This window comes from Nocardia sp. NPDC058176 (assembly GCF_042883805.1).
GTDB lineage: Bacteria > Actinomycetota > Actinomycetes > Mycobacteriales > Mycobacteriaceae > Nocardia.
The window spans coordinates 2,214,919-2,330,261 of record NZ_JBHVVA010000001.1 but is presented as its reverse complement, the minus strand read 5'-3'; the positions used below and the strand labels follow the sequence as shown (position 1 = coordinate 2,330,261).

Annotated in this window: 103 protein-coding genes and 1 riboswitch (2 of these 104 only partly in view); of the genes, 54 read left to right on the top strand and 49 right to left on the bottom strand. The window is 70.3% G+C overall.

Annotated elements, in window-relative coordinates; all coding sequences use genetic code 11:
• The 5 genes from ACFVVM_RS10855 to ACFVVM_RS10835 all read left to right on the top strand — a co-directional run.
• Positions 1–783: the 3' portion of a 2-dehydropantoate 2-reductase gene (locus tag ACFVVM_RS10855; protein ID WP_387615988.1), read on the top strand. It extends 246 nt beyond the left edge of the window; 783 of the gene's 1,029 nt are visible here — the last part of the coding sequence; its start codon lies off the left edge, out of view; the stop codon is at positions 781–783.
• 92 nt (positions 784–875) lie between these two features.
• Positions 876–1,148 carry a Sec-independent protein translocase subunit TatA gene (gene tatA, locus ACFVVM_RS10850; RefSeq protein WP_387615986.1) on the top strand — a complete coding sequence of 91 codons (273 nt, stop codon included), beginning with the start codon at positions 876–878 and terminating at the stop codon, positions 1,146–1,148.
• A 97-nt stretch (positions 1,149–1,245) separates the two neighbouring features.
• The gene (tatC, locus tag ACFVVM_RS10845) at positions 1,246–2,199 is read left to right on the top strand and encodes a twin-arginine translocase subunit TatC (RefSeq protein WP_387615983.1); all 954 of its coding nucleotides are present in this window, start codon (positions 1,246–1,248) and stop codon (positions 2,197–2,199) included.
• A gap of 3 nt (positions 2,200–2,202) precedes the next feature.
• Positions 2,203–4,899 carry a DEAD/DEAH box helicase gene (locus ACFVVM_RS10840; RefSeq protein WP_387615980.1) on the top strand — a complete coding sequence of 899 codons (2,697 nt, stop codon included), beginning with the start codon at positions 2,203–2,205 and terminating at the stop codon, positions 4,897–4,899.
• A gap of 119 nt (positions 4,900–5,018) precedes the next feature.
• Positions 5,019–5,789 (top strand): DUF4333 domain-containing protein, encoded by a 771-nt coding sequence (locus ACFVVM_RS10835; protein WP_387615978.1) that lies wholly within the window; start codon positions 5,019–5,021, stop codon positions 5,787–5,789.
• 56 nt (positions 5,790–5,845) lie between these two features.
• On the opposite strand, the gene ACFVVM_RS10830 is transcribed toward ACFVVM_RS10835, so the two are convergent.
• Positions 5,846–6,820: a 5'-3' exonuclease H3TH domain-containing protein gene (locus tag ACFVVM_RS10830; RefSeq protein ID WP_387615976.1), complete on the bottom strand. Its 975-nt coding sequence runs from the start codon at positions 6,818–6,820 to the stop codon at positions 5,846–5,848.
• A 141-nt stretch (positions 6,821–6,961) separates the two neighbouring features.
• Here ACFVVM_RS10830 and ACFVVM_RS10825 point away from each other — a divergent pair, with 141 nt between their 5' ends.
• Positions 6,962–8,089 (top strand): M24 family metallopeptidase, encoded by a 1,128-nt coding sequence (locus tag ACFVVM_RS10825; RefSeq protein ID WP_387615973.1) that lies wholly within the window; start codon positions 6,962–6,964, stop codon positions 8,087–8,089.
• A gap of 16 nt (positions 8,090–8,105) precedes the next feature.
• Here the strand turns inward: ACFVVM_RS10825 and ACFVVM_RS10820 are convergent, their stop codons facing one another.
• Positions 8,106–8,504 carry a PPOX class F420-dependent oxidoreductase gene (locus tag ACFVVM_RS10820; RefSeq protein WP_387615970.1) on the bottom strand — a complete coding sequence of 133 codons (399 nt, stop codon included), beginning with the start codon at positions 8,502–8,504 and terminating at the stop codon, positions 8,106–8,108.
• Positions 8,505–8,640: 136 nt separating this feature from the next.
• Here ACFVVM_RS10820 and ACFVVM_RS10815 point away from each other — a divergent pair, with 136 nt between their 5' ends.
• From ACFVVM_RS10815 to ACFVVM_RS10800, 4 genes are all read left to right on the top strand, one after another.
• On the top strand, positions 8,641–9,393 hold the full coding sequence (locus tag ACFVVM_RS10815) for an SDR family NAD(P)-dependent oxidoreductase (protein WP_387615967.1): 753 nt from the start codon (positions 8,641–8,643) through the stop codon (positions 9,391–9,393).
• Positions 9,372–10,625 (top strand): precorrin-6y C5,15-methyltransferase (decarboxylating) subunit CbiE, encoded by a 1,254-nt coding sequence (gene cbiE / locus ACFVVM_RS10810; RefSeq protein WP_387616828.1) that lies wholly within the window; start codon positions 9,372–9,374, stop codon positions 10,623–10,625. The genes ACFVVM_RS10815 and cbiE overlap by 22 nt, the downstream gene beginning before the upstream one ends.
• Positions 10,626–10,812: 187 nt before the next feature.
• Complete coding sequence (locus ACFVVM_RS10805; protein WP_387615964.1) at positions 10,813–11,406, top strand: hypothetical protein; 594 nt, start codon at positions 10,813–10,815, stop codon at positions 11,404–11,406.
• Positions 11,403–12,155: a cobalt-precorrin-6A reductase gene (locus tag ACFVVM_RS10800; RefSeq protein ID WP_387616826.1), complete on the top strand. Its 753-nt coding sequence runs from the start codon at positions 11,403–11,405 to the stop codon at positions 12,153–12,155. The genes ACFVVM_RS10805 and ACFVVM_RS10800 overlap by 4 nt, the downstream gene beginning before the upstream one ends.
• On the opposite strand, the gene ACFVVM_RS10795 is transcribed toward ACFVVM_RS10800, so the two are convergent.
• The 4 genes from ACFVVM_RS10795 to ACFVVM_RS10780 all read right to left on the bottom strand — a co-directional run bounded on the left by ACFVVM_RS10795 (position 12,138) and on the right by ACFVVM_RS10780 (position 15,536).
• A complete protein-coding gene (locus ACFVVM_RS10795; protein WP_387615962.1) occupies positions 12,138–12,698 on the bottom strand; it encodes a PadR family transcriptional regulator in 561 nt (186 codons plus the stop codon). The genes ACFVVM_RS10800 and ACFVVM_RS10795 overlap by 18 nt on opposite strands.
• Before the next feature lie 100 nt (positions 12,699–12,798).
• Entirely contained in the window at positions 12,799–14,412 is a 1,614-nt protein-coding gene (locus ACFVVM_RS10790) for a precorrin-2 C(20)-methyltransferase (RefSeq protein ID WP_387616824.1), read from the bottom strand.
• 5 nt (positions 14,413–14,417) lie between these two features.
• On the bottom strand, positions 14,418–15,053 hold the full coding sequence (locus ACFVVM_RS10785) for a precorrin-8X methylmutase (protein ID WP_387615959.1): 636 nt from the start codon (positions 15,051–15,053) through the stop codon (positions 14,418–14,420).
• Between the two features lie 45 nt (positions 15,054–15,098).
• Positions 15,099–15,536, bottom strand: coding sequence for an Lrp/AsnC family transcriptional regulator (locus tag ACFVVM_RS10780; protein WP_387615957.1), 438 nt, complete (start codon positions 15,534–15,536; stop codon positions 15,099–15,101).
• A 137-nt stretch (positions 15,537–15,673) separates the two neighbouring features.
• On the opposite strand from ACFVVM_RS10780, the gene ddaH reads away from it, so the two are divergent.
• Positions 15,674–16,537, top strand: a complete 864-nt coding sequence (gene ddaH, locus ACFVVM_RS10775; protein WP_387615955.1) for a dimethylargininase — start codon at positions 15,674–15,676, stop codon at positions 16,535–16,537.
• A gap of 36 nt (positions 16,538–16,573) precedes the next feature.
• Positions 16,574–17,764, top strand: coding sequence for a low temperature requirement protein A (locus ACFVVM_RS10770; RefSeq protein ID WP_387615952.1), 1,191 nt, complete (start codon positions 16,574–16,576; stop codon positions 17,762–17,764).
• Between the two features lie 262 nt (positions 17,765–18,026).
• On the opposite strand, the gene ACFVVM_RS10765 is transcribed toward ACFVVM_RS10770, so the two are convergent.
• Both ACFVVM_RS10765 and cobG read right to left on the bottom strand, forming a co-directional pair.
• Positions 18,027–19,118, bottom strand: a complete 1,092-nt coding sequence (locus ACFVVM_RS10765; protein WP_387615950.1) for an RNA ligase (ATP) — start codon at positions 19,116–19,118, stop codon at positions 18,027–18,029.
• A 264-nt stretch (positions 19,119–19,382) separates the two neighbouring features.
• Positions 19,383–20,678, bottom strand: a complete 1,296-nt coding sequence (cobG, locus tag ACFVVM_RS10760) for a precorrin-3B synthase (RefSeq protein WP_387615948.1) — start codon at positions 20,676–20,678, stop codon at positions 19,383–19,385.
• A gap of 571 nt (positions 20,679–21,249) precedes the next feature.
• Here cobG and ACFVVM_RS10755 point away from each other — a divergent pair.
• The 5 genes from ACFVVM_RS10755 (at position 21,250) to ACFVVM_RS10735 (ending at position 28,799) form a co-directional block, all read left to right on the top strand.
• Positions 21,250–21,918: a hypothetical protein gene (locus ACFVVM_RS10755; protein ID WP_387615945.1), complete on the top strand. Its 669-nt coding sequence runs from the start codon at positions 21,250–21,252 to the stop codon at positions 21,916–21,918.
• A gap of 45 nt (positions 21,919–21,963) precedes the next feature.
• Positions 21,964–23,436, top strand: a complete 1,473-nt coding sequence (locus ACFVVM_RS10750; RefSeq protein ID WP_387615942.1) for a MerR family transcriptional regulator — start codon at positions 21,964–21,966, stop codon at positions 23,434–23,436.
• Positions 23,433–23,915, top strand: a complete 483-nt coding sequence (locus ACFVVM_RS10745) for a hypothetical protein (RefSeq protein WP_387615939.1) — start codon at positions 23,433–23,435, stop codon at positions 23,913–23,915. Before ACFVVM_RS10750 ends, ACFVVM_RS10745 begins: the two co-directional genes overlap by 4 nt.
• A 92-nt stretch (positions 23,916–24,007) precedes the next feature.
• A riboswitch (cobalamin riboswitch) is annotated at positions 24,008–24,131 on the top strand.
• A gap of 40 nt (positions 24,132–24,171) precedes the next feature.
• On the top strand, positions 24,172–27,873 hold the full coding sequence (cobN, locus tag ACFVVM_RS10740) for a cobaltochelatase subunit CobN (RefSeq protein ID WP_387615937.1): 3,702 nt from the start codon (positions 24,172–24,174) through the stop codon (positions 27,871–27,873).
• A gap of 65 nt (positions 27,874–27,938) precedes the next feature.
• Positions 27,939–28,799: a thioesterase family protein gene (locus tag ACFVVM_RS10735; protein WP_387615934.1), complete on the top strand. Its 861-nt coding sequence runs from the start codon at positions 27,939–27,941 to the stop codon at positions 28,797–28,799.
• Here ACFVVM_RS10735 and ACFVVM_RS10730 read toward each other — a convergent pair.
• Positions 28,777–29,079, bottom strand: coding sequence for a hypothetical protein (locus ACFVVM_RS10730; protein WP_387615931.1), 303 nt, complete (start codon positions 29,077–29,079; stop codon positions 28,777–28,779). The two genes, ACFVVM_RS10735 and ACFVVM_RS10730, sit on opposite strands and share 23 nt — an antisense overlap.
• Positions 29,080–29,283: 204 nt before the next feature.
• Here ACFVVM_RS10730 and ACFVVM_RS10725 point away from each other — a divergent pair, with 204 nt between their 5' ends.
• A complete protein-coding gene (locus tag ACFVVM_RS10725; RefSeq protein ID WP_387615928.1) occupies positions 29,284–30,504 on the top strand; it encodes an MFS transporter in 1,221 nt (406 codons plus the stop codon).
• A gap of 282 nt (positions 30,505–30,786) precedes the next feature.
• On the opposite strand, the gene ACFVVM_RS10720 is transcribed toward ACFVVM_RS10725, so the two are convergent.
• Positions 30,787–31,242, bottom strand: a complete 456-nt coding sequence (locus ACFVVM_RS10720; RefSeq protein ID WP_387615925.1) for a hypothetical protein — start codon at positions 31,240–31,242, stop codon at positions 30,787–30,789.
• Positions 31,243–31,356: 114 nt separating this feature from the next.
• Between ACFVVM_RS10720 and ACFVVM_RS10715 the strand changes: the two genes are divergently transcribed.
• Together ACFVVM_RS10715 and ACFVVM_RS10710 are read left to right on the top strand one after the other, a co-directional pair.
• Positions 31,357–32,208, top strand: coding sequence for a Sir2 family NAD-dependent protein deacetylase (locus ACFVVM_RS10715; RefSeq protein WP_387615922.1), 852 nt, complete (start codon positions 31,357–31,359; stop codon positions 32,206–32,208).
• Between the two features lie 352 nt (positions 32,209–32,560).
• On the top strand, positions 32,561–34,966 hold the full coding sequence (locus ACFVVM_RS10710) for an MFS transporter (RefSeq protein WP_387615920.1): 2,406 nt from the start codon (positions 32,561–32,563) through the stop codon (positions 34,964–34,966).
• Between the two features lie 223 nt (positions 34,967–35,189).
• On the opposite strand, the gene ACFVVM_RS10705 is transcribed toward ACFVVM_RS10710, so the two are convergent.
• The 5 genes from ACFVVM_RS10705 to ACFVVM_RS10685 all read right to left on the bottom strand — a co-directional run bounded on the left by ACFVVM_RS10705 (position 35,190) and on the right by ACFVVM_RS10685 (position 39,609).
• Positions 35,190–35,453, bottom strand: coding sequence for a helix-turn-helix domain-containing protein (locus ACFVVM_RS10705; RefSeq protein ID WP_387615917.1), 264 nt, complete (start codon positions 35,451–35,453; stop codon positions 35,190–35,192).
• Between the two features lie 136 nt (positions 35,454–35,589).
• Positions 35,590–36,612: a 4-hydroxy-2-oxovalerate aldolase gene (gene dmpG / locus ACFVVM_RS10700; RefSeq protein WP_387615914.1), complete on the bottom strand. Its 1,023-nt coding sequence runs from the start codon at positions 36,610–36,612 to the stop codon at positions 35,590–35,592.
• An 11-nt stretch (positions 36,613–36,623) separates the two neighbouring features.
• Positions 36,624–37,550, bottom strand: coding sequence for an acetaldehyde dehydrogenase (acetylating) (locus ACFVVM_RS10695; RefSeq protein WP_387615911.1), 927 nt, complete (start codon positions 37,548–37,550; stop codon positions 36,624–36,626).
• Positions 37,551–37,682: 132 nt separating this feature from the next.
• On the bottom strand, positions 37,683–38,468 hold the full coding sequence (locus ACFVVM_RS10690; RefSeq protein ID WP_387615908.1) for a 2-keto-4-pentenoate hydratase: 786 nt from the start codon (positions 38,466–38,468) through the stop codon (positions 37,683–37,685).
• Positions 38,469–38,568: 100 nt separating this feature from the next.
• The gene (locus tag ACFVVM_RS10685; protein WP_387615905.1) at positions 38,569–39,609 is read right to left on the bottom strand and encodes a 2Fe-2S iron-sulfur cluster-binding protein; all 1,041 of its coding nucleotides are present in this window, start codon (positions 39,607–39,609) and stop codon (positions 38,569–38,571) included.
• Positions 39,610–39,773: 164 nt separating this feature from the next.
• Here ACFVVM_RS10685 and ACFVVM_RS10680 point away from each other — a divergent pair, with 164 nt between their 5' ends.
• Both ACFVVM_RS10680 and ACFVVM_RS10675 read left to right on the top strand, forming a co-directional pair.
• Complete coding sequence (locus ACFVVM_RS10680; protein WP_387615903.1) at positions 39,774–40,571, top strand: mycofactocin-coupled SDR family oxidoreductase; 798 nt, start codon at positions 39,774–39,776, stop codon at positions 40,569–40,571.
• 1 nt (position 40,572) lies between these two features.
• Positions 40,573–41,400 carry a mycofactocin-coupled SDR family oxidoreductase gene (locus ACFVVM_RS10675; RefSeq protein ID WP_387615900.1) on the top strand — a complete coding sequence of 276 codons (828 nt, stop codon included), beginning with the start codon at positions 40,573–40,575 and terminating at the stop codon, positions 41,398–41,400.
• Positions 41,401–41,517: 117 nt separating this feature from the next.
• Here the strand turns inward: ACFVVM_RS10675 and ACFVVM_RS10670 are convergent, their stop codons facing one another.
• The 5 genes from ACFVVM_RS10670 to ACFVVM_RS10650 form a co-directional block, all read right to left on the bottom strand.
• A complete protein-coding gene (locus ACFVVM_RS10670) occupies positions 41,518–42,387 on the bottom strand; it encodes an alpha/beta fold hydrolase (RefSeq protein WP_387615897.1) in 870 nt (289 codons plus the stop codon).
• Between the two features lie 54 nt (positions 42,388–42,441).
• Positions 42,442–42,699, bottom strand: coding sequence for a hypothetical protein (locus ACFVVM_RS10665; protein WP_387615894.1), 258 nt, complete (start codon positions 42,697–42,699; stop codon positions 42,442–42,444).
• Positions 42,700–42,713: 14 nt separating this feature from the next.
• Entirely contained in the window at positions 42,714–44,375 is a 1,662-nt protein-coding gene (locus ACFVVM_RS10660; RefSeq protein WP_387615891.1) for an FAD-binding protein, read from the bottom strand.
• Positions 44,376–44,386: 11 nt separating this feature from the next.
• Positions 44,387–44,758, bottom strand: a complete 372-nt coding sequence (locus tag ACFVVM_RS10655; RefSeq protein WP_387615888.1) for a nuclear transport factor 2 family protein — start codon at positions 44,756–44,758, stop codon at positions 44,387–44,389.
• 91 nt (positions 44,759–44,849) lie between these two features.
• Positions 44,850–46,385: an FAD-binding protein gene (locus ACFVVM_RS10650; RefSeq protein WP_387616822.1), complete on the bottom strand. Its 1,536-nt coding sequence runs from the start codon at positions 46,383–46,385 to the stop codon at positions 44,850–44,852.
• Positions 46,386–46,582: 197 nt separating this feature from the next.
• Here ACFVVM_RS10650 and ACFVVM_RS10645 point away from each other — a divergent pair, with 197 nt between their 5' ends.
• Entirely contained in the window at positions 46,583–48,205 is a 1,623-nt protein-coding gene (locus tag ACFVVM_RS10645; RefSeq protein WP_387615886.1) for a flavin-containing monooxygenase, read from the top strand.
• A gap of 45 nt (positions 48,206–48,250) precedes the next feature.
• Here ACFVVM_RS10645 and ACFVVM_RS10640 read toward each other — a convergent pair whose 3' ends face one another.
• Positions 48,251–48,757 carry a flavin reductase family protein gene (locus tag ACFVVM_RS10640; RefSeq protein ID WP_387615884.1) on the bottom strand — a complete coding sequence of 169 codons (507 nt, stop codon included), beginning with the start codon at positions 48,755–48,757 and terminating at the stop codon, positions 48,251–48,253.
• Between the two features lie 106 nt (positions 48,758–48,863).
• Between ACFVVM_RS10640 and ACFVVM_RS10635 the strand changes: the two genes are divergently transcribed.
• Positions 48,864–49,553, top strand: coding sequence for a PadR family transcriptional regulator (locus tag ACFVVM_RS10635; protein ID WP_387616821.1), 690 nt, complete (start codon positions 48,864–48,866; stop codon positions 49,551–49,553).
• A gap of 35 nt (positions 49,554–49,588) precedes the next feature.
• Here ACFVVM_RS10635 and ACFVVM_RS10630 read toward each other — a convergent pair whose 3' ends face one another.
• On the bottom strand, positions 49,589–50,524 hold the full coding sequence (locus ACFVVM_RS10630) for an ABC transporter substrate-binding protein (protein ID WP_387615882.1): 936 nt from the start codon (positions 50,522–50,524) through the stop codon (positions 49,589–49,591).
• Positions 50,525–50,590: 66 nt separating this feature from the next.
• Between ACFVVM_RS10630 and ACFVVM_RS10625 the strand changes: the two genes are divergently transcribed.
• Genes ACFVVM_RS10625 through ACFVVM_RS10615 form a run of 3 tightly spaced genes read left to right on the top strand, consistent with a single transcriptional unit; the run spans position 50,591 to position 53,572 of the window.
• Complete coding sequence (locus ACFVVM_RS10625; RefSeq protein WP_387615879.1) at positions 50,591–51,661, top strand: FecCD family ABC transporter permease; 1,071 nt, start codon at positions 50,591–50,593, stop codon at positions 51,659–51,661.
• Positions 51,658–52,746 (top strand): FecCD family ABC transporter permease, encoded by a 1,089-nt coding sequence (locus ACFVVM_RS10620; RefSeq protein ID WP_387615876.1) that lies wholly within the window; start codon positions 51,658–51,660, stop codon positions 52,744–52,746. Before ACFVVM_RS10625 ends, ACFVVM_RS10620 begins: the two co-directional genes overlap by 4 nt.
• On the top strand, positions 52,739–53,572 hold the full coding sequence (locus ACFVVM_RS10615; protein WP_387615873.1) for an ABC transporter ATP-binding protein: 834 nt from the start codon (positions 52,739–52,741) through the stop codon (positions 53,570–53,572). The genes ACFVVM_RS10620 and ACFVVM_RS10615 overlap by 8 nt, the downstream gene beginning before the upstream one ends.
• Positions 53,573–53,628: 56 nt before the next feature.
• Here ACFVVM_RS10615 and ACFVVM_RS10610 read toward each other — a convergent pair whose 3' ends face one another.
• Positions 53,629–54,627 (bottom strand): alpha/beta hydrolase, encoded by a 999-nt coding sequence (locus ACFVVM_RS10610; protein ID WP_387615870.1) that lies wholly within the window; start codon positions 54,625–54,627, stop codon positions 53,629–53,631.
• Positions 54,628–54,941: 314 nt separating this feature from the next.
• On the opposite strand from ACFVVM_RS10610, the gene ACFVVM_RS10605 reads away from it, so the two are divergent.
• Positions 54,942–55,289, top strand: a complete 348-nt coding sequence (locus ACFVVM_RS10605; RefSeq protein WP_387615868.1) for a hypothetical protein — start codon at positions 54,942–54,944, stop codon at positions 55,287–55,289.
• 22 nt (positions 55,290–55,311) lie between these two features.
• On the opposite strand, the gene ACFVVM_RS10600 is transcribed toward ACFVVM_RS10605, so the two are convergent.
• On the bottom strand, positions 55,312–55,755 hold the full coding sequence (locus ACFVVM_RS10600; protein WP_387616856.1) for a hypothetical protein: 444 nt from the start codon (positions 55,753–55,755) through the stop codon (positions 55,312–55,314).
• Here ACFVVM_RS10600 and ACFVVM_RS10595 point away from each other — a divergent pair.
• The gene (locus ACFVVM_RS10595; RefSeq protein WP_387616819.1) at positions 55,678–56,238 is read left to right on the top strand and encodes a Dabb family protein; all 561 of its coding nucleotides are present in this window, start codon (positions 55,678–55,680) and stop codon (positions 56,236–56,238) included. The genes ACFVVM_RS10600 and ACFVVM_RS10595 overlap by 78 nt on opposite strands.
• A 55-nt stretch (positions 56,239–56,293) precedes the next feature.
• On the opposite strand, the gene ACFVVM_RS10590 is transcribed toward ACFVVM_RS10595, so the two are convergent.
• Positions 56,294–56,920 (bottom strand): transcriptional regulator, encoded by a 627-nt coding sequence (locus tag ACFVVM_RS10590; protein WP_387615866.1) that lies wholly within the window; start codon positions 56,918–56,920, stop codon positions 56,294–56,296.
• Positions 56,917–58,086 carry a pyridoxal-phosphate dependent enzyme gene (locus tag ACFVVM_RS10585; RefSeq protein WP_387615864.1) on the bottom strand — a complete coding sequence of 390 codons (1,170 nt, stop codon included), beginning with the start codon at positions 58,084–58,086 and terminating at the stop codon, positions 56,917–56,919. The genes ACFVVM_RS10590 and ACFVVM_RS10585 overlap by 4 nt, the downstream gene beginning before the upstream one ends.
• 167 nt (positions 58,087–58,253) lie before the next feature.
• Here ACFVVM_RS10585 and ACFVVM_RS10580 point away from each other — a divergent pair, with 167 nt between their 5' ends.
• Entirely contained in the window at positions 58,254–58,889 is a 636-nt protein-coding gene (locus ACFVVM_RS10580; RefSeq protein WP_387615862.1) for an AAA family ATPase, read from the top strand.
• 119 nt (positions 58,890–59,008) lie between these two features.
• Here ACFVVM_RS10580 and ACFVVM_RS10575 read toward each other — a convergent pair whose 3' ends face one another.
• Positions 59,009–59,950, bottom strand: coding sequence for an AraC family transcriptional regulator N-terminal domain-containing protein (locus ACFVVM_RS10575; RefSeq protein ID WP_387615860.1), 942 nt, complete (start codon positions 59,948–59,950; stop codon positions 59,009–59,011).
• Positions 59,951–60,059: 109 nt separating this feature from the next.
• Here ACFVVM_RS10575 and ACFVVM_RS10570 point away from each other — a divergent pair, with 109 nt between their 5' ends.
• Positions 60,060–60,857: an SDR family NAD(P)-dependent oxidoreductase gene (locus ACFVVM_RS10570; protein WP_387615858.1), complete on the top strand. Its 798-nt coding sequence runs from the start codon at positions 60,060–60,062 to the stop codon at positions 60,855–60,857.
• Positions 60,858–60,956: 99 nt separating this feature from the next.
• Here the strand turns inward: ACFVVM_RS10570 and ACFVVM_RS10565 are convergent, their stop codons facing one another.
• The 4 genes from ACFVVM_RS10565 to ACFVVM_RS10550 all read right to left on the bottom strand — a co-directional run bounded on the left by ACFVVM_RS10565 (position 60,957) and on the right by ACFVVM_RS10550 (position 65,323).
• Entirely contained in the window at positions 60,957–61,814 is an 858-nt protein-coding gene (locus tag ACFVVM_RS10565; protein WP_387615855.1) for an IclR family transcriptional regulator, read from the bottom strand.
• A 188-nt stretch (positions 61,815–62,002) separates the two neighbouring features.
• Positions 62,003–62,908, bottom strand: coding sequence for a biphenyl-2,3-diol 1,2-dioxygenase (bphC, locus tag ACFVVM_RS10560; RefSeq protein WP_387615852.1), 906 nt, complete (start codon positions 62,906–62,908; stop codon positions 62,003–62,005).
• 26 nt (positions 62,909–62,934) lie between these two features.
• Positions 62,935–64,113, bottom strand: a complete 1,179-nt coding sequence (locus ACFVVM_RS10555; RefSeq protein WP_387615849.1) for an acyl-CoA dehydrogenase family protein — start codon at positions 64,111–64,113, stop codon at positions 62,935–62,937.
• Positions 64,114–64,147: 34 nt separating this feature from the next.
• Entirely contained in the window at positions 64,148–65,323 is a 1,176-nt protein-coding gene (locus tag ACFVVM_RS10550; RefSeq protein WP_387615846.1) for a Rieske 2Fe-2S domain-containing protein, read from the bottom strand.
• Positions 65,324–65,521: 198 nt separating this feature from the next.
• Here ACFVVM_RS10550 and ACFVVM_RS10545 point away from each other — a divergent pair, with 198 nt between their 5' ends.
• From ACFVVM_RS10545 to map, 4 genes are all read left to right on the top strand, one after another.
• Positions 65,522–66,133, top strand: coding sequence for a hypothetical protein (locus ACFVVM_RS10545; RefSeq protein WP_387615844.1), 612 nt, complete (start codon positions 65,522–65,524; stop codon positions 66,131–66,133).
• 27 nt (positions 66,134–66,160) lie between these two features.
• Complete coding sequence (locus ACFVVM_RS10540) at positions 66,161–66,640, top strand: nuclear transport factor 2 family protein (RefSeq protein ID WP_387615841.1); 480 nt, start codon at positions 66,161–66,163, stop codon at positions 66,638–66,640.
• Positions 66,641–66,721: 81 nt separating this feature from the next.
• Entirely contained in the window at positions 66,722–67,531 is an 810-nt protein-coding gene (locus ACFVVM_RS10535) for a mycofactocin-coupled SDR family oxidoreductase (RefSeq protein ID WP_387615839.1), read from the top strand.
• A 65-nt stretch (positions 67,532–67,596) separates the two neighbouring features.
• Positions 67,597–68,364: a type I methionyl aminopeptidase gene (gene map, locus ACFVVM_RS10530; RefSeq protein WP_387615836.1), complete on the top strand. Its 768-nt coding sequence runs from the start codon at positions 67,597–67,599 to the stop codon at positions 68,362–68,364.
• A 14-nt stretch (positions 68,365–68,378) separates the two neighbouring features.
• Here the strand turns inward: map and ACFVVM_RS10525 are convergent, their stop codons facing one another.
• The 3 genes from ACFVVM_RS10525 to ACFVVM_RS10515 all read right to left on the bottom strand — a co-directional run bounded on the left by ACFVVM_RS10525 (position 68,379) and on the right by ACFVVM_RS10515 (position 71,109).
• Complete coding sequence (locus ACFVVM_RS10525; RefSeq protein ID WP_387615833.1) at positions 68,379–69,149, bottom strand: 2-phosphosulfolactate phosphatase; 771 nt, start codon at positions 69,147–69,149, stop codon at positions 68,379–68,381.
• A gap of 211 nt (positions 69,150–69,360) precedes the next feature.
• On the bottom strand, positions 69,361–70,314 hold the full coding sequence (locus tag ACFVVM_RS10520; RefSeq protein WP_387615831.1) for an SMP-30/gluconolactonase/LRE family protein: 954 nt from the start codon (positions 70,312–70,314) through the stop codon (positions 69,361–69,363).
• 48 nt (positions 70,315–70,362) lie between these two features.
• Positions 70,363–71,109, bottom strand: a complete 747-nt coding sequence (locus ACFVVM_RS10515; protein WP_387615828.1) for a glyoxalase — start codon at positions 71,107–71,109, stop codon at positions 70,363–70,365.
• A 130-nt stretch (positions 71,110–71,239) separates the two neighbouring features.
• On the opposite strand from ACFVVM_RS10515, the gene ACFVVM_RS10510 reads away from it, so the two are divergent.
• On the top strand, positions 71,240–71,620 hold the full coding sequence (locus tag ACFVVM_RS10510) for a PPOX class F420-dependent oxidoreductase (protein WP_387615825.1): 381 nt from the start codon (positions 71,240–71,242) through the stop codon (positions 71,618–71,620).
• 87 nt (positions 71,621–71,707) lie between these two features.
• Positions 71,708–72,997: an acetyl-CoA C-acyltransferase gene (locus ACFVVM_RS10505; RefSeq protein WP_387615822.1), complete on the top strand. Its 1,290-nt coding sequence runs from the start codon at positions 71,708–71,710 to the stop codon at positions 72,995–72,997.
• A 3-nt stretch (positions 72,998–73,000) separates the two neighbouring features.
• Here the strand turns inward: ACFVVM_RS10505 and ACFVVM_RS10500 are convergent, their stop codons facing one another.
• Together ACFVVM_RS10500 and ACFVVM_RS10495 are read right to left on the bottom strand one after the other, a co-directional pair.
• Positions 73,001–73,405, bottom strand: a complete 405-nt coding sequence (locus ACFVVM_RS10500; RefSeq protein WP_387615819.1) for a VOC family protein — start codon at positions 73,403–73,405, stop codon at positions 73,001–73,003.
• Between the two features lie 452 nt (positions 73,406–73,857).
• Positions 73,858–74,592 (bottom strand): TioE family transcriptional regulator, encoded by a 735-nt coding sequence (locus ACFVVM_RS10495; protein ID WP_387615816.1) that lies wholly within the window; start codon positions 74,590–74,592, stop codon positions 73,858–73,860.
• Between the two features lie 81 nt (positions 74,593–74,673).
• On the opposite strand from ACFVVM_RS10495, the gene ACFVVM_RS10490 reads away from it, so the two are divergent.
• A complete protein-coding gene (locus tag ACFVVM_RS10490) occupies positions 74,674–75,822 on the top strand; it encodes an erythromycin esterase family protein (protein ID WP_387615813.1) in 1,149 nt (382 codons plus the stop codon).
• A gap of 138 nt (positions 75,823–75,960) precedes the next feature.
• On the opposite strand, the gene ACFVVM_RS10485 is transcribed toward ACFVVM_RS10490, so the two are convergent.
• The 3 genes from ACFVVM_RS10485 to ACFVVM_RS10475 are packed head-to-tail and all read right to left on the bottom strand — an operon-like array spanning position 75,961 to position 79,765.
• Positions 75,961–76,803 (bottom strand): HAD family hydrolase, encoded by an 843-nt coding sequence (locus ACFVVM_RS10485; RefSeq protein WP_387615810.1) that lies wholly within the window; start codon positions 76,801–76,803, stop codon positions 75,961–75,963.
• 41 nt (positions 76,804–76,844) lie between these two features.
• Complete coding sequence (locus ACFVVM_RS10480; RefSeq protein ID WP_387616817.1) at positions 76,845–78,224, bottom strand: metallopeptidase TldD-related protein; 1,380 nt, start codon at positions 78,222–78,224, stop codon at positions 76,845–76,847.
• 11 nt (positions 78,225–78,235) lie between these two features.
• Positions 78,236–79,765, bottom strand: coding sequence for a TldD/PmbA family protein (locus ACFVVM_RS10475; RefSeq protein ID WP_387615807.1), 1,530 nt, complete (start codon positions 79,763–79,765; stop codon positions 78,236–78,238).
• A gap of 284 nt (positions 79,766–80,049) precedes the next feature.
• On the opposite strand from ACFVVM_RS10475, the gene ACFVVM_RS10470 reads away from it, so the two are divergent.
• Positions 80,050–80,595: a TetR/AcrR family transcriptional regulator gene (locus ACFVVM_RS10470; protein ID WP_387615804.1), complete on the top strand. Its 546-nt coding sequence runs from the start codon at positions 80,050–80,052 to the stop codon at positions 80,593–80,595.
• On the opposite strand, the gene ACFVVM_RS10465 is transcribed toward ACFVVM_RS10470, so the two are convergent.
• A complete protein-coding gene (locus tag ACFVVM_RS10465) occupies positions 80,592–81,359 on the bottom strand; it encodes a sulfite exporter TauE/SafE family protein (RefSeq protein ID WP_387615802.1) in 768 nt (255 codons plus the stop codon). The two genes, ACFVVM_RS10470 and ACFVVM_RS10465, sit on opposite strands and share 4 nt — an antisense overlap.
• A gap of 56 nt (positions 81,360–81,415) precedes the next feature.
• On the opposite strand from ACFVVM_RS10465, the gene ACFVVM_RS10460 reads away from it, so the two are divergent.
• The 9 genes from ACFVVM_RS10460 to ACFVVM_RS10420 all read left to right on the top strand — a co-directional run bounded on the left by ACFVVM_RS10460 (position 81,416) and on the right by ACFVVM_RS10420 (position 103,152).
• Entirely contained in the window at positions 81,416–82,585 is a 1,170-nt protein-coding gene (locus tag ACFVVM_RS10460; protein WP_387615799.1) for a sensor histidine kinase, read from the top strand.
• Between the two features lie 21 nt (positions 82,586–82,606).
• Positions 82,607–83,266: a response regulator transcription factor gene (locus tag ACFVVM_RS10455; RefSeq protein ID WP_302874375.1), complete on the top strand. Its 660-nt coding sequence runs from the start codon at positions 82,607–82,609 to the stop codon at positions 83,264–83,266.
• A gap of 72 nt (positions 83,267–83,338) precedes the next feature.
• Positions 83,339–83,833: an FxsA family protein gene (locus tag ACFVVM_RS10450; RefSeq protein ID WP_387615795.1), complete on the top strand. Its 495-nt coding sequence runs from the start codon at positions 83,339–83,341 to the stop codon at positions 83,831–83,833.
• A gap of 45 nt (positions 83,834–83,878) precedes the next feature.
• Positions 83,879–84,082 carry a hypothetical protein gene (locus ACFVVM_RS10445; RefSeq protein WP_387615792.1) on the top strand — a complete coding sequence of 68 codons (204 nt, stop codon included), beginning with the start codon at positions 83,879–83,881 and terminating at the stop codon, positions 84,080–84,082.
• Positions 84,083–84,112: 30 nt separating this feature from the next.
• Positions 84,113–85,705, top strand: a complete 1,593-nt coding sequence (locus ACFVVM_RS10440) for an amidohydrolase (protein ID WP_387615789.1) — start codon at positions 84,113–84,115, stop codon at positions 85,703–85,705.
• 149 nt (positions 85,706–85,854) lie between these two features.
• On the top strand, positions 85,855–87,411 hold the full coding sequence (gene lnt / locus ACFVVM_RS10435) for an apolipoprotein N-acyltransferase (RefSeq protein ID WP_387616815.1): 1,557 nt from the start codon (positions 85,855–85,857) through the stop codon (positions 87,409–87,411).
• A gap of 203 nt (positions 87,412–87,614) precedes the next feature.
• Positions 87,615–101,279 carry an amino acid adenylation domain-containing protein gene (locus tag ACFVVM_RS10430; RefSeq protein ID WP_387615786.1) on the top strand — a complete coding sequence of 4,555 codons (13,665 nt, stop codon included), beginning with the start codon at positions 87,615–87,617 and terminating at the stop codon, positions 101,277–101,279.
• Positions 101,276–102,265, top strand: coding sequence for an ATP-binding cassette domain-containing protein (locus tag ACFVVM_RS10425; RefSeq protein WP_387615783.1), 990 nt, complete (start codon positions 101,276–101,278; stop codon positions 102,263–102,265). Before ACFVVM_RS10430 ends, ACFVVM_RS10425 begins: the two co-directional genes overlap by 4 nt.
• An 86-nt stretch (positions 102,266–102,351) precedes the next feature.
• Positions 102,352–103,152 carry an ABC transporter permease gene (locus ACFVVM_RS10420; RefSeq protein WP_387616813.1) on the top strand — a complete coding sequence of 267 codons (801 nt, stop codon included), beginning with the start codon at positions 102,352–102,354 and terminating at the stop codon, positions 103,150–103,152.
• Positions 103,153–103,216: 64 nt separating this feature from the next.
• Here ACFVVM_RS10420 and ACFVVM_RS10415 read toward each other — a convergent pair whose 3' ends face one another.
• Positions 103,217–103,552, bottom strand: coding sequence for an RNA polymerase-binding protein RbpA (locus ACFVVM_RS10415; RefSeq protein WP_067453486.1), 336 nt, complete (start codon positions 103,550–103,552; stop codon positions 103,217–103,219).
• A 295-nt stretch (positions 103,553–103,847) separates the two neighbouring features.
• On the opposite strand from ACFVVM_RS10415, the gene ACFVVM_RS10410 reads away from it, so the two are divergent.
• Entirely contained in the window at positions 103,848–104,174 is a 327-nt protein-coding gene (locus ACFVVM_RS10410) for a hypothetical protein (protein WP_387615780.1), read from the top strand.
• Positions 104,175–104,237: 63 nt separating this feature from the next.
• Here the strand turns inward: ACFVVM_RS10410 and ACFVVM_RS10405 are convergent, their stop codons facing one another.
• The 3 genes from ACFVVM_RS10405 to mqo all read right to left on the bottom strand — a co-directional run bounded on the left by ACFVVM_RS10405 (position 104,238) and on the right by mqo (position 107,755).
• Entirely contained in the window at positions 104,238–105,299 is a 1,062-nt protein-coding gene (locus tag ACFVVM_RS10405) for a hypothetical protein (protein ID WP_387615777.1), read from the bottom strand.
• A gap of 112 nt (positions 105,300–105,411) precedes the next feature.
• Positions 105,412–106,251, bottom strand: a complete 840-nt coding sequence (locus ACFVVM_RS10400; protein ID WP_387616811.1) for an SDR family oxidoreductase — start codon at positions 106,249–106,251, stop codon at positions 105,412–105,414.
• Positions 106,252–106,297: 46 nt separating this feature from the next.
• Positions 106,298–107,755 carry a malate dehydrogenase (quinone) gene (gene mqo / locus ACFVVM_RS10395; protein ID WP_387615774.1) on the bottom strand — a complete coding sequence of 486 codons (1,458 nt, stop codon included), beginning with the start codon at positions 107,753–107,755 and terminating at the stop codon, positions 106,298–106,300.
• Between the two features lie 91 nt (positions 107,756–107,846).
• On the opposite strand from mqo, the gene ACFVVM_RS10390 reads away from it, so the two are divergent.
• Positions 107,847–108,752, top strand: coding sequence for a LysR family transcriptional regulator (locus tag ACFVVM_RS10390; RefSeq protein ID WP_387615771.1), 906 nt, complete (start codon positions 107,847–107,849; stop codon positions 108,750–108,752).
• Positions 108,753–108,755: 3 nt separating this feature from the next.
• Here the strand turns inward: ACFVVM_RS10390 and ACFVVM_RS10385 are convergent, their stop codons facing one another.
• Positions 108,756–109,436 carry a M23 family metallopeptidase gene (locus ACFVVM_RS10385; protein WP_387615768.1) on the bottom strand — a complete coding sequence of 227 codons (681 nt, stop codon included), beginning with the start codon at positions 109,434–109,436 and terminating at the stop codon, positions 108,756–108,758.
• A 262-nt stretch (positions 109,437–109,698) separates the two neighbouring features.
• On the opposite strand from ACFVVM_RS10385, the gene ACFVVM_RS10380 reads away from it, so the two are divergent.
• Complete coding sequence (locus ACFVVM_RS10380; RefSeq protein WP_387615765.1) at positions 109,699–110,040, top strand: ArsR/SmtB family transcription factor; 342 nt, start codon at positions 109,699–109,701, stop codon at positions 110,038–110,040.
• Here ACFVVM_RS10380 and ACFVVM_RS10375 read toward each other — a convergent pair.
• Positions 110,022–110,996: a glycosyltransferase family 9 protein gene (locus tag ACFVVM_RS10375; RefSeq protein ID WP_387615762.1), complete on the bottom strand. Its 975-nt coding sequence runs from the start codon at positions 110,994–110,996 to the stop codon at positions 110,022–110,024. The two genes, ACFVVM_RS10380 and ACFVVM_RS10375, sit on opposite strands and share 19 nt — an antisense overlap.
• Before the next feature lie 172 nt (positions 110,997–111,168).
• Here ACFVVM_RS10375 and ACFVVM_RS10370 point away from each other — a divergent pair, with 172 nt between their 5' ends.
• Together ACFVVM_RS10370 and ACFVVM_RS10365 are read left to right on the top strand one after the other, a co-directional pair.
• Complete coding sequence (locus tag ACFVVM_RS10370) at positions 111,169–111,753, top strand: HdeD family acid-resistance protein (RefSeq protein WP_387615759.1); 585 nt, start codon at positions 111,169–111,171, stop codon at positions 111,751–111,753.
• Between the two features lie 81 nt (positions 111,754–111,834).
• Positions 111,835–112,185, top strand: a complete 351-nt coding sequence (locus ACFVVM_RS10365; RefSeq protein WP_387615756.1) for a hypothetical protein — start codon at positions 111,835–111,837, stop codon at positions 112,183–112,185.
• 39 nt (positions 112,186–112,224) lie between these two features.
• Here ACFVVM_RS10365 and ACFVVM_RS10360 read toward each other — a convergent pair whose 3' ends face one another.
• From ACFVVM_RS10360 to ACFVVM_RS10350, 3 genes are all read right to left on the bottom strand, one after another.
• The gene (locus tag ACFVVM_RS10360; protein WP_387615753.1) at positions 112,225–113,025 is read right to left on the bottom strand and encodes a HugZ family protein; all 801 of its coding nucleotides are present in this window, start codon (positions 113,023–113,025) and stop codon (positions 112,225–112,227) included.
• On the bottom strand, positions 113,022–114,278 hold the full coding sequence (locus ACFVVM_RS10355) for a lipase family alpha/beta hydrolase (RefSeq protein ID WP_387615750.1): 1,257 nt from the start codon (positions 114,276–114,278) through the stop codon (positions 113,022–113,024). Before ACFVVM_RS10355 ends, ACFVVM_RS10360 begins: the two co-directional genes overlap by 4 nt.
• 118 nt (positions 114,279–114,396) lie before the next feature.
• A complete protein-coding gene (locus ACFVVM_RS10350; protein ID WP_387615747.1) occupies positions 114,397–115,023 on the bottom strand; it encodes a winged helix-turn-helix transcriptional regulator in 627 nt (208 codons plus the stop codon).
• Between the two features lie 80 nt (positions 115,024–115,103).
• Between ACFVVM_RS10350 and ACFVVM_RS10345 the strand changes: the two genes are divergently transcribed.
• On the top strand, positions 115,104–115,343 hold the 5' end (the start) of the coding sequence (locus ACFVVM_RS10345; RefSeq protein ID WP_387615744.1) for an alpha/beta fold hydrolase. 648 nt of this gene lie beyond the right edge of the window; the window shows 240 of its 888 coding nt (coding positions 1–240); the start codon lies at positions 115,104–115,106; the stop codon falls past the right edge of the window.

Below are 115,343 nucleotides of genomic sequence, written 5' to 3'. Positions count from 1 at the left end.
TCGGCCGCCACCGCCGAGGCGGCCCGCGCGGTCGCGGGCAGGCTGCGCCCCGGCACCCCGGTGGTGAGCCTGCAGAACGGCATCGGCAATGCCAGCCTGATCCGGGAGATCCTGCCGACCAGCATCGTGCTGGCCGGCATGGTCATGTTCAACGTCGTGCATCGCGGTCGCGGCCGGTTCCACCGGGCCAGCGACGGCGTGGTCGCGATCCAGGACGATCCGGTGGTCGACCGGTTCGCCGACCGGTTCCGGGCCGCCGGACTGCCCCTGCGCCGCCATCGCGACCTGCGCCCGGTGCAGTGGGCCAAGTTGCTGCTCAATCTGAACAACCCGATCAACGCCCTCTCGGGTCGGCCGCTGCGCGAGGAACTGGCCGAGCGCGACTACCGGCGCTGCCTCGCGCTGACCCAGGCCGAAGCGCTCGCGGTGATGAACACTGCGCGAATTCGGCCCGCGCAATTGACCCCGGTGCCCCCCGAGCTGATGGTGCATCTGCTGCGCGTCCCCGACGGCATTTTCCGCCGCGTGTTCGGCCGGGTACTGGCCATCGACCCGCTCGCCCGCTCGTCGATGGCCGACGACCTCGCGCTGGGCCGCCGCACCGAAATCGCGTGGTTGTGCGGGGAGATCGTGCGCCTCGGCGAGATGGTCGGACAGCCGACGCCGGTCAACCGGCGCCTCACCGAACTGATCAGAATCGCCGAGTCCGGTGACGATCGACGGTTCACCGGCAGCCGCCTGCTGGCCGAGCTGACCGGTGCCGCCCGCGCCGTCCAGGGTTGAACGCGTGGCGAACAACGCTGCGGGTGAGCGCTCGCGACTGCTCGCGGACGGGTAGCATCGGTAACCACCACAGTCTTGGGAGGTATCTGAAAATGGGCACGTTCAGCTGGACGCACCTGCTGATCATCGCGTTGCTGTTCGTCCTGCTCTTCGGCGCGAAGCGGCTTCCGGACGCGGCGCGCGGTCTCGGCCGGTCGCTGCGCATCTTCAAGAGCGAGGTCGGGCAGATGCAGTCGGAGTCGGCGACCCCGGCCTCCACCCCCGCGCAGGACGCCACCCCGGCGCCGCCGCAGCAGCTGTCGGCCTCCGCCGCGCAGCCGCAGGCCCCGGTCGTGGAACCGCAGCAGCGCGAGAAGTCGCTCTGACCTGAAAGTTCACCCCGGAGCGGCCGTGACCGCTCCGGGGCGCAGTGCTGTTTCGCCGAGCATCCGCCGAACCGAGGGTTAGAGGCCACCACCAACCATGCGCATCCCGTTCGATCCCCGGCGCAGCAAGCGCAGGACGAATCCCGACGGCACCATGTCGTTGGTCCAGCACCTGCAGGAGCTGCGCACTCGACTGTTGCTCGCGCTCGCCGCGATCGCGGTCACCACGATCTTCGGCGTCTTCTGGTACGCGCAAACACTGTTCGGCATCGAGAGCCTGGGCGAGATCCTGCGCGGGCCCTACTGTGCGCTGCCCGAATCGGCCCGCGCGAGTCTGAGTCCCGACGGAGCGTGCCGGTTGCTCGCGACCGGCCCGTTCGAACAGTTCATGTTGCGGTTGAAGGTCGGCTTCACCGCCGGTGTGGTGCTGGCCGCGCCGTTCTGGCTCTATCAGCTGTGGGCGTTCATCACCCCGGGGCTCTACGCCAAGGAACGTAAGTACGCGGTCGGATTCGTGGTATCGGGCAGCGTGCTGTTCGTGGCCGGTGCCGTCCTCGCGTACCTCGTGGTCTCGCACGCGTTGGCGTTCCTGTTGACCATCGGTGACAACGTGCAGATCACCGCGCTGAGCGGCTCCGAGTACTTCAGCATGATCATCCAGCTGATCATCATCTTCGGCGTCAGCTTCGAGACACCGCTGGTGATCATCGGGCTGAACCTGGTCGGTGTGCTGTCCTACGTCAAGCTCAAGGCGTGGCGGCGCGGCATCATCTTCGGCCTGTTCGTCTTCGCCGCGATCGTGACACCGCAGGATCCCTTCTCGATGTTGGCGCTGGCGTTCGCACTAACCTTGTTGTTCGAGCTGGCGGTGCAGTTCGCCAGGATCAACGACGCCCGCCGGGCCCGCCGCGAGGCGAACTCCGACTGGGGCACCCTCGACGACGAGGAAGCCTCGCCGCTGGACACCCCGGATCCGGTCGCCCCGGCCGATCCGGTCGCCGACCCGCAGAAAACCACGCGCCCGGTGTCGGACTACTCCGATACGCTCTGACGGGTGACCGATTCTCCCGCCGGGGCCACCGAGTTGGCGCAGTTCGCCAGCGAAATCTCCTTCGAGCTCGACCCCTTCCAGCGCACCGCGTGTGCGTCCCTGGAAGCGGGGCACAGCGTGCTCGTCTGCGCGCCGACGGGCGCGGGCAAGACCATCGTCGGTGAGTTCGCCGTGCACATGGCGCTGGCCTCGGGCGGAAAATGCTTCTACACCACGCCGATCAAGGCGCTGTCGAACCAGAAGTTCGCCGATCTGACCGCCCGCTACGGCCGCGACAGCGTCGGCCTGCTCACCGGTGACCAGTCGATCAACCCCGGTGCGCCCGTGGTCGTGATGACCACCGAGGTGCTGCGCAACATGCTCTACGCGTCCTCGGATTCCCTCGACGGCCTGTCCTATGTGGTGATGGACGAGGTGCACTACCTGGCCGACCGGTTCCGCGGCGCGGTCTGGGAGGAAGTGATCCTGCACCTGCCGCCGGACGTGCGGCTGGTGAGCCTGTCGGCGACGGTGTCCAACGCCGAGGAGTTCGGCGCGTGGATGGAGACCGTGCGCGGCGACACCGCCGTGGTGGTCGACGAGACCAGGCCGGTGCCGCTGTGGCAGCACGTGATGGTCGGGCGCCGGATGTTCGACCTGTTCGACACCAAGTCCAGTGATCAGAAGGTGCTCGTCGACGAAGATCTCGTGCGCTTCATCCGCCAGCGCGAGTCCGCCGACCGGATGCAGGGCTACGGCGGCCCGCGCGGCCGCGGCGCCCGCGGGAATTTCCGTCCGCTGCCTCGCCCGGAGGTGCTGGCTCGTCTCGACGAGGAAGGGCTGCTGCCCGCGATCACCTTCATCTTCAGCCGCGCGGGCTGCGACGGCGCGCTGGCCCAGTGCCTGCGCGCCCGGCTCGACCTGAGCAGGCCCGGCGACACCGAACAGATCGACGCGATCATCGAGAAGCACACCGGCGATCTGCCCAAGGGCGACCTGGAGGTACTCGGCTACTGGGAGTGGCGCGACGCCCTGCAGCGCGGGCTGGCCGCCCACCACGCGGGAATGCTGCCCGCCTTCCGGCACACGGTCGAGGAACTGTTCGTCAAGGGCCTGGTCCGTGCCGTGTTCGCCACCGAGACCCTCGCCCTCGGCATCAACATGCCCGCGCGCACGGTGGTGCTCGAGCGGCTGGTGAAGTTCAACGGCGAATCGCACGCCGAGCTGACCCCGGGCGAGTACACCCAGCTCACCGGGCGGGCCGGCCGTCGCGGCATCGATGTCGAGGGCCACGCGGTGGTGCTGTGGCAGCCCGAGGTCGACACCAGCGCGGTCGCCGGTCTCGCCTCCACCCGCACCTATCCGCTGCGCAGCTCGTTCCGGCCCGGCTACAACATGTCGATCAACCTGATCGACCGGATGGGCGCCCAGGAGGCCAGGACACTGCTGGAACGGTCCTTCGCCCAGTTCCAGGCCGACCGCTCGGTGGTCGGGCTGGTGCGCGGCATCGAGCGCAACGAGGGCGCGATGCGCAAGCTGGAGAGCCAGCTCGGCGGGGTCGACGGCGGATTCATGGAGTACCTGGCGCTGCGCGAGCGGATCAAGCAGCGCGAGCGCGAGATCCAGCAGCAGGGCCGGGCCGACCGGCGTGGTGCCGCGGTCAAGGCGCTGATCGAGTTGCGCCGCGGTGACGTGGTCGCGATTCCGTCGGGCCGGCGGGCCGGGCTGGCCGTCATCCTGGAACCCGACCAGACGCCGGGCGATCCGCGTCCGCTGGTCCTCACCGAGGACCACTGGGCGGGCCGGGTGTCCGCGGCCGATTTCCCCACGCCCGCGGAGGCACTCGGGCACATGCGCCTGCCGCGCCGGGTCGATCACCGCGCCGCCCGCATCCGCCGCGATCTGGCCTCGGCGCTGCGGGGCACCGGCATCTCGGCTCCCGGCAGGCGCCGGCGCAACGACCACACGCGCGGGGGCGAGGATCGCCAACTCGCCACGCTGCGCCGCAGTCTGCGTTCCCATCCCGCGCACAGCCGCCCGGACCGGGAACAGCTCAGCCGCACCGGCGAGCGGTACAGCAGGCTGGCCCGCGAGACCGAGACGATGCGCCAGAAGGTTGCCGCGACGACGAATTCGCTCGCGCGCACCTTCGACCGGATCGTCGGGCTGCTCGAGGAACGCGGCTTCGTCGAACACGGCGAGGTGACCATCGACGGCAGGCGGCTGGCGCGGATCTACGCCGAGAGCGATCTCGTCGTCGCCGAGTGCCTGCGTCAGGGGCTGTGGCGCGGTCTCGGCCCGGCCGAGCTCGCCGGGGTGGTCTCCGCGCTGGTCTACGAGTCACGCCAGGAGGGTGGCTATCTCACCGCCACGGGCCCGACCGAACCGATCCGCCGCGCGCTCGGCGCCACGCTCGACGTGTGGAGCCAGCTGCGGGCCGACGAGTCGCGGCACAAGCTGCCACCGACCCGCGAACCCGATCTCGGCTTCGTCACCGGCGTCTACAAGTGGGCGCGCGGCGACGCATTGGCCGAGTCGTTGCTGGCGAGCGGCGATCAGGGAACTCCGCTGTCGGCGGGCGATTTCGTGCGCTGGTGCAGGCAGGTGATCGACCTGCTCGACCAGATCCACAACACCGCCGACGACACCGAGATCGCGGCCACCGCGGCCAAGGCGGTGCGGGCGGTTCGGCGGGGTGTCGTTGCGGTGGACGCCGCGTAGTCGATACGTCTGTGATTTGATTTCTTCGCGTACCGACCGTGATGGCGGAGTCGTGCGAATGCGGCTGGCCTGGCGCGGGGGGCTACCGTATGTACAACGATGCGAGTGGAGGCGAGTGGATGAGCGGCCCGTACGGACCGAATGGCCCAGGGGAGGGAAGCAACGATCCCACCCAACACTGGGGAGGTCAGCAGGGGGCCGGTGGCGCCGGTCCCACGCAGCACTGGGGAGGTGCGGCGCAGCCGCCGCAGCAAGGGGGCCAGCCGCCGCAGCAGGGTCAGCCCACCCAGCAGTGGGGTGACCCGAACGCACAGCAGCCGCAGCAGCAGTGGGGGCAGCCGCAGCAGCCCGCACAGCAGCCGCAGTGGGGCCAGCAGCCGCCGCAGGGCGGTGTGCCGCCCCAGCAGCCCACCGGACCGCAGCAGCAGTGGGGTCAGACCCAGCCGCCGCCGCAGGATTGGAACGCCCAGGGCGCGAACGCCCAGCAGCAGTGGGGTGGCCAGCAGCCGCAGCAGCAGTGGGGGCAGCAGCCCCAGCCCGGACAGCAGCAGTGGGGACAGCAGCCGCAGCCGTCCGGCGGCAAGGGCAAGGGCCTGGTGATCGGCCTCGTCGTCGCCGGTCTGCTCGTGGTCGCCGCGATCATCGGTCTGCTGCTCGTCCTGTTCGCGTCCGACGAGCTCGATCAGTCCGCTGTGCAGGACGGCGTCTCGCGCGTGCTGAAGGAGTCCTACGGCATCGCCGATGTCTCCGACGTGAGCTGCCCCTCCGGTCAGGAGGTGAAGGTCGACGCGACCTTCACCTGCGACCTGAAGGTCAGCGGCGAGGACAAGCAGGTCACCATCAAGATCACCAAGGATGACGGGACCTACGAGGTCGGCCGCCCGAACTAGGCTGTCGCACCGCGATTCCCCGGGCCGTCCGCAGTGTGCGGGCGGCCCGGCGTCGTTCACCCGGTGTGCACCGCCGTCAGCGCGGTGACCAGCCGGGTGATCGGGCTCTCGGCGTTGTAGGCGGCGGCCAGGGCGAGCAGGCGCTCCGGGTCGGCCGGGGTGGCGGGCAGGGTGTCCGGTCCCGACAGCACGACCTCGGCGTCGCGCACCACCTGCACGACCGGCGCGGCGACCTTCAGGTAGTCCTGCGCCGCAACGAGTTTCGCGCGCATCCCCTTCGCCAGCCCGGAGTCCGGATCGGCGACCGCGACCATCAGGGCGTCGAGCGAACCGAACTTCGAGATCAGCTGGGCGGCGGACTTGTCGCCGATGCCTGCCACCCCGGGCAGTCCGTCGGAGGCGTCGCCGCGCAAGGTGGCCATGTCGGCGTAGGCCGGGCCCGCGTTCTGTTCGGGCACACCGTATTTCGCCGACACCTCGGCCGGACCGAACAGTTCGGCCTTGGCCAGGCCGCGGCCCGCGTAGAGCACGCGCACCGGCGGCGCCGGGTCGTCGCGGACCAGTTGCAGCAGGTCACGGTCACCGCTGACGACGATCACCGGATCGGTGCGCTCCCGGCTGGCGAGGGTGCCCAGCACATCGTCGGCCTCGAGGCCCTCGGCGCCGCCGGTGGCGATGCCCGCGGCGGCGAGCACCTCGAGGATCATCTCGACCTGCGGGGTGAGCGTGTCGGGCACCTCCTCGGCGCCGGGTGCGGCCGCGTCGCTGGTGTCGAGCCGGTGCGCCTTGTACGAGGGCACCAGCGCCACCCGGAACGGTGGGCGCCAGTCCAGGTCGAGTCCGATGACGAGCCTGCTCGGCCGGTGCTTGGTGATCAGCGAGGCCACCATGTCGGTGAATCCGCGCACCGCGTTCACCGAGCGCCCGTCGGCGCCCCGCAGTTTGTCGGGGATCGCGTAGTAGGCGCGGAACCAGAGGCTGGCGCCGTCGAGGATGAGCAGGGGTCCGCGGGGGGTCTGGTCAACGGTCACGAGGTGATTGTGCCCCCAACGCGGGTGCGGGCGTCCGTGGCCGTGCCCGCGGGTCCGGCGTGGCGACGCGCAGCACGATCCGGTTCCGCTCCGGTCGCCGATGCTGCGACGGCCGGTGCGCGGCGGGTAACGTCGAAACCTATGAGCGCGCACACGGAGGCAAGGTTCGCGGCGGAGATCTACGGTCAGCGGCTGGAGCGGGCGGTGGAGTCGATGCGCGGGGCGCATCTGGACGCCCTGCTCATCACGCCGGGTCCCGATCTGGAGTATCTGATCGGTTCGAAGGCGCAATCCTTCGAACGGCTCACCTGCCTGGTGATCACCTCCGACGGCGCGACGCCCTCGGTGGTGATCCCGAAGCTCGAGGTGGCCTCGCTGGCGGCGTCGGCGGTGGCGGAGCTGGGACTGAAGGTGCTGGACTGGGTCGACGGTGTCGATCCCTATCAACTGGTGCGCTCGACGCTGCACGCCGGTTCCCGCATCGCCGTCGCCGATGCGATGCCCGCCCTGCACCTGATCCCGCTCGCCGAGTCGACCACCGGGCTGCCCGCCTCGGCGACGCCGGTGCTGCGCGAGTCGCGAATGATCAAGGACGAGGCCGAGATCGAGGCATTGCGCCGCGCGGGTGCGGCGATCGACCGGGTGCACGCGCGGATGGGGGAGTTCCTGCGGGCGGGGCGGACCGAGGCCGAGGTGGCCGCCGACATCGCGGCCGCGATCGTCGAGGAGGGGCACACGGCGGCCGCGTTCGTCATCGTCGGTAGCGGCCCGAACGGCGCCATCCCGCACCACGAGCACTCCGAGCGCACGATCGAGAAGGGCGATGTGGTCGTCATCGACATCGGTGGGCCCGTCGAGCCCGGCTACTTCTCCGATTCGACCCGTACCTATGTCCTCGGTAAGCCGAGCAAGCAGGTCGCCGACCAGATGGCGTTGCTGGAAACCGCCCAGGCGGCGGCCGTGGCGGCGGTTCGGCCCGGTGTGACGGCGGAATCGATCGACGCCGCCGCCCGGACGGTGCTCGCCGAGGCGGGACTCGGTGATGCCTTCGTCCATCGCACCGGGCACGGGATCGGGCTGTCGGTGCACGAGGAGCCCTACATCGTGGCGGGCAATGATCTGGTGCTGGCGCCGGGGATGGCGTTCAGCATCGAGCCGGGGATCTACTTCCCGGGCAAGTGGGGTGCTCGTATCGAGGACATCGTGGTGGTCACCGCTGATGGTGTGGAGTCGATGAACCAGCGGCCGCACGGGCTCACCGAGCTGTAAGCGGTTCGCGTAACCGCTATTTCAGCGTGCTGGACGAGAGCACCCGGCGGACCTGGATCGCTACGACCACTCGGGTCGGGTTCTCTCGCGGTACCCGGTAGCGCTCGGTGTAGCGGCGCACGGCCTCGGCGACGTCGGCGCTGTCGGTGAGCACTGTCGCCGGGCCCTCCAGGGTGAGCCAGCGGGGGCCGTCGACCTGGCTGACTGCCGCGTAGCCGCCGCGTGCCGCGTTGCGGGCCTTCACCGAGGCGCCGTCGGTGATGATTCGGGCGATGCCGGTCTCGGGGTCCCAGGTGAAGCCGACCGCGACCACGTGGGGGGTGCCGTTGGCGCGCAGGGTGGTGAGGGTGGCGAGGTGGCGTTCGGTGACGAAGTCCTGGGCGGCGGGGGTGAGTTGGGCGGTGGTGGTCGGCATGGGTTGACGGTAGCTGGTTTGTGGTTCAGTGGTCGCGGGTGCGGGGCTGGGAGCGCGGTCATGGCGTACTCGAGTGGAGAGGTGGGGTGGCTCGGCGGGAGTCCGATGTAAACCCCGGGGGTGACAGACTGGGCGTATGGGTACGCAGACGAACGACGGGTCGGTGCTGGTTCTCGGTGGCCGCAGTGAGATCGGGCTGGAGGTGGCGCGGCGGTTGGCGCCGGGGCGGGTGGTGATCTTGGCGGCGCGGCGGGCCGAGGCGTTGGGGCCCGAGGTGGAGCAGGTGCGGGCTGCTGGGGCCAGTGATGTGCACACGGTCGAGTTCGATGCCGATGACACCGCGACGCATGCCCGTCTGCTGGAGAAGATCGTTGCCGAGCACGGGGTGATCGGGACGGCGGTGCTGGCCTTCGGGGTGCTGGGGGATCAGGCTCGGGCCGAGGTGGACCCGGCGCACGCGGTGGCTGTGGTGCATACCGATTTCGTCGCCCAGGTCAGTGTGCTCACCACCCTGGCGACGCTGCTGCGGGCACAGGGTGCCGGGCAGATCGTCGTGTTCAGCTCCATCGCGGGTGTTCGGGTGCGGCGGGCGAACTATGTCTACGGATCCGCCAAAGCGGGGCTCGACGGCTTCGCCAGCGGCCTCGGGGACGCGCTGCACGGTACCGGGGTCCAACTGCTGCTGGTCCGCTCCGGCTTCGTGATCGGCCGGATGACCACCGGCATGGATCCGGCGCCGATGGCCAGCACCCCTGATCAGGTGGCCGATGCGGTCGTGCGTGCCCTGCGCAAGGGCGCGACGCGGGTCGCGGTGCCGGGGCGGTTGGCGGTCATGTTCTTCGTGATGCGGCTGCTGCCGCAGTCGATCTGGCGGCGGATGCCGCGGTGACCGGTCCGACCTGGGCAGGCCAGCCGATCGTCGTCGCGGGGATCGGCGCCGACGGGTGGTCCGGGCTGGGTGAGACGGCTCGCGAGGCCGTCCTGGCCTGCGACGTGGTGTTCGGCGCACCGCGTCAGCTCGCCATGCTCCCGCCGGGGACCGCGGAACAGGTGCCATGGCCGACCCCGCTGCTGCCCGCCCTGACGGAGCTGTTCGCCCGCAACGCCGACCGGCGCATCGGCGTGCTCGCCAGCGGTGACCCCATGTTCTACGGCATCGGCGCGACGCTGGCCCGGCGCTTCGGCGCGAGCGCGCTGCGGGTGTTCCCGCAGCCGTCCTCGGCGTCGCTGGCGTGTGCCCGGCTCGGCTGGCCGCTCGCCGAGATCCCGGTGGTGAGCGTGGTTGCCCGACCATTGCCCACCGTGCTGCCCGAATTGTCCGATGGTCACCGTATTCTCGTGCTCAGCGAAGACGAATCCACTCCGCATCGGCTCGCGGAATTGCTGCGTGACAAGGGATTCGGTCCGTCGACGATGACCGTGCTCGAACAACTCGGCGGTCCCGCCGAACGCCTGCTCACCGGTACCGCCGTGGACTGGTCACACCCGCCGGGCGACCCGCTCAACCTCATCGCCCTCGACTGCCGCGCCGCCGCGGGCGCCCGCCGCGACACCCGCCTGCCGGGCCTGGCAGACGCCGCCTTCACCGGCGACGGCCAGCTCACCAAGGCCGAGGTCCGCGCCCTCACCGTCACCGCCCTCGCGCCCGCACCGGGGGAAACGCTGTGGGATGTGGGTGGCGGTTCGGGCAGCATCGCCATCGAATGGTGCCGTACTCATCCGCGGTGCCGTGCCGTCACCTTCGAACGATTGCCCGCGCGCCGCGAACAGATCGCGGCCAATGCCACCGCGCTGGGCGTTCCCGGAATTTCGATTCTCGGCGAAGTGCGCTCGGAGTTAGCCCACACCGAATTATCCGCACCGGATGCGATATTTCTCGGCGGCGGCCTCACCCAGGACGGACTGTTCACCGAATGCTGGCAGCGGCTGCGTCCGGGCGGCCGACTGGTCGCCAATGCGGTCACGGCGGAATCGGAAGCGCTGCTGCTCGACTGGTTCGCGACCTTCGGCGGAACACTGCGGAAATTTCAGATCTACCGGGGCGAACCGCTCGGCGGGTTCACGGCGTGGCGGCCGCACCTGCCCGTCGCCCAGTGGATCGTCGCGAAACCCGCTGGTTGACGGTTCGCGATCCACTCCGCACCGATCACGGACAGATCACGCGCAGATCACGACAAAACGGTTCGCGCAGGGTCACCGCATCCTGCAAGTTACGAACCGAACGTGTAGAACGCTTGGCTCGGGGGTAGGGTCGTGGCCGTTCCGGGTAAATCCTCACTCGGTTCGGTTTTCCATGATGGGGAGTTACATGAAGTACTCGAAGTTCACCGCCCCGGCGTTGCTTGCCATCGTCGCGACCGGCATCGCTGCCGCTCCCGTGGCCGCCGAGCCGGCCGCGCCCGCCCCCGCCGTGCAGGAACAGGGCGCGCCCTCGGTGCAGGGCGCCGACCGCGGCGTGACCTACCGCGCGCAGATCGTCGACGCCGGCAAGTCGGTGGTCACCACGGTCACCGGCGGCGCGTTCAGCCTCGACGCCGACCAGAAGTCGGTGACGCTGAAGAACGAGGCGGGCGAGGTCATCGCGCTGGTGCCGCTGTCGGGCCAGGTCGACGGTGCCACCACCGAGATCGCCGCGGTCGTCGAGGCCGACGGTTCGACCCTGACGCTGACCCCGAAGTCGGTCGTCGCCAAGGACATCAGCTCCCAGCAGTGGTTCGCGGCCGAGCTGCAGCGGGCCTCCACCGGTGCGCTGGTCGGCGCGGTCATCGGCGCGCTGCTCGGCGCGATCGGCATCGTCACCATCATCCCGGGCGCCATCATCGGTGGCGTGATCGGTCTGCTCATCGCCGGTGGCCCTTCGCTCATCGACGCGGGTCAGGCCTACTTCAGCGGGCAGCCCTGAGAGTCCTGATCCTCGGCGGCACGGGCGAAGCCCGGGAGCTGGCCCGGATCGCGTCCGGTGAGCGCGGACTCGACATCGTGTCCTCGCTCGCCGGACGGGTCGCCAACCCGCGGCTGCCGGTCGGTGCGGTCCGCGTGGGTGGGTTCGGTGGTGTCGAGGGCCTCCGAACCTATCTGCGCGAGAACGCGATCGACGCCGTCGTGGACGCGACTCATCCCTTCGCGGCGCAGGTCAGCGCCCACGCGGCCACCGCGACGCGTGAGGTGGGCATCCCCGCGCTGCATCTGCGGCGCCCGGAATGGGTGCAGCGCCGAGGTGATCTGTGGACCAGGGTGCCCGATCTGGCGGCGGCGGCCGCGGCGCTGCCGGGGCACGACGAGCCGGTCCTGTTGACCATCGGTCGCCAGGGTGTCGGCGCGTTCGCCGGCTGTACCCGGCACCGTTTCGTCATCCGCTCGATCGACGCGCCCTCGGCGCCGCTGCCGCCCCGCTACAAACTGCTGCTGGCGCGCGGACCGTTCACCTTCGACGAGGAACTCGTGCTGATGTCGCGCCACCGCATCGGGGTGCTGGTCACCAAGAACAGCGGCGGCGAGCAGACCGAGGCCAAGATCTTCGCCGCGCGCACCGCGGGACTGCCGGTCATCATGATCGACCGGCCACCGCTGCCCGCGGGTGCGCTCGCCGTGAACGCGGTGCCGGACGCCGTCGACTGGTTGCGTGAGGTCGCCTCAGAGCACGTGCGCTGAGCCGGGTTCGACGCGCGGGGTGAGGATCGACGGCAGCTGGTCGAACCAGTGCAGCACCGCGCGCTCGTAGGCGATGCCGAACTCGAGGGTGGCGCGCTGGTGTGGCGCCAGGGCCGTCTCGTCCTCGTCGAGATAGCGATCGAGGCGGTCCTGGTGGATGTTCTTGTTGGCGGCGATGATCCGGTCCCGGTGGGCCGGTTCGAGATGCTCGCCGAACGACAGCGTGAGCAGCAGTGGGACCCGGATCGTCTCGGCGCCGGGGTCGCGGGCGATCCATTCGGCGAACGCCTCGCGCCCGGTCTCGGTGATCCGGTAGGGCGTGCGCTCCCTGGCCCCGCGTTCACCCTTGGTCACCAGGCCCGCGGTGTCCATGCTGGACAGTTCGCGATACACCTGGCTCTGGGTGATGGTCCAGAAGTCGCCCACGCGCTCCTGGGCCTGGGTGGCCAGGTCCCAGCCCGACTTCGGGCCCTCGTGCAGAAAACCCAGTAGCGAGGCCGCGGTGGAGTTCAGCGGGCGGCGTCGAGTCGCGGTGTCGGTCAACGGTCAACTCCCTTCGAACTACATTCCTAAGTGGAATGTTACGCCTGGGCGTGCTGTCCACCAATAGTGACTCCGGTTGCGGCGTGTTCGCCGGGAGTTGCTATTCCCCGGTGCCGTACCGGCGCGCGGTGTACACCCTGGTGCCCGCCGGGGTGTCGAAGGCGGTGGTGGTGGAGGCGCCGATGATGAGCAGGGTACGCATGTCGACCTCGTCCGGATCGAGCGCACCCAGGGTGATCACCCGCACCGATTCGGTCGGCCCGCCCACATCGCGGCCGAGCACCACCGGGGTTTCCGGGGGCCGGTGCGCGAGCAGGACGTCACGCATCGCCCCGACCTGCCAGCGTCGCTGGGAGGATGCCGGATTGTAGATGGCGATGGCCATGTCGGCTGCCGCGACCGCCGAAAGGCGCTGTGCCACCACATCCCACGGCTTGAGCCGATCGGAGAGCGAGATCATGGCGTAGTCGTGGCCCAGTGGCGCGCCCACCCGGCTGGCGACAGCGTTGGCCGCGGTCAGTCCCGGCAGCACGCGCACGGGCACATCCTTGAACTGCGGTTCGGCCGAGACCTCCAGAACCGCTGCGGCCATGGCGAACACGCCGGGATCACCGGAGGAGACGACCGCGACCTTCGCACCCCGCTTGGCCAGATCCAACGCCATCGCGGCCCGCTCGGATTCGACCTTGTTGTCGCTGGCATGCCTGCGCTGACCCACCCGCTCGGGCACACGATTGATGTAGGTGGTGTAGCCGACGAGATCGGTGGCCTCGGCGAGCGCCTCGGCGACCTGCGGTGTGGTCCACGCGGCGTCACCCGGGCCGAGACCGACGACGACGACTTCGCCGGTGGCACCGGTCGATTCGGCGGATGGGCGCAGCGTGGTGTCGCCGGTCGACGGGGGCGTGTCCTGGGTCGGGCCGGGAGCGGCAACCAGATCGGCGGTCGCCGAGCGGGCGGATGTGGGGTCGGGGCGGGCGGGGATCGGAGTGGTTGGAGTGGGTCCGGGCACCAGGGTGATCGCGAAGTAGGGCACCTCGGTCTCGTCGACGTCGGCGGCGGCCAGCACGCGCTCGCGGGTGCTGCTCGCGCGCTCCACGTAGTAGGCGTCGGCGAGGCGGCCGGAGTCCGAGAGTGCTTGGCGCACACCGGGGAAGGTGCGGCCCAGCTTCATGATGGCGGCCGCGTCGGTGTGGCGCAGGCGCTCGGTCAGCTCATCGACGGGCATGGTGCCGGGCAGCACCGTCAGGACCTGTTCGCCTTCGACCAGGGGGGTGCCGAGGGCGGCGGAGGCCGCGCTCACCGAGGTGATGCCGGGGACGATCTCGGTCTCGAACCGGTCGGCCAGGCGGCGGTGCATGTGCATGTAGGAGCTGTAGAACAGCGGGTCACCGGCGGCGAGCAGGGCGACATTCCGTCCGGCGGCCAGGTGCTCGGCCAGCCGGGCGGCGGCCTGTTCGTAGAACTCGTCGATCGCGCCCTGGTACCCGCCGGGGTGATCGGTGGTCTCGACGGTCACCGGGTAGACCAGGTGCTCCTCGATCTGACCGTCCCGCAGATACGGTTCCGCGATCCCGCGCGAGATGCTGCGACCGTGCCGGGCGCTGTGGAAGGCGACCACATCGGCGGCGGCGATGAGCCGGGCCGCCTTCACCGTCACCAGTTCCGGGTCACCCGGTCCGAGGCCGATGCCCCACAGTTTCCCGGTGCTGATCTCGCTCACTCCTGTTCGCTCGCGATCGCGTTCAACGCCGAGGCGGTGATGGCGCTGCCACCCCGACGGCCGCGCACGGTGAGGTACTCGACCCCGCCGAAGTCGATCAGCGCCTGCTTGGACTCGGCGGCGCCGATGAAACCGACCGGAATGCCGATGATCGCGGCGGGTTTCGGTGCCCCCGCGTCCAGCATGTCGAGCAGATGGAACAGCGCGGTGGGCGCGTTGCCGATGGCCACGACCGCGCCGTCGAGCTGATCGCGCAACAGTTCCAGCGCCGCCACCGAGCGGGTGTTGCCCAGTCGCGCGGCCAGTTCGGGCACGCGCGGGTCGGTGAGGTTGCACAGCACCGCGTTGTCGGCGGGCAGGCGCTTGCGGGTGACGCCGGAAGCGACCATGTTCGCATCGCACAGGATCGGCTTGCCCGCGTGCAGCGCGGCGCGCGCGGTGGCGACCACGCCGGGGGAGTAGGCGATGTCGGCGGCCAGGTCGACCTGTCCGCACCCGTGGATCATCCGCACCGCCACCCGCTCGACATCGGCGGGGAAACCGGCGAGATCGGCTTCGGCGCGGATCGTCGCGAACGAGCGCCGATAGATCTCGGCCCCGTCGGTGAGGTAGCTGGCACGTACGTCGGACATGCGGACAACCCTAGAACCTGGGTCGGGCGCGGCCTCGGTCGGTACTCAGGTGCGCGGGCGTTCGAGAATGCGCGACATCACCAGCGAACTGCGGGTGCGCCCGACCCGCGCGTTCTCCCTGATCCGCTCGACGGTGACCTCGATCTCGGCCATGTCGGTGGCCATCACGTGCACCAGCGCGTCGGCCTCGCCCGCGATCGTCCAGACGCCGACGATCTGCGGAATCGGTTCCAGCGTCCGGCGCAGTTCGGCCGGGGAGATGTTGTCGCGGTAGTACACCTCCACGTACGCCTCGGTCGTCCAGCCCAGCGCCGCCGGGTTGACCTGGGCGGTGAATCCGGTGATCTGCCCGCTGGCGACCATCTTGTCCACCCGCCGCTTCACCGCGGGCGCGGACAGCCCGACCATCGAGCCGATGTCCTGGAAGGAGGCGCGGGCGTGGGTGAGCAGTTCGCCCAGAATGCGGCGATCGATGTCGTCCATGTCACTCCCGCGCGGTTGGGACGCAATGATTGCCCATTCTCGCATCGATATGCGCAACGAATCGGTGTTCCTCGTGCAATGGGCTGACATTTACGGTCGTAGCAACCGTTCGATCCGCGCTGCCACCGGGAGTCACGATGACCGCCGCCGCCCCCCTTCGCGTACCAGCGCCCGCGCGGGTCGCCAGTCCGCGCCGCTATGTCATGTGCAGGCCGGAGCATTTCGAGGTCAGCTACGCGATCAATCCGTGGATGGACCCGGCCGCCCCGGTCGACCGCCCGCGCGCGCTGGCCCAGTGGGAGATTCTGCGCGCGGTGCTCGAGGAGCACGGGCACTCGGTGGAGACGGTGCCCGGTGAACCCGGTCTGCCCGACATGGTCTTCGCCGCCAACAGCGGCATCGTGATCGGCGGGCACGCCCTCTCGGCGCGCTTCGCCCATCCCGAGCGCGCCGCGGAGGGGCCCGCGTTCCACCGCTGGTTCGCCGCCCGCGAACTGCGCGCGCTCGCCCCGGCCGCCGAAACCAACGAGGGGGAGGGCGATTTCGCGTTCGCCGGGCAGCGCATCCTCGCCGGCGTCGGGTTTCGCTGTTCGCTGTTGGCACATGCCGAGGTCGAGCAGTACTTCGACCTGCCGGTGGTGTCCCTGGAACTGGTCGACCCGCGGTTCTATCACCTCGACACCGCGCTCATGGTCCTCGACGACACCACCATCGCCTACTACCCGGACGCGTTCGGTCCCGCCGCCCGCGATGTGCTGGCCGCGCTGTATCCCGACGCGATCCTGGCCGAGGAGGCCGACGCGCTCGCCTTCGGCCTCAACGGCGTCAGCGACGGTCACCACGTGTTCCTCGACCCCGGCGCCACCGCGCTGATCGCGGCACTGCGGGCCCGTGGATTCGCGCCGGTCCCGGTCGACCTGTCCGAGCTGCGCAAGGGCGGCGGCGGGGTGAAGTGCTGCGTGCTCGAGCTGCACCACCGCCGCGACACGACCGCCCGCTAGCCGGATCACGCCGCTCGCCGCCGACATACTTGGCGGGTGGCACACCCGGAGCAGTCCACGGAAGAACGGCGTGCGAGCTGGACCGAGCTGTTCTTCGACCTGGTCGCCGTCGCGGGCATCGGCCAGCTCACCCATCTGCTGCACCGCGGGCCCTCGCTGGGCGAGTTCGGGCTGTATGTGCTGCTCTACCTGGCGTTCTGGGTGGTGTGGGCGTGCGTGACCGTGTACTCCAACATCGAGGGCGAGCACGCGCACACCACCATGGTGTTCGGCTGCATGTTCGGGCTCGGCGTGATGATGGCGGCCGTGGCCGGGGTGCCCGACGAGCACGCGAACGTGTTCGCGGCGATCTACGTGCTGGTGCGGATCGTGTCGTCCTCGGCGTGGGGTCGCGGCCGGGTGGTCGTGGACTGGCCGATCGCCCAGATGGGTGCCGGCACCGTGCCGTGGATCGTGTCGCTGTGGGTGCCGGGGCCGTGGAAGTTCGCGCTGTGGGCGCTGGGTCTGGCGATCGACCTGGTGACCATGTTCGCCGTCGACGCCGACCGGCTGCTGGCCGAGGCCAACCGGCGGATGATGACCCGGTTGCGGCGGGCGGGACGGCGCGGCCGAGACCGGTTCGCCGGTGCGACGCCGACATTGCAGGCACTGCGCGCGGACCCGGCGCACCTGGGTGAACGGCTCGGCCAGTACCTGATCATCGTGCTCGGCGAGGGCGTCATCTCGGTGATCGCGGCGGTCTCGGCCGAGGAATGGACCGTGCGCGTGTCGGTGATCGGGGTCGGCGCGTTCCTGAGCCTGATCGGCATGTGGGCGCTGACCTTGAACTTCGGCTTCGTGCCCCGCCTGATGGGCGCCGCACCGGGCACGGTCGATCTGCCGCGCCAGCGGGTGATGGCGGTGCACTGCGCGCTGAGCGGGTCGGTGGCGACCGTCGCGGCCGGGCTCGGGCTGGTCGCCGGGCATCCCTCGGGGCATCTGCCCGTAGGCATCGGCTGGGTGCTCGGCGGTGGTTTGGCGGCCTTCTTCCTGGTGTGTGGTCTGAGCGGACTACCGAGCGCGGGTCCGCGGTGGCTGCTGCGCTGGCCGGTGCCGGGTCTGGTTGTCGCGGTGGTGCTGGGCTGGTCCGCGCCTCATCTGGGGGCGGTGTGGCTGGTGATCGGGGTGGCGGTGGTCCTGGTGGTGGCCGTCGTGGCGGAGGTGACTCGTCCGCGACGACCGGTATGAACGGGCCGGATTCGGCGGCGCCGTCCGTGCGGCAGGGGGTGGTCGACGCGATCCGCGCGGTAGGTCTGGTCGGCCTGGTCGGCAGGGTAGGTCTGGTCGGTCCGGTCGGCAGGGTAGGTCTGGTCGGACCGTCGGCGGGCGGGACCGTCGTCTTCCAGTCCGACCTCGTAGTCGATGCGATCGGTCGCTGGTCGCCGCGCTACGCGTGCGATCCCGGGCCGTCCGGCGTGGAAGGCGCGAGGACGCACGCGTAGCGCGGGGTTCACTCGAACTCGGTGCCGCCATCGCGCAGCAGGTACGCGTCGGAGACGATCTTGCCGATCGCCCGGCCGGCGAGCACCGGGGAATGTCGCTCGGTGGCGGGCCGGACCACCAGGCCCTCCCTGATGTTCGTGCCCGCGCCGCTGACCGTCTCGGTGCCCTCGGCCAGCCGCAGCAAGGCCTCGGCATCGTAGGGGCCCTCGTAGAGCACCGGCACCCGCGGCAGCTCGATGCCGAGTTCGGTGAGCAGCGTGGTGATCTCGTGGTGGTCGAGCCACCGGACCGGCGCGCCGGTCCGATCGACCGCGATGTCGAACAGCCCGAAGCCGAGCGAGGCATCCTGGGCGGCCGAGGCGCCGTAGTGCAGGTCCTGCACCCCGGCGCCGTACACCTCGCCGAACAGGCCGATCCGGTCGGCATCGAGGGCCGCGGCGAGCTTGCGGGCCGCCTCGTCGAGGCCGTGTGCCCGGATGGCCCGCCAGTACAGGTTGCCGTCGGCGGCGATCAGCGCCATCGAGCGCCCGCCGATGCCCTTGGACGACACCAGGATCCGGTCCCCGTCGCGGACGTGGGTCAGCAGGCACGCGGTGCCGTGGATCTTCTCCGTCGCCACCACCGGCTCCCCGGCCGCGAAGATGTCGGGGAACCGTTTGATGTTCTCGACATCGACCCACCGCAGCAGATCCGGCGCGGACTCGACCTGACCCGACATCGACACCGTCACCGGCACCACCCATTTCACGACGCCGAGCAGCTCGGCGAAATCGGTGCGCTCGGCGGCCGCCGCCGCGAGATCCACCCCGCTCAGCGCGGCGGGCGTGCACACGATGCCCTGCGACACCTCCCCACGCAGCCGCACCGCCTTCACCCGATTGCGCTGTGCCCCGGCCAGTTTCCCGGTCAGGCCGAGCTCGTCGATCAGTTCCTCGGGCAGGATCGCCTGCTCCGGGATGTAGACGGCGTGATCACGGGTGCTGAACTGACCCTTCGCCACCACGGCCCGGTACAGCCCGACCTGTGCCAGCTCGAGCCGGTCGGCGTTCGGATGCGGATGGACGACGAGCCGTTCGGCCGTCACCTGCAGTGTGGACATGGAAACCCCCTCGTATCGAGGGGTTCAGCGTAGGGGCGGTTCGAGAACGCGTCGATCGAATTTCCCTGGGGGACAGTGAGTCATCCGCACCGCGACCGTGTCGTCGCGATCGTCCCCGGGTCGGCGGATGCGGTGCATCGAGTCGGTGACCGCCTCACCTCGGTGGGCGCGGATTCAGGGTCGGTGACCGCTCGCCGCGTGGGCGCGGATTCGCGGTCGGTGACCCGCTCACCTCGGTGCGTGCGGACGCGGCCGGTGATCACCTCAGGGGGCGTCGACGCGGTAGCCGTGGTCGGTGGCCACCACGTCGGTGACCGGGCCGGTCGGTCGCCCGCAGCGGCGGTCGCAGCCGGACCAGTGCTGTCGACCGGCCACCACGACGTCCTCGGCGGCGACGGTCTCCGCGGGGGTGGGCGGGGCGTTGCGGAGGGAGTCGGGTGCCGTGGTGCCGTCGTCGGATGCGGATGCGGATGCGGATGCGGATGCGGATGCGGATGCGGATGCGGAAGTGGGGCCTGCCAGCGGGATGCCGAGCACGCGCTGTGACTCGACCGCCGCCGCGGCGTCGGCGCGCACGTCGGTACGCGACTTGGCGCAGCCGGGGCGCCCCGCGCAGGCGCTCACCTGCAACCACGGGGACTGCGCGTCGAAGATCAACCCCATCGGGGCGAGCACGCGGACGACCGTCTCGGCGGGGCCTTCGGCGAGGTCGGTGACCACCACGCTGCGCCAGGGGGTGACGAAGACGGGATGGTCGATGGCGGCAAGGAATTCGGCCGTGCGGGCGGGCAGCGTACCCAGCGGCACGGCCGCACCGAGGCTGACCAGGCCGTCGTCCTGATCGAGCCAACCGATCGGAATGTCGTGGGTGGCACCGAGTTCCAGCGGCAAACCAGCGGGGGAGCGGTCGAGCGCCTCGACGACCTGCTCCGCGCCGCCGGGAATCTCGTGCAGTCGCCACTGCCCGGCCTCCCCGCTCCCGCGCAGGTCGAGGAAGCCACGCGCGGCGTCGAGCATCACCTCGACCGCCTCGGCCGCCGTGACCCGCAACCCGGTGTCGGTCCCGGCCAGCAGCAGCGCGAAGGTGTCGGTGGCGACGGCCTGGATGCCGATGTCGCCGCGCAGGGTGCTCACGTCGCCGCGACCGTCGTCGAGGGTGAACAGCACCCGCCCCGGCAGGTCGGCGAACCGGAGATCGGACCGCAGCCCGCTGTCGAGGTCGGCCGCGAGTCCGTGCACGTCGGCCCAGCCGCCGACCCGGCCCGACAGCGGTGAGGCGACGATGTTGCGCACCCGCTCATGGGTGTCGCTGGGCAACAGGCCCGCCACCTCCAGCCGCCCGGCGAGTTCGGAGGCATCGCGCACCTGCCGCAACTGGATGTTGCCGCGCGAGGTCAGCTCGAGATTGCCGTTGCCGAGGTCCCGTGCCGCATCGGCCAGCGTCTGTATCTGTTCCGGGGTCAGCCGCCCACCGGGCACGCGAATCCGCGCCAACGGCCCGTCGGCCGCCTGGTGCAGCCGCAGAACCCCTGGACACGCGTCGGGAGTGCTCCTGGTCATGATCACCCCAGCCTACGACCCGCGGCGACCACCTTCGAACCGGCATTTCATCCCATGCCGTGTAGCTGCGGAGCCGGACCTGCCACGGCTGCGGATCGCCGTGGCGAGGTCGGTGCCCGGTGTGACGGCTGGGGCTGCGACGAAGTGGTTCGTCCAACCTGCGGTGGCTGCTCCCGGCCGCCGACTGCGCCCGGTCGTCAACTGCGCCCCGGCCGCCGACACGAGGCGGACCGCCGACTGCATCCCCGGCTCGCCGATTCGGGGTGGACCGCCGACTGCATCCCCGGCTCGCCGACTCGGGGTGGGCGGCCGACTGTGTCGACGGCTCGCCGACTCGGGGTTGGGCCGCCGACTGTGTCGCTGGCTCGCCGACTCGGGGTTGGCCGCTGACTGTGTCCCGGCCGCCGGCTCGTAGTGGGCCCGAGCGGTGTCGTTCCGGGTGTGGATGTCGTCGGGCCCGCGCGAGATCGTCCGGTGGCGGCGACTCGCGCTTCGTCGGCTCCGGTGGGAGAAGACGCCGTCGCCTAGGGTGGGGACCAACCGCAAGGTCGTCGACAAGAGAGGTCGCCGCATGCTGCGTGCATTCGTGGACAAGCGTCTCGTTCCCGCGCTCGACAGAGTCGCGCACGCGCAGGCGCCGGCGGTCGGCCGGTATGTCGACTGGCTCGAGCGCAGGCATCCGCAGGACACACCGGTGGAGATCATGCAGCGGCTCACCCGCCAGTACCGGCTGGTCGTCACCGCCAGCGGTGTCACGGTGGGGCTCACCGCGGCCGTGCCGGGAGTCGGGACGCTGATCGGTCTCGGTGCGACGGGTGTCGACACCGTCGTGTTCCTCGAGGCGTCCTCGGTGCTCGCGGTCGGCGCGGCCCAGGCCTACCGGCTCGATCCCGACGACCCCCGCCTGGCGCACCTGGTGTCGAAAGTCGTGCTCGGTGAGGCGGGCACCAAGATGCTCGACGAGACCGCGGGCCACAAGACCGGGCAGTGGCTCTCGGTGGTCACCGACCACATTCCCGGCCTGGCGAGCATGCCGGACTCACCGGCCAAGCGGTTCCTGGTCAACTACCTGGTCAAACGCACCCTGCTGCTGTTCGGCACGCTGATTCCGGCGGGGATCGGCGCGGTCATCGGCGGCGTCGGCAACAACGCGCTCGGGCAGATGGTGGTCGCCAATGTCTACCGCAATCTCGGCACCGGCTCCCCGGAGATGCTCGCCGCCGGAACCAGCACCGACTGACCGTGGACTTGACCTTCGACTCGCTCGAACCCCGATGATCGCCCGGTGCCCGAAACCGAACTGATCACCATCGGCGAGTTCGCCCGCTCGTGCGGTCTGAGCGCGAGCGCGCTGCGCTTCTACGCCGACGCAGGCGTCCTCGTCCCCGCGGTCGTCGACGAGTCCACCGGCTACCGCTACTACACCCACGACCAGACCGACACCGCCCGCCTCGTCCGCCACCTCCGCGCCGTCGAGATGCCACTCCCCGCGGTGACCGCCGTCCTCGCCGAACCCGACCCCACCCGCGCCGCCCGACTCCTCGACACCCACCTCGCCGACCTGGACCAGCGCCTGCGCGAGGTCCGCACCGCCGCCACCGCCGCCCGCACCGCCCTGCACGCCACCACGACCGGCCGACCCGCCGGGGACACCGCGCCGCGGACAGCCGTCCCCCCGAACGCCGGATCAGCGCCCGATGCTGTGGTGTGGGTGAGCGGTCCGCTGCTGGCGGCCGCGGTCGACCAGGTGGCGGCGGCGACCGTCACCGATCCGCAGTGGCCGGTACTCGACACCATCCAGTTCGAGGTGACCACCGACGAACTGACCCTCACCGCGACGGACCGAATCCGCCTTGCCACGCGAACCCTGCGCCCCACTCGCGGACCTGCCATCGGATGGACGGCCACCGTCGACGCCACCGACCTGCGCTCGACCCTGTCGTGGTTGCGTCGCCAACACTCCGTCGCGATCCACCCCGGCCGACTGCACGTCGAATTCGCGGCCGCCGCGCCAGGCCGTGCTGTCGGCGGTGCGGTCATCGGCTCAGCGGATCACGAAACAAGTTCCACCGCAACCAATTCCGTGGACGGGAACGCCACTGCCGCAGGTGCACCTGACGTTCCGGTCGCGAAGACCCGGACACCCGACCCAGTTCCGCAAGAACTCGCGATCGGCGCCCACGAACCCGATCGCCGCCGGTGCCGCCGCTCGCCCGAAGTGTTCCCCGACTACCGGGCGATGCTCGCCGCCCTACCCCCGGCGCGTACCCGAGTAGTGCTCGCCCGCGCGGCGTTCCTCACCGCACTCGAAGAATCCGGTTCACCCGTCATCGCCCTATGCCTGACCCCGCCGAACACAGTGGCCCTCACCGAATTCCTCCCGGTGCCGACGACCGACACCGAGTCGCCGCACCAATCCATCAACCCCGCGGGCGGGTCGTCTGCCACCAGGCCCGGGCCGGAGCACTCGCCGCAGATCGGCGCCACCCCCGCGTACAGGTCGCTCACGAGCCGAGATCGATGGCCGTCGGCCCCCGCCACCCGCTCGCTCCCCGCAGTGATCACCGGCCCGGCGATCACCATCCATTTCGCCGTCACCACCCTCTATCCCGCGGTCGCCGCCGCGGTCGGCCCCGACGTGATGCTCGATCTCATCGCCCCCGATCTGCCCGCCGGTATCCGCTCCGCCGACGACGGCGACCTGTTCACCCTTGCCATGCCGTGCCGCCCCGAACCGACCGAGGAGCCCGCCCGATGACCACCACCGATGCCGTGATTACCCGAATCACGCAGGCCGTCACCGACTTCCGCGCCGATGCCACCGACACCACCCGCGCCGTGCTGCTGGACCTCTGGACCGAGATCGGTGTCGCGGGCGACCCACTGCACCGCTGCACCCTCGCCCACTACCTGGCCGACGCCTACGACGACCCCGCCGAAGCCCTCGTGTGGAATGTCCGCGCCCTCGACGCCGCCGACGCGCTCACCGACGCCCGCGTGCACGACCACCACGCGGGCCTGCGGGTCGCGGGCTTCTACCCGTCCCTGCACCTCAACCTCGCCGACGACTTCCGCCGCCTCGGCGCCTTCCCGGCCGCCACCCGCCACCTCACCGCCGCGACCACCCACCTGCACACCCTCCCCGACGACGACTACGGCACCATGATCCGCCGCGCCCTCACCGAGGTGACGGCCGCCGTCACCGCCAACGACACCACCCCGCGCCCCACTCCCTGACCAAGATCACCACGCTCTGGTGGCGGGCGGCTCTCGGCCGATGCCGCCATCAGAGCGTGGTGATCACATGTCCAGTCCGGGGGACGGGGCGGGAAAGTTGCTGGGGGGAGGGGGCCAGTACGATCGGGATGCTCGGCGGGTGACGAGGAAACCGGTGGAAATCCGGTGCGGTCGCGCCACTGTGAACAGCCAGACCCTCTCCGGCGAGCACCGCACACCCACCGATGGGCGCGTCACCCGAGGAAGGTCTCACCCTGTGATCCTGCTGCTGTCCACCTCCGACACCGATCTGCTGAGCGCACGCGCGAGCGGCGCCGAGTACCGGTGGGGCAACCCGGCCCGGCTGCTGGTGGACGACCTGCCGGGGCTCCTCGACGGCGCGGATCTGGTGATCGTGCGCATTCTCGGCGGCAAGCGCGCCTGGGAGGAGGGCCTGGACGCGATCCGTGCCAGTGGGGTGCCGATGGTGGCGCTGGGCGGCGAGATCGCGCCCGACGCCGAGCTGATGGAATGCTCGACGGTGCCGGTGGGCGTCGCGGCCGACGCGCACAACTACCTCGCCGCCGGCGGCGCCGAGAACCTGCGCCAGCTGCACAATTTCCTCTCCGACACGGCCCTGCTCACCGGCCACGGCTTCGACCCGCCGGTGCAGCTGCCCACCTGGGGCGAACTCGACCGCACCGCGCGCATTCTCGAACCGCACGCACCCACGGTCGCCGTCGTCTACTACCGCGCCCAGCATCTCGCGGGCAACACCGCCTACATCGACGCCCTGTGCACGGCGATCGAAGCCAAGGGCGCCAAGGCGCTGCCCGTCTATGCGGCCTCCCTGCGCACCGCCGAACCCGAACTGCTCACCCTGCTCGGCCGCGCCGACGCCCTCGTGGTCACCGTCCTCGCCGCGGGCGGCAGCAAGCCCGCCACCGCTTCGGCCGGTGGTGACGACGAGGCCTGGGATGTGGCCGCCCTGGCCGCTCTCGACGTGCCGATCCTGCAGGGCCTGTGCCTGACCAGCGGCCGCGCGCAGTGGGAGGCCAACGATGACGGCCTGTCCCCGCTCGACGTGGCCACCCAGGTCGCGGTGCCCGAATTCGACGGCCGCATCATCACCGTGCCGTTCTCGTTCAAGGAATTCGACGCCGACGGCCTGTCCGCCTACGTCCCTGATCCCGAACGCGCCGCCAGGGTCGCTGGTATCGCGGTGCGTCACGCCCGCCTCCGCCACATCCCGGCCGCGGACAAGCGGATCGCGATCATGCTCTCCGCCTACCCGACCAAGCACGCCCGCATCGGCAATGCCGTCGGCCTCGACACCCCCGCCAGTGCGATCCGCCTGCTCACCGAACTGCGTAGCGCCGGTTACGATCTCGGCGAGCCCGGCGAGATCCCCGGCCTCGAGGAAGGCGACGGCGACGCGCTCATCCACGCCCTGATCGCCGCGGGCGGTCAGGACCCGGACTGGCTCAGCGCCGAACAGCTCGAAGGCAATCCGATCCGCATCGGCGCCACCACCTACACCCGCTGGTTCGACTCGCTGCCCGAGGACCTGCGCGAGGCCGTGAACGAGGCGTGGGGCCCGCCGCCCGGCGAGCTCTACGTCGACCGCTCGGCCGACCCGAAGGGCGAGATCGTCATCGCCGCACTGCGTTTCGGCAATGTGGTGCTGATGGTGCAGCCGCCTCGCGGCTTCGGCGAGAACCCCGTCGCCATCTACCACGACCCCGATCTGCCGCCCAGCCACCACTACCTCGCCGCCTACCGCTGGCTGTCCGCGCCCGACGGTTTCGGCGCCGACGCCATGGTGCACCTGGGCAAGCACGGCAACCTCGAATGGCTGCCCGGCAAAACCCTCGGCATGTCGGCCTCCTGCGGCACCGACGCCGCCCTCGGCGACCTCCCGCTGATCTACCCGTTCCTGGTCAACGACCCCGGCGAGGGCACCCAGGCCAAGCGCCGCGCCCACGCCACCCTCGTCGACCACCTCATCCCGCCGATGGCGCGCGCCGAGACCTACGGCGACATCTCCCGCCTCGAACAGCTCCTCGACGAGCACGCCAACATCTCCGCCCTCGACCCGGCCAAGCTGCCCGCCATCCGCCAGCAGATCTGGACGCTGATGCGCGCGGCCAAGATGGACCACGACCTCGGCCTGGCCGAACGCCCCGAGGAAGACGTCTTCGACGACATGCTCCTGCACGTCGACGGCTGGCTGTGCGAGATCAAGGACGTGCAGATCCGCGACGGCCTGCACATCCTCGGCCAGGCCCCCGAGAACGAGATGGAACTCGACCTGGTCCTGGCCATGCTGCGCGCCCGCCAGCTCTGGGGCGGCGAACAGAACGTGCCCGGCCTGCGCGAAGCCCTCGGCCTCAGCGAAGCCGGTGACGAATCCCGCGACCGTGTCGACGTCGTGGAAGCCCGCGCCCGCGAGCTTCTCGGCGCCTTGCAGGCGACGGACTGGTCGGCCACCGCCGTCGACACCCTGGTCGGCGACTACGCCACCGCGATCCTCGCCGGGGGCAACCCCCATGCTGCCGCCACCCCGACCGCAGCCGCGAACGCGGTCGATGCCGCCGCGAACGGGAGCGCGCTCCCGGCCGATGACTCCGCGCGACTGGACGCGGTCAAGACCGTCCTGCGCTTCGCCGCCACCGAAGTCGTCCCCCGCCTGCGCGAGACCAGCATCGAGATCACCCGCGTCCTGCACGCCCTCAACGGCGGTTTCATCCCGGCGGGTCCGAGTGGCTCCCCCCTGCGTGGCCTGATCAACGTGCTGCCCACCGGCCGCAACTTCTACTCCGTCGACCCCAAGGCCGTCCCCTCCCGCCTGGCCTGGGAGACCGGTCAGGCCATGGCCGAATCGCTGGTGGCCCGCTACCTGGCCGACCACGGCGAATACCCGAAGTCGGTGGGTCTGTCGGTGTGGGGCACGTCGGCCATGCGCACCTCCGGCGACGACATCGCCGAGGTCTTCGCCCTGCTCGGCGTGCGCCCGATGTGGGACGAGGCGAGCCGCCGCGTCACCTCGCTCGAGGTCATCTCCCTCGAGGAGCTCGCCCGCCCCCGCATCGACGTCACCGTCCGCATCTCCGGCTTCTTCCGCGACGCCTTCCCGCACGTCCTGGCCCTGCTCGACGACGCCGTCCGCCTCGTCGCCGACCTCGACGAGCCCGCCGAGTCCAATTACGTTCGCGCACACTCCCAGTCGGACCTGGCCGAGCACGGCGACACCCGCCGCGCCACCACCCGCATCTTCGGCTCCAAGCCGGGCACCTACGGCGCGGGCCTGCTCCAGCTCATCGACTCCAAGAGCTGGCGCACCGACGACGACCTCGCGCAGGTCTACACCAACTGGGGCGGCTACGCCTACGGCCGCGACCTCGACGGCGCCCCCGCCGCCGACGACATGCGCACCGCCTACAAGCGCATCGCGGTCGCCGCCAAGAACACCGACACCCGCGAACACGACATCGCCGACTCCGACGACTACTTCCAGTACCACGGCGGCATGGTCGCCACCGTCCGCGCGCTCACCGGCAAGAACCCCGAGGCCTACATCGGCGACTCCACCCGTCCCGACGCCGTGCGTACCCGCACGCTCTCGGAGGAGACCGCCCGCGTCTTCCGCGCCCGCGTGGTGAACCCGCGCTGGCTCGAGGCGATGCGCCGCCACGGCTACAAGGGCGCCTTCGAGATGGCCGCCACCGTGGACTACCTGTTCGGCTACGACGCTACCACCAACGTCGTCGCCGACTGGATGTACGAAAAGCTCAGCGAGAGCTACGTTTTCGACGACGTGAACCGCAAGTTCATGGAGCAGTCCAACCCGTGGGCCCTGCACGGCATCGCCGAGCGTCTCCTGGAAGCGGCCGAGCGCAAACTGTGGGAGCACCCGGAGCAGGAGACCCTGGACAAGCTGCGCCAGGTCTACCTCGAGACCGAGGGTGAACTGGAGTAGCTTGCGCACCGCGCCCGAACACGTTCTACTGTGAATCAGGTTGACGGTGTAAGAAAGGGTCGCACATGAGTTCCACTCCGGCGTATTTCACCCGGTCCGGCGGCGTTTTCACGCCGAACCGGTACTCGCTGAGCCTGTGGGCGCGCGCCACGCTGTCCGGGCCGCCGGTGTGCGGTCTGATGGCGCGCGAGGTGGAGGCGCACTACTGCACCGACGAGTTCGTCCCCGCCCGGCTGACGGTCGACCTGCACCGGGCGGTGCCCGCGGTGCCGCTGACCGTGCACAGCGAAGTGATCCGGGACGGCAAGCGGGTGCGCGCGGTCGCGATCGAACTGCGTTCCGAGGACGCGGTGGTGGCGCGGGGGAGCGCGCTGCTGCTGCGGCGCTCGACCCAGCCGCCGGGTGAGGTGTGGCGGGCCGAGCGCGACCGGCCGCTGCCGCCGCCGAGCGCGTTGGCCACCATCGACGAGACCCTGCACCTGTTCGGCAGCGACGGGCACGCCGAGGGCTGGTCGCCGAAGATGACCGAACACCTCAACGACACTCGTAAACGCAAGTGGGTGCGCAACATTCCCGTCGTCGAGGGCGAACCCGCGACCCCGTTCTGCTATGCCGCGATGACCGGTGAGCAGACCAGCCTGGTCACCAACTGGGGCACCGAGGGCATCGGGTTCATCAACACCGATGTCTCGATCACGTTCTCGCGCATGCCGATCGGGACCGACATGGGTATCGAGGCGGAGAGCCACCTCAGCGACGACGGCATCGCCGCGGGTGCCGCGGTGCTCTACGACAGCGAGGGCGCCTTCGGCATCTGCACCACCACCGCCCTGGCCAACGCGCACCGCCAGATCAGCGGCACGGCCATCGACAAGCTGACCGACGTGGTGGCCGAGTTCGCGGTCACACCGGATCGAGGCCGCTGAACGCCAGCCCCACCGAGGCGCCACACAGCAGCACACCCACCGCCGAGGTGGTCAGCAGATAACCGAGGGCGATGAGCCGGGCCGGCGGCAGCAGCGCGAGCACCAGCGCCGGAGTGAGCAGCGCGGCCAGGGTCAGCCCCCAGCTGACCCAGTACGAGGTCGCGATCGGCTCCAGTTTCGCGAAGGCGATCGGCCGCGGTATCGGCACGTGCCAGGCGTCCTGCACCGCGAAAGTCGCCGGGACCAGCACGAACACCGCGACGAACAATCCCGCCGACACACCCCACCCCGACCGCCACCTGACCTGACCCGCCACCACTGCGCACCCACCACACCTTCGCTCGGTCCACTCCACCGCGCCCCATGCTGCCTCGAGCCACGCCCGAGTGCCGGACATCGCCACGCCGTGTCATCGACGCCGATCGTTGGTGCCGGGCGCGGAAAATCGGTCGACGCGAGGTTCGGTGGACGGTTGACTGCTGCGATGAGCGGCGACCAGGCGAGCTATCGCGAGATCTTGCGCCCGCCCGGTGTTCCGGTGCTGTTCGCGGGGTCGCTGGTGGGGCGAATCTCGTTCGGGATGATGCCGATCGGCGTGGTCACCCTGCTCGGTGCGGTGCACGGTGCTTTCGGGGTGGCCGGTGCGGCGATGGGTGCGTACGCGCTGGGCTCGGTGGTGTCGGGGCCCGCGCGCTCGTGGTGGACGGTGCGGGTCGGGCACGGGCGCGCCCTGCTCACTTTCGCGACGATCAGCGGCGCGGCAATGATGCTGCTGCCCCTGGCGGCCGCGTGGACACCCTGGTGGGCGATCGGCCCCGCCGCGGTGGCCGGGCTCGCGGTACCCCCGTTCGGTGCCCTGCTGAGAGTGGGCTGGGCGCAACGGATTCCGCCGGAGTGGGTGCCACGAGCCTTCGGCCTCGACGCTGTCGTCGAGGAGTCGTCCTTCGTACTCGGACCGGCTCTCGCGGCACTGGTCGTCTGGCTCGCGAGCCCCGCCACTGCCGTTGTGGTCAGCGGAATCGCCTGTGTCGCAGGCGGTGTGGTGATGTCGTCCGCCGCTGGCCGCGCCCGTCCGGATCCGGCGACCGGTACGGCATCGATGCGATCGGTCCTCCGCCGGACCGCATGGCTGCTCGTGACGTTCGCCGGTGTCGGCTTCACCATCGGCGGACTCGAAGTGGGCATCCCGGCCGCCGCCATCGCGAGCGGCCACCCCGACGCCGCCGGTCTGCTCTTCGCCGCGATGGCCTTCGCCAGCGCCGGTGCCGCCCTCGGGTACGGGCGCATCCACTGGCGGGCGAGCCCGCGGACCCGCCTGCTGATCGCCGCCGCACTGCTCGCGACCGCCACCGCCGCGACGGGCCTCAGTGGCGACCTACGCCTGACCACCGTGCTCCTGCTCGCCGTCGGCCTGACGCTGGGACCGGCGGTGATGACCGGCTACGTGCTCGCCGACCAGCTCGTCTCCGGCCCCGGCCGCACCCACAGCGCCATCCTGGCCGGCGTCGCCTGCAACGCCGGCGCCGGACTCGGCGCCGCCTCGGCCGGTCTGATCACCTCGGCGCGGGACGTCGGTGCGGCCTTCGTGGCCTGCGCCCTCGTCACCACAGCGCTGACGGTCCTCGGTGCGGTCATGTCGATTGCCGCGTCGCGAAACCAGAGCGCCGACCGGCACCGGTCCGCCGCACCGGCGTCGCGGGCGTGACGATCGTGGCGGCGCCGCGGCCTTTCCTGGTGTGTGGTCGCGTTATCACGGCGCTGGCCGCCCTCGGCGCCGTGAAGCCCCGGTGCCGTGAAGCCCCGGTGCCGTGAAGCCCCGTGCCGTGAAGCCCCGGCGCCGTGAAGCCCCGGCGTCGCCCGGCACCGAGATGACCCTGCGGTCGCCGCCTCCACTGCGGGCGCTTCCTGATACCGGCCGCCAAGGCAGCGCGCGGTAGAAGTGGGCGGCCCGGATCGGCTCGCCGTGCTGCCTGTTCGACAGGGTTGCTCAGGCGGGCGACAGGGTGACGATGAGTTCGTCGGCGATCGATTCGGCCTTGACCAGGGCCTCGCCCAGATACAGCGTCGCGGCCTGTGGGCGGCCGTCGGGAAGGGGGAGCACGGAGACGGCGTCGACGCGGCGGCCGAGGAGGCTGTCGTAGGGTGGCTCGTCGGTGACGTCGAAGGCGGTGTACTTGCCCGAGATGGCGACGTATTCGATGTTGACCGGGTCGACCAGCGGCTCGAAGGGGTCGCGCCACGGTGCCGCGCCGATGCGCAGTTCGGTGCCGTCGACACCGGCGTCGAGCAGCAGGGTGGCCCCGGTGTGGAAGGTGAATTCGATCGGGCCCTCGGTGCGGTCGATGTCGTCGCCTAGGACGTAGAACATCCGGCGGACGGCGATGATGGTCGCGTCGACCGCGGCATTGAGCGCGCTGCGGCCGTGCTCGTCGGTGTCGGACACAGGATTCCTCTGGCGATCGGACCGGGCAGGATGAGCCATCATGTCGCCGGAGGTCGACGCCGTGCAACTCGGCTCGGCGTGTTCGGCCGCAGTGCGGGCTCGTAGCATGGATTCATGCCCGATTCCGCCCCGGTCGACACCGTCGCGGTGGCGCGCGCGGCCGACCTGCTGGCCGGGCGTCGCGTGGTGGTGATCTCCGGCGCGGGCCTGAGCACCGACAGCGGCATCCCCGACTATCGCGGCCCCGATTCACCGCCCCGCACACCGATGACCTACCAGCAGTTCGTCGGCGATCCGGTGTTCCGCCAGCGTTATTGGGCGCGCAATCACCTGGGCTGGCGCCGCATGGACGCCGCCCGGCCCAATCCGGGGCATCGCGCGATCGCCCGGCTGGAACGCGGCGGGGTGGTCTCGGGCGTCATCACCCAGAATGTCGACCTGCTGCACACCAAGGCGGGCGCGCGCCACGTGATCGACCTGCACGGCACCTACGCCCGGGTCTGCTGCCTGAACTGCCCCACCCTGATCTCCCGGATGACGCTCGCGCACCGCCTCGAGGCCGCGAATCCCGGCTTCACGGAGGATGTCTCGGCGACCGGGATCGAGGTCGCCCCCGACGCCGACGCCGTGGTGACCGACACCGACCGTTTCCGCATGCTCGACTGCGCGCACTGCGGCGGCATGCTCAAACCCGACATCGTCTACTTCGGCGAGAACGTCCCGCCCGACCGGGTGGCCGCCGCGTTCGCACTGATCGACGACGCCCAGGCCGTGCTGGTCGCCGGTTCCTCGCTGACGGTCATGTCGGGCCTGCGCTTCGTGCGCCGCGCCGCGAAGAACGGCGTACCGGTGGTCATCGTGAATCGCGGGCCGACTCGCGGCGACGATGTCGCGTCGGTGGTGCTCGACGCGGGCTGCTCGGAGACGTTGTCCACACTGGCGGATCTGCTGATCGCGACGGGCTGAGCAGCGCGCGGTTCCCCGATTCCACCGGGAACTGTTGTGCGCGTGGATCTGTCGGCTCCGGAGGCTCGGCGACAGCCGCGCTCGGCGACGGCGACGGGTCAGGAACGGACCGAAAGTTCGCTCCGCCATCCGGGGCCTCCGGTCCCTGCGTGGCGCCGCTCCGGGTGCGAAATGGTCGGTCACTTGATCCCTCGGTGCGGGTGGCCGATCCGGCGTGGGTAAGCTCGGCGCACCAGCGCATGAAGAGTTCCACCCGCCGCGCGAAGTTTTCCTCGCAGCGGGGTTGTCGGCCCTCGTGTGGGCCGAATGATCGACACCCACTTTGCCAGCCGATCAGAACCAGGGCTTTTCCATGACCGATACCGCCGTTGTCGAATCACGCCTCACGCACCGCCAGACCCTCACCATTCTGTCCGGCCTGCTACTGGGGGTGTTCCTCGCCGCGCTCGACCAGAACATCGTCAGCGTCGCGATCGTGCGGATCGCGAACAGCCTCGACGGGTTCGACCAACAGGCATGGGCGACAACGGCATACCTGATCACCGCGACCGTCACCACCCCGCTCTACGGCAAGCTCGCCGACATCTACGGCCGCAAACCCTTCTACCTGCTCGCCATCACCCTGTTCGTGCTCGGCTCGGCGGCCTGCTGCTTCGCGACCACCATGTACCAGCTGGCGGCCTGCCGGGCCTTCCAGGGACTGGGCGCGGGCGGGCTGATGGCCTTGGCTTTCACCATCGTCGGCGATATCGTGCCCGCCCGCGAACGGGTGCGCTACCAGGGCTATTTCCTGATGGTGTTCGGCATCGCGACGGTGCTCGGGCCGGTGGTCGGCGGCTTCCTGTCCGACTACGACTCGCTCGGCGGGATCGAGGGCTGGCGCTGGGTGTTCCTGGTGAACGTGCCGGTCGGGGTGCTGGCATTCCTCGTGGTCGCGAAGGTGCTGAACGTGCGGCATGTGCGTCAGCCGAGCCGGATCGACTGGTTCGGCGCGTTCACCCTCGTCATCGGTGTCGTGCCGTTGCTGATCGTGGCCGAACAGGGACGGGTGTGGGGCTGGACCTCGCAGAACTCGCTGATCTGCTACGGCATCGGCGGGGCCGGGCTGCTGGCGTTCCTGGTTGTCGAGTACCTGATGAAGGACGCGGCGCTGATCCCGCTGCGGCTGTTCCGCAGTTCCACCTTCAGCATCGCGATCCTCGGCGGCTTCCTCGTCGGTGTCGCCATGTTCGGCGCGATCATGATGGTGCCGCAGTATCTGCAGGTGGTGCGTGGTTTCTCGCCCACCGAAGCCGGGCTGCTGATGTTGCCGCTGGTCCTGGGCATCATGGTCGGCGCGCAACTGTCGGGGCTGATCACCAAGGCCACCGGGCGCTACAAGGTGCTGCCCGTCCTGGGCGCGCTGATCCTCGCGGTCGGCTGCGCGCTGTTCTCCCGGATCGGTTACGACGGTCCGCTGTGGCAGCCGCTGGCCTACAGCGCGATCATGGGTTTCGGGCTCGGCGGCTGCATGCAGACGCTGATCATCGCCGCGCAGAACGCCGTCGGCCGCACCGAGATGGGCGTCTCCACCGCGTCCGCGACCTTCTTCCGGCAGCTCGGCGGCACCCTGGGCGTCGCGGTGTTCCTCACCGTCCTGTTCGACCGGTTGCCGGGACAGATCCTCGGCGCCTTCGGCGGGACCCTGCCCGCGGGCTTCGACGCCGACCAGCTCGCCGCCCTGCAGAGCAACACCAGCGGGATCGCCGCCCTGCCCGACGAGCTGCGGATTCCGATCCTGGAGGGTTTCACCGGCGCGATCGGGGACGTGTTCCTGCTCGCCGCCGACCTCGCCATCGTCGCGTGCGTGGTCCTGGTGTTCATGAAAGAGATTCCGCTGCGCGACGATCCGGAGCCCGAGGAGATCACCGACAGCATCCTGCTGCGTGATGTGAGCCTGCACGACGCGCACGAGATGGCCGGGCAGCTGCGGCCCGCCGCCGGCCGGGTGATCGCGGGACTGTTGCGCCGCGACGACGCGCGCCCCGTTCCCGCCGCGATCCTCACCCTGATCGATCAGCACGGTCATCAGGTGGCGCGCGGCCACGGCGACGCCTCCGGGGCCTATGTGATCGAGGCGCCGGAGCCGGGCAACTACGTGCTCATCGCCGTCGCGGTCGGTCATCAGCCCGAGGCGGTGAGTGTGTCGATGGGGGAGCGGGCCCAGCACGTCGACCTGATGCTCACCGGCGCCGGGGAACTCACCGGGATCGTGCGCTCGGCCCGGCGCGGCGAACCGCTGTGGGGCGCGACGGTGACCCTCACCGATCCCGAGGGCGATGTGGTCGGCGCGGCGATCACCGGCGAGGACGGCGCCTACATGTGCCGTGACGTGGTGAGCGGCACCTACACCCTGGTCGCGGTGGCCGACCACATGCGCCCGACCGCCGTCGCGCTGAACGTCCCGGAGACGGGCTCGCTGCACCGCGACATCGACCTGGAACCGATGGCGATCCTGGTCGGGTCGGCCTGGGTCGACGGCGACCGCCCCGTGGCCGACGTCCAGATCACCGTCCTCGACTCCGGCGGTGACCCCGCGGCCACCGCCCGCACCGACGAGAAGGGCCACTACCTGGTCCCCGACCTGCCCGAAGGCGAGTACACCGTGGTCGCCCGCGGCTACCCGCCGGTGGCGAGCCAGGTCTCGGTGACCCGCGGCGAGATCACCCACGACGTCACCCTCGGCTACGACAACGAGGAATCACTGCACCGGCGCTGAGCAATCTCCGGGACCGTTGCCGGCGGTCGCGAAGGCGTTGTCGCGCTGTGGTCGGGTGTTGCACCGCGACCAGGAACGCAGCGGGTGCTGTCGCAGTGGCGGTGAGTGGTCTGCCGGGAACCGTCTGGCGTCCACCCGTGACCCGTGCGAGGCCCGTCGGCGCATCGCTGTCGACGACGACCTGGGAGATCGGTGACCGGGTGCTCGACGGTCGATGCCCGGGTCAGGCGGATTCGGCGACCTGCTCGGCGCGGTAGACGTCGGCGAGTTCGTTCAGCGGGATTCCCAGCGCCTCGGCCAGCCCCACCACGGTGCCGAACGCCGGCGACGGCAGCCGCCCCGACTCGATCTTGCGCAACGTCTCCGGCGAGATCCCCGCGCGCTGGGCGACCTCGCCCAGATCCCGCTTCCCACGCGCCGTCCGCAGGCGACGCCCCAACCGGCGGCCTGCCTCTACCTGCGCCGGACTCAGCGGAAGACGAACCATACGCCCGATGGTAGGTGCTCGCCCCCTGCGCCCGCCAGCGCCCCCAAGCTGAGCTGGACGTTTGATCACCACGCTCTGGTGGCGTTCGGCTCTCGACCGATGCCGCCACCAGAGCGTGGTGATCGTTTGTCCAGGTTCAGCGGGCGCGTTGGAGTTCGAGGGCGATGTCGATGAGTTGGTCTTCCTGGCCGCCGACGAGTTTGCGTTTGCCTGCGCGGACCAGCATTTCCGCGGCGGAGACTCCGTAGCGTTCGGCTTGGCGTTCGGCATGCTTGAGGAAGCTGGAGTACACGCCTGCGTAGCCCATCATCAATGCTTGACGGTCGAGGAGGCATTCGGTGGGCATGGCGGGGCGGACGACGTCTTCGGCGGCGTCGGCGATGGCGAAGAAGTCGACGCCGGTGGCGATGCCGAGTTTGTCGGCGACGCCGATGAAGGCTTCGACGGGGGTGTTGCCCGCACCGGCGCCGAAGCGGCGGGCGGAGCCGTCGATTTGGGTGGCGCCTGCGCGGACGGCGTAGATGGAGTTGGCGACGGCGAGGCCGAGGTTTTCGTGGCCGTGGAACCCGACTTGGGCGTCGTCGCCGAGTTCAGCGACCAGGGCCGAGACCCGGTCGGCGACCTGGTCCAACACCAGCGCTCCGGCGGAGTCGACGATGTAGACACACTGACAGCCCGCGTCGGCCATGATCCGCGCTTGTTTGGCTAGTACTTCGGGGGGTTGGGTGTGCGACATCATGAGGAAGCCGACGGTTTCCAGGCCGAGGTCGCGGGCGTAGCCGAAGTGTTGGATGGAGACGTCGGCTTCGGTGCAGTGGGTCGCGACGCGGCAGATCGAGGCGCCGTTGTCCTGGGAGATCTTGATGTCTTCCTTCACGCCCACACCGGGGAGCATGAGGAAAGCGATCTTGGCTTGCTTGGCCGTCTGCGCCGCGATCGTGATGAGTTCTTGTTCAGGGGTTTTGGAGAATCCGTAGTTGAACGAAGACCCACCCAGTCCGTCACCGTGAGTCACTTCGATGACGGGGACTCCGGCACCATCCAGGGCGGCGACGATGTCGCGGACCTCGGTGGCGGTGAATTGGTGGCGTTTGTGGTGTGAGCCGTCGCGCAGGGAGGTGTCGGTGACGCGGACGTCGAGATCAGGGGAAAAAGCCATGAGGGGTCTCCTTACGCCTGGCTCGGATGCACGACCCGGGCCGTGAGAATTTGATCGGCGACAACTTCCCCGACGCGGGTGGCGGCGGCCGTCATGATGTCGAGATTGCCCGCGTACGGGGGCAGGAAGTCACCGGCACCTTCGACCTCGACGAACACGGAAACCTTCGCCAACCCACCGGAAACCACGGAGGGTTCGTCGAATTGGGGTTCGTTCAGCAGCCGATACCCGGGGACATACTGTTGGATATCGGCCACCATCCGATGGATCGACGCCGAGATGGCATCGTGGTCGGCGTCCTCGGGGATGGCGGCAAAGATGGTGTCGCGCATGATCATCGGTGGTTCGGCGGGGTTCAGGATGATGATCGCCTTACCCCGAGCAGCACCGCCGATGGTTTCCACGCCACGGCTGGTGGTCTTGGTGAACTCGTCGATGTTGGCGCGGGTACCGGGCCCGGCAGACACGGAGGACACCGAGGCGACGATCTCGGCGTAGGGCACGGGCACCACGCGGGAGACAGCGGCGACGATCGGGATCGTGGCCTGTCCACCACAGGTGATCATGTTGACGTTCGGCGCGTCCAATAACGAGGCCAGGTTGACCGGTGGCACGACTGCGGGACCGACGGCAGCAGGGGTGAGATCGACTGCGCGGATACCGAGTTCGGCATACCGTGGCGCCGCAGCGCGATGCACATACGCGGAGGTCGCCTCGAACACGATGCCGGGCTTCTCATCCTGAGCGAGGAGCCAGTCCACGCCTTCGGCGGAGGTTTCCAGTCCCAACCCACGTGCACGCTTCAACCCCTCGCTGTCGGGGTCGATGCCGATCATCCAGCGAGGCGTGATGGAATCGGAGCGAAGGAGTTTGTAGAGCAGATCGGTGCTGATGTTGCCGGATCCGACGATCGCGGCGGTGACGGTCCCGTTGGACACGGTTGACCTCCTGGGTGGTGGGGATGAGTCGAGTCGGGAGATGTCGCGCAGTGCCCGAGCCGAACCCGCGGGATCACGGTGGACTTCGTTGTCGCCGATGAAGATGGGCAAAGAGGTGTGCGTGTCCTCGACTCAGGCGAAGTTCAGTCGAACGGAGCCGAGGCCGGTGAACTCGGCGAGGAAAGCGTCTCCCGGGCGGGCATCGATGGCGCGAGTACACGACCCGGGCAACACGATGTCCCCGGCTTTCAACCGCACCCCGAAGCTCGCGACCTTGCGAGCCAGCCAGGCCACCGCGATCACCGGATCGCCGAGCACGGCGTCACTGCACCCCTCGGCGACGACCTCGCCGTTGCGGGTGAGCACCGCGTCGATGGCGGTGACGTCGATGTCAGCGGGGGCGACGCGTTCGCGGCCGAGGACATACCCGGCGGAGGACGCGTTGTCGGAAATGGTGTCGCACAACCCGATCTTCCAATCGGTGATCCGGGAATCGATCAACTCGATCGCGGGCGCGTAGGCGACGGTCGCGGCGAGCACATCGGCCTCGGTGCAGTCCGCACCGGGCAGATCGGCACCGAGGACGAAACCGACCTCGACCTCCACCCGCGGCAGCAGGTAGCGGGAGGTCTCGACGGGAACGTCCTCGAAGACCTCCATCTCCGCGAGCAGATGCCCGTAATCGGGTTCGTCGACACCCATCATCTGCTGCATCGCCTTCGACGACAGCCCGACCTTGTGCCCCACGACCTTGGCTCCGGAACGCAACCGGCGCCCGATGTTGAGCAGCTGGATCTCGTAGGCATCGACCACATCGATCCCCGGATACCGGTCGACGAGCGGGCCGACAGCCACCCGATCCTGCTCGGCCCGCGCCAGTTCGTCGGCGAGTGCGGTGCGCACGGTGGCGGTCAGCATGTCGGCTCCATTCTTGTTCTCCGATGACGAATCCATCGTGGTGCGCGGGGACGGGGTCCGATCGGCGTCTTCCCGCTGGATGGAAGCAAATCCGCGCACATCAGAAGCGGATCCGGACCGTGTCGGTGCGCGGGCGGGCCTGGCAGGCGAGGGTGTAGCCGGCGTCGATGTCCTCCTGGTCGAGCACGCCGGTGTTCGCCATGCCGACCTCGCCGTCGACGACCGTGCAGGCACACGAACCGCATTCGCCCTCCCGGCACGAGTGCGGCACATCGATGCCGTCGGCCAGCAGCACATCCACCAGCGTTCGGGAGCGCGGCCAGGCCAGGGTGTGTACCTCGCCGTCGAGCTCGACCTCCACTTGCGCGGAATCGGCCGTCTCCGCCGCCGCGATCGGCTCCGGGTCGGCGAACGGATCACCCGACAGCGAGGTGAACACCTCGGTGGTCACCCGCTCGCGCGGCCAGCCCGCACCCGCCAGCGTGGTCGTCACCGCCGACATGAACGGACCGGGCCCGCACACGAACGACTCGTATTCCGGGTAGGGAGCGGCGAATTCGGCCAGGCGCGCGGCGGTCGGCAGGCCCTGCAGCGATTCCAGCCAGTGGACCACGGTGAGCCGGTCGGGGTAGGCGTCGGCCAGCTCGCGCAGGGCGTCGGCGAAGATCACCGAGTCCTGATCGCGATTGGCGTAGAACAGCACCACCCGGCCCTCGGCCCGCACCAGCGCCGAGCGCAGGATCGACAGCACGGGCGTGATCCCGCTACCCGCCGCCCACAGCAGCAGATCGGTGTCCAGCGACGCGGGAGTGAAGGTGCCAAGCGGCGGCAATACGTCCACGGTGTCGCCGACAGAAATGTTGTCGCACAACCAGTTCGAGCCGTAGCCGCCCACGGTGCGCTTCACCGTCACCTTCGGTGGCTCGCCGGTGTCGGGTGAGCTGGCCAGCGAATAGCAGCGCGCCACCGGGCCCGTCGGTCCGCCGGGGATCCGCAGGGTCAGGAACTGGCCGGGCCGGTAGGCGAAGCGGTCGTCGTCGGGCACGTCGAAGACCAGGGAGCGGGCGTCCGCCGTCTCCTCGATCACCGCCGAGACCCGCAGCGTCACCACCCGCGGCCGAGCACCCTTCGTCTTCGTCACTGCCGTCCTCCGATCACGCCTCCGGTGCGAAACGTGGGTAACGGTGGCAGCGGGACCGCGCGCCGACGTCGATCGATCCCGATGGCCGGGAGGCCGCCGCGCACCGCCCGCTGACCGGGACGACCAGGGCGGATGCGCCCGACGACGACCCTAGCGTCGGGCCGATGAAACGTATGCAGAACAGCGTCGCGCTGGTCACCGGCGCGGCCGGCGGCATGGGCCGGGCCCACTGTCGCCGGCTGGCCGAGGAGGGCGCCGACATCATCGCACTCGACATCGCCACCACCACGGACGAACTCGCGATCACCGCGGCGGCGGTCGAGGCGGCGGGCACCCGGTGCCGCACCGGAATCGCCGATGTGCGCGACCAGGATTCGCTGGAAACGGCCGTGGCCGACGGCATGCGCGCGTTCGGCCGCCTCGATGCGATCGTGGCCAACGCGGGCATCTACACCGATCTCGGCCCGTCCTGGGAAATGACCGACCAGGCCTGGCAGCGCACCCTCGACATCAACCTGACCGGCGTCTGGCACACCGTGCGCGCCGGGGCGCCCGCCCTGGTCGACGGCGGATCCATCGTCATCGTCAGCTCCACCAACGGCCTGACCGGCGCGGCCACCGCCGCGCACTACTCGGCGAGCAAGCACGCCGTGGTCGGCCTGGCCCGCACCCTGGCCAACGAGCTGGGCGAGCGCGGGATCCGGGTGAACACCGTGCACCCCGGTTCGGTGGCGACGCCGATGATCCTCAACGACGACGTCTACGCCAAACTCCGCCCCGACCTGCCGAATCCGACGCGCGAGGACGCCGCCGAGGCCCTCGCGGCCCGGACGCTGCTGCCGGTGCCGTGGGTGGAACCGGTCGACGTGAGCAATGCCGTGCTCTTCCTCGCATCCGACGAGTCCCGTTACGTGACGGGAACCCAGCTCGTGGTGGATGCCGGACTGACTCAGAAGGTGTGACATGACACGGGTTTCGGGCAAAGTAGCACTGATCACCGGCGCCGCCCGCGGCATCGGCCGCGCACAGGCCATCCGGCTCGCCGAGGAAGGCGCCGACATCATCGCGCTGGACCTCTGCGGCCCGGTCGACACCGTGGTGATCCCACCGGCGAGCCGAGACGATCTCGCCGAGACCGTCCGGGCGGTCGAGGCGACGGGCGCGAAGATCGTCGCCGACATCGTCGACGTGCGTGACGGCACCGCACTCCGTGCGGCCGTGGCCGCGGGCGTCGAGGAACTGGGCGCCCTCGACATCGTCTGCGCCACCGCGGGAATCACCTCCAGCGCGGGCGCGCTCGACCTGACCGAGCGGCAGTGGCAGACGATGATCGACATCAACCTCACCGGCGTCTGGCAGACTTGCAAGGCCGCCACCCCGCACCTGATCGACCGCGGCAGCGGCTCGATGATCCTGACCAGCTCGATCGCCGGCCTGCGCGGCCTCGTCGGCGTCGCCCACTACACCGCCGCCAAACACGGTGTGGTCGGCCTGATGCGTTCCCTGGCCAAGGAACTCGCGCCACACCATGTCCGGGTGAACTCCATCCACCCCACCAATGTCGACACCCCGATGATCCAGAACGACCTGGTGCGCAAGGTCTTCCGTCCCGACCGCGAGCACCCGACCCGGGAAGAGTTCGCCGAGGCGGCCGTCTCGATGAACATGCTCCCGATCCCCTGGGTCGAGCCGGTCGACATCGCCAACGCCACCCTGTTCCTGGCCTCGGAGGAGGCCCGCTACATCACCGCGGTGACCCTGCCGGTCGACGCGGGCAGCACCCAGCGCTGATCCGTTCCCGATGCGGGGCGGCGGGAAACCGCCGCCCCGCATTTCTGTCCGCGGGCTGGAACAGCGATGCGCGGGCCGCCGGATCACGACGGCCCGCGCATCGCGGGATTTTTCGAGTCACACCCGAGCGGCGTCCTCACGCGTGAGGAAGGCCAGCACGGCCGACTCGAACTCGGCCTTGCGTTCGATCATCGCCCAGTGCCCGCAGTTCGGGAACACGTGCAGCTCGGCACGGGGAATGGTGCGCATGGGGATGAGCGCCATGTCCAATGGGCTCACCCGGTCGTCGCGGCCCCAGGTGATCAGCGTCGGCGCCTTGACTTTGTGCAGCATCGCCCACGGCGGGGGCGCGTCGGAGGCTTCCATGGCGCGGACCATCGCACCGAACGCCGCTTTGCTGTACATGCGGCGGGCCGAATCGAGGGTGGCGGGGTCGGTGGCCTGGGTCCAGCGTTCCTCGATGAGCTCTTGGGTGACCATGGCCGGGTCGAAGACCATCGAATGCAGCCACTGGATAAGCCGCTCGCGGGTCGGTTCCTCGGTGAACTCCTGCAGGAGCTTGATGCCCTCACCGGGGCCGGGACTGAAGATGTTGCGGCCGATGCCGCCGATGGTCACCAGCTTGCCGACCCGATCCGGCTGGGCGATGGCGTAATTGAGCGCCACCCCGCCGCCCATCGAGTTGCCGATGATGTCGACACGCTCCAGACCCAGCGCGTCGACGAAGCGGCCGACCGCGTCCAGGGCGGTGACCATCGGGTGACCGCCGAAGTCCTCGCTCACGCCGAAACCGGGGAATTCCAGGATCAGGCAGCGGAACCGGTCGGCGAAGGTCGCGAGATTGCCGCGGAAATTGCGCCAGCCGGTGACACCGGGACCGGACCCGTGCAGGAGCAGCAGCGGTGGGCCTTCGCCTGCCTCGTGATAGCGCAGAACGCCTGCGTCCGTGCGGATCTCGCGCCGGGTGTGCTCGTAGTCGAGGTCCATCAGGGCGCCACCCGCTCGATGAGGTCGTTCATGAGTTCTCCTTGCTTCGATGTCTCAGCCGAGCCGACCGGGAACCGGCTCGTGCCGCAGCTGATCGGTCGCCAATTCCCCTTCCAGCACGGCCTTTTCGATGGAATCGCGCAGTGCGGCACAGGTCGGGATCCAGCTGCTGTGCTCACCGAGCGCGGCCCGGCGCGCGAACTCCGGGCACGCGGACTCGGCGTCGTCGAGCCACTGCACGCTGGTGTGGCTCGGACTGAACTTCTCCGCGAGGACCTTGTTCCCGCAGGTACCGCACTGGATGGGTTGCATGGCCGTCCTCGCTCTCAGCGTTCGCCCGCGGCATGGCGCGCGCCGACATAGCCGAACACCATGGCGGGTCCGATCGTCGCGCCCGCGCCCGCGTAGTCGTTGCCCATGACCGCGGCCGCGGTGTTGCCGGTGGCGTAGAGCCCGGCGATGACGCTGCCGTCGGCCCGCAACACCTGGGCGTTGTCGTTGTAGACCAGACCGCCCTTGGTGCCGAGATCACCGATGCGCACCCGCAACGCGTAGTACGGGCCCTTGTCGAGCACGTCGAGCGCGGGTTGCGGCAGGGTCGGATCGCCGTAGTAATTGTCGTAGGCGCTGATCCCGCGATCGAAATCGGTGTCCCGGCCCTCGCGCGCGAAGTCGTTGTAGCGCTGGACCGTCGCACCGAGCGTGGAGACGGGCACGTCGATCGCCGCGGCCAGTTCGGCGATTGTCGGCGCCGTGCGGATCAGGCCCGTCTCCAGCCACGAGGCCGGGAACTTCTGCCCGGGCACGATGCCACCGATCGGATAGCGGCTCTTGGCTTTCGCGTCGAAGATCAGCCAGGCCGGATCGTGGCTGCCCGCGAGCTGGGCATGCACGAACGTCACGTACGGCGAGGCCTCGTTGGTGAACCGCCTGCCTGCGCTGTCGACGATGATCGAGCGCGGGATCGACCGCTCCGACACCAGCACCTGGTTGACCCCTTCGGGTCGCTGGAACGAGGGCATCCACCACGCGTCGTCCATCAGATCGACGGCGGCGCCGACCTTCTCACCGGCCACGATGCCGTCACCGGTGTTATCGGTCGAGGCGGCGCTGAAGTTGTCGCGACCACCCTCGGGCAGGTAGCGCTTGCGCATGGCCTGATTGTGTTCGAAGCCGCCGGTGGCCAGCAGCACGCCCTGGCGGGCCCGGATCCGGATCTCGCGGCCGTCGCGTTCGGCCACGACCCCGAGCACCGCGCCCGTGTCGTCGGTGATCAGCGAGCGCAGGGGCGTGTCGAGCCACAGCGGGACGCCGGCATCGCGCAGGGCCAGCCGCAACCGGGCGATGAGCGCCCGGCCGAGGGTGTCCATGTGCCTGCGCAACACGATCGCCTTGACCGCCCGCAACCCGGTCAGCAGGGCCGTCCAGCGGGCCTTCCAGGTGCGGGTCACCATGTTGAGCTGGACGAAGTCCTTGGAGGTGATGAACAGGCCGGGCGGGGTCGCGAGCGCGGCGGGACGCAACAGCTCCTCGTCCTCGCCGAGCTGCTTGAGGTCCACCGGCAGCGGCTCGATGGAGCGACCCGCCGGACGTCCGCCCGGCGCCTCGGGATGGTAGTCGGAATAGCCGGTGCACCACTGGAATCGCAGGTGCGGGCTGGTCTCGAGGAACTCCAGCATTCGCGGGCCCTCGTCGATGAACCGGTCGATATTGGCCGAGGGCACCCGATCCCCGACGACGGCGTCGAGGTAGGCGCGCACATCCGCGCGGGAATCGCCGAGCCCGGCGCGCAGCAGCGTCGGATTGTTCGGCACCCAGATGCCGCCGCCGGAGAGGGCGGTACTGCCGCCGTACACCGACGCCTTGTCGATGACGAGGGTGTCGAGCCCGCGATCGGCGGCGGCGAGCGCGCCGGTGAGACCACCGGCGCCGCTGCCGACGACGAGGAAGCCGACCTCGTGGTCCCAGTGCTGTTCAGGTGCGGTCATCGTCGCCTCGCTCAGCCCTGGACCATGTCATCGGGCGACCAGAACGCGCGCATGCTGGTGATCAGCCCGTTCTCGTCGAAGGTCATGACATCGATCGGATCGAGAGTGAAGCTGTTGTCCCCGAACCGGGTGACGATCCGGAAACTGAACGCCGCGCTGTCGCCCGCCACACGCACGGTGAACAGCTCGCTCGACCGCTCCAGCGGCTCGATCACGTCGTAGAACTTCCGGATCGCGGCATGGCCGACATGGGGCTCGGAACCGACCGGGTCCTCCACCGTCGCGTCCTCGCGGTAGAGGGCGACGATGTCGGCGGCGGTGCCGTTGCCGACCGCCTCCACATACCGCCGCACGGTCTCTCGGATGTCGTCTGCTGATGCCATGTGTCGCTCCTGGAAATGAAGGGTTTGGTGCACCGAACCACGGCCGGTGGCCGCATCGGACCCGCGCTCCCGGCCAGCGGGAGAGCAGGGGTCAGGCGCCGAGCATGTCGAGCACAGCCAGGTGGCTGAACAGCATGGAGGCGCCGATGGGATTGCCGCCACCGGGGTAGACGGTGCCGCTGACCGCGGCCATGGTGTTGCCCGCGGCGTAGAGCCCGCCGATCGGCTCGCCGTCGCGACCGAGGACCCGCGCGGCGCTGTCGGTGCGCAGCCCGCCCTTGGTGCCCAGATCCGAGATCCCGAACGCCGCCGCGTGATACGGGCCCTTGTCGATGGTCACCAACGGCGGTTCGCCGCCGGAGAACGCCCGGTCGTAGGCTTCGTCGCCGCGCCCGAAATCGGGGTCGACACCGGTGGCGACATGGGCGTTGAACCGCTCGACGGTGGCGACGAGTTCCTGTGCCGGTACCCCGATCTTCGCGGCGAGTTCGGGCAGGGTGTCGGCGGTGTGCCACAGCCCGGCGGCGACGTACTTCTCGGTCTCGACCATGGAGACATTGGTGGCCTTGATCGGCGGCACCTCGCCTTCCTTGTCGTCGTAGATCATCCAGTAGGGCAGATCCATCGCGCCCTCGTCGAGCCGTTGGATGATCTCGCGGCCGAGCCGGTCGTAGGGCGCGGACTCGTTGACGAACCGCTTGCCCTGCTGATCGACGAAAATGCCGCCGGTGAACCACAGCGCGAAGGCCGATCGCCCGTCCGGATGGGTCAGCCCCGGCGACCACCACGCCTGATCCATCAGATCGGTGTCGGCACCCGCCGCGATCCCGGCCTGGTGCGCCCGGCCCTGATTTCCCCAGGGCCCCATGGTGTCTCGCGCGAGACCCGGCACGCCGTAGTGCTCGCGCAGCTGCTGGTTCTGTTCGAAACCGCCCGCCGCGAGCACCACCCCGCGCCGCGCGCGGATCGCGACCCGCTCGCCGTAGCGTTCGACGATCGCACCGGTGACCTCCCCGTCCTCCATCACCAGCTCCACCAGCGGCGAGTCCAGGTACAGCCGGGCGTGCGGGTAGGTCGACAGCGCCCACAGCAGCCGTCCGATCAGCGCCTGCCCACCGATGAGCAGCTCCGGCAGCGGGGCGCCGAGCCGGTCGGTGTCGAGCGGGCCGCGCAGCGAATCGCGCAGGGCGCCCAGCTCGGCGGCCTGCAGCGGGACCGGCATGATGTGGCGCTGTCCGTCGAGCCGTGCCTTGGGTGCCTTCCCGAAGTAGTCCGGCCACGGCAGCATCTGGAACGCGAAGTGATCGTCGGCCTCGAGGTATTCGATGAGGTCGCGCCCGCGCCGGACGTAGGTCTGCTGCAGCTCGTCGGGCGTGCGGTCACCGACGACGGCGCGGTAGTAGGTGAGCGCGTCCTCGATGGTGTCGTCGGTGCCCGCGCGCTCGAGCACCGGGTTGACCGGGAACCAGACCCCGCCGCCGCCCGAGTACGCCGTCGTGCCACCGAACTTGTCGGTCGCCTCGACGACCGCGACGCTGAGCCCCTCGCGGGCGGCGGTGTAGGCACCGGCCAGGCCGCCGCCCGAGCCCGCGACCAGCACATCCACCTCGTCGTTCCAGTCCACCACTGTCTCCTTCCGGTACCACCCCGCGATGAGCACGACGGTAGGCCCGCCGGGTGCGGGCGCGGGGCGGATCGTCCCGATCACCGGGAGGGCAACAGGTTCGGCGAACGTGCCGGTCAGCGGGACAGCCACCTGCTCGAACAGGCCGCGCGTCCCTAGCGTCGCCGCGGAGAACCGGTCTCCATCGAAAGGTAGGCACAGTGAAGCCATCGTCACCAGCACAGGGCCCGGCCGAGGTCGACGTGGTCGTCGTCGGCGCGGGCATCGCGGGCCTGTACGCCCTGCACAAGTTCCGGAGCCGGGGGCTCACCGTGCGCGTGCTCGAGGCCGGCGACGGCGTGGGCGGGGTCTGGTACTGGAACCGCTACCCCGGCGCGCGCTGCGATGTCGAGAGCGTCGACTACTCGTACTCGTTCGACGACGCGCTGCAGCAGGAGTGGAACTGGAGCGAGAAGTACGCCGCCCAGCCCGAGATCCTGGCCTACCTCGAACACGTCGCGGACCGCTTCGACCTGCGCCGCGACATCGAATTCGGCACCCGCGTCACCGATGTCGTGCTCGACGAGCAGACCCTGCGCTGGCAGGTCGACACCGACACCGGGCGCGCGGTGACGGCACGGTTCGTCGTCCTGGCCACCGGTCCGCTGTCGAACGCGAACACCCCGGCGATCGAGGGTCTCGACACGTTCGCGGGCCGGATGCTGCACACCTCGCACTGGCCGCACGAAGGGGTCGATCTGACCGGCGAGCGGGTCGGTGTCATCGGCACCGGATCGTCCGGGATCCAGGCGATCCCGTGCCTGGCCGAACAGGCACAGCGACTGCACGTCTTCCAGCGCACCGCCAATTACAGTGTGCCCGCGGGGAACACGCCGTTGACCGAGCAGGACCGGCAGGCACAGAAGGCCGACTACGCGAACCGTCGCCGCCTGTCCATGGCCAGCGGCGGCGGCTCACCGCACCAGGCGCACCCCGAGCCCGCCCTCGCGGTCAGCGAACAGGAGCGGCGCGCGGCCTACGAAAAGCGGTGGGCGCTGGGCGGAGTGCTGTTCAGCAAGACCTTCCCCGATCAGCTCACCGACGCGGCGGCCAACGACACCGCGCGGCTGTTCTGGGAGGAGAAGGTGCGCGCCGTCATCGACGATCCGCGAGTGGCCGACCTGCTCGTCCCCGGCGATCACCCCATCGGCACCAAGCGCATCTGCACCGACACGAACTACTACCAGACCTACAACCGCGACAATGTCGAGCTCGTCGACCTGAAGACCACCCCCATCGCCCGCATCGACGCCGAGGGCGTGCACACCACCGCCGCGCACTATCCGATCGACACCCTGGTGCTCGCCACCGGTTTCGACGCGATGACCGGCTCGGTCTCGCGGATGAACATCGTCGGTCGGGATGGCACGACCCTCAACGAGGCCTGGCGGGAGGGACCGAAAACCTATCTGGGACTGGGGATCACGGGTTTCCCGAACCTGTTCAACCTCACCGGTCCCGGCAGTCCCTCGGTACTGGCCAACATGGTGCTGCACTCGGAACTGCACGTCGACTGGGTGGCCGAGGCCATCGGCTTCCTCGAAACCAGGGGAGCGGTGGCCATGGAAGCGCGCGCCGACGCGGTCGCGTCCTGGGTCGACGAATGTGCCGCCCGCGCGGCGGGAACCCTGATGACCGAGGCGAATTCGTGGTACCTGGGCGCCAACATCGCGGGCAGGCCGCGGGTGTTCATGCCCTTCGTCGGCGGCTTCGGCGTGTACGGCCAGATCATCGCCGAGGTCGCGGCGGCGCAGTACAAGGGCTTCGACGTCATCGAGGCGTGAGGACGACGGCGGGGTGCTCGAACGACGAGCACCCCGCTCCTCGCCTCAGGCGGAGAATCCGCCGAACTCACCCCGGTAGAACAGGAGTGGCCGCCCGCTCTCGGCCGCCCGCAGCGCACCGATCCGGGCCAGGACCACCGTGTGATCGCCCGCCTCGTGCTCGAGCTCCACGGTGGCCTCGATCTGGGCCAGTGCCCCGCGCAGCGCCGGTGCGCCGTTGCCCGCCCGGTCCCACTCGACCCCGGCGAACTTGTCGCCCCCGCTCACCGCGAACCCGCGGCACATCTCCCGCTGCTGTTCGGCCAGGATGTTGATGCACAGCGCCCCCGCCTGCCGCAGCAGCGGCCAGCTCGTCGAGGTCTTGGCCGGACAGAACGAGACATAGGGCGGATCCAGCGACACCGACACCACCGACTGGCAGGTGAAGCCCAGCGGCCGGGTCCCGTCGTGGGCGGCGATCACCGCGACACCGGTCGCGAAGTGGCCGAGCACCCTGCGCAGCTCGGCCGGGCCGGGGACACCGGCGTCGATGACAAGGTTGTCTGCATTCATGGCTCCCACCCTCCGTCGCGGGCGGTGACCCGCTCAAGATGTTCTCCCGGTGAGCGGTTGTCGACCCCGCCGAGGCAACCCCACCGGTTGGTAACATGCACCGATGGTGACCAGCGACTCCGACCCCGGCGTGCCCAACCTGCCGCCGACCAGCTGGGCGGTGCTCGCCATGCTCTCCTACGAGGAGGAGGTCTCCGGCTACGACCTGAAGAAGTGGGCCGACTGGAGTCTGCGCTACTTCTACTGGACCCCGTCCTACAGCCAGATCTACGCCGAACTGAAGAAGCTCGAGCAGCACGGCTACGCCACGTCGCGCCTCGACAGCGACAACGCCATGCGCGGGCGCAGGCTGTACCGGATCACCGATTCGGGTCGGGTCGCGGTCACCACGTGGTGGAACAAGGCGCCCGTGGATCCGTCGGTGCTCAAACACCATGTCCTGGTGCGCGTGATGTTCGGTCATCTCGGGTCACCGGAGCGGCTCAAGCAGATCCTGCGCGACCACATCGCCGACGTCGATCAGCTCGAGCAACGCGCCGCCGTCGACGCCGAGGCGGCCAAAGCCGAACCGGGCTGGGCCTATTCACAGATCGTGCTGCAGTGGGCCCAGCGCCACTACGCCGCCGAACGCGAACTCGCCCAGCAGCTCATCGACGAGATCGACGAGGCGGCCATCGTGCTCGCGACGGCCGAGCACGACGAGCGCGCCGAATACCCGCACCCGACCCCGGGCCGCTGGCGCGAGATCGAACAGCGCGTGCGCGACGAGGAACTCGAACACGACTCGGTCGACTGAGCGGTGGGGGCGCACCGGGCGCCCCCACCGCGGCGTCACTTCGCGGTCAGCCGCTCGATGTCGTCGATGATCTTGTTCGCGCCGAGCACGCCGATGCCGAGCATCCAGGTGTCGTCGGCCACCTCGTAGGCCTGGTTCGCGGCCACCGCGGGCAGCGCGCCCCACAGCGCCGTGACCCTCGCCTTGGTGGTTCCCGCGCCGGTGCCGTTGTAGTCGGCGTGGAACACGATGTCGCCGTTGATCTGCTCGTACTGCTCGGGATCGAGCTCGACCATCGAGTACTGGTTCCACTCGCGCGCGGGATGGGTGAAGCCGAGCTGGGCCAGCAGCGAACCCGAGAAGGTCTCCGGGCCGTAGAGGCGGAAGCGGTCCTCGGTGAACCGGACCATCGACACGGTCTTGTTCGGCGCGTCGATCTTGGCCCCGACCGCCTTGGCGCGGGTGTCGAGCTCGGTGAGCAGCCCCTCCATCTCGTCGGTCTTGCCCACCGCGTCGGCGGTCAGGCGCGCCTGCTCGTGCCAGTTGGTGCCCGAGCTCACCGAGAACACGGTCGGGGCGATGGCGTCGAGCTGGGTGTAGAGCGGCTCGTGGCGGACCTTGGTGCCGATGATCAGGTCGGGTTCCAGATTGGCGATCGCGTCCAGATCCGGTTCCTGGATCGTGCCGACGGTGGCCACGCCACCGAGCTTGTCGGCCAGGTACTTCGGCGGGCCGTAGCCCACCGCGCGCTCGGTGATCGCGATCGGCGTCACGCCGAGCGAGACGAGCGCGTCGAGGTGCGGGGAGTCCAGCACGATGATGCGCTGCGGTTGCGCGGGCACGGTCGTCTCGCCCATCGCGTGCTTCACCACGTGCCCGTCGGCAACCTCGGAATCGGCCGAACCACAGCCGGTCAGCACCAGGCCCATCGCGGCCACCGCCGCGCCGAGCGCGATGGTCAGCCGGTGTCTTCTTCTGTTCTCGGTCTTCACGGGGTGCACATTAGCTGAACCTAACCAAGGTTGCCCTACCCTTGCTGGGGTCGGTACAGTCCGCCGGTGTCTTCGAGTCGTGCCGCCGTGTCCACGGAACACGGCTCATCCCCACCCGCGGCCGGCACCGGTCCGCTCCTGCGTGGTGGTGCGATCCTGCTGATCGCGGCGGTCGTGCTGTTCGGCGTCTGCGTGGCCAGTCTCGCGATCGGCGCGAAATCCATCCCGATGAGTGAGGTGGTCGCCGCCCTGTTCGGGCAGGGTGACGACAGTGTGCGCGTGATCATCGGCGACTGGCGGCTGAGCCGCACGGTGGTCGGCCTGGTCTGTGGGGTCGCCCTCGGCGCGGCCGGTGTGGTCATCGGCGCGCTCACCCGCAATCCCATCGCCGACCCCGGCCTGCTCGGGGTGAACGCGGGCGCCGCGCTCGGTGTGGTCATCGGGCTCACGCTCAGCGGCGGTGCCATGGGGGTCACCGGATACACCTGGTTCGCCTTCGCAGGCGCGGGTGCGGCGGCGGTGATCGTGTACCTGCTGTCGATGATCGGGCAGGCCACCGCGTCGCCGTTGCGGCTCGCACTCTCGGGTGTGGCGTTGGCCGCGGTGCTGTCGGGCGTCACCCAGCTGCTGGTGTTCGTCGACGAGAGCGTGCTCGACTCGTTCCGGTTCTGGCGGATCGGTTCCCTGGCCGCGCGTGATCTCGCCGATGTCGTGCCGCTCGTGCCGTACGTGCTCGGCGCCGCGCTGCTGGCCCTGGTCCTGTGCCGGGCGCTGAACGCGCTGAGCCTCGGCGATCGGACCGCGGTCGCGCTCGGCGTCAACCTCGGCGTCGTGCGGTTCCTCGGCTTCATCGTGGTCACCGTGCTCTGCGGTGCCGCGACCGCGCTGGCCGGACCGATCGCGTTCGTCGGCCTGCTGGTGTTCCACATCGCCCGGTATCTGGTCGGCGCGGACTACCGGTTGCTGGTTCCGCTGTCGATGGTGCTCGCGCCGACGTTGCTGCTCGGCGCCGACGTGCTCGGCCGGGCGATCAGCGACGGCGGCCCGGTTCCGGTCGGGGTGATGACGGCCTTCGTCGGCAGCCCCGCGCTCATCGCGCTGATCGTCTGGAGCCGTCGGTTGGGAGCCGAGTCGTGACCGTCGCCGAACAGACCCGGCCCGGCGGGCGCTGGACGCGCACCGGGGTCACCCCGACCGATCGGGCCGTCACCATCGGCCGCTACACCGTGCGGTTCGACCGGCGGGCCACCCTGGTCACCGCGATCCTGCTGGCGCTCGTCGTCGTCCTGGTGGCGGTCTCGCTCATGGTCGGCGAATACCAGGTCGGACCCGGCGCGCTGTGGGACGTGCTCACCGGCACACCGCAGCGGCGGCTCGATCGCTTCTTCGTCATGGACCGGCGGTTGCCCCGGGCCCTGGTCGCGGTCGGCGTCGGCGGTGGCCTGGCCGCCGCGGGCGCGATCTTCCAGCGGCTCTACAACAATCCCCTGGCCAGCCCGGACATCATCGGGTTCACCAGCGGTGCGTCCTTCGGTGCGGTCTTCGTGTTGCTAGTGCTCGGCGGCTCGCTCACCTTCGGCGCGATCGGTGCCGCGGTCGGCGCGCTCACCACCTTCGCGATCATCGGCGTGCTCACCGTGCTCGGTGGGCTGCGCGGCACCCGGCTGGTGCTGGTCGGGATCGCGCTCGGCGCGCTCGCGACCTCGGCCACCTCCTACGTGCTCAGCCAGGCCTACCTGCCCTCGGCCGCCGTGGCGAACACCTGGCTGATCGGCTCGCTGAGCGGGCGCGGCTGGGGTCATGTGGCCGCCGTCGCGATCGGCATCGCCCTCGTCACGCCGGTGATCGTGCTGTCGAATCGGGCCTTCCACGCCCTCGACCTCGGCGACACCGTGGCGATGACGCTCGGCGTGCGCAGTGGTCGCGCCCGGATGGCCCTGATGCTGGCCGCCACGATCCTGGTCGGCCTGTCGGTGGCCGCCGCGGGCCCGATCTCGTTCATCGCGCTGGCCGCACCGCATCTGGCTCGCGGCATCACCCGCACGCCGGGCGCGGGCATTCTCCCCGCCGCGTGTGTCGGCGCGCTGTTGCTCGGCGTCAGCGACCTGGTCGCCGAACACGCCTTCCCCGCACCGGTGCCGGTCGGTGTCATCACCGTGAGCATCGGCGGGGTCTTCCTCATCTGGCTGCTGGTACGAGAGGGTCTTCGTCACCGTGTCTGAAACATCCACTCCGACAGCGGAATCGACCGCGGTGGGCGCCCGGCTGCGCGGCGAGGCGGTGCGCGTGTCCTACGGCGATCGCGCGGTGCTCCACGATGTCGACATCGCCGTGCCGGACGGCCGGTTCACCGTCATCATCGGGCCCAACGCCTGCGGCAAGTCGACCCTGCTCGCGGCGCTGGGCCGGATCCTGCGGCCCGACTCGGGCTCGGTCATCCTGGACGGCAAGGCGATTCACGGCTACTCCACCAAGGAGACCGCGCGCCGGCTGAGCCTGCTGCCGCAGACCCCGGGCTCGCCCGACGGCATCGTCGTCGGCGATCTGGTTGCCCGCGGCCGGTACCCGCACCAGGGCCTGCTGCGCCAGTGGTCCGACGAAGACGCCGCCGCGGTCACCGAGGCATTGGCCGCCACCGGCACCACCGAACTGCGGCACCGCCGCGTCGACGAACTGTCCGGCGGTCAGCGCCAACGGGTCTGGATCGCCATGGTGCTCGCCCAGTCGACCTCGATCGTGCTGCTCGACGAACCAACCACCTACCTCGACATCAGCCATCAGATCGACGTTCTCGATCTGTGCGAACGCCTGTACCGCGAGCACGGCCGCACCGTCGTCGCGGTCCTGCACGACCTGAACCTGGCCTGCCGCTACGCCACCGACCTCATCGCCATGCGCGACGGCCGCATCATCGGCCGGGGCAGTCCCCGTGAGCTCGTGACCCCCGACCTCGTCCGCGAGGTCTTCGACCTCGACTGCGTCGTCATCGACGACCCCGTGACCGGCCTGCCGATGATCGTCCCCGGCCGCCGCCCCGTGGACGAGTGATCACCAGGCTCCGGTGGCGCGGCTTCCCGGCCGGTGGCGCACTGCGAGCCTGGTGATCAACGGTCCAGTTGTATGGGGGCACTCTCGGGTGTCGTGGCGAGGGTGAGGGATTCGCGGATCATCGGCCAGATCTCGGCGCGGGCGGTGGTGGTTGCCGTCAGCGTGGGGATGGTGAGAAAGCCGTGGAAGAGGCCGTCGTAGCGGCGGTGCCGGACAGGGACGCCGTCGGCGGCCAGACGGGCGGCGTAGGCGTCGCCGGAGCTGCAGGGTGGGTCGAGTTCGGCGGTGATCACGACGGCTGCGGGTAGGTCGGCGAGGGTGGTCGCGCGGGTCGGGACCAGGCGGACGTCGTCGGTGCCGTGCGGGGCGTACTGCTGCCAGTACCACCGCATGGCGCCGGTGGTGTTGTAGTGGCCGGTGCCGAAGCGGCGGTAGGACTCGGTCTCGAAATCGTCGTCGATCACCGGATACAGCAGCACCTGCGCGGCGATCGGCGGGCCGCCCCGATCCCGCACCGCGATGGCCACGGTCGCCGCGAGATTGCCGCCCGCGCTGTCCCCGGCCAGCGCGATCCGCGCCGGATCTCCGCCGTGCACGCCGATGTGCGCCGCCGTCCAGTGCAGCGCGGCCAGCACGTCCTCGTGCGCGGCCGGGCCCGGATGCTCGGGGGCGAGCCGATAGTCCACCGCGACCACGACCGCCCCGACACCCACCGCCATCGACCGGCAGAACTCGTCATGGCTGTCGAGATCACAGAACACGAAGCCACCGCCGTGCGCGAACACGATCACCGGGAGCGGGGACTCGACGTGATGTGGTCGGTAGACCCGCAGACCCAGATCGCCGCCCGGTCCGGCGATGGTGACATCGCGTGCCTCGCGCAGGTCCGGAAGACGTTGCGGTGTCGAGCGTCTGGCGCGGATCGCGGCACGGACGTCGGCGGCGGGCATCGACGCGACATCGGGGAATCCGTCATCGAGGGCGGCGAGCATGGCGGCCACCTGCGGGTCGGGCACGGCGCCGGGCCCGGTCGTCGGGAAACGTGAGGCGGTCACTGGCCCTCCTTGGTACGGCTCGTGGGTCGAGCAACGGATTTCACGGTAGGTTCGCGGCACCCGCGCGCCACCGCGTTCTCCCGCTGGGCGGACACCGCCGCGCTCCCGTCGCCTCGGTCTCCCGCGTCGCCTCGGGTCTTCCGCTGAGGCGGCATCGGCTGCGTTTCCGCCGCCGTGTTCTTCCGCCCGGCCGACGCAGTCGGCCACCGCGCTCCCTCATCGAGGCGGTGACAGCCGCGTTGGTGCCGCCGCGTTCGTCCCACTGGGCGGAAGACCACCGCCTTCTCGTCCGGACGGACTCCTACGGTCGGCGAATGGACGCCGCGAAGGTCTATGTGATCGACACCGTTGTCACCGAACCCGGTCGGGCGCGGGAATTCGTCGATTCCTATCTGCGCGAGTACGCGCCGGGTGCACGGGCGCGTGGCATGACCCTGGAGCGAATCGTCGTGAGCCCGCCCGTCTGGTTCCCGGACGAGTCGAACACGGTGATCGCGACCTGGGTTGTCGAGGGTGCTGAGGGGTGGTGGGCCATGACGTGGAAGGGGCGACCGGATCCCGCAGTGCGCCAGTGGTGGGCCGAGGTGGACGCGCTCGTCGTCGAACGATCCCGCACCACCGCCGCTGCGGCCGCCGACGTGGATCGGCTCGGCAATGTGTGAAGTCGTTCGCCTGCTGCATCTTTCACCCACGGTCGACGCCGCCGAACGCGACCACCTGATCGCGCGCCTGCGCACCGCTACCGCCGGAGCGGCCCACCGAGTGCTGATCCAGCCCACCCTGCCGGGCGTTCGCAACGGCGGAGACATCCTGGTGCACCTGCGATTCGACGATCACGTCGGCGGGCTTGCCGAGTCGGATCCCGCCGGGCTTGCCGAGTCGGATCCCGCCGGGCTTGCCGAGTCGGATCCCGCCGGGCTTGACGAGCCCGATCCCGCCGGGCTTGCCGAGTCGGATCCCGCCGGGCTTGCCGAGTCGGATCCCGCCGGGCCTGCCGAGTCCGATCCCGCCGGGTCGGCCGAGCTCGGTCCCGCTGGAGCTGGTGCCGCCGTGTTTGCCGGGGTTGGTGTTGCCGGGTTCGCCGACCGTGATCCCGCCGCGGCCGTCCTGCCTGATCTCACCGCGCATGCCGGGGTCGATCCCCTGGGATCTGCCGGGTCCTCCAAGGATTTCCGGGTCACACAGTTGGACACTCTCCTGGCCACCGCTGCCGTGGCACACATCGACGGCGCCGAATACTGCAGGGGCGTAGGCGGATTCACCGAGCCACGCGCACCTGGCTCGGTCTACCGAGTTCTACTCCTTCGGGTCGCCCCCGATACTCCGCTCTCGACGATCGAACGCTTCGAAGCCGACCTGCTCCGCATGCCCGACCACATCGACACCATCCGCTCATGGCAGTTGAGCCGGGTGACCCGCGCCATCGGCGCCTCCCCGTGGACCCACGTCTGGGCACAGGAATTCACCGACCTGGCCGGCCTGAACGGGCCCTACCTCATGCACCCCGTGCACTGGGCCCACGTCGACCGCTGGTTCGACCCCGAATGCCCGGAATCCATCGTCCACGACCGCGTCTGCCACAGCTTCTGCCCGAACGTCCCGGTAGCCTGACGCGCCTCCGCGGGTGTGGGTGGGTAGCGGTGGCCCCCTCCAGAGGGGTCCTTCGTCACTGGGAGTAGTTGTAGACGCTGGCGCGGGAGACGCCGAGCAGGTCGGCGATGGACCGTGACGAGCCAGGGGCGTCGAAGAACCCGTCGCGGCGCAGTTGTTTGACGAGTTCGCGCTTGGCGTCTCGGGGCAGGCTGCGCGGCGTGTGGGAGCGGGCGGCCGCGAACGCCTCGACGGTCTCGCGCAGTTCGCGCACGGTCCGGTCGCGCAGCGTCTCGACGACCTCGCCGCAGTGCGCCACTTCGGTGGCGACGAGGTTGGCCAGGGTCAGGGTCAACGGCGACAGCGACGAGACGTCCAGATTCAGGCACAGCGCCGCGATGTAGCGGCCCTGCCTGTTCTTGATGCCGATCGAGGTGCTCTTGGCCGGTCGCCCGTCGGGGAATCGGTTCGGGTAGTTCTGGAGAACGCTCGGGTAGTCCGGGTCCGCGATGCGCGCCAGGCCGAGCTCGGTGGCCGAGTCGCCCACCTGCCGGCCGGACAGGTTGTTCTCGATGGCGCGCACAGCGTGCTGCGGTGTGCGCAGATCATGCAGCACCACCTCGCACAGCCCGGGGAACATCCGCCCGATCGCGCTCGCGATCTTCTCCGCCTCGGCCAGCAGGTGTTCGTCCTCCGCGCTCATGCCCGTGGCCTCGCGTCCTCGACGGTTCGTGCGTCCTCGCCGAAGATGGCTGCCATCGCCTCCGAGGACTTGGTCCCGGCGCCGGTGAGCACCACGACGGTGGTCTCGTCCGCGCCGATGGCGCCCTCGGCGAGGAAATGGTCGAGCGCCGCGGCGGCGACACAACTGGTGGGCTCGGCGTAGAGGCCGCGCGCGGCGAGTCTGCGCGCCGCCGTGCGGATCGCCTCGTCGGACACGGCGACCGCCGCGCCCCCGGAGCGGCGGATCGCCGCGACCGCCTCGGGCAGGCGGACCGGTTCGGCGATGGCGGCACCCTCGGCGATCGTGGGAACGCGCGGTCCACGATCGGCCGGGTCGCGACCGTTGACCGTGTCGGCGATGGTCGCCCAGTGCTCGGGCTGGCCGACGAACAGTCGCGGCAGGCGCTCGATCCGGCCCGCCGCGAGCAATTCGCTGAACGCGATGTCGCAGCCGAGGACATTGCTGCCCGCGCCGGCGACGAGAACCACGTTGTCGGGGGCGCGGAACCCGAGGTCCTCCCACATCTCGTAGGCCACGGTCTTGGTGCCCTGCAGGAAGAACGGATGCCAGTTGTGGCTGGCGTACCGGATCTGCCCGGACTGCCGGATCGCCTCCCGCGACACCTCATCGCGAGTGCCCGCGACGAGCTCGATCCGCGCGCCGTACGCGCGAGCCTGCAGAACTTTCGCGGCCGAGGTCAGCGCGGGCACGATGATCTTGGCCCGGATCCCGGCGGCCGCGCAGTAGGCGGCGACCGCGGAACCGCCGTTACCGGAGCTGTCCTCGAGCACGTACTCGGCGCCCTGGCCGAGCAGGTGCGAGATCATCACCGCGACACCCCGGTCCTTGAAACTCGAAGTCGGGTTGAACCATTCGAGTTTGAAGTGCACCTGCCGACCGCCCCACTCCACCGGCACCATCGGCGTACAGCCTTCACCGAGGCTCACCCGATGACGCGGGTCGACCGGAATGACCGCCTGATAGCGCCACAGCGACCGCTCCGAGCTGATGACCTGATCGGCCGCCATACCGGGCAGCGCACTCATCGCCAGCGGGGTGCCGTCATCACCCCGCCACCGCGGGTCCGCCAGGGCGTAGCGGTGACCGGATCGGTCGTACAGGAACGCATCGGCGGAGTCCGTCATGCCAGCCATCGTAGACCTGCAGTCCAAATATGTACTACTGATCCAAATCCCGCTCTGGTGTCAGCCGGTTCCGATCGCGGACGAACCACCTGCCGCGTGTAAAGGCCGGAGCCGCAGGCGAATCCGCCGCACGGCGACAGAGTGTGAAGCATGGATAGGGTGGAGTGATGTTGCTGTGGATCAACGGCCCGTTCGGCGGCGGTAAGACCCAGACGGCGTTCGAACTGCACCGGCGTCTGCCCGGCAGTGTCGTGTGCGATCCGGAAATGGTCGGGTACGGGCTGCACCGGATGATGCCGCCGGGACTCCGAGCCGACTTCCAGGACTATCCGAGCTGGCGGCAAGGCGTGTTCGAGGTTCTGGATCATGTGCTCCGCCACCATGACGGTGTGGTGATCGCGCCGATGACAGTCGCCGAACCCCGGTACTTCGCCGAGACGGTCGGGCGATTGCGCGAAGCGGGACACGATGTGCGCCACTTCGCGTTGCTCGCGCGTCGCGACACCGTGCTGGACCGCCTCCGTGACCGCGGACTGGGTTTCGCGCCCATTCTGCGCGCAGTGGGTCAGGGCGACCTACTGCTGCGCACGGAACAGTTCGCGGTCGACAGGCTCGACTTCTGCCTCGAGCAGCTGGGCGAACCCGAGTTCGCCGACCACATCTGGACCGACACGACTCCGGTCGCGGCGGTAGCGGATCGCATCGCCGACACCGTCGGGGTGACGCTCACACCCGACACCGACGGCCGAGTGCGCGGCAGGATTCGCCGCATGGCCGTCACCCTGCGCAACGCCCACTTCTGAGGCGGCCCCAGAGTTCCACTCTGGTGGGTACTTTCGCTGAGCTGTCACCGGGCCTCCCGGAAACCCGCCCCGCCTGCGCCTGTGCCGATGAACCGAAAGTGGGAGCTCGCGCCGACAGGTTACGGAAGTTCGACCGCGGCGAGCCGGAGGCCTGAACCGGGCTGCGCGCCGAACTCTCCGTTGCGCAGCTGTTCGCGCAGGCGTGCGGTGTCAGCGGCGGGAGAGTCGCCGTAGAGATCCCGGTAGTCGCGCGAGAAATGGGGAGCGCTGCGGTAGCCGACCGCGGTCGCGGCCTGGGCCGCGGCGTCACCGAGAACGACCATGCGGTGGCGGGCCTCGCCGAGGCGCAGTCGTTTCAGGTACTGCATCGGGGTCATGGACGTGGCTTGCTTGAAGCGTCGGAACAGCGTCGGCTGGCTGGTGCGGACCTCCGTCGCGAGCGCGCTCATCGACCACGGCTCGGCCATCCGGTCGGTCAGCAGGCGGACGGCGTGCGGAACGACGGTATCCCCGTCGTCGATCGCGGCCAGGACCCGTGGTGCCTGGTCGGTCTGCAACAGGCGCAGCACGATCTCGCGGGCCACCAGGGGACCGAGGATGGCCATGTGCTCGGGCTCGTCCAGCAGCGTGAGCAGTCGCGCGACCGCGTCGGCCAGGGGCGCTGTCCAGGTCCCGAGCCGCCCCAACTGCCCCGGCGGTTGTTCTCTGCGCGGCATGGCCGCCGCGACCTCCCCGACGAGAAGGGGATCGATCTGCCACCTGACCGTGAGGAAATCGCGCTGTGGGTCCGTGTCGACGACACCCGAGACCACGGGGAGGTCGACCGGTGTGACGAAGAACCGGTCGCGGCCCCACACCTGATCGTCGTCGCCGACGATGGTGCGCTTGCGTCCGGCGAGAACGACGGACAGGGAGGGGGTGTAGTGCTGGTAGGCGAGTCCGGTCGGGGCAGTGAGGCGGCTGAGGCGAAGCCCGAGTGCCCGTGCCGACTCCCGGTTCTGGACACGCCGCGACACGGTCTCGGCCGCACGTTCGAGACTCTGTGCGATGGCTTGGTCCATACGGCCATTCAACCCTCTCCCGGTGGCCGGCCGGCCCATGACGGGATCTGGCAAGGAACTGATCGCTGCGGGTAAGGAGTGAGGGCAGGGGAGCCAATACCGTCGAGGCATGCAATCCACTGACGAACTTCTGGCCACCCTCCCCGCCGACACCCGGCTCTCGGGACGTACTGCACTGGTCACCGGGTCTTCCGGCGGAATCGGCGAGGCGATCGCCCGCGTGCTGGCCGCGTCCGGCGCCGAGGTGGTCGTGAGCGGCCGCGATGTCGACCGGACGCAGGCGGTGGTGAACGCGATCATCAAGGATGGCGGGCTGGCGCACGCGCTCATGGCAGACCTCGGCGGTGGACCGGACAGCATCCGGGAATTCGCCCAGCGCGCCGAGGCCACCCTCGGCGGCAGGGTGGACATTCTCGTCAACAACGCGGGGGTATATCCGGGCTTCCAGACCGCCACGGTCACCGACGACGAGATGCAGGCGCTCTGGGCTACCAATATCCGCGCCCCGCACGTCTTGGTCGCGGCTCTCGCGCCGCGGATGGCCGAGCGCGGATCCGGCGTCATCGTGAAAATCGGCTCGTGGATGTCCAGGGTGGGCGTGCCCTACAAGGCCCTCTATTCGGCCACCAAGGCTGCCATGGAGCAGTTGACCCGCGCCTGGGCCGCGGAATTCGGTCCGCGTGGTGTCCGCGTGAACACCGTCGCGCCGGGAGCGACCGCCACCGAGGGCACCGCGAAGAGCTCCGACGCACTGGTGGAGATGACGAAGGGGACGCCGGCGGGTTCCCCGGTCCGCCCCGTCGACATCGCCTCCGCGGTCCGGTTCCTCGCCTCCGACGAGGCGCAGTACGCCCACGGGGCCACGCTCGACGTCGACGGCGGGGTCGCGTCCACCCGCCTGCGCTGAGCCGCCCTGCGGCGCGGACTGCCCGAATAAATTGTGGCACAACGATTCCGGGTACCTGTCCCGGTCGCCGTCCGGACGGCGACCCGGACCGCGTGCGGTTCAGGCGTAGCGGGGTACCCGGCGGTCGGTGTCGGACCGGCCCGCGGGGCCGACGCCGAGGGGGCGGGGGTGCTGTTGGAGGGTGGGGCGGACGCGGACCCGCCCGTCGTCGACGTGGCGCCAGATATTGAGGGCGGTGGTGCGGATGGGGGCGGTGAGGCGGTGGTCGAAGAGCATGCGGTCGACCGGGCCGCAGACCGAGACCGCGGCGACGGCGGATTCGCCGAGGTCGCCGATGGGGGCGGCGATGCAGCCGAAGCCGGGGAGGGACTCTTCCCGTTCGACCGCGATGCCGTGCGCGCGGACCTTGTTCAGCTCGGCGTCGAGCTGGGCGCGCGTGGTGATCGAGTAACGGGTGCGCGCGCCGGCCTGGCCGGTGACCACCTCGGCGACGCGGCGTTCGTCGGAGTAGGCGAGGATCGCCTTGCCGACCGCCGTACAGTGCGCGGGCCGTCGACCGCCGACGCGGGTGGGCACCGCCACGGCCAGATCGCCGGCGACCTTGTCCAGGTACACCACATCGGGCCCGTCCAGGACCGCCAGATGCACCACGAACCCGGTCACCCGGTGCAGTTCGTGCAGGAACGGCATGGCCGCGCGGTGCAGCCGGTCCTGGTGCACCGCCAGCGAACCCAGCTCCATCAGCCGGATGCCGAGCTCGTAGTCACGCCCCTCCCGGCGTAGCCAGCGCAGCTGGACGAGGCGCTCCAGCATCCGGTGCGCCGAGGACCGGGGTAGCCCGGTGCGGCGCACGATCTGGGCGAGAGTGAGCCTGCCGGGGCCGTCGAAGGCGTCGAGCAGGAGGGATGCGCGATCGAGAATCGCGCTCGGCGTGGTCGCCTCGGCCTGGATGACCATGGAGCTCTCCATTCGGATCTACGAGCTGATGCCCACTCACATATTTCGATTAGGCATATACCTATTGATACCATCTGTTGTGTCGGCTGTCACATGAATCGGGCAAAACCGCCCGAAACGGCCCCGAAACGACTAAAAGCCCCCGGTCCGAGCGGTGAGCTCGAACCGGGGGCTCCGGTGGCGCGGGTCTACATGGCCGCGAGCGGCTCGCTGCCGGACCAGTCGTGGCCCCAGTAGCTGTCGGCGGTGATCTCCTCGGCGGTGTAGTACCGCTCGTCGACCCGCATGCCCTCGGTGCCGAATTCGATGTCCCAGCCGCCGGGCGCGCGGACGTAGAACGAGACCATCTTGTCGTTGGTGTGCCTGCCCAGTGTCGAGGACACCGAGAACCCGTCCTTGCCCACCCGGTCGAGGGCCTGGCCGACGGCGTCGAGGCTGTCGACCTCCACCATGATGTGCACGAGCCCGGGCGCGCCACCGTGCGGCGCCGGGCACAGCGCCAGGCTGTGATGGCGTTCGTTCACGCCGAGGAAGCGCACCCGCATCGGACCGAACTCCGGCGGCGCCGGAATGCGGAACGCGCCGCGCGACAGGAAGCCGAGCACCTCGGTGTAGAACTCGAACGTGCCGTTGAGATCCATGGCGGGCAGCACGACATGGCCGAGGCCCTGCGCGCCGGTGACGAACTTCGCGCCGAACGGTGTCACGACCGGGCTGTGGTCGAGCACCGCGCCGTGGAACACCTCGAGCGTGGCGCCGGTCGGATCCTCGAAGGTGATGACCTCCTCGACGCGGCGCGCATCGGCTTCCTCCACCGACAGCGGCTTCACCGCGACACCGGCCGCGGTCACCGCGTCGCGCACCCGCACCAGGGCCGCGTGGTCGCGCACCTCCCAGCCGATGGTCACCACGCCGTCGGTCTCGCCGGGCACCACGATCATCCGGGCGGCGCGCTCGTCCATCCGCAGATACAGCGCGTTCTCGTCCGGCCCGCTGCCCTGCGCGAAGCCGAGCACTTCGAAGGCGAACTTGCGCCACCGGTCCATGTCGGCGGTCTGGATCTTGACGTAGCCGAGGCCTTTGATATCAGTCATTTCCGTTGTCCTTCTTGCTGTTCGGGTCAGATCATCGAGCGCAGGTTGGCGGCGGGGTCGATGCCGAGCGAGCTGAGCGCCGAGGCGTGGTACACCGTGCTCGGCACGTGGATGGCGTGATTGAGGCCCGCGTGCGCGTCGCGCCAGAAACGCTGCAGCGGCTTGTCCATGCGCAGCGCGTTGCCGCCGGAGCGGGCGAAGATCTGATCCACCGCCATCACCGCCCGCCAGGCCGCGCGGACCTGGGTGCGCCTGCCCGCCGCCCGATCGGCGAAGTCGACCTCGCGGCCCGCCTCGACCAGATTCCACACCCGGTCCACATTGGCCAGCAGTTCCTGTCGCGCGGCATTGATGTCGGCGGCGGCCTCGCCGATGGCGAACAGCACGTACGGGTCGTCCTTGACCGCGGTGCCCTGCGCGCCGACGCGCTCGCGCTGGTAGTCCAGGTGCGCGGCCAGCGCGCCCTCGGCGATGCCGATCACCGCCGCGCTGATGCCGAGCGGGAACATCGTCGACCACGGCATCTTGTAGAGCGTCTCGGTGACGCCGTACTCGCGCTGCGCCGTCCCGTCGATGACGTGATCACCGTTCATCACCCGGTAGGACGGCACGAAGGCGTCCTTGACGATGATGTCCTTGGATCCGGTCCCCTTGAGTCCCACCACATTCCACGAATCCTCGACGATCTCGTAGTCGCTGCGCGGCAGGATCATGTGCAGCATGGTCGGCGGCAGCGCCATCGCGCCCTCGGTGTCACCGAGCATGGCGCCCAGGAAGATCCAGTCGCAGTGATCGGTGCCGGAGCTGAACTGCCAGCGGCCGTTGAAGATGTAGCCGCCCTCGACGGGGCGGGCGATGCCGGTGGGGGCGTAGGGCGAGGCCATCCAGGTGTCGTTGTCGGCGCCCCACACCTCCTGCTGCACCTTCGGATCGGCGAAGGCCAGCTGCCACGGGTGCACGCCGACGATGCCGCAGATCCAGCCGGTGGCCGGGTCGAGGGAGGCCGCGGTCATCACCGTCTCGGCGAATTCGCGCGGGTGGGCTTCGAATCCGCCGTACTTCTTGGGCTGGAGCAGCCGGATCGGGCCCGCCGTCTTGAGCATCTTCGCGGTGGCGTCGGGCAGTTGGCCCAGGCGTTCGGCCTCGGGGCTCTGCTCGCGCAGCCGGTCGGCGATCGCCATGATGTTGTCGAGCACGTTGGTCATCGGGTTGGTGCTTTCTCTAGAGGGGGTGCCCGGGTCAGGCGGTGGTGTCGAGGATCGCGCCGCGGGCGATGTTGTCGGCCACTTCGGCTTCCCAGCTGGTGACGGCGCGTTCGGTGTCGATCTCGAACTCGAAGCGCTTGGTCATGTCCTCGGTGACGTCGTCGACGTCGACGTAGAACTGCTTGTACCAGCGGCGCAGCTGATAGACCGGCCCGTCCTCCTCCGACAGCAGGGGATTGTCGATGGGCGCCTTGTTCTTCCAGATCGCGACGTCCTGCTCGAAGCCGATCTCCACACCGCGCGCGAACTGCGCGGCCATCGCCTCGGCGTCGGCATCGGACATGCCCTGCGGCTTCTTCACCATCGCGCCGTACTGCAGCACGAAGGAGTTGTCCGAAACCGGGTAGTGGCAGTTGATCAGCACCGTCTCGATCGTCATGCCGTTGGCCTCGCTCCAGAGCCAGTCGATCATGTAGGACGGGCCGAAATACGAAGCGTCCGAACGCAAGGTGGAGTTCGGGTCGTCGTAGCTGGTGCCGACCTCGATGTCGTGGCGCGGGGTCGAGCGCATGTACTGGGTGGCGACCGGGCCCTCGAAGACGTTCTTGAAGTAGCGAGGGAAGGCGTAGTGCACGTAGAAGAAGTGCGCCATGTCGACCACGTTGTCGACGATCTCGCGACAGTGCGAGCCCTCGATCAGCATCGAATTCCAGGTCCAGTCGGTCCATTCCGCGGTGCCGTAGCCCTCGATCTCGGGAATGGTGACCTCGTCGGTGGGCTTGCTGCCCTGCGGGTCGTGCCAGACGTAGAGCTGGCCGTTGCGTTCCAGCGTCGGCCACGAGCGGGTCTTGGCCAGCGGCGGAACGCGGCGCGCGTAGGGGATCGCGGTGCACTTGCCGTTGCCGCCCCAGCGCCAGTCGTGGAACGGGCAGGCGATCGAATCGCCCTTGACCGTGCCGTGGGCGAGGTTGCCGCCCATGTGGCGGCAGAAGCCGTCGAGCACGTGCAGGGCGCCGTCGGTCTCGGACCGGAACACCACCAGCGTGGTGCCGAAGGCCTTGACCTCGTGCGGGTTGCCGTCGCGGAACGTGGCGAGCAGTCCGAGGCAGTGCCAGCCGCGAGCGAATCTGGTCGGTGCCGCGGCGGCCTCGATCCGGCGGTAGTCGGTCGCGTCGAGCTGTGTTCGGCCGTTCGGCGGGTTCTCCGGCATCGAAACCTCCATGTATCGGGCGGAGTGGGGATGAGCTGGGCCGATGGTGTGCCCGCGGGGGCACCGGTGCGACCGTGCCGTCCCGGTCAGCGGACAGGTTTCCGCCGTGGCGCGCCGATGTCCCGATCAGTGGGAGAGGTACCGGTCACGATCGGCGCACGGATCTACCGTGGCGGCACACCGACGAGAGGATCGATCGTGGGCAACGCCGCCGCGGTGATCGGTCAGCCGATCCAGATCGACTTGGACACCGACGCCATCCGCCTGTTCGCCGCCGCCGTGCGGTCGGCCGATCCGGCCTATCGGCTCGCCGAGCATCCGGTGGTGCCGCCGACCTTCCTGCCCGCCGATGCCTTCGGCGCCGGGGACCGGGCCGAGACCGACCACCGCTTCTTCGGGCGGCCGCCGCGGGCAGGGGACCGGCTGACCGCGATCCGCGCGGTCCGTGAGCTCGACGCGCCCGAGTCGCTGACCCGCTACTTCGACCGCACCGGCGGGCTCGTCGCCGAATCCTGGGCCGCCGCGGCTTCGGTCGCTTCCTCGGAACACGCTGTCGCCGAACCACTCTCATCCGACGCCGCGGCCCAGCTGGCGGCCTATGCCACCGACTGGCTCGGCGCCGAGAACATCCGCCGCTTCCGGACGAGGATCGTGCGCGCGCTACCGCCGGGTGAGACTGTGACCTGCTCGGGACACCTCACCCAGCACTACATCCAGGACGGCGAGGCGCGCGTGGATGTCACCCTGGCCGGCGCGGACTCGACCGGCGCCGTCGTGGTGCGGGCCTGGGCCAGCTTCGCCCGCGACTGACCGGCCATCGACGAACAGGAACGATCCATGTCAGAGACCGCCGATCGCCTCGCGCGGCTGGAAGCCGTCGCCGCGATCACCGCGCTCAAGCACCGCTACTTCCGCGCGTGTGATGCCAAGGACCCCAAGGGGTTCCGCGACTGCTTCATCACCTCGGGCGCCGAGCTCGACTACGGCGAACTCGGCGCGCTCGACGCCGACGGCATGGCCGCGGTCTTCGCCTCGATCGCCCTGCGCCAGGTCGACGGCGCGCACGCGATCCTCGACATGCACCACGGCGTGCACCCCGACATCACCGTGCGCGAGGACGGCACCGCGGGCGGCCACTGGACGCTGCGCTTCCGTCAGCTGAACCTGATCGAGCGCACCGAGACGGTCGCGACCGGGGAGTACACCGACGAGTACGTGGTCGAGGACGGTCGCTGGAAGATCGCGAAGTGCACGTTCGTGCGGCTGTGGGCGCTCACCCGCCCGCTCGACGCCGACTGCCGCGTGGTGCAGGGCTGAGCCGGTCGCCCGATTCTCCACCACGCCGCGCTCGGCGATGGTGAGCTGTTCACAGAGGACAACGATGTTCGGAGGAAACGCATGACACGACGCTACGAGGACAAGGTCGTCTTCATCACGGGCGCGGCCCGCGGTCAGGGCAGGGCCGAGGCGATCCGCTTCGCCGAGGAAGGTGCCGACATCATCGCGATCGACGCGTGCGCCGACTTCGCCAGCACCACTTACCCGGGGGCCACCGAGGCGGACCTCGCCGAGACGGTGAAGCTGGTCGAGGCCACCGGCCGCCGGATCCTCGCGAGCAAGGTCGACGTGCGCGATTTCGACGGGCTGTCGGCGGCGCTGGCGGCGGGGATCGCGGAGCTCGGCCGCCTCGATGTGGTCGTGGCGAACGCGGGCATCTGCTCGGCGGCCATGTCCTGGGAGATCACCCTCGAACAGTGGCAGGAGACCATCGATGTGAACCTGACCGGGGTGTTCCACACGGCGAAGGCCGCGATTCCGCACCTGATCGAGCAGGGCACCGGTGGCGCGATGGTGTTCATCAGTTCGGTGTCCGGGTTGAAGGGCACGCCGTTCACCGCCCACTACGTGTCCACCAAGCACGCCATCACCGGTCTGGCCAAGACCATGGCCAACGAGCTCGGTGAGCACCGGATCCGGGTGAACACCGTGCACCCGGCGGGCGTGGCCACCGGCATGGTCATGAGCGAGATGGGCCCGCTGTTCGAGAAGCACGCGGCGACGCTGGCGCCCATCTTCATGAACTCGCTGCCCACCTACATGACCGAGCCCACCGATATCGCGGCCGCGGTGGCATGGGTGTGCTCGGACGAGGCCATCCACGTCACCGGTGCGCAGATCCCCGTGGACATGGGCAACCTGAACCGCTGACCGGCCACTTGGTATTTTTATACCGCCGTCGCTAGGCTGGTATGAAAATACCGAGTGGAGGCGTGATGGTGGAGCTGAAATCACCCGCGGAGATCGAGCGCATGCGGGTGACCGGCGGGTTCGTGGCCGACGTGCTGGCCGGCGTGCGGGAACGGGCCGTGATCGGGGTCAACCTGCTGGAGCTGGAAGCGTATGTGCGCGAACGGATCCGAGAGCGCGGCGCGGTCTCGTGCTACTGGGACTACTCGCCCTCGTTCGGGCGCGGTCCGTTCCGCAACACCGTATGCCTGGCGGTCAACGACGCCGTCCTGCACGGACTCCCGCACGACTATGTGCTGCGCGACGGCGATCTGCTCACCGCCGACCTGGCCGTCACGATCGACGGCTGGTCCGCCGACTCGGCCATCTCGTTCGTCGTCGGGACCGGAGCGCCCGAGGACGAACGGCTGATCCGGGCCACCGAGGAAGCGCTCGTCGCCGGGATCGCCGCCGCGCAGCCCGGCAACAAGATCGGCGACATCTCCGCCGCGATCGCCGCCGTCGCCCACGGTTACGGCTATCCGATCAACACCGAATTCGGCGGCCACGGCATCGGCCGAACCATGCACGAGGACCTGCACATCCCCAACGACGGCCGCGCGGGCCGCGGCTTCCGGCTGCGCCCCGGCCTCACCATCGCCATCGAACCCTGGTTCGCGGCAACCACCGACAAGGTCTTCACCGACCCCGACGGCTGGACCATCCGCTCCGCCGACGGCTCCCGCTGCGCCCACAGCGAGCACACCATCGCCGTCACCGAAGACGGCCCCCGCATCCTCACCCTGCAGGACTGACCGGTCTGCTCTGTTCAACGACCGTGATCGGTGAATGCGCCGTTTTCGAGCACCGGGACAGTGTTGTCGGCATCGAGGTCGACGGCGAGGTCGACGTCGTCGGGGAATCCGCCGGAGATGAGTTCGCGGCCGGAGGCGCTCGTGCGCAGCAAACCGGGTGTGTCCGGCAGTGCCGTGAATGTGCTTGCCGCGGAATACGCTTCAGGCGACGGGGTGTCGATGCCTCGATCGAGCAGCGCGGCGGCGAGCGCGCCGGCCCCGAGCCAGTCCTCGAGCGCGGGCCGCACGGTCTCGGTGCCCGGCCACTGTTCACCCGCCGCGACGATGGCGATCGGCCGGGCGGGAGTGCCCCATCCTTGCTGCAGCAGCCAGTCGGCGACCGCGCTGTAGTTGCGCAGACACGCCGCCACCACCGGTGTCCCCTCGACCGACGCGGCGATCGCGGACCCGTTGGGGGAGGGCAACACCAGTCGCTCGGTGAACGGTGCCCGCCGGATCGCGGCAGGTGAGAGCGACCACGGTTGCGCGACACTCACTTCCCGCCGCCCCACCGCCAAGGCCGCCCCACGCTCCGCGGCGAAACTCCGCGCGGTCCCGTCCCGCCATCGATACGGGAACACCGCCGTCCCCGCCGCCGTGGCCACCGACACCGACGTGGTGAACGACAACACATCGATCACCACGACACCGGCCGCCCCCGCCCCGATCGCGACAGCCCCGGCCCGCCCCCACTCCACCCGAATCCCGAACCCCCGCTGCTGCGCCCACTCCGGCACGGACCGCACACCGACCTCCCGCTGAACGACACGAATCCGCCAGCCAACCACCGCTCTCACCGCCTCGCCAGTATTGCGCGCGATCCGCGCCGAACTCCCGGCATGCGCCTCGGGTGGCATGCGGTGGCGGCCCGGGTCGTCTTCGACCACACGATCGACGGCCTGCGGCGGGATACCCAGCGGGTGGGCGCACGCGGAATCCAGGCGCGGGACGACGCGATCAGCGGGGGAGCGGTGGGGTGATGTCGAGGGTCGGTGGAGGACGGAGACGGCGGAGGGTGCCGTCGATGCTGGTGACGTACAGGGACCAGCCGGTGGCGTCGGGGGCGAGGCGGGCCGAGGTGGGGCCGATGGGTGGTGGGCCGGGGAGCAGGGTGGTCTGCGGGGTGGACCAGCCGGTGGCGATGGTGCACCAGGCGCCGGTGGCGGTGTCGACCTGGTAGACGCTGCCGGAGAAGTCGCCGGTGACGAAGGCGCGGCCGGCGGCGGTGACATCGAGGTCGTCGAGGCCGGGGAACAGGCCGTCGGTGAGGGTGGCAATCGGGGTCGGGTCGTTCGGGGCGTCCAGCGGTATCCGCAGCAGCTGCGAGGTGGCCACGTCCTCGGTGAGGACGGCCCGGCGATCGGGGGTCAGCGCGAGGCCGTTGGGGCGGGGCACCGTCGACCAGGCGAGGGTGAATTCGCCGGTGGCAGGGCGGTATCGGCTGATGCCCACCGGCGGCCACGGGATCGAGAGCTGGCTGATGAGCAGGTCGCCGTCGGGGAGCAGGAGCAGGCCGTTGGGCTGGACCAGGTCGGGCAGCAGCACGGTGACCTCGCCCGTGGGCAGGTGCAGGCGTTGCAGAGTGCCGCCGCCCTCGGGGGTGGAGCCGTCGCCCGTGAGGAAATAGAGGACATCGCCGGACAGCCGGAGACCGGCCGGATGATCGAGGCCGGTGAGAACGGTGCGCACCCCGCCGTCGGCGTCGACGTGCAGGAGTTCCCCGCGCACGATGCCGCTGACGTAGAAGCCGCCGTCGCCGTCGTACTCGAGATTCTCCAATCCGCCCAGATCGGCCGCGACGACCTCGGCCTGCCAGCCCGCCGCGCACGAGTCGGCGCCGGCCCGCGCCATGGCCGACGACCCGAGACCGGCCAGTGTGATGGCGGCGAGTGCCGTTGCGAGACAGCGCATTCGCCGCGGTTGACGGGACGTTCGCGCATCGGTTCGCATGGCCGGAGCCTAACGCGCGTCGGGCTCCGGTGCGGGCTCGACCGCTCGGGTGGTGAGCCAGGCGGTGAGCAGCTCGGGCGCGGTGATATCGATGGCCAGGGTGGCGCGTTCGTCGTCGGTCAGTTCGACCGATTCGAGTTCGAACTTCCAGTGCGCCAATCGCTCCGGATCCTCGGCGGCGACGGCGAGCTCAGCAAGGGCGGCGTAGGTGCGGGCTCGCTCGACCGCGGATGCGGTGGCTCCGAAGCGGCGCAGTCCGGTTTCCAGCGCTCTGGTGGCGGCCCGGTCGTCGTCCTTGAAGTCGCGCAGGATGCGCGCGTTGTCCAGGACCCGAGCCAGACCGGTCAGCTCGCGCGAACCTCCGTACTCGATCTCGGGCTCGTCGTGCTGGATGACCGTGAGGGTGTTGCCATCCGGGTCGACGAGGGAGAAGCGGGACTGGCCGGGGCGGAATCGGGTGATCCGTGGACAGCCTTTCGAGGGGACCTTGCCGTAGTGCGCGCGCAAGGCGGTGGTGAACTCGGCGTGCCGGGCGGCCACGTCATCGACCATCAGGAGCGCGCCGCCGTATTCGGACGGCAGCTCGATGCCGGGTGGTGGCGCCGCGAAGTTCAGTTCGCAGCCGTGCTTCTCGATCTCGCCGTACACATAGGGGCGGGTCTGCTCGTAGGTGACCGTGTAGCCGAGTGCTCGATAGAACACGAGGGTCTTCGTGAGGTCGCCGGTCCACAGCACCGGCACTGCGATATCGGTCATGGTTGGCCTTCCAGTTCGCGGGGCGGTCGGGCCTCCGAGGGTAGGAAGAAATTCGCTCGAGCGCCTATGGCGATTTCGGCGGGCCCGCTCCGTCCGTGCCGCACCGCGGCAACGGCATTAGGCTGCGAGCATGACGAACGGTCTCGGTGAACTGGAATCCGCGAACTACGTATCGCTCACCACCTTCCGTAAGGACGGCACCCCGGTGAGCACCCCCGTCTGGGCCGTGGCCCGCGACGGCAAGCTCTACGTCTGGACGGTCACCGACAGCTGGAAGGTCAAACGGATCCGGCGCAATACCGAGGTGACGGTGCAGCCGTGCAGCGCGCGCGGCGCCACGCACGGTGCCGTCGTGTCGGCCACCGCCCGGATACTCGACGCCGCCGAGACCGAGCAGGTCCGCTCGGCGCTGCGGCGCAAGTACTGGCTGACCGGCCCGCTGGTGATCCTCGGCTCCAACCTGCGCCGCGGCAAGGACGGCACCATCGGCATCGAGATCACCCCGGCCTGATCAGGGCGGGAGTTCCGCAAAGCTATATGTAGTACCGACGGTATCGGATACAGTGGGCGCTCGGCGGAACTTCCGAAGGGATCCCACATGGCCGAGAAACGCAACCGAGCCGTCGTCGTCGCGGGTGCACGGACCCCGTTCGTGCGCGCGTTCACCGACTTCACCCGTCTCGACAGCATCGCCCTCGCGGGTGCCGCGGTCCGTGGCCTGATCGAACGGTCGGGAATCGCGCCGGGCGAGATCCAGTCGATCGTGTGGGGCGGGGTCGTGCTGCCCAGTCACGCGCCCAACATCGCCCGCGAGATCGCCCTGGATCTGAACCTGGACTTCGGCTGCGAGGGGTACACCGTGACCCGGGCGTGCGCGTCCGGGTTGCAGGCGGTCACCTCGGCGGCGGCCGCGATCGAACGCGGCGAGTACGACATCATGATCGCCGGTGGCAGCGATTCCACCAGTAATGCCGAGATCAAGCTGCCGCAGAAGGTGGTGCACGCGGTGGCGCCGGTGGCACTGGGCAAACCCAAGCCGAAGGACTACCTCGACGTGGTCCGCCAGCTCGCGCCGTTCACCGACATCCTGCCGCGCCAGCCCAAGATCTCCGAGCGCACCACCGGCGAGGTGATGGGTGAGTCCGCGGAGAAGATGGCCAGGATCAACGGCATCAGCCGTGCCGATCAGGACGCCTTCGCCGCCCGTTCGCACCATCGCGCCGCGGCCGCGATCGCCTCGGGCCGATTCGACGACGAGGTCGTGCCGCTCACCACGCCCTCGGGCAAGCGGGTCGAGACCGACGGGCTGGTCCGCGCGAACACCAGTGTCGACAAGCTCGCCACCCTGTCGCCGGTGTTCGCCGAGGGCGGCACGGTCACCGCGGGCAATGCGAGTCCGCTCACCGACGGCGCGTCGGCGGTGCTGTTGATGAGCGAGGAGAAGGCGCGCGCCCTGGGGTTCACCCCGCTGGCCGCGTTCCGCTCGTGGAGTTTCGTCAGTGTCGATCCCGCCGATCAGGTGCTCATCGGCCCGGCCATCTCGATGCCGCGCGCCCTCGACAAGGCCGGGCTCACGCTGGCCGATATCGACCTGGTCGACATCCACGAAGCCTTTGCCGCGCAAACCCTTTCGGTCCTGCGGATGCTGGAGAGCGCCGAGTGGGCCAAGACGCGCCTCGACCGCGACGAGCCCGTCGGCACCGTCGACATCGACAAGCTCAATGTGCACGGCGGCTCGATCTCACTGGGTCACCCGTTCGGCGCGACCGGTGCTCGCATGGTCACGACCATGGCCAATGAGCTGGCCCGCACCGGCAAAGAGACTGCGCTGCTGGGCATTTGCGCGGCCGGTGGCATCGGGGCGTCGGCGGTGCTCGAACGGGTCTGAGGATCAGGCTTCGGGGCGGGGGCGGTGCGCCCGGATGTCGACCGGGCGGCCGTCGGGATCGTGGGCGGTCATCGTCCACTGCGTCGGCAGCGTATCGATCGGACCGACCGTCGATCCGGCCGTTGCGATTCGGGTGCGGACCTCGCACAACTGCTCGAAGGTGGCGACGCGCAGTCCCCACCTCGCGCGGCCGAGCGGGCCGAGGTCGTCGGCCGGGGCATCCGGGGTCTCGACGAGCATCAGATGATCGGCGCCGCCGACGTCGACCACGGCTATGCGGGGGTCGACCGAGGTCGCCGGTCGCTCGAAAGACAGTGTGGCGCCCGGTAGTTCGGTATAGAACCGCAGGAGCCGGTCGAGGTCGGTGGTCGCGAGGGTCACATGGTTGATTCCGAGGAGGCCAGGCATGGTGGCGACCAGCCTACCGGCGCCCCGGCCACCGGATATCGGCTCTGCGCGTCATCGAATACGGCCATACCTTCCGGTGCGTGCGCCCACGCTCGGTCGATTGGCACGGGTTCCCGGTCGGCCCATTTCTCCCTGCATCTGCCTGGCGTCGGCGGCCCAGCGCCGCCAGTAGCAGGCACGGCAAGTCGGCTCGCCGTAGGTGTTCTTGCCCCTCGCCGGTGTTGGCGTCATGGCGGTGAGCGGTGTGGGGAGCCACGCGGTGCGGTGGTGGGCCGGAACTGCGTTCAGGGTGGCCGCGCCGGGTGGATCGACCGGGCGTGTGTCGGGTGTGTCGGCGTCAGAAGGGCACGGCGTGTGCGCCGGTGGGGACGGCATTGTCGAGCGCCGGATCGGGGCGGGCGATCCGGTTCGACGGAGCAACCGAATAGGTCGGCGAGGTGGCGTCTGGGTGGCTACGCGGGGTGGGTGTGATTGGCGGGCGGTGCGTGGCGCAGGGTGGTGTACGCGCTCAGTGTGGCGGCGGCGTCGAGCATGGACAGGCCCTGGGCGGTGAGGCGGGCTTGCCAGTCGTCGAGGGCGGCAGCGAGTGCATCGGTGCCGCCCGCGGTCCTGACCTGGGCGAGGACCGCGGCGATGTGGTCGAGGAGGTAGCCGCCGCGGCGGAGCAGGTGGGCGAGGTCGGCATCGCGCAGGTCGGTGGCGCCGTAGCGGCGGTATCCGGTGGCCGGGTCGCGGTCCGGGGTGAGGATGCCGGCCTGCTCCCAGGCGCGCAGCGTGGCGGGGGTGACCTCGAGGCGGTGGGCGAGTTCGCCGATGGTTCTGGTGTCACCGGAAAGGTCGGTGCGCGATCCGGATTCGGCGATCACGTGCTCGACGGCGCCGCGCACGGACCGCAGGGTCTCGCGGTCGCGGAGCAGTTGGGCGTGACCGCGGTCGATGATCGTGAGTGCCTTGTCGAGGTCGTCGTCGTTGACCGCACGCATGATCTGGCCCGCGGCCGCGTACCCGTAGGCGGGAACGAGAGCGAGATAGGCGCGCAGGGCGGCCGCGTGCACGGCGGTGTAGACCCGGTAGCCGCTGGCCGTGCGCTCGGCGGGCGGGAGGAAGCCGTCGCGCTCGTAGTTGCGGACCGCCTGGGTCGACAGGCCGTGCTCGCGGGCGAGGTCGGCGGGACGTAGGTTGCTCACTGATTGGAGACTTTACAGCGATCTATCCAGGTAGATATCGACAAAGTATCAACCGATCCTTCAACGATACGATCGAAACACATGAGTCAGTACATCAACGACTTCGTCCCTCCGTCCTGCGCGCTGTTGGCCCTCGGCGAGCCGACCCACCGCGAACCGGGATTCGCCCGGCTCCGCAACGAGCTGTTCGCCCAGCTGGTCGAGGCCGGGTTCCGCTCGATCGCCCTGGAAACCGATCGCGTCGCCGCGTTCGTCGTCGACGACTACGTCCGCGCCGGTCTCGGCACCCTTGACGAGGCGATGCGCACCGGCTTCTCCCACGATTTCGGCGAGCTCGAGGCGAATCGGCAGCTCGTCGCCTGGCTGCGCGCGCACAACGAACAGGTGCCGCCCGCCGACCGCGTCGCCTTCCACGGATTCGACGGTGCGATGGAAACCATGAGCGTCCCCAGCCCGCGCCGCTACCTCGAATTCGCCCGCGACTACCTGGATCTCGATCTCGACCTGACCGAGCTGGTGGGCTCCGACGAGCAGTGGAGCCGCACCGAGGCGGTCCTCGATCCGGCCGTCTCGATCGGCGACACGGCGCAGGCCCACCAGCTGCGCGCCATCGCCGATGACCTGCTCAGCACCCTCTTCACCCGCGCACCGGAACGGATCACCACCACCTCACATGCCGAGTGGCGCAGGGCGGCAACCTATCTCACCACCGCACTGGGGCTCCTGCGCTACCACCGCCAGGCCGCCCAGCGCCTCGAGGACTCCGACCGTTGGAGCCGACTGTCGGCCACCCGCGACGCGCTGATGGCCCAGAACCTCCTCGACATCCGCACCGAGGAAGCCCGGCGCGGACCGACCCTGGTCTTCGCCCACAACCTGCACCTGCGCCGCAACGCCAGCCACATGCGGATGGGCCCGATGGATCTCAGCTGGTCCGGCGCAGGCGAGATCGTGGGCTCCCTGCTGGGGGACCGGTACACCGTCGCCCTCGGCAGCCTGGGGCGCAGCACCACCATCGACCTGGGCGAACCCGCGGCGGGAACCTACGAGAGTGCCCTCGACCAGCGCCTCCCGACCTGGGGCCTGGTCTCGTCCGACACCGTGGCCCCGGCCGACACCCGCACCGATGTCACCCAGGCACAGGGCTACTTCCCGCTGGACGCGGACACCGTCCACGGCGCGGACACGATCCTGCACCTGAACACAAGCGCCGCGGCCACGATCGACTGAGCGCGAGCAAAAACGGCCGACCTCGGCCCACGTCCGCCGCCGCTGCGATGACTGGGCGGTTGATCACCAGGCTCTGGTGGCGGTCGATACTCACCTGACAGCCTGGGTGATCAATCGCCCAGCTCCACGGCATACGGGTCAGGGCCTCGGTGCGTTCGGCGCGGGGTGGGTGGCCACGAGCTCCTCGAGGTAGTGGGCGACGCCGTCCTCGTCGTTGGTGGGGAGTATGCGATCGGCGAGGGCGAGTACGTCGGGACCGGCGTTGGCGGGGACGAGTGCGGTGCCTGCCCAGGTGAGCATGGCGATGTCGTTGATCGCGTCACCGGCGGCCGCCACCTGCGACGGGTCGATGCCGTCGATCGCGCACAAGCGGGCCAGCGCACTGGCTTTGGAGACGCCCGCGGCAGCCATCTCCATGTACGGTGCGCCGGAATGGGTGAGTTCCACCCCGCCGATCCCGACGGCCGCGGTCGCCCGGTACAGCTCGGCGCCGGTCACCTCGGGGTGGCGGGCGACGATCTTCACCATCGGTTCGATCAGCATGGGCAGCGTCTCCGACACCACCATCGCCTGCGGATCGCGATGGTGGTCGGTGAACGAGCACAGTGCCGCGTAGGCGGGTTCGGCGACGAACTGGGTCGCGCCGACATTGGCGAAGGCGACCCCGGGGATCAGGTCGCGGATCTGTGCCATGGCCGCGCCCGCCAGCTCCGCCTCGATCGAGATGGTGTCGATGATCTCCGGTGCGCCGTCGGCGAGGTCGAGCAGCACGGCGCCGTTGGCGCACACCGCTTTCCCGCGGAATCCGCACGACTGGGCCAGCTCGTGCACCGAATGCCGGGCCCGCGCCGTCGCCCACACGACCTCGATCCCGGCCCGCCGCGCGTTCGCCATCGCCGCGGCCGTGCGCGGCGAGATCGTGCGGTCGGAGCGCAGCAAGGTGCCATCGAGGTCGGTGGCGAACATCCGGATACGAGTCACCCGACCATGCTGCCACGACCGGGCACGCTCGGCCGGGCCGGTCAGGTCGCCTGGCTCACCGAGGACATGTGGAAGTCCGGGATCCGCAGCGGCGGCATGGACGTGCGGGTGAACCAGTCCTTCCACTCCCTGGGCAGGGTGATCTGGGACGCCCCGGCCTCCGAGACCCGCCGCAGCAGGTCGAGGGGGCTCTCGTTGAAGCGGAAGTTGTTCACCGCGCCGGTCACCTCGCCGTTCTCGACCAGGTACACCCCGTCGCGGGTCAACCCCGTCAGCAGCAGCGTGGCCGGGTCCACCTCGCGGATGTACCAGAGGCAGGTGAGCAGCAGGCCGCGCTCGGTCCGCGCGATCATGTCGTCGAGCGAGGCATCGCTGCCACCGGTGAGGAGCAGGTTCTCGCCGGGAACGGTGGCGGGCGCGGAGAACTCGGCGGCGGTCGCGCGCGGATAGACCAGCGACTCGATCACCCCCGATCCGATCCAGTCGACCCGCTGCGCGGACAGCCCGTTGTCGAACACCGACAGCGATTCCGAGGACGACGGGGTCGCCACGAACGGCCGGTACTCGAGTCCACTGGCGTTCGGGTCCGAATACAGCGTGAGCGGAATGTCGGTGAGCCGCTCGCCGATCCGGGTGCCGCCGGCGCGGGAGAACGCGGTGTGGCCCTCGTGCGCGCCCCGGCCCTCCATCGTCCAGGCCAGGTAGATCATCAGATCGGCCACCGAGGACGGCGGCAGCAGCGTCTCGTAGCGGCCCGCGGGCAGGTCGACCCGGTTCGCGGCCCACCCGAGCCGGCGCGAGAGCTCGGCGAGCAGGCCGGGAGTGTCGACATCGGTGAAGTCGGCGGTGCCGACGCCCACCCATGCGCTCGCCAGATCCTTGCCCTCGCCACGCTTTCCGTTGATCTCCACCGAGCCGGTGGGCTGGCTGAACCGGCGCCGGATCCCGGTGGAGGTGCCCAGCCAGGTGGTGTGCACCTGGTGGTGGGCGAAACCGTAGAGGCGATCGGTGCCGTCGAAACCGGTCGACAGGTCGCGGGCCAGGCCGGTGAACACGTCGATCTCGGTGGCGCCGGGCGCGTGGTCCCAGGTGGCGGTGTCGTCGTCGGTGGGTTCGAGCAGCGGCATGGCGTCGCGCGCGGGGGTGGCCGTGCGGGCGGCCTCCTCGCTGGCGCGCACCACCGCCTCGATCTCGGCCGGGTCGACGCTGGTGGAGCTGATGCTGCCCACCCGCGCGGTGTTCGGGCCGTCGCGGAACACCGAGATCACCGCCCAGTCGCGCGAGACCGAAGAGCCGTTGGTGGTCATCGAGTTCCCGGCCCACCGCAGCGACGCCTCGTGCGCGTCGGTGACGATCACGATCGCCTCGTCGGCCTTCGACACCGCCAGCGCGCGCTCGACCACCGCGCCCGCGGGGAACACTCCGTCGCCGCTCACTGCCCGCCCTCCGTCCGGGTGTTGAGAATATTGACCCCGCGCACCAGCACCGACGGGCACCCGTGACTCACCGCCGCCACCTGACCGGGCTGGGCCTTGCCGCAGTTGAACGCGCCACCGAGCTGCCAGGTGCCCGGCCCGCCGACCGCCTCCATCGACCCCCAGAAATCGGTGGTCGTCGCCTGGTAGGCCACATCGCGCAGCTGACCGGCCAACTCCCCGTTGCGGATCCGGAAGAACCGCTGCCCGGTGAACTGGAAGTTGTAGCGCTGCATGTCGATCGACCAGGATTTGTCGCCGACGATGTAGATGCCGTCCTCGACCCGGGAGATCAGCTCGGCGGTGCTGGTGTCACGCTCCGGATCCGGTTGCAGCGACACGTTCGCCATCCGCTGGATCGGCACGTGGTGTGGGGAATCGGCATAGGAGCAGCCGTTGGAACGGTCGAGGCCCAGGCGCGGGGCGAACACCCGGTCGAGCTGGTAGCCGACCAGTACGCCGTCCCGCACCAGATCCCACTGCTGACCGGCGACACCCTCGTCGTCGTAGCCGACCGTGGCCAGCCCGTTGACCTGGGTGCGGTCTCCGGTGACGTGCATGATCGGGGTGCCGTAGCGCAGCGTGCCGAGCTGGTCCGGCGTGGCGAACGAGGTACCGGCATAGGCGGATTCGTAACCGATCGCGCGGTCGTATTCGGTGGCATGGCCGATGGATTCGTGGATCGTGAGCCACAGGTTCGTCGGATCGATCACCAGATCGGTGGGACCGGCGACGACGCTGGGCGCCTTCACCTTCTCGGCGAGCCAGCCGGGGATCCGCGCGAGTTCCCCGGCCCAGTCCCAGGTTCCGTCGGCGCCGGTGACGTACTCCCAGCCCCGACCCGCGGGCGCGGCCAAGGTGCGCATGGTCTCGAACACCCCGGACGCGGAATCCACGGTAACCGCTTCCCATTGGGGATGCAGCCGCACCCGCTGCTGGGTGATCGTCGAGCCCGCGGTGTCGGCGTAGAAGGTCTGTTCCTTGACCTGCAGTACCGAGGCGGTCACGTGATCGACGCCGTCGGCCGCGGACAGCCGCTCCGAATAGTCCTGCAGCAGCGCCACTTTGTCGGCCGTCGGCACGGCGAACGGGTCGAGGTCGTAGGCCGAGACCCAGGACACGTCGTCGTAGCGCGGCTCCGCGGCCAGCTCGACGCGCTCGCGGTTCAGCGAGCGCAGCGTCGTGGCGACGGTGACCGCGCGCCGGGCCACCTCGGCGGCGGACTGCGGCGTCAACGCGGCGTGGGAGGCGAAACCCCAGGTGCCGTCGACGATCACGCGCACCGCCAGGCCCAGCTCGGTCGAATCGGTCACCGCCTCGACGCGCCCGTCCCGCAACCTGATCGACTGGGTGACCAAGCGATGCACCCGGAGATCGGCGTGCTCGGCCCCCGCGGCGCGCGCCGCCGAGAGCGCGGCCTCGGCCAGCGCGCCGAGCCCGAGTGCGCGGAACTCCTCGTCCACTTCCCTGGAAGTCGTGGTACTCACCGGGCCTACGCTAGCCGGTGGCACCGACACACGGGAGCCCTCGCGCGGAAAGTACCCGTCACCAGCGCACATTTCGTCCCGTCGAGCGCGAAATCGCGGTTCCGGCAGGCACTCACCGTGACGCGCGGAGCCCCGCTTCCTCCCGCCGAGGGCACTGCGAATGCCGTAGGGTGCCCGCCGTGCCGCCTTCTGCCCTCCGCGATCGAAAAAGGGAACGAACCCGTCGTGCGATTCTCCTGGCCGCCGTCGAATTGTTCGAGGCCAGAGGCTATGAGGAAACGACCGTGGCCGATATCGCGGCCGAGGCCGAGGTCGGCACCCGCACCTTCTTCAACTACTTCGCGAGCAAGGAAGAACTGCTCTTTCCCGAGACCGACGACCGGGTGCGCGCGGCGGTCGCCGCCATCGCCACCCGGCGACCGGGGGAGCGGCCCGTCGAGGTGCTGCTGCGCGCCCTGCGCGCCGCGGGCGACAGTCCCGGCGAGCACCTCGTCGACGATCTGAGTTCCCGGGTGGCCGCCCTGCGGGCGCGAGTCTCGCGCACGGTGCCCTCGGTGAGCGGTCGCGCCGCGCACGCCCAGCTCGTCGCCCAGCGCGAGATCGCCCGGCAACTGCACACCGCGTTCCCGCACGAACTCGACGAGATCGGCGCCGCCGCACTGGTCGGCGCGGTCGTCGGCGCGGTCTCGGGCGCGCTGACGGTGCTGTTCCAGCAGCCCCAGCACAGCATCGACGACGGCGAACGGCTGCACCGCAAGATCCACGAGACCACCTCCCGGGTCCTGCAGCCCTGGCTGGCCGCGACCGCGGCGACCGAACCGGCCCGCTAACCGAACTGCTGCCAGCCCAACCGGATCACCATCACCACGACCACGACCAGCAGCACCACTCGCACGAACCCCGCGCCCTTGGCCAGCGCCATGCGCGAACCCACCAGCGCACCCGCGATGTTCGCGACGGCCATGCCCGCGCCCAGCCCCCACAGGATGTGCCCGGTCGCGCCGAGGAACAGCAGCGCGCCCACATTCGAACCGCAGTTGATCACCTTCGCCATCGCCGCCGCCCGCACGAACTCGGTGCCGAGCAGGGTGGCGAAGGTGATGATGAGGAAGGTCCCGGTGCCGGGCCCGAGCAACCCGTCGTAGAGGCCGATCAGGCCCGCGGCCAGGGCGACCACCAGGATCACCTTGCGCCGGGTCGGGGGATGGGTGGCCATCGTCATCCCGATCGACGGGCGCAGCGTCACCACCAGCGCCACCGACACGAGCACCACCATCACCAGCGGAATGAACAGATCGCGGTCGATCAGCGACACCGCCGCCGCACCGCACGCCGAGGTCACCGCCGCGATCGCCGCGCCCGGCAGCAGCACCTTCCACTCCATCGGCACCCGGCGCGCGAACGTCAGCACCGCGGTCGCCGTCCCGGCCAGTGCCGCCAGCTTGTTCGTGCCGAGCGCGGTCTGCGGGGCGATGCCGGGGGCGACGAGGAACAGCGTCGGCAGGATGATCAGCCCGCCGCCGCCGACCACCGCGTCGACCCAGCCCGCCGCCGCGGCGGCCACCAGCAGGACCGTCCAGTCTCCGAGTTGCACCCGACCAGGCAATCAAGATCGCGTGCGGAAAGCCAACCGCGGCCTAGGCTGGTCCGGTGCGCCGGTTCAGCCTGTGGTTACGCGGACGACCCGTCGTCGCCGATTCCATCCTCGCGGCCGTCCTGCTGCTGCTCGACGCCCTCGGCGTCGGCGGTGCGCCGAACAAGGTCGTCTACCTGATCTTCTCGGTTCTGCTGCCGTTGCCGCTGATCCTGCGCCGCATCTACCCGCGGGCGATGGCCGCCACGATGCTGGTGCTGTCGATGCTGTGCACCCTGTTCGGCCATCTGCTCGGCGACGACCTGACCGGACATGTCGCGCTGATCGGGCTCGGAGTGCTGCTCTACACGCTGGTCGCCTATGTCGGCAGGCGCGACGGACTGATCTTTCTCGGGTTCCTCGGGATCGATGCGACGGTGTCCACCCTGGCGCTGCAGCAACCCGTCAGCGGTGACCTGGTACTCGTCGGCGTGATCTACGCGCTGTGCTGGACACTGGCCGAGTTCAACGGCGCCCGCCACGCCTATGACGCCGAGGTCGCCGCCCGCCTCGCCGTCGCCGACTACGACAAGGAACGACGCGCGCACGAGGCCGTCGCCGCCGAACGCACGCGCATCGCCCGCGAACTCCACGATGTGGTCGCGCACGCGGTCAGCGTCATGATCGTGCAGGCCGACGGTGCGAAATACGCCCTGCGCCAGGACCCCGACACCGCCGAACGCGCGCTGACCACCATCGCGGGCACCGGGCGCGACGCACTGCGCGAACTGCGCCGCACGGTCGCGCTGCTGCGCATCGAGCACGCACCGGAACTGCTGCCCCAGCACGGCACCGCGGGAATCGCCAAGCTCGTCGACATGATGCGGGAGGCGGGCCTGGCCGTCGACCTCGAACTGACCGGCCAGCTCGACGACATCACCCCCGAGGTGAGCCTCGGCGTGCATCGCATCGTGCAGGAATCGCTCACCAACACGTTGCGGCACGCGGGCGCCGGTCCCAAGGCCTGGGTCCGGGTCCAGCGCCGCGACGACGACATCCACGTCGAGATCGCCGACAGCGGCGGCGTTCCGGTCCGGCCCGAACCCGCGATCCCCGGCGCCGGAATGGGCCTGGTCGGCATGCGCGAACGCGTCGCGGTGCTGGGCGGCACCCTGTCCGCGGGCCGGACCGAGGACGGTCGGTGGCGGGTGCGGGCCACCCTCCCGCTGCGCTCCGACCCCGACTGAGCCGCCCGCTAGGGTGAGCCAATGCCGATCAGCGTGCTCGTGGTGGACGATCAGGAACTCATGCGGATGGGGCTGAAGATGGTGCTCGGCGCCCACCCCGACATCGAGGTCGTCGGCGAGGCGGGCAACGGCGAGGAGGCTGTGCGGCGCGCCGACGAGTTGCGCCCGGACGTGGTCCTGATGGATGTGCGCATGCCGGTGGTCGACGGCGTGACCGCCACCGACCGGATCGTGGCCGCGGGCGACGGCGTACGCGTGCTCGTGATGACCACCTTCGACCTCGACGAACACGCCCTCGGCGCGCTGCGCGCCGGCGCCAGCGGCTTCCTGCTCAAGGACACCCCGCCCGAGGACCTGATCTCGGCCATCCGCAGCGTCGCCGCGGGCGACGCGGTGGTCTCGCCCAAGGTCACCAAACGCCTGCTCGACCGGCTCGTCGCCGAGGACCCGACCAGCCTGCGCGACCCGAGCGTGCTCGACGTGCTGACCGCCCGCGAGCGCGAAGTGCTCGAGCAGATCGCGGCCGGGCGCTCCAATGCCGAGATCGCCGCCGCGCTGTTCCTGTCCGAGGCCACGGTGAAGACCCATGTGGGCCGGGTGCTCACCAAACTCGGGCTGCGTGACCGGGTGCAGGCGGTGGTCCTGGCCTACGAGACCGGGCTGGTCCGGCCGGGTGGCTGAGCCGGGGCGGGCGCTCGGGAGAAAATCGGGCCGCTCGCGCGTTGAGAGGGTAGATCGTCCGAAAGGATCGCCATGACCGCCCTGTTGTTCGTGCTCTACCTCGTCGTCGAGATCGCCGCCCTGGTGGGTCTCGCCCAGTTGATCGGTGTCGGCTGGGCACTGCTGGTGCTGGTCGCGGTGTCCGGGGTGGGTCTGCTGCTCCTCGGCGCACAGGGCAGGCGGGTGTTCGAACGATTCCGGCGGGCCTCGCGCGGTGAGGTGAGCGCGGAGAGCGCGGTGGCCGACGGGCTGCTGGTCGCCACCGGCTCGATCCTGTTGTTCGTCCCCGGCCTGGTCACCGGGGTGATCGGCCTGCTCGCCCTGTTCCCGCCCACCCGCGCGCTGTTGCGCCCGGTGCTGGAGAAGCTCGGCACCCGCCGCTTCGGTCCGCTGCCCTCGTTCGCGCCCTCGCCGTACCGTGGCGTGGTCGTCGACGCCGACGGCGATGTGGTCGACGGCGTGGTCGTCGGGCAGTGGTATGACGATGGCCACACCAGCGGTCCGCGCGCGCTCGGTGGATCCGCCTGAGCCGAGGATGCGGCCCCGTGGCAGCGGAAGGTCTACAGTGCCCGCATGGCCACTGAGCAGATCACCGTCACGGTGAGCGAGGAACTGGCCGACGCGGTGCGCAGGGCGAGCACCGCTGCCGGACAGTCGATGTCGGATTTCACCGCCGCCGCGTGGCGGCTGGAGCTGATCGCCGCCGAAGCGGGCGGACACCACCGGGCCGGGCTCGCCGATGCCGACGTGCGCCGGGTGCTGTCCCTGCCGACCTGAGCATCGGCCGATACGGCAGACTGGGACATCGTGAGTACCCAGTTGCTGATCGGCGGACGTTTCTACAGTTCCAGCTCCCCGGACGCGACCGCGATGGCGGTCACCGACGGCACCGTGGTGTGGCTCGGCGCCGAGGCCCCCGGCCGGGCCATGCATCCCGGCGCGGAGATCATCGACCTCGACGGGGCGTTCGTCGCGCCCGCCTTCGTCGACCCGCATGTGCACGTCACCGCGCTGGGCCTGCAGCTGACCGGCCTCGATCTGCGCGGCGCCCGATCGCTGGCCGAGCTCCTCGACACCATCCGCGCGTACGCCGCGCGCCAACCCGACGGCGTGATCATCGGTGAGGGCTGGGACGACACCACCTGGCCCGATCAGCGCCCACCGACCGTCGCCGAGCTCGACGAGGCCGCCGGGCCGGGCCGCCTGGTCTACCTGGTGCGGGTCGACGCCCACTCGGCCATCGCCTCCTCGGCGCTGCTCGACGCCGCGGGCGACCTCGGCGCGGACCACCGCCGCGGCGACCCGGTCCGGGCCGACGCCCACCACCGGGTGCGGACGGTCGCCCTCGCCGAACTCGGTCGCGCACAACGGGATCGGGCCCGCACCGCCGCCCTCGACGCGGCCGCCGCGCACGGCATCGTCGCCGTCCACGAATGCGCGGGACCCGAGATCTCCGGCCGCGACGACGTGCGCGAACTGCTCGCCTTCGACCACGGCGTGCAGGTACGCGCCTACTGGGGCCAGGCCGTGCGCACCGCCGAGGAGGCCCGCGCGCTGGTCGACGAGCTCGGCGTGCACGCCCTCGGCGGTGACCTGTTCGTCGACGGCTCGCTCGGCTCGCACACCGCGCTGCTGCGCGAGCCCTACGCCGACGCGGGCGGCCACGGCAAGGACTTCCTCGACGCCGACACCATCACCGCCCATCTGCGCGCCTGCACCGAAGCCGGGATCCAGGCCGGCTTCCACGCCATCGGTGACGGCGCCATGGACCGCGTGGTCGAGGGATTCGCGCGCGTCGCCGCCGAACTCGGCGGTCCGGCGGTCGCCGCGCGCGGACACCGCGTCGAGCACGCGGAGATGACCGATGCCGCCGCGATCGCCCAGCTCGCCGCGGTCGGCGCGATCGCGTCCGTGCAGCCGGGTTTCGACGCGGCGTGGGGCGGGCCGGACGGCATGTACGCCACGCGCCTCGGCGCCGAACGCGCCGCCGGGCTGAACCCGTTCGCGGCGATGGCCGCCGCGGGCATCTCCCTCGCCATCGGCTCCGACGCACCGGTCACCACCGCGAATCCGTGGGAGCAGGTCCGCGCGGCCGTGCACCACCGCACCACCGGTCACGGGCTGTCCCCCCGCGCCGCGTTCGCCGCCGCCACCCGGGGCGCCTGGCGCGCGGGCGGCGTGCGCGACGGCCTGGCGGGCACGCTGGTGCCGGGCGCACCCGCCTCCTACGCGGTGTGGGATGCCGGTGACCTCGTGGTCGCCGCGGCCGCCGACACCGTGCAGCGCTGGTCCACCGATCCGCGCTCCCGCGTGCCCGGCCTCCCGCGCCTCGAGCCGGGCGCCGACCTGCCGAGGTGCCTGCGCACCGTGCGCGACGGCACCCCGATCTACTCCGCCTGACCAGCAAGCTCACCCCGCGCCAGCAACGAATCACGGAGCAGGACACCATGATCGACCCCGCCCCCGGCCTCGACTCCGCGCCTTCGGGATCCACGGAGCCAACGGCCACCGAGACGACCGGAGGGACGAACTACGCCGTGCTGCTGCGCATGCTCGCCGCCGTCGCGGGCGGGCTGCTGCTGTTCGCCAGCTTCCCGCCACGGCCGTGGTGGTTCCTGGCTCCGGTGGCCATCGCCCTGCTCACCGTGGCGGTGCGCGGACCGGGAAAGCTGCGCAGCGGATTCGGCTACGGGCTGCTCGGTGGCCTCGCCTTCTTCGTGCCGCTGCTGCCGTGGACCGGGATCTACGTCGGCCCGCTGCCGTGGCTGGCACTCTCGCTGGCCTGCGCGTTCTTCCTCGGCGTCTGGGGTGTGCTCGCCCGCTGGCTGAGCGCGCTGCCGGGGTGGCCGGTGTGGCTGGCGCTGGCCTGGACCGCGACCGAATGGGCACGATCGAACGTCCCCTTCGGCGGATTCCCCTGGGGCCGTGTTGCCTTCGGTCAGGCCGACGGCTGGTACCTGCCGCTGGCCGCCTACGGTGGCGCCCCGCTGGTCGGCTTCGCCGTCGCGCTCACCGGCACCGGGCTCGCGGCGCTGGCGCTGCGGCTCTTCGCCTGGTCCCGCACCCCCGCGCCGCGCCCGGCGGGCCGCGCCGTGCGGACCGGATTTGCCCTCGCGATCGTTACCGTGGCTATCATGCCTCTCGCCGGAGTGATCCTCCGGCCGACGCTGCCCGCCCCGGACGCGGGCGACCGGATGGTCACGGTCGCCGCCATCCAGGGCAGCGTGCCGCGGCTGGGCCTGGACTTCAACGCCCAGCGGCGGGCCGTGCTGGACAACCACGTCCGGCGCACCGAGGAGCTCGCCGACGCCGTGGACCGCGGCCAGGCACCACGGCCCGACATCGTGATCTGGCCGGAGAACTCCTCCGACATCGATCCACTGCGCAACGCCGATGCCGCCGCCGTGATCACGAGGGCGTCGGAGGCGATCGCAGCGCCGATCCTGGTCGGCGCAGTCCTGGTGAACGGTGACCGCACGACCACCAACTCGGTGATCGTGTGGAACGGCGCGGACGGTCCGGGGGAGCGCCACGACAAGAAGATCATCCAGCCTTTCGGTGAATATCTGCCGATGCGCGGTTTCTTCCGTTTGTTCTCCTCCTATGCCGATCGCGCCGGATATTTCGTGCCGGGTGATGGTGACGGAACGGTCACGGCGGCGGGAGTACCGATCGGTGTGGCTACGTGTTACGAGGTCGCTTTCGACCGGGCATTCCGGGAATCGCTGGATGCGGGCGCGCAACTGCTGACGGTGCCGACCAACAACGCCACCTTCGGCGAGAGCGAGATGACCTACCAGCAAATGGCCATGTCGCGGGTGCGCGCGGTCGAGCACGGGCGCGCGCTGGTGATCGCAGCAACCTCGGGAGTCAGTGCCATCATCACCGCCGATGGTGCCATTGTGCAGCGCAGTGAGCAATTGGTACCCGCGGCGCTGGTCGCCCAGCTACCGTTGCGCGACACGGCGACGATCGCGACCCGGATCGGCGGCGCGCCCGAACTGGCGTCCGTTATCCTGACCGCGATCGGGGTAGGACTGGTGTTGTACCGGCGCCGCCGAGCGAATCCGACGCAGGATGTGCGGAGTTCGGACAATTCTGAATAAGCGGTTTGTTTCAACCCGGGGGAAGCGGCCGAAAGTAGCTGCTACAGGGGTGTAATCCATTGAGCTCGAAATAAATCCACATCGGTAGCCATCCGGCTGCCGGAGTACTCCGAATCATGGGCGTGGAAAGCCACGCCCTTGGGCCGTCGTGTGCCCGGGTGTCGCTCTGGGGAGAGTCGTGACACAGCAGAACGGAGTGCTTGATGAGTTCATTGGCCACCGACCGCGTCAGCTCATGCGTCACCGACGAGGACCCGGGCCAACCGTTCGCCCTCTCGCCCGGTCAGACAGCACTGTGGTACGCGCAACGGATCCGGCCCGACATCCCGTTCACCATCGCTCATTACGTCGAGCTGCACGGCGATCTCGACGTCGGCAGGCTGTTGTACGCGACCGAGCGCTACGGTGCGGAATCCCAGGTGGGACACGTGCGCCTACTCGAGATCGACGGGGTGCCCCACCAGCGGGTCGACCTGTCGTGGCGGCCGGGCTGCGTCCGGCTCGACCTGCGCGGCGAGGCCGACCCGCGCGCCGCCGCGCTGCGCTGGATGAACACCCACGCCAGCACCCCGATCGATGTGGAGCGCGAACCGCTCACCATCAATGTCATGTTGCGAGTCGGTGACGAGGACTGGTTCTGGTATCAGCGCGGTCACCACATCGTGATCGACGGTTACGGTGCGATGAACGCGCTTTCGCGCACCGCCGAGATCTACAACGCCGTCGGCCAGCAGCGCGAACCGTCGGTCTCGCGCGCGGCCGCGCTCGTCGACCTCTACGCCGACGAATCGCGCTACCGGGAATCGAGCCGGTTCCGCGCCGACCGCGAGTACTGGCTCGAACAGCTCGCCGGGGTGGGCGAGCCGATGACGCTGTCGTCGGTGACCGCCACCGGTGACACCCACGACGCGGGCCGCCATCGCGCCACCGCGGTCCTCGACACCGACCTGGACACCCTGCTCACCGACGCGATCACCACGCACGGTTCGGCCAACTCCGCGCTCATCGTCGCCGCGCTGGCCGCCTACGTCCGTTCGGTCACCGGTGACGCGGATGTCGTACTGAGCCTGCCGGTTTCGGCACGCACCACGGTCGCGCTGCGCCGCTCGGCGGGGGTGGTGTCGAATGTCGTTCCGCTGCGGGTGCGCTTCGACGAGCACACCACCGTCGCCGATGTCGTGCGGCAGACCGAACTGCAGATCACCGGCGCGCTGCGCCACCAGCGCTACCGCTCCGACGACATCCGCCGCGACTGCGGCTACTCCCGCGACGCCCGTGGCTTCTTCGGGCCGATGGTCAACATCATGCTGTTCCACGACGAGCTGAAGTTCGACGACATCGCCGGCCAGCTGCACGTGCTCGCGACCGGTCCGGTGGAAGACCTCTCGATCAACATCTACAACGGTGACGGCGGGCGCATCCAGCTCGACTTCGAAGCCAATCCGAAGCTCTACGGGGAAGCCGAGGTCGCCGCTCATCACGGTCGCTACCTCGACTTCCTCGCCCGCTTCCTGGCCGCCGAACCGGGCACGCGCACCGGCGAACTGAACGCCATCACCACCGCGGAGCGCGCCAAGGTGCTGCGCGAGTGGAACGCCACCGAGATGCCGGTGCCCACCGCCACCCTGGTCTCGCTGTTCGGCGATCAGGTGCGCCGCAGCCCGCACGCCGTCGCGCTGGAATTCGGTGACCGGGCCCTCGGCTACGCCGAACTCGACGACCGGGTGAACCAGCTCGCCCGGGAACTCATCGCCCGCGGTGCGGGTCCGGAGACCACGGTCGGGCTGTGCCTGCATCGCGGCGTCGAGCTGGTCGTCGGCATGTACGCGGTGCTCGCGACCGGCGCGGCCTACCTGCCGCTGGACCCCGAACATCCGGTCGACCGGCTGGAAGCCGTTGTGGCGCAGGCCCGTCCGGTGTGTGTGCTCACCGCGGCCAGGGACGGCGTGCGGCTGCCCGACGGGCTGGTGCGCGTCGACCTCGACACCCTCGACGTCAGCGGCCACGACCCGGCGCCGATCACCGATGCCGACCGCCGTGCCCCGCTGCGCCCCGAGCAGCTCGCCTATGTCATCTTCACCTCCGGTTCCACCGGCAGGCCCAAGGGCGTCGGCGTCACCCATGCCGCGATCGTGAACCGGCTGCGCTGGATGCAGGCCGAATATCCGCTCGACCACACCGACGCGGTACTGCAGAAGACCCCGGCCACCTTCGACGTGTCGGTGTGGGAGTTCTTCTGGCCGTTGCAGGTGGGCGCCCGCCTGGTCGTCGCCGCGCCCGACGGGCACCGCGATCCCGCCTATCTGGCTCGGATCATCACCGAGAAGGCCGTCACCACAGCGCATTTCGTGCCGTCGATGCTGTCGCTGTTCGTCACCGATCCGCGCGTGCGCGGCGGGGCCGAACTGCGCCGGGTGTTCTGCAGTGGCGAGGCGCTGCCCGCCGCCACCGTCACCGATTTCCACGCCGCCCTGCACGGGCCCGGCGGTGGCCCCGATCTGCACAACCTCTACGGACCCACCGAGGCCGCCGTCGACGTCACCTACTGGCCGTGCCCGGCGCAGGTGAGCACGGTGCCGATCGGGTCGCCGGTCTGGAACACCCAGACCTATGTGCTCGACCCGCAGCTGCGCCCGGTACCGCCCGGTGTCGTCGGCGAGCTGTACCTGGCCGGTGTGCAGCTGGCGCGCGGCTACCTCGACCGCCCCGATCTGACCGCCGACCGCTTCGTCGCCAACCCGTTCACAACGGGACAGCGCATGTACCGCACCGGCGACCTCGCGCGCTGGCAGATCGACGGCGGCGTCCTGGAATACCTGGGGCGCACCGACTTCCAGGTGAAGATCCGCGGCCTGCGCATCGAACTCGGCGAGATCGAATCCGCCCTGCTCGCCCAAGACGACATCGCCCGCGCGGTGTGCGTGGCCAGGGCGGGGCGCACCGGCGACGACGAACTGGTCGCCTATGTGGTCGCCACTCCCGGTGTCCCCGAACCCGATGCCACCGCCCTGCTGTCGGTCCTGCGCCGGAGCCTGCCGTCCTACATGGTGCCGACGGCGGTGGTCGTGCTCGACGAGCTGCCGCTGAGCGCCAACGGCAAGGTCGACCGGAAGGCGTTGCCCGCCCCCGAGATCAGCGTGCGGCCTGCCACCGGAGCCGCCGCGCCGCAGACCACCCTGGAACGCGCGCTGGCCGAGATCTTCACCGAGGTCCTCGCCCTGGATGTCGCCATCGGCATCGAGGACAGCTTCTTCGACCTCGGCGGCAACTCGCTGGTCGCCGCCCGCGCGGTCGCCCGGATCAACACCACCCTCGAGGCGAACATCTCCATCCGGGACCTGTTCGAATGCTCCGACATCGCCGCGCTCGCGGCCTACATCAGCACCCACCGGCCCGAAACCTCCACGCCCAAGCTGGTCCCGGTGTCGCGGCCCGAGCGGGTGCCGCTGTCGCTGGCCCAGCAGCGGCTGTGGATCCTCAACCGGTTCGCCGAGCACGCCGCGGCCTACAACATGCCGCTGGCGCTGCGCCTGACCGGGCAGCTGGATCTCGACGCGCTGCGGGCGGGCCTGCGTGACGTGCTCGACCGGCACGAGAGCCTGCGCACCAGCTTCCCCGACGGGCCAGACGGCCCGTACCAGCTGATTCATCCCGCCGCCGCGGTCGAACCCGAACTCGCGCCGGTCGACGTGATCACCACCGACCTCGCCGAGCTGGCCGCCGAGGTGGCCGGTCGCGGCTTCGACCTGCGCACCGAGACCCCGCTGCGGGTCGCGCTGTACCGGGTCGGCGTCGACGAGCACCTGCTGTTGGTGGTGCTGCACCACATCAGCGGTGACGGCTGGTCGGTCGCGCCGCTGGCCAGGGACCTGATGGTCGCGGTCTCGGCGCGCGCGGGCGGGGCGGCGCCGCAGTGGGCCGCGCTGCCGGTGCAGTACGCCGATTTCGCGCTGTGGCAGCGGGAACTGCTCGGCGAGGAGACCGATCCCGAGGCGCCGCTGGGCAAGCAGCTCGGCCACTGGCGCGACGTGCTGGCCGGCCTGCCCGACCAGCTCGACCTGCCCTTGGACCGGCCGCGCCCGCTGCACCGCACCACCGGCGGTGACACCGTCGGGTTCACCATCGACGCCGAGATCCGGCGCGCGGCAGGCGAACTCGCCTCCGCGCGCGGGGTCAGCATGTTCATGGTGTTGCACGCCGCGCTGGCCACCCTGCTGTCACGGCTGTGCGCGAGCACCGACGTCACCATCGGCACGCCGATCGCGGGCCGCTCGGACCCGGCGCTCGACGAGCTGGTCGGCATGTTCGTCAACACCCTGGTGCTGCGCACCGAGGTGGACCTGGGCGCCGGTTTCGACCGCATGCTCGATCTGGTCCGGGAGACCGATCTCGACGCCTTCGCCAATCCCGACGTACCGTTCGAACGGCTCGTCGAGCTGGTCAACCCGGATCGCTCGACCTCGCGCCACCCGCTGTTCCAGGTGATGCTGTCCTACGACCGCACCCCCGACCTGCGGATCGACCTGCCCGGCGTCACCGCCGAACTGGTGCCGATCGACTCCGGCGTCGCCAAGTTCGACCTGCAGCTCGAGGTTCGCGACAACCACGACGGCGGCCCGCTGCAGGCCGAATTCGGTTTCGCCACCGACGTCTTCGACCGCGCCACCGTCGAGATGATCGCCCGCCGGTTCACCACGCTGCTCGCCGCGGCGGTGACGGCGCCCTCGGTGCCCACCGGTGATCTGGAACTGCTCGACCGCAGGGAGATCGCGCGGCTGGTCCCGGTCGCGGGGGCACCCGCCGAGCCCGCGGGCACCCTCGCGCGGCTGCTCGGCGAGACCGCTCAGCGGCTGCCCGACTCGGTGGCCGTGCGCTACCTCGGCATCGACACCACCTACCGGGAACTCGACGAACGCTCGAACCGGTTGGCGCGCAGCCTGATCGCGCACGGTGCCGGTCCCGAAGCGGTGGTCGCCGTCGCGCTGCCGCGCAGTCTGGAATCCATCATCGCGATCTGGGCGGTCGCCAAGTCCGGTGCCGCCTACGTGCCCGTCGACCCGGCCTATCCGGCCGAACGGATCGCGCACATGATCGGCGATTCCGGCGCCGTGCTCGGGCTCACCCTGCCCGAGCATCTCGCCGCGCTGCCGACCACCGTCGGCAAGCACCGCAGGGCGCCGGAATGGCTGGTGTTCGGCACCGCCGACTTCGAAGCCGACTGCGCCGTCCGCTCGGGCGCCCCGCTCTCGGACGCCGACCGCAGGCACCCGATGCGGGCGGGTCAGCCCGCGTACCTGATCTACACCTCGGGCTCGACCGGCACGCCGAAGGCCGTCGTCGTCACGCACGCAGGCATCGCCTCGCTGGCCAGCGAACAGACCCAGCTGTTCAAGGTCACCGACGGCGCGCGCACCATGCACTTCTCCTCACCCAGCTTCGACGCCTCGGTGCTGGAACTGCTGCTCGGGTTCGCCGCGGGCGCCACGATCGTGGTGGCACCGGCCGACCTGTACGGCGGCGCGGAACTGGCCGCGTTCCTGCGCACGGAACGGATCACGCACGCCTTCATCACCCCGGCCGCGCTGGCCACGGTGCCCGCGGGCGAGCTGCCCGAGCTGGGCACGGTCATCGTCGGCGGTGACGCCTGCTCCGACGAGCTCGTCGCCACCTGGGCCACCAGGCACCGGATGCACAACATGTACGGCCCGTCGGAAGCCACCGTCGCGGTCACCGCGAGCGCGGCGATGATGCCCGGCGAGCCGGTGCCGCTGGGCGCTCCCGTGCGTGGCATGCGGCTGTTCGTACTCGACGGCCGGCTGCACCCGGCACCGCCGGGCACGCCGGGTGAACTGTATGTCTCGGGGCCGGGTCTGGCCCGTGGCTACCTGGGCAAACTCGCACTCACCGCACAGCGGTTCGTCGCCAACCCGCACGGCCGGGTCGGCGAGCGGATGTACCGCACCGGCGATCTCGTCGTCGCCGACGCCGCGGGCCGGTTGCGGTTCCTCGGCCGCGCCGACGACCAGATCAAGATCCGTGGATTCCGCGTCGAACTGCGCGAGATCGACCATGTGCTGCGTGAACACCAGGGCGTGCGGTCGGCCCTGACCGTCGTCCACGTCGACGAACAGGGTCAGCAGCGACTGGCTTCCTACCTCACCGTCGACGGCCCGGTCGACCCCGCCGCCGTGCTCGACACCGCGCGCGGCAGGCTGCCCGGCTACATGGTGCCCGCGGCGCTCACCGTGCTGGACCGGATGCCGATGACCCCGGCGGGCAAGCTCGACCGCAAGGCGCTTCCCGCACCGGAATTCGCGGCGAACGGCGGCTCCCGCGCCCCGCGTACCCATCTGGAGATGCGGGTCGCCGCGGTCTTCACCGAGATTCTCGGCCGTCCGGTGCCCGGCGCCGAGGACAGCTTCTTCGACATCGGCGGCAACTCGCTGCTGGCCACCCGGCTGGCGGCGGCCCTGCACGCGGATTTCGAGGTGGACCTGCCGGTCCGGCAGATCTTCGAGGCGCCGACCGTGGCCGGTATCGCCGGGCTGATCACGGAAGCGCCCCGGACGCAGCGGGTGGCGCTGGCGGTACACACCCCGCGCCCGGGACGCATACCACTGTCGCTGCCGCAGCAGCGACTGTGGTTCCTCAATCGATTGTCCCCCGAATCCAGCGCCTACAACATCGCATTCGTCTTGCGAATCGGCGGAGATCTGGACATCGGCGCCCTGCGCGCCGCGCTCACCGACCTGGTGCAGCGGCACGAGGTGCTGCGCACGGTGTTCCCCGAGGACCTCTCCGGCGCCCAGCAGGTGGTGTTGCCGCTGGAGCGGTCGCTGCCCGTCCTCGCCGCCGTCGACAACGATCCCGATCAGGCCCGCGCCGCACTCACCGCACTGGCCCGGCAGGGATTCGACCTGACCACGCAGACCCCGTTGCGAATCTCCTTGCAGCGCACCGCCACCGACGAGCACCTGCTCGGCGTGGTCGTGCACCACATCGCCGCCGACGGCTGGTCGCTCGGCCCGCTCACCCGGGATCTGGCGCTGTCCTACGTGGCACGTGCCGCGGGTAACGCACCGGTGCGCGAGCCGCTGCCCGTGCAGTACGCCGACTTCAGCCTGTGGCAGCGCGCGGTCCTCGGCGCCGAGGACGATCCGGAGAGCATCGCCGCCACCCAGGTCGCCTACTGGCGCGACGCGCTGGCCGAACTGCCCGACGAGCTGCCGTTGCCCTTCGACCGGCCGCGTCCGGCCGAGCCCACCGGCGTGGCGGGCAGTGTGGCGTGCGCGGTGTCGGCACGGCTGCAGGAGGCCATGGCCGAACTGGCCGCCGAGACTGGAGTCAGCCTGTTCATGGTGGTGCGTTCGGCGCTGGCGGTGCTGCTGCGCAGCGTCACCGGTGGCCGGGACATTCCGATCGGCACCCCGGTGGCGGGCCGCACCGACGTCCAGCTCGACGAGTTGGTCGGCATGTTCGTCAACACCCTGGTGCTGCGCTCCGATGTCGACCCCGACCGCGGTTTCGTCGAACTGCTGCACGCCGATCGCGATACCGAGCTGGCCGCACTGGCCAATGCCGACCTGCCGTTCGAACGCGTCGTCGACGCGCTCGGCCGCGACAGCAGGGCGAGCAACCGGCACCCGCTGTTCCAGGTGGCGTTGAGCATGCAGGACGCGCGGACCCCGGAGCTGGAACTGCCCGGCCTGCGGCTCGCGGCCGAGGAACTCGACATCGCCCGCGCCAAGTTCGATCTGGAACTGCGCGTCGCACCCGGCGACGGTGAGGATCACCGGTTCGAATTCGTCTACGCGGCAGAGCTTTTCGACGCGGAAACCATCGAGACCATCGCCACCCGGTTCGTGCGGATCCTCACCCAGGTGACCGCCGATCCGCGTCAGCGGATCCGCGAACTCGACCCGCTGACCGTGGCCGAGCATCGCACGCTCGTGCCCGCCCAGGGCCCGACCGCGGTGGCGCCGGTCGTGCTGTCCGACATCGTCGAGCGGGCCGCGACCAAGTTCCCCGATCGGCCCGCCCTGCGGTGGTACGCCGAGGGCAGCGTCGCGGGGGAGGTGGGTGAACTCGACTACGCCGAGGTGGCCCTGCGCGCGCACCGGCTCGGCCGGGCGCTCATCGCCCGTGGCATCGGCACCGGTGACCGGGTCGCGGTCGGGTTGACGCGTTCGCTGGACTGCGCGCTGGCGATCTTCGGCGTCGCCTCCAGCGGTGCCGCGTTCGTGCCCGTCGACCCCCGGTACCCGGCCGACCGCGTGCGGCACATGCTCACCGACTCCGGTGCCCGCGCGGTGCTCACCACCAGCGCCGACGTGGACGCGCTGCGCGAGGCCGCCGACGGGCTCGACACCCAGTGGCTGCTGGTGGACGACGCCGAACTGCACGCCGAACTGGCGAGCTACAGCGGCGCGCCGATCACCGACCCCCAGCGGGTCCGGCCGATCCGTCCCGCCGATCTGGCCTACCAGATCTACACCTCCGGCTCGACCGGCCTGCCCAAGGGCGTCACCGTCACCCACAGTGGCCTGGTGAGCCTGGCGGTCGATCTGCAAGAGCGGATGGGGCTGGACCGTTTCTCCAAGACCTTCTTCTTCTCCACGCCCAGCTTCGACGTCTCCGTGCTGGACATGCTGCTCGCCGTCTACTCCGGCGCCGAGATGGTGATCGGCCCGATCGACATCTACGGCGGCGACGAACTCGGCGCGCTGCTCGAGCGCGAGCAGGTCACCCACACCTTCCTCACCCCGGCCGTACTGGCCTCGGTCGACGCCACGCGCTGGCCGCTACCGCACCTGCGCGGCCTGATGGCCGGTGGCGAGGCCGTTCCGCCCGATCTGGTGGAGAACTGGGCGCCGGGCCGTCGGTTCGTCAACGCCTACGGGCCCACCGAGTTCACCGTCATCGCCGCCATGTCCGAACTGCGGGTGGGGGTGCCGGTCGCGATCGGTACGCCGGTGCGCGGCTCGCGGGCGCTGGTGCTCGACGAGCGGCTCCGTCCCGTCGTGCGCGGCGTCCCCGGTGAGCTCTACATCGGCGGCACCGGTATCGCCCAGGGCTACCACCAGCGCTACGCACTGACCGCGGGCCGGTTCGTCGCCGACCCCTACGGCCCGGCGGGCAGCCGGATGTACCGCACCGGTGACGTGGTGCGCTGGACCCCCACCGGCGAACTGGACTACCTCGGCCGCAGCGACCATCAGGTCAAGGTGCGTGGCTTCCGGATCGAACTCGGCGAGATCAGCGCCGTGCTCGGCAGCCACCCCGAGGTCCGCTTCGCCCACACCGAGGTGCGCCGGATCGCGGGCGACGACCGGATCGTGGCCTGGGTGCAGCTGGCCGAGGGCACGGACCCGGCCGAGCTGGCGGGTGTGCGCAACCACGCCGCCGCCCGGCTGGCCGGTCACATGGTGCCCGCCTCGCTCAACCTGATCGATCGCGTGCCGCTCACCCCCGTCGGCAAGCTCGATCGCGGCGCGCTGCCGGAACCGGAGTTCACCACCACCGCGGGCCGGGCACCACGCACCGAGTCCGAGCGGCTGGTCGCGCGGGTGATCGAAGAGCTGGTCGGCGCCACCGAGGTCTCGGCCACCGACAGCTTCTTCGACGTCGGCGGCAACTCGCTGCTGGCGACCCAACTGGTCGCGCGGCTGGCCGCGGCCAGCAATGTGCGGCTCGAGGTGCGCACCGTGTTCGCCGCACCGACGGTCGAGGAACTGGCCGCGCTCATCGAATCCGGGCCCTCCGGTGACGAGCGCCGTCCCGAGCTGGTGAAACAGCCACGCCCGGAACGGATTCCGCTGTCCGCGGCGCAGCGCAGGCTGTGGTTCCTCAACCGGTTCAACGCGGGTCCCGAGGGCGAGAGCCAGTCGGCGGGTGCCTACAACATCCCCGTGGTGCTGCGCCTGCACGGCACCATCGACCTCGACGCGCTCATCGCCGCCCTGCACACCGTGCAACGTCGGCACGAGACGCTGCGCACGGTCTTCCCGGAGAGCTCGGACGGGCCCGAGCAGCTGGTACTCGATCCCGAGATCGCCGCGGTCACCCTGTTCCACGCCACGGCCGCTCCGCACGAGGTCGAGGCGGCGGTCGGACGGTTCGCCGCCCCCGGCTTCGATCTGTCGGCCTCGGTGCCGCTGCGGGCCGCGCTGATCACGGTCGACCACACCGGCCGTCCGGCGCCCACCCTGGCCAAGCTGGCCGTCGCGGGGTCGAAGGAGCACGTGCTCGTCCTGGTCGTGCATCACATCGCGATGGACGGCTGGTCGCTCGAACCGCTGGCCGGCGAGGTGGCTGCGGCCTATCGCGGCATCCGCGCGGGGGAGCCGTTCGGCGAGCAGATCCCCGAGGTCCAGTACGCCGACTACACCCTGTGGCAGCAGGAACTGCTCGGTACCGAGGACGAGCCGGACTCGCTGATCAGCAAGCAGCTCGCGCACTGGCGCGGGGTGCTCGACGGCCTGCCCGAACTGCTGTCCGTTCCCGCGGACCGGCCGCGCCCGCCGGTGCCCTCCTACCGCGGCGGCACCGTCGACTGCGCGGTCGACGCCGCGACCCATCGCGCACTGCGCGGCATCGCCACCGCCAACAACGTCAGCATGTTCATGGTGCTGCACGCGGCGCTGGCCGTGCTGCTGCACCGGGTCACCGGCACCGACGACATCGCCGTCGGCACCGCCAGCGCGGGCCGCGGCCACCCGGCGCTCGACGCGATGATCGGCATGTTCGTCAACACCATGGTGCTGCGCACCGAGGTCGCCGACGAGCGCGCGTTCATCGACCTGCTGCGCACAGTGCGCGATCGCGACCTCGATGCCTTCGCCAATGCGGACCTGCCCTTCGAACGGCTCGTCGAGGTGCTCAATCCCGCGCGCTCACAGGCCCATCACCCGCTGTTCCAGGTGATGCTGTCGGTGCGCAACACCCCGGTGCGGATGCTGGAACTGCCCGGGCTGCGGATCGAGGCGGTCGACGCCGACGCCGGGATCGCCAAGTTCGACCTGCAGTTCACCTTCACAGAGACCCAGACCGCCGATCGTGTCGGCGACGGCATCGACCTCTCGGTGAACTACGCGGCCGACCTGTTCGACGAGGTCACCGCGCGCAGGCTCGGCGACCGCCTGGTCCGGCTGCTCACCGCGGTGGCCGCCGACCCGAACACCGCGGTCGGTGACCTGGCCCTGCTCGACGCCGTCGAGTGGACCGCGCTGGCCCCGGTGCACGGCACCCGCGCCGACACCCCGGTCACCCTGGCCGAGGTGTTCGCCGCCGCCGTCGCCCGGTCCCGCGACGGGGTCGCGCTCAGCGCGGGCGACACCGTGGTCACCTACGACGCGCTCGACCGCTGGACCAACCGGCTCGCCCGGGTGCTCATCGGGCACGGCATCGGTCCGGAAAGTCTTGTCGCGCTGGGAGTTCCACGCTCGGTGGAATCGGTGGCGACCATGCTCGCCGTGGCCAAGGCCGGTGCGGCGTTCGTGCCGGTCGACCCGAACTACCCGGCCCAGCGGATCAGTCACATGCTCACCGATTCCGGTGCGGTACTCGGCCTCACCCTGCTCGCGCACCGGGACCGGCTGCCCGGCGACACCCGCTGGCTGGTCCTCGACGACCCGCAGACCAGGGCCGTCGTGCTCGGTACCGACGACTCGCCGATCACCGACGCCGACCGGCTCCGGCCGCTGCGCCTGGCCAACCCGGCCTACGTGGTCTACACCTCCGGCTCGACCGGCACCCCGAAGGGCGTGGTGGTCACCCACGGCGGCCTGTCGAACTTCGCCGCCGAGACCGCCGACCGCTTCGACGTGCGGCCCGGCAGCCGGATCCTGCACTTCGCCACCCCGAGTTTCGATGCCGCCCAGCTCGACATCCTGTTCGCGCTGGGCGGCGCCGCGACCCTGGTGATCGCGCCGGCGGGGATCGTCGGCGGCGAGGACCTGCGGCAGGTGTTCATCCGGGAGCGGATCACGCACGCGTTCATCACCACCGCGGCGCTCGGCACCGTCGACCCGGCGGGCGTGCACTCGCTCGCGCACGTGCTCACCGGCGGTGAGGCGCTGCCGCCGGACCTGCTGGCCCGCTGGGCACCCGGTCGCAACTTCTACAACGTCTACGGCCCCACCGAGACGACCATCGTGACGCTGATGCCGCAACCGATGAACCCGCGCGGGCCGATCACCATCGGCGGCCCGATCCGCGGCGTCGCGGCCACGGTCCTCGACCGGCGGCTGCACCCGACGCCGATCGGTGTCACCGGCGAACTGCAGCTGGCCGGTTCGGCACTGGCCCGCGGCTACCACAACCGGCCGGGCCTGACCGCCCAGCGCTTCGTCGCCAATCCCTATGGCGCACCGGGCGAACGGATGTACCGCACGGGCGACCTGGTGCGCTGGCGCGACGGCGCGAAGTCGGCGCTGGACGTGGAATACGTCGGCCGCACCGACCACCAGGTGAAGGTGCGCGGCTTCCGGATCGAACTGGGCGAGATCGACGTGGCGTTCGGCCGCCACGGTGATGTCGAGTTCGCGCTCACCATCGGGCACACCACCCCGGCCGGTGCCACCGCGCTCGTGTCGTATGTCAAGACGCGGGCGGGCACGGCGCCGACGGTGCCCGAACTGCTCGAACACGTCGGCGCGCACGTGCCGAACTACATGGTCCCGCAGGCGGTCATGCTGCTCGACGAGGTGCCGCTCAGCCCGGTCGGCAAGCTGGACCGGGCCCGGCTGCCCGAGCCGGTGTTCACCGCGTCGGAGGGCTACCGCGCGCCGGTGACCCCCGCCGAGGTGGCCCTGTGCGCGGCCTTCGCCGACGTGCTCGGCGTCGAGCGAGTCGGTGCCGACGACGGATTCTTCGAACTCGGCGGCAACTCTCTGCTCGCGACCAAGGTCGTCGCGGCGCTGCGGGAGCAGGGCTACGAGATGCCGGTCCAGCTGATGTTCGGCGATGCCACCCCGTCCGGCATCGCCGCCCGCCTCGACGGTGCCGACCCGGCCGCGGCCATCGCCGCGGTGACCGGTCCGGTCCTGCCGATCCGGCCGTCCACCGGCCCGCACGACACACCGCTGTTCTGCGTGCACCCCGCCATCGGTCTGGCCTGGTGCTACGCGGGTCTGCTCGCCCACCTCGCGCCCCAGCGCCCGGTCTACGGCCTGCAGGCGCCGCACGTCTCCGGCGACGACGGGTTCACCTCGATCCCCGAGGCCGCCGGGCACTACGTGGCCCACATCCGGTCGATCCAGCCGCACGGTCCCTACCATCTGCTCGGCTGGTCGCTCGGCGGCCTCATCGCGCAGGAGGTGGCGGTGCAGCTGCAGGAACTGGGCGAGGACGTCGCGCTGCTGGCCATGCTGGACAGCTACCAGCTCGGCGATCGCTGGCTCGACACCGCGATGCCGAGCGTCGCCGACATCCTCGGCGAGTTCGGCGCCGACCTCGTCGACGGTGCATCGCTGCCCGCCGACCTCGACCTGCACGAAGCGGCCGATCTGCTGCGGGCACAGCCGGGTCCGTTCGCCGCGCTCTCGGTCGAGAACCTGCAAAGCCTCTACACCGGCTACGCCGACGGCACGGTCATGGCCAACCGGTTCCGGCCGCGCCGCTTCGACGGTGACCTGCTGTTCTTCACCGCCGCGGCGGACGAGATCAACGTCGCCGACCCGGCGCGGTGCGCCGAGGCCTGGCAGCCGTTCGTCACCGGCAACATCCACAACCACGACCTGCCCTGCAGGCACGCGGCGATGACCAGCCCGGAGTCGCTGGCGGTGATCGGCCCCGTGCTGCATCGCCACCTCGACGCCGTCCCGGAGATCACCGTGTGCGGCAGTGGCCAGAAGGAGATGCGTCCGTGAGTTTGGCGGTAGAAGTCCGCGGCCTCGCCAAGAGTTACGGCAAGGTACGCGTGCTGAAAGAGATCGACCTGGAGATCCCGGCGGGCACCGTTCTGGGCCTGCTGGGACCCAACGGCGCGGGCAAGACCACCACCGTGCGGATCGTCACGACGCTGCTGCGGCCCGACGCGGGCTCGGTGCGCGTCGCCGGGGTCGACGTGCTGGCCGACCCGGCCACCGCGCGCACCAGGATCGGGTTGTCGGGCCAGTACGCGGCCGTCGACGCGAACCTCACCGGCTTCGAGAACCTGCGCATGGTGGCGCGCCTGTACGGCATGTCGCGCAAACAGGCGGTCAGCCGCGCGGAGCAGCTGCTCAGCGCGCTCGGCCTCGACCACGCGGCGGGCCGGCGGGCCGGAACCTATTCCGGCGGCATGGCCCGGCGCCTCGACCTGGCCGGTTCGCTGGTGGCCAAGCCGCCGGTGGTGGTGCTCGACGAACCGACCACCGGCCTGGACCCGCGCGGGCGCCTCGACATGTGGAAGGTGATCGGCGACCTCGTCGACGACGGCACCACCGTGCTGCTCACCACCCAGTACCTCGAGGAAGCCGACCTGCTCGCCGACCGGATCACCGTGATCGACAAGGGCACCGTCATCGCCCGGGGTTCGGCCGACGAGCTCAAGACCTCCATCGGCGGCGACCGGCTCACCGTGACCCTGGCCGCCGGACAGAGCCCGTGGCCCGCCGTCTCGGTGCTGGGGCAGGTCGGTGTCGGTGAACCGATTCACGAACCCGGCTCCGACGAGGTGTCGGTGGTGGTGGGCAACGGCTCGCGCACCATGGTCGAAGCGCTGCGCAGGCTCGACGACGCCGGTGTGTGCGTCCTCGACGCGGTCGTCGTGCGCCCGACCCTCGACGACGTGTTCCTTTCCCTCACCGGCACCCCGGCCGAACCGGCCGCCGAACCGGAAACCGACGATGTGCAAGAGGAGATCTTGTCGTGAGCGTGGCCCCGGACGTCTCGGACGACTACGAGACCCGCGAAATGCCGATCCAGCCGAGTTCGCCGCGACCGGCCGCACCCGAACAGATGCAGCCGCGCGCCCGGTTCGTCCGCGACAGCGCGATCGTCGCCCACCGCAACCTGCTGACCATCGTGCGGGTGCCGACGCTGCTGGTCACCGCCACCGTGCAGCCGCTGATGTTCGTGTTCCTGTTCGCCTACATCTTCGGCGCGTCCCTGGGCGGTGACCAGTACCGCGAATTCCTGCTGGCGGGCATCTTCACCCAGACGGTCGCCTTCAACGCCGCCTTCACCACCGTCGGCTTGGCCGGTGACCTGCAGAAGGGCATCATCGACCGCATGCGCACGCTGCCGATGTCGCGGTTGGCGGTGCTGATGGGACGTACGTTGTCGGATCTCGTGGTCAGCATCGTCAGTCTCGGCGTGATGGTCGTCTGCGGCTACATCGTCGGCTGGCGGATCAACGGCAGTATCGCCGACGCCGCGCTGGCCTTCGCGATCATTCTGCTGTTCGCCTTCGCCATGTCCTGGGTCGGCGCCCTCACCGGCCTGATCTCCCCGACCGTGGAGGTGGCCCAGAGCGCGGGCCTGATCTGGATGTTCCCGCTGTCGTTCATCTCCTCGGCGTTCATCTCGGCCCAGACCCTGCCCGGCCCGCTGCGCACCATCGCCGAATGGAATCCGATCACCGCCGTCTCCGCCGCCGGGCGCAAGCTCTTCCAGAACGACTCACCACCGAGCTTCGCCCCCGCCACCGGCTGGCCGGCCGACAACTGCATCCTCTACGCCGTCATCTGCTCGCTGGTGATCCTCGCGATCGCCATGCCCGCCGCCCTGCTGCAGTACCGCAAGGTCGCCAGCCACTAGGCGCAGATACGCCGAAGGCCGCTTCCCGATCGGGAAGCGGCCTTCGGCGTATCGATTCTCTGTGCTACCCGCGGCGACGGGTCTTGAGCAGGTCGAGGCGCTCCTTGAGCAGCTCCTCGAGCTCTTCCTTGCTGCGACGCTCCAGCAGCATGTCCCAGTGGGTACGCGGCGGCTTGACCTTCTTGGTCTCCACCGAGGTGCCCTCCATGAGCTGACCCTCCTGGCCGTTGCGGCACAGCCAGGTCGGGGGGATCTCCGCGTCATCGGCGAACGGGACGTCGAACTCCTCACCGTTGTCGGTGCGGTAACGGGCGATCCGGCGCGGGGCCAGGTCGTGGTCGCGATCGGTCTCGTAGCTCACCGCTCCGAGCCGACTGCCTCGGAGAACGCGATCTGCCATGTGTGCTCCCTGTGTTTGTTGGCGCGCTGGCGCGCGCGTGTTCGCGGCCCTGGGGGCCTCGATCTTCCCTCCCGTCGGGTACTCCTTCGTCGCACCCTCTGGTCAGTCCAGATCGAGGCGGGCCGCGAACTGATCGTTGTCCTACCACTCACAACGCGCGGGACGTCTTAGCTGTTCCATTGTAGTCGCTTCGTCATACCCGCCGATCGGGCACCGAATTGCCGGACGCGCCGCCGTGCCCGCTGAGCGAGACCTGGCCGCCGCGCCGGGCACCGAGCCGATAGGGTTTCGCACCATGTCGCGCAGTCGCCTGCTGTCCTGCCTGTGGTGCGGGCGGGAGATCGTGGATTCCGAGTCGGGTCGCCGACGCCGCTATTGCCGCCAGTCGTGCCGCCAACGTGCTTACGAACACCGGTCCAGTCTCAAGGGGACCGGGATCGCCGAGGACGCGGTGGTGCTCTCGGCGCAGGAGGCCGCGGATCTGGCGGATCGGTGGTTCGCGGCCCGGTGTGCCGCCGAGGACGTGGCGACCGCTGTCGCGGAGGGTGCCGCGCCCGATGAGCTGGCGCAATTGAGTGAGACCTTGCTGCAGTTGGCCCGTGAGGCCGAACGGCTGCGCTGACAGCCGAAGGGCCGCACCGCGATTCGATCGCGGCACGGCCCCGGAACAGGCGACGGTCGTGGATTACGTGGGCGTGAGCCCGTTTTCGGCCGGCGTCTCGGTGTTCGACAGTGCTTCTCGCGCTCGCAGGTAGACGACGGTGAAGCCACCCGCGACCAGCAGGGCGAGTGCGGTGCCCGCCCCGGCCGTCGCGAGGTCAGGACTGGTGAGGGGCTGACCACGCAGGGCCTGCCAGAGCACCAGGGTGAGCAGGCCGAAGTAGCCGAGGACGGCGACCACGAGCAGGGCGGCACGGGTGGTCTCGGTGCGCAGCCAGCGGTAGCGGGGGGCGAGCGCGACCAGGACCACGGCGAGCAGCAACAGCACCTGGATGCCGTGCAGGCCGACGAAGTGCGGGATGCGCAGGTCGCCACCGCTGGTGCTCCAGTGGGTGATCGGCATGGCGCCGACACCGTCGCGGGCCGCGTCGGCGGGCGCATCGGGACGCACGGTGTGTCCGGCCATGAGGCCGACCACGGTGCCGTCGGCCTGCCGCACCAGCTGGGGTCCGGTGAAGCCCATCAGGTAGCCGAGCATCATGCCCGCCACCGCGAGCCACAGTCCCGCTTTCAGCGCGATCCTGGTCGGGCGATCGGCCAGCTTCTGCCACGAGATGATCACCGCCAGCACCAGATTCGCGAGGAACAGGCCGGGCACTCCGGAGGTGAACACCTGCTGGCCGATCTGGTTGACCGGATCGGTCGCGGTGTTGAAGTGACTGAACGTGCCGCGCGCGGCCTGCAGGGCGATGAAGCCGACATCGAGGACTCCGGTCACGGCGAACACCGTGCCCAGCCACCAGGTGGCCCGCCGCCCGCGATGCGGTAGCCGCAGGATCCACGCCAGCGTCACCCCGTACAGGCCGAAGGCGAGGCCGAACTTGGCGGGTTTGAGCCACACGGATTCGCCGAGCAGCATCCGGTCGTCGACCAGCATGCCGACGATCGACACCACGACGAGCGTGGCCATCAGCGCGGAGTTCACCAGGAGCGGGCCGTGCCACGGCGCGCGGTCGGTGCGCGCGCCCAGCGTCACGGCCGGCAGCCGGAAACGGGACAGGGTGTGGGAGAGGTCGATCGTCGCCATGCATCGAAAGTAGAAATCCGGTGCGCCCCAGCACGTCCCGCTGCGGAACGGTTCGAACCCCGTACTCCGGTAGGGGACCGGGTCGACCCCTGGTCCGGTCGCGGGACGACCCTTAGATCCCCAGGCGCCAGATCACGGCGTCGACCGCGCGGGGTGAGACGGTGGCGACCGCCTGCAGTACCCGGGTATAGCGCGGGTAGAGCTCGATCGGACGGGTCCGGATCGCGGTCAGGATCCAGTCCGCGGCCTGCTCGGCGGTCAGCGCGGCCGCCTCGTCGTAGTCGCCGGTGGGCGCGATCATCTCGGTGCGGACCAGCGGGAATCCGACGGTGGTGACGTGCACACCGCGCGCGCGGGTCTCCGCGCCGAGGCTGCGCCCGAACGCGCCGAGCGCGGCCTTGGACGCGTGGTAGGCGGTGAACTTGGGCATCGAGCCCGCCGCCACGCCCCAGGTCGCGACATTGACGATGTGGCCCGCGCCCGCGTCGAGCATCGATGGCAGCAGACCCATGGTGAGCCGGGCGGCGCCGAAGTAGTTGAGCGCCATGGTGCGTTCGTAGTCGTGGAAGCGGTCGGTGGCGTCGGCGGCCCGCCTGCGGATGGAGCGGCCCGCGTTGTTCACCAGCACGTCGACGGTGCCGAACCGGTCCAGCACGGTCTTGACCAGTGCGTCGGTGTCGTCGGGATCGGCCAGGTCGCAGGTGATCATCTCGGCGGTGCCGCCCTCGGCCAGGATCGCGTCACGTACCTCGGCCAGCGGTTCGGCGGTGCGGGCGACCAGGATCAGTTTCGCGCCCGCCCGGCCGAGTGCGAAGGCGGCCGCCTTGCCGACACCCGAGGAAGCACCGGTGAGCAGAACCGTCTTGCCCGCGATCTCGTGTCGCTCGCCGAGCACGAGCCGGGCCAGCGCGCGGGGGAGCGCGGGCGGGCTGAGAATGACGGACTGGGCGATGCGCGCGAGCACGGTGTCTCCTGTCGGTAATTTACTTATTAGTAAATTACAAAGGCGTCAATTTGCTGTCAAGGGTGCTCTCCCCGGTCTCGGGGAGCAGTTCGGCGAGCAGCGGCGCCCATTCGTTGCGCCGCCCGGGGAAGCAGCGATCGAGCAGGTCCCGCATGATCGACGGTGCGATCGACGCGCCGGGGGAGGCGCCGAGCAGCCCGGCGACGGTCCCGTCGGCGCCGGTCACCAATTCGGTGCCGAACTCGAGCACGCCGCCGAAGCGACCCGCCGGCTTCACCAGTTGAGCCCGCTGCCCGGCCTGGATCAGCGTCCAGTCGGCCGGATCGGCGGTGGGGTAGAAGCGCTGCAGCTGCGCGAACTTGCGCCGCCGGGACGCCAGCAGTTCGGTCACCAGATACCGCACCAGATCGAGGTTACGCACCCCGACCGCGAGCAAGGGGACGAGATTGTGCGGGCGCAGCGTGGTGAACAGATCGGTGAGCCTGCCGTGGCGCAGCAGTCGGGTGCTGAAGGTGGCGTAGGGCCCGAACAGCAGCGCGGCCGCCCCGCCGACCTCGCGACGGTCCAGGTGCGGGACCGACATCGGCGGCGCGCCGAGTGCCGCCTGGCTGTAGACCTTGGCGGTGTGCTCGGCGACCACCTCGGGGTTGTCGGTGCGGAGGAACTGGGCGCCCAGTGGGAACACCCCGTAGCCACGGACCTCGGGCAGCCCGGCCCGCTGCAACATCCGCAGGGCGTACCCGCCCGCCCCGACGAACACGAAACGGGTGCGTACCGTGAACTTCCGCCCGCTGTCGAGGTCACGCCCGCGCACGGTCCACAGACCGTCCCTGCCCCGGCTGAGCCCGGTGATCTCCCGGTGCAGGCGCACCGCATTGCCCGCCGCGGTCATCGTCGCCAGCAGCGACCTGGTCAGCGCGCCGAAGTCGACATCGGTGCCCCCTCGGTGCCGGGTCGCCGCCATTGCCTCGCTGTCGGCCCGGCCGCGCACCAGCAGCGGCGCCCACTGCGCGATCACCGCGCGGTCCTCGGTGTACTCCATTCCGGCGAATGCCGGGAGTTCGCGCAGGGTGGCATACCGCCGGCGCAGGTAGGCGATGTCGCGCTCGCCGAACACCGCCGTCACATGCGGTGTCGGGGTGAGGAACGTGTCGGTCCCGGCGAGGTCGCCGCGCCGGGCCAGTGCCGACCAGAACCGGCGCGAGAGCGCGAACTGCTCAGCGATACCGGCCGACTTCGTCCCGTCGGCCGGATCGGGCATGTAGTTCAGTTCGCACAGCCCCGAGTGGCCGGTGCCCGCGTTGTTCCAGGGGTGGCTGCTCTCCGCGGCGGGTTCGCCGAGTCGTTCGAACAGGGCGATGGACCAGTCCGGGGCCAAGGTGCTCAGCAGGGCGCCGAGCGTGGCCGACATGATGCCGCCCCCGATCAGGACCGCATCGAGAATGTCGTCGGGGCAATCGGATTCGCGTGGTGTTCGGGTTGTGTCGAGCATCGTCAGAACCTCCCGTGAGCGTGGTGGAACCATCGTCACGCCGACGGGAGTGATCCGTCCAATACGGAATCGCCGAGGATATGATCCGGATATGGATGATTACGCGGAGGTGGGTGCCCAGGCGCTGGCCCCGCTGCTGGCCGCCTTCGACGCGGCGGCCGAGACGGGGCACTTCACCAGGGCGGCCGAGCGTCTCGGCATGCCGCAGTCCTCGCTCAGCCGCCGGATCAAGACGCTGGAACAGACGCTGGGGGTCGCGCTGTTCCAGCCGATCGGGCGCGGTGTCGCGCTCACCCCGCAGGGGCACGAACTCCACGAACGCACGCGCGGGCTGGTCCGCGCGCTCGACGACGCCGTGCACCGGGTACGTGCCGATGCCGACCCCGAGAGCGGACTCGTCCGCTTCGGCTTCCCGCTCACCCTCGGCCCGGTGAGCATCCCCGCGCTGCTGGCGCAGTTCCACACGCGGGCACCGCGGATCCGTCTGCACCTGGTGCAGGCGCACGGCGAGGAGCTGGCCGACCAGGTGCGTGCGGGCCGCCTCGATCTGGCCGTGATGATCCCGCCCCCGCCCGACCTGCCGACGGTCGCGCTCGGCCGCCAGCGCATCGAGCTGCACGTGGCCCGCACCCATCCGCTGGCCGGGCGCACGCGCGTCGATCTGGCGGAGCTGGCCGAGGAGACATTCATCGCGAACCCGCCCAGCTATCAGCTGCGCGCGCTCCTCGACAGCTGGTGTGCCGCAGCCGGTTTCGCCCCGCGGGTGCTGTTCGAGATCACCGAGTTCGAGACCGTGCGCGCGCTGGTCGCGCTGGGACTCGGTGTCGCCCTGCTGCCCGCCGCCGAGGTGCCGCAGCCGGACCTGGTGGTCGTGCGCATCGATGGCGAACGCGACCGCGAGATCGGCCTGGTCTCGGGAGACCATGGGTCGACGCTCGCGGTCGCGCGGCTTCGGGAATTCCTGATCGCCCGTCGGGTGGGGATCAGTGGCTGGTGAGGATCAGTCCTGCGGGACGCCGACGTCGATACCGCGCGCGGCGAGCCACGGGTGCGGGTCGATCGGGGCGCCGTAGAGCGAGCCGTCCGGCACGTGCACCTCGTAGTGCAGGTGGGGGCCGGTCGACTGGCCGCGGTTGCCGACGGTGGCGATGACGTCACCGGCGTTCACGTGCTGGCCGGGCTGGACCAGGATCTCGTTGACGTGACCGAACACGCCGATGGTGCCGTCGTCCTGCTGGACGCGGACCCACAGGCCGAAGCCGGTGGCCGGTCCGGTCTCGATGACGGTACCGTCGGTGACGGCGAAGACCGGCGCGCCGATCGGGTCGCCGAAGTCGATGCCGTTGTGCGCGGCGCCCCAGCGGGGGCCGTAGTAGGAGGTCAGGCGGCCGTTGACCGGACGAACGGTCTGCGGGCGCGGCGGCGGGGGCGGAGCGATGAACGGCATCGCGGGCAGCTCGAGGGCCACCGCCTCGCGGTGCTCCTCCCACGCGATGGGCGCCGACGCCGGGGACTCGCCCTGCGGGCCCTGGGCCTCGGTGGGGGTGTAGGCGGTGAAGCGGTAGGGCGACTGGCCGGTGCCGATGGCCTCGGTGGCGTCCGCCGCGATGGTGGTGTTGGGAACGGGGCCGGGCTCACTGAAGGTGGCGACGGAGGTACCCACGAGTGCGGACAAAGCCACCGCACCCGCGACAACGCCTCCCCAACGACCAGCGAAGGCGTCGGAGACTCGAGCAGATAACGGGTTGGTCACGAACATGTCTCGAACGTAGCGAAACCGTGACTTGCCCGGCGAATCCTGTGGCTGCGATCACGAAGCGCTATAACCCCAGTTGATCTATAACGATACTCTAACGAATCCTTTACATTCTCGGGGCGACCGGGCGAAATGCCCAGGACTCAAGATCATTGCCGAGCGACCGATTCCCGAGGACACTGATTCAGTGGACGCTAACGGAGTCCGAGCCATCACGGCACTGTCCGACCCCACTCGGCGCGCGATCTTCGAATCGCTGCCGCAGGGTCCGCGCTCGGTGGCCGACCTCGCCGCCGCCACCGGAATCACCAGCTCCGCGGCCTCCCAGCATCTGCGCGTACTGCGGGAAGCCCACCTGGTGAGCATGCGCCGCGACGGCAACCGTCACCTGTATTCGCTCGACCCCCGCGGCCTCAACGACGCCCGTGACTATCTCGATCAGTTCTGGCCCAGTGCGCTGGCCGCCCATGCCGCCGCCCTGCGCGCCGCCGCCGGACCCGATGCGCCCGCTCAGCCCACCCGGCGATAGCGCGACCGAGACGACTCGGCCCAGTCCTGCTTGTCCAGCTGCGCGTCCACCGCCGCGACCACCTCGGGCACCCCGATCCGCAGCAGGCCGGGGTCGGGGGCGCGGCCCTCGGGATCGCCCACCTGGCCTGCCCACAGCACCGCGTGCCTGCCGAGCAGGTGAGCGGGCGGTCCGCCCCGGCGCGGCGGCGTCGGGCCGAACAGCACCACCGTGCGGGTGCCGAAGGCCGTCGCCAGATGGGCCACGCCGGTGTCACCGCTGATCACCAGTGCCGCCTCGGCGACGGTCGCCGCGAGGTCGGTGAGATTCTGTCGGCCCGCGAGCACCCGGTCGTCGGGCAGTCCGGCCTGCGCTGCCACCTGCCGCGCGATATCGCGTTCGAACGGATCGCCGGTGACCACCACGTCACGGCCCAGTACCAGCAGGTGCCGCACCACGGCGGCGAAGCGTTCCGGCGGCCAGCGTCGCGCGGGCGCGCCCGCGCCGATGTGCACGACCACGCAATCGCGGCGGCTGAACGTGGCCACCGGCGGGACGAGGCCGAGATTGCGGCGATCGGCGGCGATGCCCTCGGACTCGAGCAGCTTGCACCAGCGGTCGACCACGTGCGCGTCGGGATCCCAGCGGGGACCGGCCAGCTTGGGCAGTCCGGGCGTGCGGTGGCCGATGATGCGCGCCGCGCCGGTATCGGCGAGGGCGCGCGCGCTCGCGCCGTCGGGCCCGTGCAGATTCACCGCCAGCTCGGGCGCGGGGCGGTCCCAGATCAGGGCGGCCGGATCGGCGATGGCGACCATCTCGTCCACCGAGGAGATCAGGTCGACGATCTGGGCCAGTCGATGCGGCGCCGCCAGCACGATCCGGCTCTGCGGTTCGGCCCGGCGCAGGGCACGCAGAGCCGGGACCGCGGCGAGGAGTTCACCGAGGCCCCGAGCTTGCAGCACGAGTACAACCGACACTCCCTTCTCCTACCCGGCTCGAGACCGGACCAAACGTGCGTGCAACGGCAAGCGTGGCGGTTGTCACCGCGCGGCTCCGGCCGCCGATTCGCCGCACGCGGACTGATCGCGACACGATCACGGCTCCAGCTAATATCGGGAAAACCAGAGCGCATCGGCATAACATCTCGTCATGACGACAAATACCGTGCTGGAGAGCCCAATTGCGGCTCTTGCCAAGAAGACCTGGCAAACAATCCTGGTGACCGGCCTCCTCGCGGTGGTCCTCGGCATCATCGTGCTCGTGTGGCCCGGTCCGTCACTGCTCGTGGCGGGCGTGCTGTTCGGCATCTACATGGTGGTCAGCGGCATCTTCCAACTCGTCGCGGCCTTCACCCATCTGCCCAGCACCAGCTTCCGGGTGCTCTCGTTCATCAGTGGTGTGCTGTCGCTGATCATCGGTGTGTTCTGCTTCCGCGACGACATCACCTCGATCGTGCTGCTCGGCCTGTTCGTCGGCATCGCCTGGCTGTTCCGCGGTATCGCGGTCCTGTTCTCGGCGTTGTCGGAGGACAGCGTGCCCGGGCGCGGCTGGCAGGTGTTCTACGGCCTGATCAGCGCGCTCGCCGGTGTCGTGCTGATCGTGTGGCCGATCGGCTCCATGGCCACCCTCATCTGGGTAGTCGGCATCTTCCTGATCGTCATCGGTGTCATGGAGATCATCACCGCCTTCGGCGTCCGCAAGGAATCGCACCTGCTGGACGAGCAGGCGCGGTAGTCCCGACACGGGAAGAGATCGTCGGAAAACGGCCGGTGCCTTCGGGTACCGGCCGTTTTCGGTGAACTACCCTCGGCACCCATGGAATTCGTTTACAACCTGGTGGTTGTCACCCATCTGCTCGGCATGGCCGCGGTCGTCGGCGGCTATGTCGCGGCCCGGCCGGTGGTGTCGGAGCTGATGGTGTGGGGCGCGCGGGCCCAGCTGATCACCGGGGTGATCCTGGCCGGACTCGCCTCGGGCGTCGAGTCGCTCGGCAAGGAGCCCGACACCACCAAGCTGGCCGTGAAGCTCGCCATCTCGGTGGCCGTGGCGGCCTTCGCCGAAATCGGCAGGGGCGATGCGAAGCGGGGCAAGCAGATCGACTGGATGACCGACGCCGCCGGTGGGCTCGCGATCGTCAACGTGCTCGTCGCGGTCCTCTGGAACTGAGGGTTCCAGCGGACACCACGTCGCGATCGCGGCGCGCGATCAGTCCGTCGCGCGGGCCCGGCGCGCCAATTCGACCGTCGCCGCGCGCAATTCGCCGATCTCCGAGAGCGGCTGCGCGTAGCCGACCCTGGTACGGGCCACTCCGCGCGGCGTCTCGACCCGCAATTGCAGCCCGTAGCGGTCGGCCCGCTCGCAGGTCGCGGCGGTGGCGTCGGGGAACCCGCCCAGGTGCGTGGCCATCGCCAGCAGCGCCTCGGCGTGGTCGGCATTGAGATGGGTGATGCCGGGAGCGGCCTGCGGGACAATCGGATCCGGTTGCGCGGCCAGGTATTCCGCGGCCGAGGCCGAATCCATGCGCCCGTACCCGCCGACCCAGCGCACCCGCTGCACGCGCAGCACCCAGAGCGTGAAGTCGCTGTAGTCGATGTAGTACCGCGCCGCGGGCACGGCGGCCAGGTGGGCGGCCCGCGCCGCCTCGGCCTCGGCGCCGGTCGGGCGTTCCACCACGCCGGCCAGGGTGATCCGGGTGCCCGCCAGCGGATCGGCCGGGATGTCGGGTGTCACGATCGCGATGCTCGCGCGCGGATCACCGGCCAGATTGCGGCCGTGCTCGGCCAGCTTCGACACGGTCAGCACGGGGGCACCGTCGAGCAGTCCGTAGGTGATGAACGAGGCCCACGGCGCGCCGTCGGCGGTGAGGCTCGCGAGGGTGCCGATATTGGTGGCCGCCGCGATCGTTCGCGCCTCTTCGGCCGCCGAGGGGCTGGCCTCGTTGGCCAGGGGAGCGGTCGGCAGCGGGATGGCGGGTGCGTCGCCGGGGTCGCCGTGGTCGAGAGTCATGGCCACAGGGTATCCACCGCGGCCGCTCTTCGGGGTGCGCTCGTCAACCATCCGCGCAATGCCTCGTAGACGGCGTCGTGGTTGAGCAGGCTGAAATGGTTGGCGGCGGGGATGTGCAGCCCGTCGACCGCGTCGAATCCGATGCGCCGGGTGCGCCCGCGTCCCGATCCGCTGCCGGTGAGCACCATGCCGTCGCCGATGACCACGCCGAGCGGGTGCTTCGGGCTGCGGGTGATCGTCGCGGTGACGAAGTAGTGGTCGGCACCGGTGATCAGCGGCACCTCCCGCACCGCGCGGGCCCGCAGGGCGTTCACATCGAGGTCGCGCCAGTCCTCGTCGACCAGCGAGCCCTGCCGCAGATCCCGGATGCCCGCGCTGCGCCTGCGCAACAGTCCGCTCAGCGGACGGGTCTCCGGCAGCAGATCGAGCACGGCCGAGGCGTGGTGGACGAGCTGTTCGAGCGGCGCGCCCAGATGCGGGGAGCCCAGACACACCAGCTGCCGGACCGCGCGCACCCACTCGTCGCCGGCGTCCTCGGCCTGATGGCAGGCGCTGCGCGCGACCAGTCCGCCCATGGAGTGGCCGATCAGGCAGATCTCGTGGACGGGCATCGGCCAGCTCGCGACCAGCCGGGCCAGCAGGGCGCGCAGCTGGGCGCCGTTCTCGGAGATGTGCAGGCCGGAGTTGAAGCGGACCGAGACCGGGGTGTAGCCGAGCTCTTCCTCGAGCCGTTCGCCGTAGGTGGGGCGGCCGCCGAGGCGCCAGGCGTGCTCGGTCTCGACGAGTCCGTGCAGCAGTACGACCAAGCGGGTGGTCGGCACGGCGACATGGGCGGCGAGCTGTTCGGGCGGCACGGGTGCGCCGTCGACCCGAAAGGTCATGGGGGAGGCCAGGATCGGCGACTCGTCCTGGAGCGTGTCCCCGATGAGCCCCTGGATCGCGGCGAGAACGCCCGCGCCCCACACGGTGCGCGAGGGCGCGGTGACGCCGGGCAACTGCACCGCGCTCGCGACCTCGCCCACCACGAAGCCGGTCCCGCCGACCACCGCGTACACGCCGTCGGTGATCGCGTCGTGCACGAGCTTCACCGGATCGGCGGCGGCGCCGACGCCGACCCGCACCGCCGCGAAGACCCGATCGGAAATGGCGCGGTGGATGGCCGCGATCCCGTCGACCGCACCGACGAATTCGTCGCCCGCCAGGCGCGTGAGCGCCTGTACTTCGGCCTGGGACTGGGGGAGCTGCTCGGTCACAAGTTTGAGAGTACAACTGTGCACTGAAATTTGGTGAGCTCGGGTCGAGTTCTCGCCTCGTCACAACGGGGGCGGCCCCTGATTGTGCTGCCGCCCCGAACCTGGTGGAGCGGGTCTGTCAGGCGGCGAAGACGGCGCGGACGACGGACTCGTCGCCGTCGATCTCGACCAGTCCGAAGGCGCGGGCGTCGCCGAGGGTGAGGGCCCCGGCGGCGAGGCCGAGGATGCAGGGGGGTTCGGCGCGGACGGTGGCGTCGAGGGCGCGGCCATCGTGCGGGCCGACCTCGAAGCCGGATTGCGTCGCGTGCAGCTGCCATCGCGGGCCGCCGATGTCGAGGCCGACCGTCGCCGAGGGGCGGACCTCGACCCGGGTGTCGAGCAGGGCGGGCACGGCGAGGGCGAGCCACTCGGGACGGAAGGCGTCGCCTTCGGGGCCGCGGACCATCAGCGGGGTGGACCAGCGGAGCAGGCTTTCGATCGGCCCGCGCAACTCGGCGCCCCACGGTGTGAGGGCGTACTCGACCGCGTTGCCCTCGTCGGCCAACCGCCGCTCGACCACGCCCGCGGCCTCGAGGTCGCGGAGCCGGTCGGCGAGCATGTTCGTCGCGATGCCGGGCAGGCCGTCGATCAGGTCGCGGTAGCGGGCGGGGGAGATGAGGAGCTCGCGGACGATGAGCAGGTTCCACCGGTCGCCGACGACTTCGAGGGACCGGGCGAGCCCGCAGTACTGGCCGTAGCTACGCATCATTTCCTTCAATCGCTTGAACTTCTCAAGTGCACGTGAGATTCTCAAGTATACCGATGCCGAGCCCGAAGGGGGCCACCATGGCCGATACCACCAAGAGCGTGCGGCCCGGCTGGGTCGACGAGGAACTGTTCCCGTTCGAGAGTCGATTCGTCGACATCGACGGGCACACCGTGCATTACGTCGACGAGGGATCGGGGCCCACACTCCTGTTCCTGCACGGCAATCCGACCTGGTCGTTCCTCTGGCGCGACGTGATCCGCGCGTTGCGTGACGACTTCCGGTGCATCGCCCTCGACTACCCGGGCTTCGGGCTGTCG

Coding starts and splice junctions, on each gene's coding strand:
- tatA (WP_387615986.1), top strand. CDS start 876: ATGGGCACGTTCAGCTGGACGCACCTGCTGATCATCGCGTTGCTGTTC.
- tatC (WP_387615983.1), top strand. CDS start 1,246: ATGCGCATCCCGTTCGATCCCCGGCGCAGCAAGCGCAGGACGAATCCC.
- ACFVVM_RS10835 (WP_387615978.1), top strand. CDS start 5,019: ATGAGCGGCCCGTACGGACCGAATGGCCCAGGGGAGGGAAGCAACGAT.
- ACFVVM_RS10825 (WP_387615973.1), top strand. CDS start 6,962: ATGAGCGCGCACACGGAGGCAAGGTTCGCGGCGGAGATCTACGGTCAG.
- ACFVVM_RS10820 (WP_387615970.1), bottom strand. CDS start 8,504: ATGCCGACCACCACCGCCCAACTCACCCCCGCCGCCCAGGACTTCGTC.
- ACFVVM_RS10815 (WP_387615967.1), top strand. CDS start 8,641: ATGGGTACGCAGACGAACGACGGGTCGGTGCTGGTTCTCGGTGGCCGC.
- ACFVVM_RS10805 (WP_387615964.1), top strand. CDS start 10,813: ATGAAGTACTCGAAGTTCACCGCCCCGGCGTTGCTTGCCATCGTCGCG.
- ACFVVM_RS10785 (WP_387615959.1), bottom strand. CDS start 15,053: ATGTCCGACGTACGTGCCAGCTACCTCACCGACGGGGCCGAGATCTAT.
- ACFVVM_RS10780 (WP_387615957.1), bottom strand. CDS start 15,536: ATGGACGACATCGATCGCCGCATTCTGGGCGAACTGCTCACCCACGCC.
- ddaH (WP_387615955.1), top strand. CDS start 15,674: ATGACCGCCGCCGCCCCCCTTCGCGTACCAGCGCCCGCGCGGGTCGCC.
- ACFVVM_RS10765 (WP_387615950.1), bottom strand. CDS start 19,118: ATGTCCACACTGCAGGTGACGGCCGAACGGCTCGTCGTCCATCCGCAT.
- cobG (WP_387615948.1), bottom strand. CDS start 20,678: ATGACCAGGAGCACTCCCGACGCGTGTCCAGGGGTTCTGCGGCTGCAC.
- ACFVVM_RS10755 (WP_387615945.1), top strand. CDS start 21,250: ATGCTGCGTGCATTCGTGGACAAGCGTCTCGTTCCCGCGCTCGACAGA.
- ACFVVM_RS10745 (WP_387615939.1), top strand. CDS start 23,433: ATGACCACCACCGATGCCGTGATTACCCGAATCACGCAGGCCGTCACC.
- ACFVVM_RS10735 (WP_387615934.1), top strand. CDS start 27,939: ATGAGTTCCACTCCGGCGTATTTCACCCGGTCCGGCGGCGTTTTCACG.
- ACFVVM_RS10725 (WP_387615928.1), top strand. CDS start 29,284: ATGAGCGGCGACCAGGCGAGCTATCGCGAGATCTTGCGCCCGCCCGGT.
- ACFVVM_RS10715 (WP_387615922.1), top strand. CDS start 31,357: ATGCCCGATTCCGCCCCGGTCGACACCGTCGCGGTGGCGCGCGCGGCC.
- ACFVVM_RS10710 (WP_387615920.1), top strand. CDS start 32,561: ATGACCGATACCGCCGTTGTCGAATCACGCCTCACGCACCGCCAGACC.
- ACFVVM_RS10705 (WP_387615917.1), bottom strand. CDS start 35,453: ATGGTTCGTCTTCCGCTGAGTCCGGCGCAGGTAGAGGCAGGCCGCCGG.
- dmpG (WP_387615914.1), bottom strand. CDS start 36,612: ATGGCTTTTTCCCCTGATCTCGACGTCCGCGTCACCGACACCTCCCTG.
- ACFVVM_RS10690 (WP_387615908.1), bottom strand. CDS start 38,468: ATGCTGACCGCCACCGTGCGCACCGCACTCGCCGACGAACTGGCGCGG.
- ACFVVM_RS10680 (WP_387615903.1), top strand. CDS start 39,774: ATGAAACGTATGCAGAACAGCGTCGCGCTGGTCACCGGCGCGGCCGGC.
- ACFVVM_RS10675 (WP_387615900.1), top strand. CDS start 40,573: ATGACACGGGTTTCGGGCAAAGTAGCACTGATCACCGGCGCCGCCCGC.
- ACFVVM_RS10670 (WP_387615897.1), bottom strand. CDS start 42,387: ATGGACCTCGACTACGAGCACACCCGGCGCGAGATCCGCACGGACGCA.
- ACFVVM_RS10665 (WP_387615894.1), bottom strand. CDS start 42,699: ATGCAACCCATCCAGTGCGGTACCTGCGGGAACAAGGTCCTCGCGGAG.
- ACFVVM_RS10660 (WP_387615891.1), bottom strand. CDS start 44,375: ATGACCGCACCTGAACAGCACTGGGACCACGAGGTCGGCTTCCTCGTC.
- ACFVVM_RS10655 (WP_387615888.1), bottom strand. CDS start 44,758: ATGGCATCAGCAGACGACATCCGAGAGACCGTGCGGCGGTATGTGGAG.
- ACFVVM_RS10640 (WP_387615884.1), bottom strand. CDS start 48,757: ATGAATGCAGACAACCTTGTCATCGACGCCGGTGTCCCCGGCCCGGCC.
- ACFVVM_RS10605 (WP_387615868.1), top strand. CDS start 54,942: ATGGACGCCGCGAAGGTCTATGTGATCGACACCGTTGTCACCGAACCC.
- ACFVVM_RS10600 (WP_387616856.1), bottom strand. CDS start 55,755: ATGCGCGGTGAGATCAGGCAGGACGGCCGCGGCGGGATCACGGTCGGC.
- ACFVVM_RS10590 (WP_387615866.1), bottom strand. CDS start 56,920: ATGAGCGCGGAGGACGAACACCTGCTGGCCGAGGCGGAGAAGATCGCG.
- ACFVVM_RS10585 (WP_387615864.1), bottom strand. CDS start 58,086: ATGACGGACTCCGCCGATGCGTTCCTGTACGACCGATCCGGTCACCGC.
- ACFVVM_RS10580 (WP_387615862.1), top strand. CDS start 58,254: ATGTTGCTGTGGATCAACGGCCCGTTCGGCGGCGGTAAGACCCAGACG.
- ACFVVM_RS10575 (WP_387615860.1), bottom strand. CDS start 59,950: ATGGACCAAGCCATCGCACAGAGTCTCGAACGTGCGGCCGAGACCGTG.
- ACFVVM_RS10570 (WP_387615858.1), top strand. CDS start 60,060: ATGCAATCCACTGACGAACTTCTGGCCACCCTCCCCGCCGACACCCGG.
- ACFVVM_RS10565 (WP_387615855.1), bottom strand. CDS start 61,814: ATGGTCATCCAGGCCGAGGCGACCACGCCGAGCGCGATTCTCGATCGC.
- bphC (WP_387615852.1), bottom strand. CDS start 62,908: ATGACTGATATCAAAGGCCTCGGCTACGTCAAGATCCAGACCGCCGAC.
- ACFVVM_RS10555 (WP_387615849.1), bottom strand. CDS start 64,113: ATGACCAACGTGCTCGACAACATCATGGCGATCGCCGACCGGCTGCGC.
- ACFVVM_RS10550 (WP_387615846.1), bottom strand. CDS start 65,323: ATGCCGGAGAACCCGCCGAACGGCCGAACACAGCTCGACGCGACCGAC.
- ACFVVM_RS10540 (WP_387615841.1), top strand. CDS start 66,161: ATGTCAGAGACCGCCGATCGCCTCGCGCGGCTGGAAGCCGTCGCCGCG.
- ACFVVM_RS10535 (WP_387615839.1), top strand. CDS start 66,722: ATGACACGACGCTACGAGGACAAGGTCGTCTTCATCACGGGCGCGGCC.
- map (WP_387615836.1), top strand. CDS start 67,597: ATGGTGGAGCTGAAATCACCCGCGGAGATCGAGCGCATGCGGGTGACC.
- ACFVVM_RS10520 (WP_387615831.1), bottom strand. CDS start 70,314: ATGCGCTGTCTCGCAACGGCACTCGCCGCCATCACACTGGCCGGTCTC.
- ACFVVM_RS10515 (WP_387615828.1), bottom strand. CDS start 71,109: ATGACCGATATCGCAGTGCCGGTGCTGTGGACCGGCGACCTCACGAAG.
- ACFVVM_RS10510 (WP_387615825.1), top strand. CDS start 71,240: ATGACGAACGGTCTCGGTGAACTGGAATCCGCGAACTACGTATCGCTC.
- ACFVVM_RS10505 (WP_387615822.1), top strand. CDS start 71,708: ATGGCCGAGAAACGCAACCGAGCCGTCGTCGTCGCGGGTGCACGGACC.
- ACFVVM_RS10500 (WP_387615819.1), bottom strand. CDS start 73,405: ATGCCTGGCCTCCTCGGAATCAACCATGTGACCCTCGCGACCACCGAC.
- ACFVVM_RS10490 (WP_387615813.1), top strand. CDS start 74,674: ATGAGTCAGTACATCAACGACTTCGTCCCTCCGTCCTGCGCGCTGTTG.
- ACFVVM_RS10455 (WP_302874375.1), top strand. CDS start 82,607: ATGCCGATCAGCGTGCTCGTGGTGGACGATCAGGAACTCATGCGGATG.
- ACFVVM_RS10450 (WP_387615795.1), top strand. CDS start 83,339: ATGACCGCCCTGTTGTTCGTGCTCTACCTCGTCGTCGAGATCGCCGCC.
- ACFVVM_RS10445 (WP_387615792.1), top strand. CDS start 83,879: ATGGCCACTGAGCAGATCACCGTCACGGTGAGCGAGGAACTGGCCGAC.
- lnt (WP_387616815.1), top strand. CDS start 85,855: ATGCTCGCCGCCGTCGCGGGCGGGCTGCTGCTGTTCGCCAGCTTCCCG.
- ACFVVM_RS10430 (WP_387615786.1), top strand. CDS start 87,615: ATGAGTTCATTGGCCACCGACCGCGTCAGCTCATGCGTCACCGACGAG.
- ACFVVM_RS10420 (WP_387616813.1), top strand. CDS start 102,352: ATGCAGCCGCGCGCCCGGTTCGTCCGCGACAGCGCGATCGTCGCCCAC.
- ACFVVM_RS10415 (WP_067453486.1), bottom strand. CDS start 103,552: ATGGCAGATCGCGTTCTCCGAGGCAGTCGGCTCGGAGCGGTGAGCTAC.
- ACFVVM_RS10410 (WP_387615780.1), top strand. CDS start 103,848: ATGTCGCGCAGTCGCCTGCTGTCCTGCCTGTGGTGCGGGCGGGAGATC.
- ACFVVM_RS10405 (WP_387615777.1), bottom strand. CDS start 105,299: ATGGCGACGATCGACCTCTCCCACACCCTGTCCCGTTTCCGGCTGCCG.
- mqo (WP_387615774.1), bottom strand. CDS start 107,755: ATGCTCGACACAACCCGAACACCACGCGAATCCGATTGCCCCGACGAC.
- ACFVVM_RS10390 (WP_387615771.1), top strand. CDS start 107,847: ATGGATGATTACGCGGAGGTGGGTGCCCAGGCGCTGGCCCCGCTGCTG.
- ACFVVM_RS10370 (WP_387615759.1), top strand. CDS start 111,169: ATGACGACAAATACCGTGCTGGAGAGCCCAATTGCGGCTCTTGCCAAG.
- ACFVVM_RS10365 (WP_387615756.1), top strand. CDS start 111,835: ATGGAATTCGTTTACAACCTGGTGGTTGTCACCCATCTGCTCGGCATG.
- ACFVVM_RS10360 (WP_387615753.1), bottom strand. CDS start 113,025: ATGACTCTCGACCACGGCGACCCCGGCGACGCACCCGCCATCCCGCTG.
- ACFVVM_RS10350 (WP_387615747.1), bottom strand. CDS start 115,023: ATGCGTAGCTACGGCCAGTACTGCGGGCTCGCCCGGTCCCTCGAAGTC.